This window comes from Cellvibrio sp. GW822-FHT04B05, assembly GCF_058800985.1.
Genome location: NZ_JBXAMU010000002.1, coordinates 403700 through 519042, shown reverse-complemented (window position 1 = coordinate 519042; position 115343 = coordinate 403700). Strand labels below are relative to the sequence as shown.

Genomic DNA, 115343 nt, shown 5'->3' with positions numbered 1-115343 from the left:
TGATGAATCGAGCAGGGCATGGGGTTAAGAAGCGCAAAAACACTTGTTGTTTAGCTGCTGTAATTCATTCTGGTCAGGGTTTTCCTAATAGTAATAACAACAGGATCTATCATGAAACTGCGAGTTCTTTTGGTCGTTTTATTGGTTGCCGGAGTGAGCGGATGTACTAATGTGCAGACTGCCAAGACACCATCGACCGAGCAACTTTTGCGCTTGTCCTACACCAGCAGTGTGGATCAACTCAAGCGTGAATACTTTGTTTACTTGCCGCGTGGTTATGAATCGCAACCCAATAAACAATGGCCGGTGCTGTTCTTTTTACATGGCAATGGTGAGCGCGGCAATGGTTTGGATGAATTGGATTATGTAATCAGTCACGGCCCGCTTTATGAAGCCTGGATTCAAAAGAAAGATTTACCATTTATTATTGTTTCCCCGCAGCTGCATATGTTCACTATGGGCAAAGTGCCCTACATCGCGAATCGCACCCGCGCGCAAATTCCGCAGCGCCTGGCGGATGGTGCGCCGCCTTATGCCCCACTTTTCGGAACACCGCAACCGATGAGTGCAGGTGAAGAAATAAAAGATATGTCTGCCGTGTCGCCGTTACTGCCAGTGGGATGGGATCAGGTGGAACAGGATTTAATGGGCATGATTAATAATGTGCAAAAAAATTATCGTACCGATACTAATCGTCTTTATATAACTGGTTTAAGTTATGGTGGATTTGGTACCTGGTATATGGCGAGTAAACATCCCGATTTATTCGCAGCAGCAGTTCCAGTTGTTGGCTGGGGTCATCCGGATTTGATGGCGCCTATCGCAAAAGCCAATATACCTGTGTGGGCATTTGCTGCAGGGCGTGATACTGCAGTACAGAAAAAATTCTTCTATGCAGGTATTAATAAACTGGAAGAATCAGGCGAGTCTGAAATCCGTTTTACTGTGCATGAAGATATGGGACATGATGCATGGAAACGTATTTATGCAAGTAAAGACCTTTACGATTGGTTGCTTGCGCAGCAGAAAAAATAATTTTTAGGAGGCAAGACTAAATTTATTTAGTCTTCAGTAATCCTATTGGTTAGCCATCATTGCGATTTATCCCGCGACGTTTGTCCATGCTATCAGGTATTTCTCTGCAATCCCAAAAATGATGGTTCTAAGCGATTCAATAACAAACTTGCCGCCAACGACAGTTGGCGGGAGCTGGCGACACACAATGAAAGGGTAAAAGGATTTATTCCAGGATCAGTAAGTTTGATAAATGCCAGCTCATCTGCATTTACCTCATTGATTACATCCAGCCAACCCAAAACTGAAATACCTAAGCCCTGAGTCACCAATGATTTAAGCATTTGTACATTATCTGACGTTGCAACAATATCCAGTTTTGTTCGCGCTGCGCTTGCTAAATCATTTACCTGGTTTGTTAGCGCCAGCGGTTCACAAGGTAAAACCAGTGGATATCCAATACATTTATTGAAACGAATATTCTGATTTTGTGCCAGTGCATGATCTGGTGCCGTCACAATACCTACTTCGATATCAATAGATTTACGCACGGCGAGATCTTTTGAGGGTTTGGGATTCAGCATAATGCCGAAATCGGCCTCTCCGGAAACAAGAGCCTGCGCAACATTTGCGTTATCGAGCACATTCAGCGTGAACGAAATACCGGGAAACTCCTGGCGAATTGCGCACACCATATCGGTAACAAAACCTTTACTTAATGCCTCGATAACCGCTATCTGCACATGACCCCGCCGCAATCCTCGCAGATCATCCATCTGTACCTTGACCCGCTCAAAATCCTTTTGCCAGCTTAATGCTGAATGCAACAGCAGTTCCCCTGCTGCCGTGAGCCGCAGTCCACTGGGTAATCGTTCAAACAAAGGGATTTCCAGCTCTTCTTCCACGATCAAAATCTGTCGGTCAATAGAGGAGGCGGATACGTGCAACTGTTCTGAAGCTTTTCGGATAGAGCCAAGCTTTGCGACGGCGCAAAAATAGCGCAGGAAGCGTGAGAATACCAAAGGTTGGATGCGGCGCTCTATATTTTGCAACATGCTATGCGATTCTATGACATGGATTAGTGCACCCAAGTCTATAACAATTTACTGGCAGAACCCATACAACCATACGTTTTTAAGGGCTTACCATGATTGCTACTGACCTGAACACCGAATTGCCTCGCAACTGTACTTTTGATTCCCATGACTGGCTCCTGCTTGCCCGGCATTGGTACCCGGTAGCTCTTGCACGCGATATCGATCAAGGCCCAGTCTCTGCCGTGCTGTTGGATGAACCCCTGGTAGTGTACCGCTCCAACAAACAAGTTGTGGTCGCAAATGACCTCTGTCCCCATCGGGGAGTGCCACTCAGTATGGGCATACAGAAGGGCGATAGAATCCAGTGCCCTTATCATGGCTTGGAATTTGGTGCTGAAGGACACTGCATGCATGTACCTGCACATCCGGACATGCAAATACCTGCAAAATTTCATCTTAAAACTTACGCTGCTGTAGAGCGGTACGGATTAATTTGGGTGTGTTTACGTCCACTTGGCAAAGAGGTGATTGAACAGCCCCAGCTACCCGATATGCCGCACTGGGATGAACCGGCGTTCCAACAAATTGTTTGCCCTACAATTGATATCTTCGGTTTTGCCGGTCGCCAGATGGAAGGCTTTCTTGATGTTGCCCATTTTGGTTTTGTGCACAAAGCAACCTTTGGTGATCCCGATAATGCGGTGGTTCCGGCTTACCACCCTGCAACAACACCTGTTGGTTTTGAAGTGGAATACCGCAGTAGTGTAGGTAACTATCCAATAGGTGCCGTTGATCGTGGTAGAGAGGGTTTCGAATGGTTGCGCCACTTCCGGGTTCACTTACCTTTTACCGCCACGCTTGAAATACATTTCCCTGAGCAGGGCCGTTTGGTGATTATGAATGCGGCTTCACCAGTCTCTGCAAAAGTCACTCGCTTGTTTGCACCTATTGCGAGAAATTTTGATAAAGAGCTTCCTGTGCAAGATGTCTACGATTTCAATCAACGTGTGTTTGAAGAGGATAAAGCGATTGTGGAATCGCAAAAGCCTGAGTGCTTACCTCTCGATCCAAAATTGGAAGCACATATTCCCGCTGATCGCAGTTCTATCGCTTATCGCAAAGGCCTTAAAACGATGGGTTTTAGCCGGTTTTTTACTGCTTAGGAAACGCCATGAAGAATTCTTTATTGGATGTGATTGTCACTGCAATTTATGTTAATGGCCAAGGCAATCTCAGTTTTCTGTTAAGCCGAGTCACTGGTGATGAACTGCCTGAATTTGAACCGGGAGCACACATTGATGTGCATACGCCACAAGGCTTGGTTCGCCAATATTCGTTATGTGGTTCACTGTCCAAGCGCGATAGTTATGAAATTTGTGTGCGCCTTGATGAAAACTCCAGGGGTGGTTCATTAGCGATGCATCATAATTTACAGGTTGGAAGTTCGCTGCAAATATCGGCGCCACGCAATAATTTCCCATTACCTTCAGCCAGTCGATACTTACTGTTTGCAGGTGGTATAGGTATCACGCCATTGATAACAATGATGGAAACAATCGTAGCGTCAGGTAAGGATGTGGAATTGCATTACTACACATCATCAATCGAGGAGTTTGCTTTTTTGCAGCGACTGCGGTCTTTGCCGCTTACGCTTAATAGTACCGTATTTTTTTATCACAGTACGGAGGGGAGTAGCTTACGAAAATCTTTACCCGCATGTTTAACCGAGCCAGATCCTGATGCGGTTATTGTTAGCTGCGGACCAAGCGGATTTATGTCGTATCTTAAAGAGCAATCAATACAAAGAGGTTGGTTAGCTACTCAAATTTTTTCGGAAAAATTCCAAGCTGACATCATGCCTGATGATATTGCGTTAGCTACATTTCAGGTGCGGATTGCGTCAACGGGGCAGCAATTTTTGATTCCGGAAGATAAAAGTATTGCAGCTGTTTTAATGGATCATGGATTTCCATTGGAGTTATCTTGCGAGCAGGGCATTTGTGGTGCCTGCTTAACACCGGTTACCTGCGGTGTTCCGGATCATCGCGATTCAGTGCAATCAGATGCAGAAAAAGCGCTTAATAACCAAATGACGCTATGTTGTTCCAGGGCAAAGAGTAAATTGCTGGTGTTGGATTTATAGCTACAGCGCGGTATATCATTACCGTGGTTTTTAGCCTGTAGATTGCCAAGTGAGGCGCTACTATACGTTTAAGCAGATACTCAATGAGTAAACTCCCCATTCCTCAACCAACGCTTTTTATGACAATGCTTGGCTGTAGACCAACAGGTCGCATCACTGAGCAGCATGATATGTTTTTTGGTGTTGCCTATGACATAACCGAGTTGGTACCCGCTATCAAGGCATCCTGGCCTGAAGCAAAAGGCAATATCCATTTGGATGCCTGGCGTAAGGTGACGTTTGTTGATGGATATTCAGTTGCGGTGGTTGATAAAAATTCAGATATTGAAGGTACTTCTGCAAATAAACTATTTTTCATCAATTTAGGTGGTTACAGACCTAATGAATTTGATGAATTTCACCATAAAATGCTGGTTGTTGCGCCGAACAAAGTAAAAGCAATTAGCAAAGCAAAAGAATCTGCGTTCTATAAAACTAATGGATTTAAAGGCGCTGCATCCCACATTGATGAAAAATATGGCATCGATGTGGATGATATTTATGAGATAAAAGACCTATTTCCGGAAACAATAAAATCACAATATCAACTGAAGTTTGAACCGGCCATAGACTCAACCCCTGATGAAATCCATTTAGGCTATATGCAGCTTCATCGTCTTAAAGATCCGTCTGAATAAGATGGTGTAAGTTGTGCACTGGACTTCCCAAGCTACTTACTGGACAAAATTCCAAATGGAACTGAAAGCTACATTGAGAGCGATAAAAAGCACTTTACAAGCGATATTTTGTATATTATTTTGATATCAAAATAATATCATTGCGGTTCACAAAGGAGCACGTCATGGTTCATGAAATAGAGGCACGCAGTGGGTCGGGTTATTTCCTGTTGGTGGTTTTGCTGGTATTGCAAGCCGCTAGTATTGGTGGAGTCTTCTTCCTGCCTGGCGCCGTAAAGGTCATCGCCATTTTGGCGGCTATCGTGGTCTTTATCTGCTGGATCGGGTTCTACATAGTGCAACCCAATCAAGGCAAGGTGCTCCAGTTATTTGGGCAGTATACAGGGACTGACCGCAATTCCGGATTGCGCTGGGCCAATCCTCTCTACAGCAAAAAATCGGTGAGTTTGCGTGTGCGCAATTTCGAATCCGGCCGACTCAAAGTAAATGACTCTAATGGCAATCCTATTGAAATCGCAGCAGTGATTGTCTGGCGCGTGGTAGATACCGCTGAAGCAGTATTTGAAGTGGATGATTACGAAAACTATGTGACTATCCAGAGCGAGGCAGCCTTGCGTAATCTGGCTACCACTTATCCCTATGAACATGACGCTGATGACAAGCGTTTATCCTTGCGCAGTGATGCCAATGCTATTGCGCTGAAATTAAAAACCGAAGTGCAAGATCGTTTGCAAAAAGCCGGTGTTGATGTGTTGGAAGCGCGCTTGAGTCACCTCGCGTATTCACCGGAAATCGCGCAAGCGATGTTACAGCGGCAGCAAGCCAGTGCGGTGCTGGCCGCGCGCAAAATAATTGTGCAGGGCGCTGTGGGTATGGTGGCTGATGCCTTGGATCAGCTACAGAACCAGGGCGTGGTAGATTTGGATGGTGAGCGTAAAGCGGCAATGGTGAGTAATTTATTGGTCGTACTCTGTGGCGATCAACAAGCTAAACCAGTGATCAATACCGGCACTATTTACTCATAACATGGGTTGTTATTGTGACTAAAAAATCATTTCCGCTGCGTATTAATGAGCAGGTTATCGCCGCGCTGCAACGCTGGGCGGATGATGATTTGCGCAGTCTCAACGCACAAATCGAATTTGTATTGCGCGATGCATTGGTAAAAAGCGGGCGGGTTAAGCTCACACAAAAAGTCGTGACGGATCTTGAATTGCAAGAGGATAATGCGGAGGAAGATCAGCGCGGCGATTAGATCCAGAAAATAAAAAAGCAGCCGAAACTGCTTTTTTATTTTCCGCTATTTTTTTAAATCAAATAAAATATTCCGGATGTTCTTGCGGAATCACTTCCAGAATATTGTAAACATCCTTCAAGTGTACGCTCATGGCTGCGGCAGATTTTTCAGCTGAGCCGGCTTTAATCGCCTTAATGATGGCGGCATGTTGGCTCAGCACACGTTTGTATTGACCGCTTACATGCAAACTCAGGTTGCGCACGCGGTCCATATGGGCCTTTTCTGCTTCGATAAAAGCGGCCACACGTGGGTATTGAGTAAAACTCGCCAGGGTTTGATGAAAGTTATCGTCGAGGTTCTGGAAAGCCAGCGCATCGTCATCAGCTGCCGCCGCCTTTTGGCCAGCGATAATTTTTTCACATGCATCGACAGCTTCGGAACGGACAGCGTCATCGGGGTTGGTTGCAAGCTGGATTACCACAGCGACTTCCAGCGCCTCGCGAATAAAGCGTGCTTCCAGAATTTTTTCCATACTGAATTTGGAAACGTAAGTCCCGCGCTGGGGCAGTACTTCAACAAAACCTATATTGGACAATTGGATCAATGCTTCGCGCACCGGGGTGCGGCTTACACCGAATTGCTGGGCGAGGGCAGTTTCGGAAATCATTTGCCCGGGAAGGAGTTCCATGCTGATAATCGCATCGCGGATAAACCCGAATATCTGGCTGGCCGCCGGGCGGTCATAGGATAAACCCCTGGACTCGGGGCGCATGCTAATCAAAGGCTGTTTAGCCACTCTGTATCTCCTCTGGATAATTCTACCGCTACTGCATATGCGGAAATAAGGGCAGATTGTGCCTTGTTACGCGTAGCTACGCCATATCAGTTTACGCGCGGCTCGCCGGGCGAGCAAAAGGATTTTGACGTCATTATGGCTAAAAGATACTTATTAGTAAAAATGTATCCAGCAATGGAACAGATTTCCATCATCATAAAGTCATAATGACAAAAAGCTTGACCCACTAGTATGCAAGAGGTTAGGATAATTCCAATGTTTGCTGTGTCATGCCGATGGCCCGGCAAACAGGGGTTGTGTTTGACCTTATTCTGGCGGAGTTTTCCGCCAGCTTTTTTAAGCTGATTGTGTTCTTGATATCGCCTTGCATCGGATTCAGTAGTAACTCTTTGTAAGCCTTATCTTTGTATAGTTGTTTGACCTCTCCCTTTATTATTGCAGCCGCTGGATTCCAGTGGCTGCTTTTTTTATTTGTCTGTAATAATTGAAGTCTTGCCAAAACGTCGATGAATGCAGCTAATAAAAAAGCGAGCCAGATACTATCTGGCTCGCTTTTTTGCAATCAATGATGAAGTTGCCTTAGCTTTTTACGCCCTGTAACCGGCTCTTATTAAAGCGGGCGAGTAGGGCGTTATAACGAGCAGTAGCAACACCACCCAGGCCAACCCATTCCAATACCAGTGGATCAAAGCTGCTATCGCGTTGCCCAAAGGCCTGCTGCATTTGTTTCACCTGATAAGCCATACGCGCTTGTTTATCTTCGGCAGGCGTTTCTATTCCCGCTAAAATTTCCGCGCGAATCGTGAGCGTTTGCAATAGATCGGTGTTGGATGTTTGGTCCACCTTGGTAATTGATCCTGCTTTATTTAAGCGCTGCTGTACCACACTGAGGCTACCGGTGGGCCAACGAGGTATATCGGCAATCAATTTTTCCAGCGCTGCTTTTTGGGTATCTAACTTTTCATCGGCTGTTTGTGCGATAACGGCCAACTCGTATTCACGCAATGCATTAATGGCAGTGAATAAATCAGTCCAACTTTGCTCTTCTGCCTGGCTGCGGGCGCTGTCGCGTTTGGTTGCGATAGCAGCAATACTTGCATTCAGTTTATTGTGCAGTACCTTGGCGGATTCTTTAGGCAAATCGAGTGCAGCGAATTCGGCTTTAATGGTCTCAATTTCTGCTTTTGCAGCATTAAGCTGTTCCAGTGGTTGTTCGGCAAATGCATTTAATTGAGCGATCAACGCTTCTGCTTGTGTAGCAACTGCCTGGCGCTGTTCTTTAGCCGCCTCAAATGCCTGGTTGCGCAGTGCGAACACGGCATCGCAGTGCTTGCGGAATTCTTGCCACAGTTGTTGATCTTCTTTATGCCAGCTTTTGCCGATGGTTTTCCATTGTGCTTGTAATTGTTTGATGGTATCGGCTGCTGCACGACTATCGTCACTGTTAATTAGCGCTGCTGCCTGTTCAATCAATGATTGTTTTGCAGCTTTGTTGCTCTCATATTCATTGGTTATTTTTCCAAACAATTGCTCCATCAAATTTTCGAATTCTTTTTGCAGCTCGTTACCTGCTTTACGTGGCACAGGCCAATAGGTTTGCCATTCAGCACGCGCGGTTTTCAATGTTTGTTCTACCTCTTTCCAAACAGCGTTGGCAAAGTCGTGGCCCTGTAAATATTGTTGCAGTTGACTGACCAGTTCACGACGCTTGTTGAGATTAGCATCGCGCTCTGCTGCCTGGGCCTCAAAAAATTCTTTGCACGGTGCGTAAGCGACGGCGGATGCGCGTTGGAATGCTTGCCACAACTCATCGTCTTGTTGTTGCACGCCTTTGCTGACTTCTTTCCAGCTGTCTTGCAGTTCGTGGACTTTGGTGGCGAGTGTTTCTGGCGCAATGGTGTTGGTTGCCAGCGCTTGCATTTGCGCAATCAATGCCTCTTTTTTCGGTGTTACGGCAAATTCATGCCAATCACCGAGTTTTACCAGCTGGGCTTCAAAATCATCGATTTTAGTTTGGATGCCTTTGGGAACATCCAGGGAAATTGCGGCCAGTTGCGCGCGTTTTTCCTGTAATTCTTTTTGGATAGCGCGGGCTTTGCGCACAAACCCTTGCTCGGCTGCCCACAAACCTTTGCGCGCCAGTTCGCTAAAATCGCGCAGGGCATTTTTGGTTGCTTGTTCCGCTTGACTGCGTTGTGCCCAGAGTTGATCCAGTTTTGCTTTGGCATCGATCAAGGTTTCAGGCAGCTCATCACCAAATTCTTTTGCCGAGCGGATAAGTTGCTGCAATTTCTGCTGGGCATTTTTTACCAGGTCAGAATCTTCAGCTTGCTCAAGTTTTTCAGCGAGTTCTTTTGCAGTACCTGAGGTTTTAATTTGATCGATAAGGTTCAGTGTTTGTTGCTTGCGATGCTCGAATTCTTTGGTGAGCCTATCCAATGGCAATTGACGATTAGCGGCAAGGCGGATGGCATTGCTCAATTCCTGGATTTTCAATTCGTAGTTGGCATTGAGCAGGTCATCTACACGCGAAGCGCGATAGACATCGCTGGCGATTTGCTTGAGGTTGTTGTAAGCCTCTTCAGCCAATTGCAATGCTTGTTGGTCAAGAGTGTTTTTCTCTTCTTCATCAGCGATAGCTTGTGCACGCGCGTTGATTTTTGCTTCACATGCGGCCAGGGCATTTTTGAATCGCTCCTGACTTGCTGTCGAGGTTTGAGCCAGTGCTGCCCACTCAGTTTGCAATGAGCTGAGTTTAGCTTTGAAAAGTGCGTCGGCTTCCAGATAAACATGGCGTTCCAGTTTTTCGCAAATGCGTTGCGCGCTGGCTTCAAACTCGGCGAGTTTTGCATCCTCAGCCTTAAACAAATCCAACTTTGTTTTTACAATTTTAAATACGGTTTTATCTTTGGCTTTTGCCGCTTTGGCAAGTTGCTCAAGCGCCTCACGGCTATGGATTTTTTCGGCAGCAGCTTGGCGCAATGGGCTGGTCGCACCTTCGCTTGCCAACTTTAACAGTTCAGTTTCATCGCTGGTTTGTTCAACAATATCCAGGCTGATAACCGGTTTGGGCGCTTTCGGTTCCGCTACGGGAATAGGAGCGGGCTTGATCGGTTCAACCTTGGTTTTTGCACCAAACAGTTTGCGTAATAATTTCATAGTCGTGGCTCGTCAGTCAGTGAGTAGGTAAGATTTTACAGCGCTTGTTGTAACAAAATCTGCACCGGATGCGGTAACTTCACGTTGTCGATCCGCTTGGTTTGGCTGCGGCAGGAATAACCGGTCGCCGTTAATTTTCCGTTGTTGGTCGGATTATTCACTACTTGTGACCAGGAAAGTGCGTAGATTTTTTTAGAGGTCGCTACATTATCGCTTTCGTGGCCGTAAGTTCCCGCCATGCCACAACAGCCAGTTTCGATTACTTTTAATTGCTGGCCGAGCTTGGCGAAAATAGTTTGCCAATCTTTGACTGAACTCACAGCGTTGGTTTTTTCTGTGCAGTGGGCCAGTAAAGAAAATTCTGCTGCTTTGAAGTCACGCACTTTCGTTGCCAAACGGTCGCCGTGTTGCGCGAGCCACTCCTGGATCAATTGTACTTTAGGCGCATTATCGCCCAGTACCTTTTTGTATTCCGCGCGATAGGCAAGCGTCATTGCCGGTTCGATTCCCATTAACGGAATACCGGATGATGCGAGGCCATTAAGCTGGGTAGCATTTACATCGGCCGCTTTGGCGAATGCCTTTAAAAAACCATGTACTTGCAGCGGTTTGCCGTTGGGCCTGAAAGGCGCAAGCAAGGGCACAAAGCCGAGTTTTTGCAGTAGCTTGAGCGTGTCTATTACCAGCGGGGTTTCAAAATAGCTGGTGAAGGCATCTTGTACCAAAATAACCGCGTTGGCTTTTTGCTCGGGAGTGAGTTGTGCAATATTTTCCAGAGTTGCGTAATTGACACCGAGTTTTTCGGCGGCTTTGTGCAAGCTGATTCCACTAAGCAGTGGGCTATCAACCATACCGATAAAGCGCGCCATAAAAGTCTGCATAAACGTTGGCTTCATCATTAAGTTGTAAAGCCAGGGTGCTTTTGCCAGTGTAGGAATCATAAATTCCAAGCCGCCGATAAAATAATCTTTGAACGGACGCAAATAACGGCTGTAGTAAAGTTCCAGAAATTTTGCGCGGAATTCAGGCACGTCAACTTTGATTGGGCATTGACCCACGCAAGATTTACAGGCGAGGCAACCCATCATGGATTCATGCACTTCGTGAGAAAAATCATACTCACCTTTGCGTTTGCCAAGAGTGTTAATTGCGCGCGCGGGCAGATTAAACACGAAGCCGGCGCGCTTTAATTTCTTACTTTCTTCAACAGTATTTACGCCGCGCTCGCTCATTTGTTTGAGCCATTCACGCATTAATGATGCGCGCCCTTTAGGTGAATGCTTGCGTTCGCGCGTGCCTTTCCAGCTGGGACACATGGCATCGTTCGGATTCCAGTTGTAGCAGAGGCCATTACCATTGCAATGAACGCCTTCGCTGTAACCTTGCCAGACTTGCGCAGGAATTTTTCGATCTTGTTGGCCACGTGTTGGAACTTCATCAATTTTTAATAATGCGATGTCGGCAGCCGGTGTAGCAATTTTGCCGGGATTTAATTGGTTATGTGGATCGAATGCTGCTTTAATCCGTTGGATTTGTGGATAAAGCTCACCAAAAAAGGCAGGGGCGTATTCTGAGCGCACCCCTTTGCCGTGTTCGCCCCACAGGAGTCCGTTGTATTTTTGCGTGAGTGCGACAACTCTATCGGTAATGATGCGCACCATTTTTTCTTGCGCTGGATCTTTCATGTCCAGCGCTGGGCGTACGTGCAATACGCCTGCATCGACATGACCAAACATGCCATAGGTCAGTTTGTATTCGTCGAGCACAGCGCGGAATTCAAAAATAAAATCAGCGAGATTTTCCGGTGGCACGGCGGTGTCTTCCACAAAGGGAACGGGACGAATTTCCCCCTCCACATTGCCGAGCAAACCTACTGCTTTTTTGCGCATACCCCAGATTTTATTTACCGCATCATTCCCCCATGCGATGGAGTAGCTGATGCGACCGGTGTTGATATCTTGCGCTGCCGCATCTAACAAGTCAGTCAGCTTTTTTACATCAGCTTTTAATTCATCCTCGTTATTTGCGGTGTATTCAACCAGGTTGATTCCCTGGATTTTTTCGCCACTTGCCGGCGCAGGGAAAAACTCTGCCACGCTGTGCCAAACGATATCATTCATCGCCAGGTTCAATACTTTTGAATCGACGGTTTCGATAGAGGTTGGTTCCGCTTTCATCAGTTGTGTCGCGTCGCGCAGGGCGACGTTGAAATCGCGATAGTTGACGTTGATGAGTGCACTGAATTTGGGAATAGGTAATACATTAATTTTGGCTTCAGTGATAAAGCCGAGTGTACCTTCACTCCCGCATAAAATATTGTTGAGATTGAAGCGGCCTTGTTCATCGCGGATATGCGCCAGGTCATAACCGGTGAGGCAACGATTTAATGTGGGAAATTTTTCCGCGATTAATGCGTGATGCTCACGCTGGATAGCATCAATGATGCGGTGCACTTCGCCGACGCGGTCATCGCGCTTCCACAAATTTTCCAATTCGGCTTCGTCAATCGCAGCTGAGGTCCATTCGGTGCCGTCGAGCAGAATGGTTTTCAATTCCAATACATGGTCGCGGGTTTTGCCATAGCGGCAAGAGCCCTGGCCTGAGGCGTCGGTATTGATCATGCCGCCGATAGTCGCGCGGTTGCTGGTGGACAGCTCCGGCGCAAAAAATAAGCCGTGGGGTTTGATCGCCGCATTAAGCTGATCTTTCACCACACCGCATTGCACACGTACCCAGCGCTCTTCGACGTTGATCTCCAAAATCCGGTTCATGTATTTGGAGGTGTCTACCACCAGGCCATCAGTCAGCGATTGGCCATTGGTTCCGGTGCCGCCGCCGCGGGGGCTGAGTACCACACCCTGGAATTTGGGCTGTTGGCTGAGCTGCGCGATTTTGACGAGGTCAGCGGTATCGCGTGGGTAGAGCACGCCTTGTGGCAGGACTTGGTAGATCGAGTTATCTGTCGCCAATACGGTGCGGTTGGCATAATCCGGGTTCAGGTCGCCGCTAAAGCCGTTTTCGCGTAACGTGTTGATAAAGTTCAGGTAAAGGGCTTGGATGGGAGATGTCTGGTCAATACGTGGAATCATGGGGGTATCACAAATCAGCGGCTATTCATGGGGCGGCATTCTACTCCCTTGCCCGGCTAAAGTCCCACCACTCATGTATTGGACGCCCCGGGTTTAAAATCTTTTTTATCCACCAGATATGCGGGAGAGTTTGTGGTGATTACAAATAAAAACTGCCGCAAGTGCGGCAGTTTTGAAAGTTTCTGCAGGTGTGATTAAAGCAGTGAAACTTTGGTGATCGTATCATTCACATTGCTATTGGTTCTGGCCTTGTTGTCCTCGTCAACCTGACGGGTGTTGACCGAAAGTCGATTGCCCGTATTGGTCGTGGCAAGGCGGAATTCCTGTTGCTGTTGATGCCAGGCAATAATCTTGTGGTAATTGCGTACGTTATCGACAAATCCAACCGGTTCCCAACCACGCATATAGCCGTGTTTTGCCTGGCTGTAATACTGTTGCTTCGCCAGTAAAGGCATGTATTTGCGGACATCTTCCCACTTGCTCGGGTTACCGCCCATGCGCTCAGTCAGGACGCGCGCATCTTCAATATGACCCAAACCCTGATTGTAGGCAGCTAAGGCCATATTCAGGCGGTCATCACCTTTAATGCGCTTGGGCAGACGCTCCAGCACTATGCTCAGGTACTTGGCACCACCGTAGATACTTTCGCGCGGATCTTCCCGATCAACCACACCCATTGCTTTGGCGGTGTTTTTGGTCAGCATCATCAAACCGCGCACACCAGTAGGGGAACGGGCATCAGCTTGCCAGTGAGATTCTTGATAACCGATTGCGGCGAGCAGGTGCCAGTCCAGATTAAACTCGGCCGCCGCACTTTTCATATAGTCGATCCATTGCGGCAGACGTTGTTCCAACTGGTAAGTGAATGCCATGGCCTCACCGGTTGTCACTTCTTCTATGTGGCGGTCAAAAAATTCTTCTGTGACTTTAGCGAGGGTACCGTCTGCCTTGATGCTGCCCAAATATCGTTGGGCTGCTTCAAAGAGGCTGGTGTCACGCAGGGCCGGAAATGCCCAAGCCAGCGGTTGTGGGTCACTTACATCGAACGCCAATTGCGCTTTGGGATAAGAGTAACGGTTCAAGTCGTAGGCACTTGAATCGATAACGGCGTAATCCGCTTCGCCTTTATTGATCATTTCCAGCAGGTCGATCATCTCGGCATTGATTACCGCGCGCCACTGCAACTCCGGGAATTGGGCTTGCAAGGCTTTGAATCGTTCGGTATGCGATGAGTTTGCGACGACCAGTACTTCTTTATTTTGCAGGTCTTTAATACTGGTGGGTTGAGGCAGACGGCTGCTATAGATCAGCTGCTGTGTGACCTGCATAAAAGGAGTAGAGAAGATGACTTTATTGGCGCGACTTTCCAGCGCTGTCAGGCCAGCCGCAGCTAAATGGAAATCCTGGCGGGCAACGCCATCCAGCATTTGGTCGATATCGGATTGGTCTTCAATCACCAATTTAACGCCGAGCGAATCTGCAAAGCCTTTAACGAGGCTATATTCAAAACCTGTCAGGCCGTTGGAGCCTTCATAATAGGTTGTAGGGCCATTGCTCGAAATAACGTGCAATTCGCCTGTTTGCAACACTTTTTCCAACTGGGTTGGAGTAGTGCTACGTACCAGCATGGCACTACTGGCAATAAGTAATGAACCTATAACAAGGCTCGTAAAGATGGATTTAATCACTAACACTGGCGGTTTGCGAATTTCCATAAGGGGGTTACTCCGGTTGCTGAACTGCAACGCCCGAAAGGGTGTTCTTTTCGTGTGTGCGCATTCATGCCGAATCCAATCCATTAATGACCCGTGCAAATACATCGCCATGGTATAGGCACTTTTTTTGTGTGCCTAGCTTGTTTTTTGAGCACATATGGGCTAGTGATTTGGTGATTTATTGACCTTTTTCATCTCAATCCCCCAAGGCACAAGGGATTCGGCGGTTTTTAGACAGTCTAAAAAAAACGACAAACGGTCAAAAAAATGCTAAAAAATGTGACATTTGCCGCCATTTGCGCTCCAAATCGAAGCGGACAGACAGTAAAAAACGTAAGTTTTTGTAAAAAACCTGCGTAAAATTTGTCCAATTTTGAGATTTTTTTGTTATAAGCTACTGATTTGATTAGTTATGTGTTGGATAGGGCACATAAGGAGTTGCAGTGAACCTTGTTTATCAAAGGGAGGAAATTTTTGATTTTCCTGCTATCGCTAAATCCTTTCCATATATGAGGCCATCTGGAGATTTGAGCAAATATAAAGAAGCGAGAGCGGGTCAGGAGGGTGAAAAAACTCTCAGCTGGTAAAGCAAATCCAGTACAATGGCGGCCTTTTTTCATATCCCCCCGATGCTGAGGCTCTTCCCACTATGCTGATCCTGCGTGGCGCTCCCGCTCTTTCCAGTTTCCGTACGCAAAAACTCCTGATCAACCTGCAGCAGCGCGTTCCTGCTGTGACCGGTGTTAGCTCCGAGTTTGTGCATTTCGCCAATGTCGCTGCTCCGTTGAGTGCCGACCAACAGCAAGTGCTGCAACAGCTACTGACTTATGGTCCTAAAGTAGATGTTGCTACCAGTCACGAGGGCGAGCTTTTCCTGGTGGTGCCGCGCCTCGGCACTATTTCTCCCTGGGCATCCAAGGCAACGGATATCGCCAAAAATACCGGCCTTGAGCCAGTGCGTCGTATCGAGCGTGGTATTGCCTATTATGTGACGGGTACGATTTCAGCTGCCGATCGCGCCGCAATTACCGCGCTCTTGCATGACCGTATGGTCGAAACCGTATTTGAGCGCCTTGACGCTGCTGAGCAATTATTTGTCTCGCAATCTCCGGCAGAACAAACCTCGGTCGATATCCTCGGTGGTGGCCGTGCAGCATTGGTTGCGGCAAACAAATCTCTCGGTCTGGCCTTGGCCGAGGATGAAATCGACTATCTGGTTGATGCGTTTAAAACCCTTGGTCGCAATCCCATCGATGTTGAATTGATGATGTTTGCCCAAGCCAACTCTGAACACTGCCGCCATAAAATCTTCAATGCCTCCTGGACCATCGACGGTGTTGAGCAAGAGCGCAGCCTGTTCAAGATGATCAAAAACACCAACGAAGTCGGCGGCGAAGATGTGCTCTCGGCCTATGCCGATAACGCCGCGGTAGTTGTTGGCCATGAAGCAGGGCGCTTCTATCCCAACCCGGATACTAAAGCCTATGAATATACTAATCAGCCAATTCATCTATTAATGAAGGTTGAGACGCACAACCATCCAACGGCGATTTCTCCGTTCTCGGGTGCCGGTACCGGCGCTGGTGGTGAGATTCGCGATGAAGGTGCAGTGGGGCGCGGTTCCAAACCAAAAGTGGGTTTGAACGGTTTTACCGTTTCCAACCTGCAAATTCCCGATTTCGTCCAACCGTGGGAACAGAACTACGGCAAGCCGGGCCGCATTGTGACCGCGCTCGACATCATGCTCGACGGCCCTATCGGCGGTGCAGCGTTCAACAACGAATTCGGCCGCCCCAATATCTGCGGCTACTTCCGTACCTTTGAAGAGAACTTCGACGGCGAGCGCCGTGGCTATCACAAGCCGATTATGTTGGCCGGTGGTTACGGCAATATCAAAGCCGAACACATTGAAAAACCGCCCTTTGCGGCCGGTTCCAAATTAGTCGTGCTCGGCGGTCCGGCCATGTTGATCGGTCTGGGCGGCGGCGCGGCATCGTCCATGGCTTCCGGTTCTTCGTCGGAGGATCTGGATTTCGCCTCGGTACAACGTCAAAACCCGGAAATGGAGCGCCGTTGCCAGGAAGTGATCGACGCCTGCTGGCAGCTTGGTGAACGCAATCCCATCGCCTTTATCCACGATGTGGGTGCGGGCGGTTTATCCAACGCCTTCCCTGAATTGGTGAAAGATGGCGGTACCGGTGGCAAGTTCGAGCTGCGCAATGTACCCAACGATGAGCCGAGCATGAGCCCATTGGCGATCTGGTGTAACGAGTCGCAAGAGCGTTATGTATTGGCGATCAAACCTGAGGACCTGCCGCGTTTTGAAGCTATCTGTCGGCGCGAACGTGCACCTTACGCCGTAGTGGGTGAGGCGACTGACGCGAAACATCTGCTGGTTAATGACCAACACTTCGACGCAAAACCGGTCGATCTGCCTATGTCGGTATTGTTCGGCAAAGCGCCAAAAATGCATCGCAGTGCTGATAAGCATCAGGCAGTCACCAGCAGGTTTGCGACTGATGGTATCGCGTTGCAAGAAGCGGCCGAACGTGTGCTTAAACACCCGGCAGTGGCGAGCAAAAGCTTTCTGATCACCATCGGCGACCGCTCGGTTACCGGTATGGTGGCGCGCGATCAGATGGTAGGTCCATGGCAAGTACCGGTGGCGGATGTTGCCGTTACCACCGTGAGTTATGACAGCGCCAAAGGCGAGGCAATGAGTATCGGCGAGCGCACACCGCTGGCGCTGCTCGATGCTCCTGCATCTGGCCGCATGGCGATTGCTGAAGCGATTACTAATATCGCTGCTGCCCGCATTGAAAAATTGTCCGACGTAAAACTCTCTGCCAACTGGATGTGCGCCGCTGGCCACAAAGGTGAAGATGAAAAACTCTATCGCACTGTGCAAGCCGTAGGTATGGAGCTGTGCCCCGAACTGGGAATTACCATTCCAGTAGGCAAAGATTCCATGTCCATGCGCACAGCATGGAGAGAGGGCAATGAAGATAAAGCCGTTACCGCACCGCTATCGCTGATTATTTCCGCTTTTGCACCGGTAGTGGATGTTCGCCAAACCCTGACGCCACAACTCAGAACCGACAAAGGTGATACTGAATTGTTGCTGCTCGATTTGGGCAATGGCAAAAATCGTTTGGGCGGATCAATTCTCGCGCAGGTTTACAACCAACTGGGTGATGTCCCTGCTGACCTGGATTCGGGCACACAACTCAAAGGTTTCTTTAATGCAATGCAAGCGAGCCTTGCCGCAAATGAATTGCTCGCGTACCACGACCGCAGTGATGGTGGTTTATTTACCACGCTTGCTGAAATGGCGTTTGCCGGACACACCGGCGTCAGCGTCAATCTGGATGATTTAGGTGCAGATGCTTTGGCAGTGCTATTCAACGAAGAAGCCGGTGCTGTCGTACAAGTGACACGCGCCAACTCTGCAGCAGTACAAGCACGTTTTGTTGCTGCGGGTGTGAGTGTAAAAGCGATTGGTAGTGTGAATGCAAATGATGCATTCATTATCAACCAGGGCGCTAATGTTTTATTCAACCAACCGCGTGCGCAACTGCAATCGCTCTGGGCAGAAACCAGTTATCGCCTGCAAGCGATGCGCGATAATCCGGCCTGCGCCAAATCAGAATTCGATGGCATTTTAAAAACGGATCCGGGCCTGAGTGTCAAGCTCAGTTATGACATCAACGAGAATATCGCTGCACCTTTTATCAACACTGGCGTGCGTCCTTCTATCGCCGTGTTGCGCGAGCAGGGTGTTAATGGCCAAGTCGAAATGGCGGCGGCATTTGATCGTGCAGGCTTCAATGCAGTCGATGTGCACATGAGCGATCTGCTTTCTGGCCGGGTATCGCTGGAAACTTTCAAAGGCTTGGTAGCTTGCGGTGGTTTCTCTTACGGTGATGTACTCGGTGCAGGCGAAGGCTGGTCAAAAACCATTTTGTTCAACAGCAAAGTGCGCGATGAATTCGAGCGTTTCTTCCACCGCAACGACACCTTCAGTCTGGGGGTATGTAACGGTTGCCAGATGATGTCGAATTTGAAAAACCTGATTCCCGGTGCTGATCACTGGCCGCGTTTTGTGCGCAATCTGTCCGAGCAATTTGAAGCGCGCTTCAGCTTGGTACAAGTGCAGGAATCGCCATCAGTATTGTTCAAAGGTATGGCTGGTTCCCATATGCCAGTCGCTGTTGCCCACGGTGAAGGTTATGCGGAATTTGCCAATGCCGATGCACTGAAAATGTGTAACGAGAGCGGTACTGTTGCGATGCGATTTATCGATAACAATCTGAATGCAACCGAAACCTATCCTGCTAACCCTAACGGTTCGCCGCTGGGAATCACCAGTGTCAGCAGTAAAGATGGTCGTATTACTATCATGATGCCGCATCCGGAGCGGGTATTCCGCGCGGTCAGCAATTCATGGAAGCCGGACGATTGGAAAGATGATGGGGCCTGGTTGCGTTTGTTCCGCAATGCGCGCACGTTTGTTGGTTAAAAAGTGTAGGTTAAGAGTTGTAGGCTAACTGCATACAAGTGCGCCCAACCTACAAAATATTACAAACATAACCGGGAGGCTTTAGCCTCCCGGTTTGTTTTTGTGCTTCAATAACTTACATTCCTTTGGCGGCTTTGTTATGGTCAGCCAACCGCGCTGCCCGGCAGGCAGCCAATGAACCCTGAATTACGAATAACGTCTTACTATAGCGTCAGATGCAGCGTCACATAAAGGTCCCGCGGATTAACCGCAGATTGTTTTATCTATACAGGTAGGTAACTCCATGAAAACGATACTGAAACACACCGCATCCAGGTTCATGTTACTTGCGCTTGCAGCCAGTTTGGTTGCCGGTTGCTCAATGACAAAAAAGCATGAAAAAGATGCGCAGGTTAAAGCAGACAAAGCCGGTCTGACCGCTGTACAGCGAACCCGTTTTGACGGCACTTTTATCGCCTCAGGTGCGCAATTTTCGCAGTATAAAAAACTGATTGTTGAGCAGTTGGATTTGAGCGATGTAAAAATCCGCAAGCAGTCATCCAATAATCTCGTGTTTGATACGCCTTGGGAATTGAATGATGCTGATCGCCGTTATTATCAAGAGCGCTACACCGAAGCGCTGATGAGCAATTTGATCGCCGACGGTACCTACGCCACTGCACTGCAACCCGGTGCCGATACATTAACGGTAGCGGCAAAAGTATTGGAAATTGCTCCGCTTGCGAGCAAAGACGATATGAAAGGGCGCCCCGGTAATATGAAGGTATACAGTGAAGGCATGGGTACCATGACATTGGAAATTACGCTGTATGACTCGGTTTCCGGTAAGCCACAGGCGATTATTACTGACCAGCGCGATCTCGGCAGAATTTGGGAGGAGAACAATCGTGTAACCAATAATGTCCAGGTGCGTTTGGCATTCAATCAATGGCTGAGCAATTTGCGCAAGGAATTGGATAAGGCATCAGGCCGTTAATCGCTAAACGATATTGTGATTGGTCTGGAAATAAATCGAGTTTGAAAATAAAAAGAGGAAAACCTGTAAAGATTTTCCTCTTTTTATAACTGTTTGCTACTAACTTTTTTGCTAAAAATGATGCTCGGGATTATTTCAAATCGTCGAGATATTTCTCAGCATCAAGCGCCGCCATACAACCTGAACCCGATGACGTAATTGCTTGACGGTAAATGTGGTCAGCTACATCGCCCGCGGCAAATACACCTTCAATACTGGTTTGGGTGGCATTGCCTTCCAAGCCGCTTTTCACTTTGATGTAGCCATCTTTCATGGTCAGTTGGCCTTCAAAAATATCGGTGTTGGGCTTGTGGCCAATTGCGATAAATACGCCGGCAACGTCAATCTCTTGCGTTGTACCATCTTGCGTGCTTTTCAGGCGCAAACCATTTACACCGGAATCATTACCCAGAACTTCATCAAGCTGGTGGTTCCAGATCACTTTGATATTGCCGTTTGCTACTTTTGCCATCAGTTTGTCTTGCAAAATTTTCTCGGATTTAAGCTTGTCGCGACGGTGGATCAACGTTACTTCGCTGGCGATGTTGGATAAGTACAATGCCTCTTCTACGGCTGTGTTACCGCCGCCAACTACGGCAACTTTTTGATCGCGATAGAAGAAACCGTCACAGGTAGCACAGGCACTCACGCCTTTACCCATAAATGCTTCTTCCGATGGCAAACCCAAATATTGGGCAGACGCACCGGTGGAAATAATCAGTGCATCACAGGTATAGGTGTTTGAGCCGATCAGTTTGAAAGGACGCTCGGTCAATACGGTTTCATGGATGTGGTCAAAAATAATCCGGGTATCAAAACGTTCGGCGTGCTCCTGCATTTGTACCATCAAATCCGGGCCTTGCAGGTCGTGCACGCCGCCAGGCCAGTTTTCTACTTCAGTGGTAGTTGTCAATTGACCGCCTTGTTGCATGCCGGTAATCACAACAGGTTTGAGGTTGGCGCGCGCAGCGTAAATGGCGGCGGTGTAACCAGCAGGACCGGAACCGAGAATAATCAGGCGATGGTGTTGTACGTCACTCATAGGAAATCCTTGAATTTGATGCAAAAGGGTTAAAGCGAAATGGGTGCGACTCGATGTGAGGGCATGATAGGCGAATCACAATAGCCGTGCAAAATTGTCTGACTCAATTCGCAGCATTGGGTTTGGCTATGTGCCTGTTTATTGAGCGATATGTATCTCTTGTACCCCGCTTAACAGGCTTTTCCAAGGGTAGAGAGGCGGTTTGCCCAATCATTTGCATTGTGCGTTTGCAGCAACTGTTCGAATGCTGCTGGCGAAAGCGGTTTGGAGAATAGATAACCTTGTAATAAATCGGCACCGTAATCGCGGCAAACGCGCGCCTGCTCGCGGGTTTCCACACCTTCGACCACCACCGTCAAATCAAGGCTTTTGGCGAATACAATCATCGCACGCAGAATGCGGCAGTCGGCGGCATTATCGGGAATGCCCTGCACAAACTTGCGGTCGATTTTTAATGTACGTGCTGGTAATTCTTTTAAATAGGCCATAGATGAATAACCGGTGCCGAAATCATCGACGGCAATTTCTACACCGTAATCCTGGATTTTTTTCAGGCTTTTCGCGGTGCATTCAAGATTCTCAATCAATACCGACTCGGTAATCTCAAGGCTGACACAACGACCGGGAACGCCGGTATTGGTAAGGTCGTCGATAATACCTTGATATAAATCGTCATCGGTAAGCAGTTGCGCACAGACATTGAATTTCATATTGAAATTGTCATCGACCAATCCCTGCGCACGCCAACTGGCGAGTTGACGACAGGCGTTGAGGCGACTTTTGGAATCAATTTCGCTGATTAAACCAATTTCCTCGGCGAGTGTAATAAATTCACTCGGCGGTAAAATTCCGCGCTCCGGATGATCCCAACGGATCAAACCTTCTGCCCCACAAATTTCAAACGTTTGCGCATCCACAATCGGTTGGTAAAACAAAATAAAATGGTCGGTGGGAATCAATGCGCGCAGTTCTTTTTCAAGCCGTACACGATCTTGTAGTTGCGCTTGCATAGCGGTAGAAAAAAACTGGAAGTTATTTCGGCCATCTTGCTTGGCGCGGTACATCGCCATATCGGCAGCTTTGAGTAAATCGACGGCGTTTTCGCCTGCTTCCGGATAGGTAGCGATGCCAATACTGCTGGAAATACTGTTTTCAAAACTACCTACCAGAATAGGGCGACGCAAGTCATCCAGAACGCGTTGTGCGAGTTGGCTGATTGCTTCTTGCGAATCAAAATTGTGGGCGAGTATGGCAAATTCATCACCGCCTAAACGGCAGACAATATCGCCCGCGCGCACTACATGCAGCAAGCGCATAGCGACTTCTTTTAGTACTTGGTCGCCGATCGTATGGCCGAGGCCATCGTTAATAAATTTGAAATTATCGAGGTCGAGAAATAATAATGCGAGTTGTTCATTGTGGCGTTTTGCACGCTGGATAGCGGCCCGCAAACTTTCATCAAAATAGTAGCGGTTGGCGAGTCCAGTGAGCGAATCGTTTTCCGCCAGAGCACGCAAGCGCTGATGGCTTTCAAATAATTGTCGCTCTAATACATGACGGGCACGCGCATGCGTAATGGCGCGGGTTAGATGTTTATGGGCGATTTCAGATTTAAATAAAACATCTTGTGCGCCTGCTTCGATAAATTCGCGTTCGAGATCATCGTCAGCACTGGCGCCGGTGAGAATAATAACCGCTGCATGATGATGGGGATGCTTGGCGAGCAATTGCAGAACTTCCATTCCATCGATGTCGGGTAAGCGATAGTCGAGCAGCACCGCATCAAAATCGTCGCTGTCGAATTGCGCCAAACCTTCATTGGCAGAACTGGCCTGCGCAATGGTGATATCCCATTCCGTTTTTTTGAATGTACGGATAATGGCTTGTCGATCAAGCTCGTTGTCATCGATGAGCAAAAGCTTCATGCAAAATTACCTCTCCACCTCTGTGTACGTACCCGGCTAATTTTTATTTCTCTTTGGCGGGCAATTCAATTACTCGCCAGTAGTGGTCGAGCAGGCTGACTACCTGCATAAAATCGCTGTCCATCCGTTGTTTAAGTAAATAACCCGCCACATGTTCACGATAGGCGGCAATAATGTCCTCGTCTGATTTGGACGTGGTCAGCACAAACACTACCGCATAAGTGAGTTCCGGATCCGCGCGTAACGCTTCCAAAAACTCCAGGCCATTCATGCGCGGCATGTTGATATCCAACAAAATAATATAGGGACTGGGTACTTCGCCATTACGCAATATTTCGAGTGCCTCCAAACCGTCTTTAGCGCGGTAGAGGGGATTCAGCAATTTGAGTTTATGTAACGCGCGCCTTAGAGCAGTTGCATCTATATCGTCGTCATCTACGATTAACAAACTGACCGTTTTAAATTCCTCACTGTTGGTAGGATGAATTTTATCAATCATGCTGTTGTTTCCTTTCGATAGTTTTGGGCCAGGTGAATGTAAAGCGACAACCGCGTCCATTGGAATAAACCTCAATAGTACCGCCGTAGGTCTCTACAATTTTTTTAATCAGCGCCAGCCCCATACCGCTGCCTTCCAATTCATCGCGCGGTTTTAATGTTTGGAACATACCGAATACCCGCTCCTGGAATTTGGCGGGAATACCGGGGCCGTCATCAATCACGCTGACGGCATAAAAATCGTTGGCAGCGGTTTCCGCTTCAACACGGATCACACCTTCATCCAAATCATGATGTTTGAGTGCATTGGAAAATAAATTACGCAGGATCTGTTCGAAGGGCGTGCTCAGGCTATTAAATACCGGTAAGTTTTCGCCCAACTCAAGCCGCAGGCCGGGTTTGGTATTTTGGATTTCAAACAGCTCCCTTGCCATGTGCTCGAGATCAATTGTTGAGATAACACCATCTGCTTTGCCAGCACGATAAAAAACCAACATGTCATCGAGTAATTTTTCCATTCGATGAATGCGATTGCGCAGCATCTTGGTATGTTTGTCGACTTCGGAAAATTCTTTCTCTTCCAGATCTTCCTCAATCCAACTTGAAAGCTGTGCAATACCGCGCAGGGGAGATTTCAAATCGTGAGATGCAACATAAGCAAAGGTTTCCAGTTCTTTGTTAGTCTGCGCCAACCGATGATTGGTTTTTTCCAATTCCTGTTGGTGTTGTGCTAATAGCTGCGCTGCTTTTTTTCGTTCATCAATGTTGTGCGCAAATATTTTCAAGGTTTTGGCCATGTCACCAATTTCATAGGGATGATCGTAAAATGGAATCTCAGTTTGTGTATGCCCTTCAGAGATAGATAGCATTGCGCGACGAACTTCTTGCAGTTGCCAACTCAGGCTGCGGGTAATTAATGCCGCGACTAAAATGCCGACGAGTAGAAAGCCGGCAATCACTACCAGCATCAAATTGGCGGAGTGATTTTTGGTAAGAATGGCTTGTTCATTCAGCCGACGCATTTGTTCTTGCGCTTCAACCACCATGTTGTCGCACAATTTTTCCAGAGTAACCGTAGTGTTCTGAATTTGGTTGAGGGCAATTTGTCGATATCCTTCAATGTCTCCGGCTAGTAATTGCCGATGAATATTCCGGATAACAATTTCCCAATCGTTAAAAAGGATTTTAAACTGGGCTATATCGCCTTTTGCCAAGTGCTCAAGTTCAATGATTGCCAGTTCAGTGGCGATTTTCGATTGAACCTCTGTCAGTATGGCGGGAATATTTTTTTCTTTAGCCAGGTCAGGGTTAATCGCCACATCTTTAATAATGCGATTCAGATTGCCAATATCATTTTTAATACGCAGTGATGCATTGCTGGCTTGCAGTGGCCCTTGGTAAAGCTTTTGTGAAATGCTGGCAACGTTATTGATTTGCAATAAGCCGATTGACCCTACGCCAATAAACAACAAACTCATAAAAATAAAACCGGTCACCAGTCGGCTGAAAAAATTCAACCGATTAAATGCTTCAATGGCCGCTTTGTAGCGAAGGATAAAAATACCTGACGAAAAGGCAATCAGGCTTATTGCCGTTTGCGGCGACATTTTTATTCCCATCCAGATAAAGCTGGGAAATAGTCCAAATTCCTGACTAATCACCGTGGATACAGCAGTAAAGAAAATCAACAAGCTCAGTAATGTAGCAATTATGCTGCGTGCGCCGTCGGCATGAATTCCGAAAAATAATGTGATGGAGGCTAACAGAAATGCTGCACTGCTAACGGGTGACATAGGTTGGGTATGCACAGGCGGTTCGCTAAGTAAAACAATAAACCAGTTAGTAGTATCGAGCGGAATACCGACAATTAAATCCAGTATTGTAAGCGCGCCGAGTGCGAATAAAATAAAACAGCAGATGAGTAAAAGCACCCGGTGAGAGCGCAGAATGGCGTATAAACCCAAGCCGCAGGTGATAATGCCTATTGCGGTATTGTAGGTCATCAGCGTTATATAAGGATAAATCCTCGACAGTGCGTGAGGTGCGTGCCAAGTAATCAGCACACTAACGCCCAGCATGAGTAAAAAGCCTGAGATCAATATTAGTGGTAAAGGATAGCCATCATTAAAATATTCAGTTTTGTGCATATCTCGTTCAATCCATAGAATTTTCCTCCAGTCAATTTTCAATTGGCTTTGAATGCAAGGAGGACGGCAACAACAAACTGAGTGTAGATGAGCAATTGATAAAAACGCTTAAAAAGTCAAATTGCAGATAAAATAGTTAGTTATCTATCTTATTTATAATAATGGGGAATAATAATTGAAGGATAATTCATGACGATGCCCGTCGAATCGCCCTGCGTGCGAAATTGTTGCTTGAATGAGGCAGATATTTGCGTTGGCTGCTTTCGCACCCTCAATGAGATCACGTGTTGGAGTACGGTGAGTGATGCGACAAAACTGCAGATTCTGCAGCGTGTTGCTGAGCGGCGTGAACAGGTACCTGGCGACAGGCATTCCGGCATTAAATGAAGGCTGGCAGGTTGTTCCTCATTCGTTTATCCTGCGCCTCGCGTTATAACCCCTAATAAATAGAAGCGATTTTTTACATCCTATTGCTATTAGATCTAGACTTGCTTTGACCTTCTGTATTCCGTTAATGAGAACTTATGTCGTTAGTTCGGAATTAAAACGATAACAATGATGTTCATTGCCTGGGGCTTTTCCTCTCCCCCAATGACTTGAACAAAACATACTAGTAAATGCCCATGCAGTCTTATAAAGCGTCGCTCAAACTCTGGCTTAGTATGCAATGCCAAATGCTTGGCAATGTAAATGCAGCTATGCTTGCGCAAACCTCTGCAGGCTCGCCCACTATCCTGGCTAAATGGCCAAATGCCGGTGCGAACAACAAAGCCCTGCGCGAGACACTCAAGCTGGCTGCGGATAAAGGGCGCTTACATCTCGCACCCGACGGCGATGACCATTTTATCCTTGGCCAGCCCTTGATTATTGAGGATGAACCTTGGGGTGTACTGGCTTTACGGCTGGAGTTGGCCGATAAAAAAGAATTACCTGCCGTATTAAAAAATCTCAAGCTCGGTCAATATTGGCTGCAGTTTTTATTGCAACAACCGGAGGCGGAAGGTAATCCCGTTGTCGCTCCTCCCCCGGTACTGGAAAAAAGCGCTCACCACCCCGCCTTGCTGCAGTTCAGTGCCAGTTTATTGAAAGAAAAGTCGGTACAAGAAACAGCCATCAGTTTGGTTAATTTGTTGGCCGGATTTTTACAGGCAACCCGTATAAGCCTGGGGTTGCGCACTGCTAAAGGTATCGAGCTGGAAGCAGTTTCTTTCTCCGCCAATTTTGATAAACGCACCCAGGCAATGCAGGCGATTAGCGAGGCGATGCTGGAATCAGCAGAGCAGGGGGTCGCCATTGATTTTTCACCTGCTGCTATCGCGAATGAATTGCCGGATGCCGTGACTCCTCTGCCGGGATTGATCACCCGCGCCCATCAACAGTTACAGCAACACCAGCAACTGCAATCGGTGCACAGTTTATTGGTGCGCAATGGCGAGACGATTGTAGGCGTGCTCACTATTGAGCTGGATAAACAAGCGAACTTATCCGATGACCTGCGCAGTTTTTTACAACAGGCATTGCATTTTGCCGGAGCGATTCTGGCTTTGCGCCAACAAGTTGCTGCAAGCGTATGGCAGGGCTTGAAGCGGCGCACTGCCCAGCGCCTGGAACGATGGTTTGGCGAGGGTATTTGGCGCGGTAAAATTATCGCGACAGTGCTGCTGGTTTTTGTTGTGGCGCTGTTCGTTCCTGTTGAATATCGCGTTGGCGCTAATGCAACTTTACAGACGACTGAAAAGTATTTGGTCGTTTCACCGCAAGATGGTTATCTGGGAAAAATTATTGCCCGTCCTGGCGATACGGTAAAAAAAGGTACCGCCCTCGCACAATTAAATGATGATGATTTACGGTTGGAACGCCGCAAGTTGGCGAGCCAGGTACAACAGTATCGTCAGGCATACGATACCGCACTCGCGAATTCCAATCGTGTTGAAGCGGCGATTGCCAATGCACAAATGGATCAAGTAAGTATTCAATTGCGCTTGGTAGATCAACAACTGGAGCGCACACAATTAAATGCTCCTATGGATGGCATTATTGTTTCCGACGATATCTCGCAAGCCCAGGGCGCACCGGTAAAGCAGGGTGAGGTATTATTTGAAATTGCGGCAGCACAAGGGTTTTTGGTGCAAATGTTTGTTGATGAGCGCGATATAGCGACTGTGCATCCCGGCCAGGAGGGGCAAGTGAAGTTTTCCAGTTTGCCCGGAGATATTTTTGCAGTACGTGTCAAAACCATTACGCCAATAAGTGAAGTGCGTGACGGGCGAAATTATTTCCGTGTCGATGCCGAACTAACCCGCGAATTGGACGTGTTACGCCCCGGCATGACGGGTAACGGTAAATTAATTGCCGGGCGCCGTGTTTTGGGCTGGATCATGTTCCATGATTTATGGCATTGGTTACGCTTGAGCCTCTGGTGATTGGATGATGACTGACTCCCAATCCTCTAATAGCAATCCCATCTGGCAGCGCCTTGAATCCTTACGTCCTTCATTGCCGCGTCATATCCATATCCAACGGCGCGATTACAACGGCGAGCGCTGGTATATCCTGCAAGATAAAAGCAATGGCCGTTTCCATCGATTGACACCATCGGCCTGGCGGTTGATTAGTGCAATGAATGGACGCAATTCACTAGCGCAGATATTAGCGTCGGCGGCCGACGCCGACTTTTATACATCGGTCGATGAGGTTCCCACGCGCGATGATTTAATTCACCTGCTGCAATATTTGCACGTCGCCGATTTATTAGTGTGCGACCTGCCGCCGAATACCCAGGAATTATTCGCACGGCGCGAACAGAAAAAACAACAGCGCTGGCTGCGGTTATTAATGAACCCGCTCACCTGGAATATCCCTTTAGGCAATCCGGATCGCCTGCTCGATAAATTGATGCCGGTTGCGCGCTTACTTGCCACGCGCAGCATGGGTGTGATGTGGCTGTTAATCGTGGGCTATGCGGTATTGCAAGCCGGTAATCATTGGACTGAACTCACCCTGGGGCATTTGGATCGAATACTTTCGCCTTCCAATTTATTTTTGCTGTGGTTGACCTATCCCTGCTTTAAAGTGCTGCATGAATTGGGGCACGGTTTATTTACCAAAGTCTGGGGGGGTCAGGTTAATGATTGCGGTGTAGTGTTTGTGGTAGGCACACCTTTACCTTATGTGGATGCCAGCGCAGCAACGGGCTTTCAATCCAAGCGCCAGCGGTTGATGGTTGGCGCGGCCGGGATGGCCGTAGAATTATTGTTAGCGGCGGTAGCATTGTTGTTGTGGCTGCAACTACCTAATGGTTTCCTGCGCGATTTTTTGTACAACATTATTATTATCGGCGGTGTGTCCACATTGTTTTTTAATGGCAATCCATTGATGCGTTTTGATGGATATCATCTGCTGACAGATGCATTTGATCTGCCCAATCTCGCCACCCGCGCCAACCAACAATTCAGCTATTTATTACGTCGCTATGCTTACGGTGTGAGCGGCATTTTTTCGCCCGCGGTGAATGAACGTGAGGCGGTACTTTTGACGGGTTACAGCATTGCGGCTTTCGCTTACCGTGTCTTTATATTGTTTTTTATTATTATGTTGGTGGCAAATTATTTCCCGACGCTGGGATTGGTGATTGGCTGTTGGCTGATTTTTTTTCAATTGTTGTGGCCCGGTATTAAGGCACTCAATTATCTAATTCGCGATAGACAATTGGCCGCTTCACGCAAACGCGCGCTCTCAGTGACTGCCACGAGTGCAGCATTATTGATTTTATTTTTGGTGGCCGTGCCTATGCCGATGTCTACCTCCGCTGAAGCGGTACTCTGGTTGCCAGATGAAGCGCGGGTGAAAGTCGAGTCCAGTGGGGAGGTGGTGCAACTGTTAGTGGCAGATGGCGATCAAGTTGAGCAAGGGCAAGAATTATTGCGTTTGCACAATCCAGTATTGGTTGCGAATCTCGCTGCGCAGCAGGCGCATCTGCGTGAATACGATGCGCGTTACCAACAGGCCTGGGTTAATGATCGCGTGCAAGCGCAATTGTTGGAGCAGGATATCAATGGCATCAAAGCCGAAATTGAATTGCTGCAAGCGCGCGTCGTAAACCTGGTTGTGCGCAGTCCTTCCAGCGGAATTTTCCGTATTACCCGCCAATATCATTTACCCGGTAGTTTTTTAAAGCAGGGCGATGAGCTGGCGCTTATCGAAAAGCCCGATGCAGTTCGTGTACGTACGGCGCTATTGCAAGAAGAGGTAGGGTTGGTGCGGCAAGCGACGAAAGAGGTAAGCATTAAATTTGCCAGCAATCCGTCACACACGATTGCGGGAAAAGTCATACAGGATATTCCGATTGCCACGCAGGAATTGCCCAGCCAGGTGTTAGGCGCCCGGGGTGGCGGTCGCCTGGCGGTGGATGCTAACCAGCCAACGGGTACAAGAGTTAAAGAAAAAGTGTTTTTGCTGGATTTGTCCCTGCAGGATTTCGTGCAATCCGGTCGTTATGGCGAGCGCGCTTATGTGAAATTCCGGCATCCGGCGGAACCGCTTGCAGCGCAGTGGTATCGCTCGTTCCAGCAACTTTTTATTCGCCATTTTTCGTAACCCGCTTTTTTGCACTATAGTAATAAGCGATTTGTATTTTTATAGCGGATTGATCATGTATACATTCTCTCGATTTTCACTGTTGATTGCGCTGTTCGGCAGTGAGGCAATTGCGCAAACCCAGGAGCCTGCGCAACTGAATTGCCGTATCGAACCTTCGGTAATGGTTGAGATGAGCAGCGCCGTTGAGGGCGTTATCAGCGAAGTATTAGTTGATAAGAATGACCTGGTAAAAAAAGGGGATGTGGTTGCACGGCTGGATGCAGGTTTGGAAGCGGCGACCGCTGAGTTGCGGCGCGTGCAAGCGGAGTTAACCAGCGATGTGCAGGCGCAACAGCTCGCGCTGGAATTCAGTAATCGCGCTTTGACCCGGGTAAAAGATCTGTACGAGAAAAAGGCCGCCTCGTTTTCCGAACTGGACAAGCTTAAAACCGAGCACGCCATTGCCCAACAACAGTTACAACAGGCATTGGACCGCAAGCGTCAGGCTGAGTTGGAGCACAAGCGCGCTTTGGCGGATTTGCAGCGACGCACCCTGGTGAGCCCTATTGACGGTATTGTCGTTGAGCGCATGAAAGAGCCTGGCGAGCACATTGATTTTGAACCGGTGCTCAAGCTGGCGCAGTTGGATCCGTTACGTGTCGAGGTATACGCACCTGCGAGTCTTTATGGCAAAGTCAAAGCCGGCATGAAAGCCAGTGTTGTGCCGGAATTGGGTATTGCCGACAAAAGCTATAGGGCCGAAGTCGTGTTGGTTGATCAGGTGATTGATGGCCCGAGTAACACTTTTGGTATTCGGCTTTTTTTCCCCAATCCAGACAACCGTTTACCTAGCGGTCTGAAATGCCGGGTGAGTTTTGACGGCGTCACCCTTAATTTGCTTGATACCCGTAATCTGCCTTGATGCCGAATGTTTAAAACCAGAAAAAAGTAATCTGGGTAAGCGATAGACTATTTTTTTATGAGCCATGACATTGTAGAAAAATGTGCCAGAATAATGGCTTAGTGCATTTTTTCGAGCACATTGCGTCTCTCGAATAACGTTATACCGACTAATAATTGATAAATACGATTTTACGGATGTTGTGATGTTCCCGATCACCCATGTTGTGCTGTTGGTTTATGCAGAGTTACGTACCGCCACGGTTGGGCGGGTGCGCATAAATCCCAAGGATGCAGTGGTATTTACCAGTCCTTAAACCTATTTGCCTGCTTGTCGCAATAGCAGCGCAAATCAACTGAACTATTCGAACTACATGTCAAGGTCACCGCGTCACCGCCGTCCGTTAATCGAAGCCCTTGAGCCGCGATTATTATTTTCTGCCACAGCCGATATCGCTGTGTTTGATGATGGCAATTCCGAGGTTCAGTATCTGGCCCAGGCTGCCCAAGAGGTGGACCTGGTCAGTATTTATAGGCCGGACGAACCATCGATGATGGAGCGCCAGTCTTTTGATATCGACCCGCAGGCAGATATTCCCTTCAATCAAAACGCCGCAATCACCACAGTGGTATTTGTCGATACGGCGATAAAAGATTATGGGGTAATTGTCGATGATATAAAAAAGGGCAATGATACCGACAACATCACTGTTATTTACCTCGATCCCCAGCAAGACGGTGTTAAGCAGATTACGGCTGCCTTGACGCAATATACCGGCCTCAGTGCAATCCATATTGTTTCCCACGGTTCCGCAGGTGCGGTTGAACTGGGCAATGCCAGCTTGACCGGCAACACCCTGTTCCAATACGAGGATGATCTGATTGCCTGGGGTAAAGCCCTGCGGGACGATGCGGATATTTTATTGTATGGCTGTGATGTGGCGATTAATCCCGCCGGCCAGATGATGATTGATCGAATCGCCCAACTGACGGCGGCTGATGTGGCGGCGAGTAATAATGTTACCGGGCATGAATCGCTTAACGGTGATTGGGAACTGGAATACAGGGTCGGCGATATTGATACCCCGATTTTAATGAGCGCGGAGTTACAACAGTCTTTTGTGGGAGTAATGGCAACAACCCACTTCATCAATATCCAGGGGGGTAACAGTAGTCAGTCAGTATCCTCCGCCGTGAATGTGGGGCAGACCTTCAGCTACGACAGCCCCGGCGCGACATATACCGTTAACCAAATCAGTGTCCAGTTGATGAGATCCGCTGGCGCAGCAAACCAGGACATTACTATCCAGTTGCGCTCTGGTGGCTGGAATGGAACAACCCTTGCCAGCCAGACGATTAGCTTTGATAAATTAACTACAGAGTTTGCCTGGAAGACGGTTAATTTCAGCGATGTCGTGTTGAATGACAATCAAACCTACACTGTTCGTGTCAGCAGCAGTAATGCTGATGGTAATGTGTCGGTCGCTTACAGCAATAGCAATATCTGGAATGATTCGGAGATGATTGTCTCCGGTGCTAACAATGCCAGTGCGGATTTGAAATTGTTGGTTAGTTACAACAATGGTGTTAACCAGCCATCAGTCAATACGGTTCCCGGTGCGCAGTTCACAGGGCAAAACACACCATTGGTATTTAGTGCTGCCAATGGCAATCAAATACAAATCTCCGATGCGGATGCATTTCCGAATGCGATGGAAGTTACCCTCGCCGCAAATAATGGTTCTTTAACCCTTGGCCAAACGACAGGCCTTACTTTCAGTGGGGGCGATGGTACCAACGATTATTTTATGCGGATCCAAGGCTCCCTCAGCGCTATTAATGCAGCGTTGGCTACGATTACTTACACACCGGCCAACAACGTTGTGGGTAATGATACCTTCACTATTACGAGTAAAGACCTGGGGATCAACAGCGTTGATACTGTCAGTAATATCGGGATTACAGTTTACAACCAGTTGAATTCTGTTCCCGGTGCGCAGACGGTTAATGAAGACACGACATTGCAGTTCAGTGCTGCTAACGGTAATCGTCTCCAGGTTACTGACCCTGGTGGTTTGGGTATGGACACCAGCAACGTAAAAGTCACCTTGTCGGTTTCGAATGGTCTCCTGACGTTGGGAAGCCTCGCTGGTGTCACTTTTACTACCGGTGATGGAACCAGCGATGCGACTATGGTTTTTAATGGAACCCTGGCCAATATCAACGCGGTTTTGGCAACAGTTAACTTCATTCCAACCGCCAATTACAACGGTTCGGCCACGCTGAACTTTACCAGTGAAGCAGGCTCCTCCGGTGGCCCACTTAAAGATTCGGACGTTATCGGTATTACGGTGAATGCGGTCAATGATGCACCGACGGTTGCCAATCCGATACCCAACCAGACTATGACCGAGGGGGATGCACTCAATTACGCCTTTCCTGCCAATACGTTCAATGATGTTGATGGTGACACCCTGAGTTATAGCGTTACCTTGGTTGGGGGTGGTAGTTTGCCCGTCTGGCTGCAATTCAATGCAGCTACCCGCACTTTTAGCGGTATACCGGATGATGGCGATGTAGGTACGCTTAATATTCGCGTAACCGCCACTGACACTGGTGGCTTGAGTGTTTTTGATGACTTTACTCTGACTATCAACAACCTCGAAGAAGCGCCCTTCGTCGTTAATCCTATCCCCAATCAGACGGCTTTCGGTTTTACACCGTTTTCGTATCAGTTTCCGCACTTTAATGAGGCTTCGCCGGTGTTTATTGACCCCGATATCGGCGGTGCAGTGGTTAGCTATCGCGCCACACTGGCTGACGGAAGCCCCTTACCCGGCTGGTTGAGTTTCGATTCGGCTACCCGCACATTCAGCGGTATTCCGACAAATGGCGATGCCGGCACTATCACGATCAGACTCTACGCTACGGACAATACCGGCCGTGAATCCGCGACGCCGGATGAGTTCGATATTGTCACCACGGCAACGGCCAACGATGCTCCGGTCAATTCGGTACCGGGTGCGCAATCGACCAACGAAGATACGCCCTTGGTATTTAACCTTGCCAATGGCAATCGCATCCAGATCTCCGATGCTGATGCACTTTCATCAAATGTGCAGGTGACACTGAGTGTCACGCATGGGGTATTGACCTTGGGGGGAACAGCGGGATTATCGTTTACCACGGGCGATGGTACCAACGATGCAATCCTCGTATTTACCGGTACGGTTGCCAATATCAATACCGCCCTGGCGACCCTTACCTATACGCCAATATCCAATTACAACGGAGCCGATACGCTCAGTATTATTACTAATGATCTGGGCAATTCGGGTACCGGTGGTCCCCAGAGTGATAGCGATACAGTTGCTATTACGGTTAATGCCGTCAATGACGCGCCGGTCAATACAGTGCCGGGTGCCCAGGTCGGTACGGAAGATACCGCATTGGTATTCAGTGCAGGCAACGGCAACCAAATTCAGGTTAATGACATCGATGTGGGCGGCGGTAACTTGCAGGTGACACTCTCGGTCACTAATGGCACCCTTACACTGGCGGGTACAACCGGTTTGGCGTTCACGACCGGTGATGGTACTGCCGATAACACCCTGGTGTTCACAGGTACCCGTACGGATATCAATAATGCCCTGGCAACCCTGACTTACAACCCCACCGCCAACTACAATGGTAATGCAGTACTTTCGCTAACAACCAGCGATTTGGGCAATAGTGGTTCGGGTGGCACCCTGACGGATACCGATACCGTCAATATCACGCTTAATCCAATAAATGATGCGCCAACAGTGGCTAATCCACTCCTTGACCAAAACGCCACTGAAGATGCGCTATTTACTTACACCTTTGCCAGCAATACTTTCTATGACATCGATGGCGATACCCTGAGTTATTCCGCTCAACTCAATGGGGGTGGGGCCCTGCCTTCATGGCTCAGTTTTAATGCGGCGAGCCGGACATTTAGTGGTACTCCGTTAAATGCCAACGTTGGCAGTATCTCGGTTGATGTAATTGCCAATGACGGTAACGGTGGTACGGTTACCGATACCTTTACCATCACCATAGTTAACACCAACGATGCACCAACTGTTGCTACTCCTATTCCCAACCAAAACGCGACGGAAGATGTGGCGTTCAGCTTCCAGTTTGATCCGGGCACATTCACCGACCAGGATGTTGGCGACACTTTGACTTACAGTGCTCAATTGGCAGGCGGCGGTGCGTTACCGGCTTGGCTGAGCTTTAATCCGGGAACCAGGACATTTAGCGGTACTCCCACTAATAGTGATGTAGGAACTATCTCGATCCGTGTGACGGCGAATGACGGTGCAGGCGGTACTGTGTCCGACACCTTTGATATTGTCATCGCCAATACCAATGATGCACCGGTCGTTTCAACCCCTATTCCTGACCAGACGGCGACAGAAAATGCGCTGTTTAATTTCACCTTCGGGATTAACACTTTCACTGATCCGGATATCGGTACAATCCTGACCTATAGTGCGCAACTTAGCGGTGGAGCGCCTTTGCCGGGCTGGCTGAATTTTGATCCTGCCACTCGCACCTTCAGTGGCACGCCGGCCAATGGCGATGTGGGGACCATCAGTGTGGAAGTCACTGCAAGTGACGGCATCGCAAGTATTAGCGATACCTTTGATATTGTGATTGGCAATACTGATGACTCACCGGTGCTGGTTAATCCGATTCCCAACCAGACTGCTACTGAAGATGTTTTCTACAGTTTCACTTTTTCCGATACCACCTTCGATGATCCGGATGTCGGTGACACCTTGACCTACACCGCCACCCTGTCCGATAACAGCGCTCTGCCTGCCTGGTTGAATTTTGATCCCTTAACGCGCACGTTCAGCGGTACGCCTACCAATAGTGATGTAGGCACCATCACCATTAAAGTGACAGCGGCAGACAATGATGGTGGTCCGGTAGCAACCGATACCTTCGATCTGGTCGTTGCCAATACCAATGATGCCCCGACAGTCCTGAACCCCATCGGTGACCAAAATGCGACCGAGGATTCTGCATTTAACTTTACCTTCGCGGCCGATACTTTCACCGATCAGGATGTTGGCGATACCCTGAGTTACACTGCGCAATTGGCTGGCGGTGGAGCTTTGCCTGCCTGGCTGACGTTTGATCCGGCGACCCGCACGTTTAGCGGTACGCCGCTGAATGCTCATGTAGGCACGGTGTCCATTGATGTGATTGCCAGTGATGGCAATGGCGGCACAGTGACAGATACCTTCAATATCATTGTGGCCAATACTAACGATGCCCCGTTTCTGGATAATCCCATTCCCAACCAAAACGCCACAGAAGATGTGGCATTTGCTTTCCAGTTTGCAGCGGATACTTTTAATGACGTAGACGTAGGCGCAATACTGACCTACAGCGCACAGTTGTTCGGAGGGGGAGGCTTGCCTGCCTGGCTGAGTTTTGATCCACTGACCCGCACATTTAGTGGCACACCTACCAATAGTGATGTAGGAACCTTAAGCATCGAGGTGACGGCTAACGATGGCAATGGAGGTACAGCAACCGATACATTTACCCTTACGGTAAGCAACGTTAATGATGCGCCCATCGTCAGTATGCTGTCTGCGGATTACTACACCAATGAGCAGGTGGCGTTGAATCTGCATGGCACAGGCATTACCGTTGCTGATGTCGATAGCAATTCAATTACGCTGACTATTGCAGGGCCGGGACCTGATAGCGAAATAACGGCAAACGTTGGCACTACAGGTGTGAGCATTTTTTCAGGAAATGGGACGTCCAATCTGGTTGTCACCGGCACCCTGGCGCAAATTAATGATTTTTTGGCGGGAAATAATGGCGGCACCCTGACGTATCGATTGGACAGTGACGTACCGGCAGCGACCGTTACATTAACCATCACCGCGAGTGATGGCGCACTAACAGGTAATGAGACCGCGACGATTCATATTACGGCCATTAACGATGCCCCGGTAAACACCGTACCAGGTGCCCAATCCACTGCGGAAGATACAGCGTTGGTATTCAGCGCGGGCAATGGAAACCAAATTCAGATAAGCGATGTTGATGCCGCAACGGGCAACCTGGAAGTGACGCTGTCGGTAACTAACGGCACACTGACGCTCGCAGGAACAGCAGGCCTGAATTTTACGACAGGTGATGGTACGGCAGATGCCTCACTGGTTTTTCGTGGAACCCAGGCAGATATTAATGCCGCCTTGGCAACAATCACATTTAACCCTGCTGCTAATTACGCCGGTGCAGCCGTATTGACCATCACCACCAGTGACTTGGGTAATACCGGTTCCGGCGGCACCTTGGTAGATACAGACAATATCAATATCACCATTACCCCGGTTAACGATCTACCTACCGTGGCATCGCCCATTCCTAACCAGAATGCAACGGAAGACGTCGCCTTTCATTTCCAATTTGCGGCCGGCACTTTTGTTGACGTTGATCTGAATACACTGACATATACCGCAACCCTGGTGGGCGGTGCGCCCTTGCCGGGTTGGCTCAGCTTTAACCCGGCGACACGCTCTTTTGATGGCACACCCGCCAATGCTGATGTCGGGACTATCTCAATTGAAGTGACTGCAGACGATGGCAATGGTGGCACAGTTACCGATACCTTCAATATTGTTATTGCCAACACTAACGATGCGCCGACAGTCGCGAATCCGATTCCTAATCAAACCGCGACTGAAAATGTTATTTTTAATTTCCAATTTGCTGACAATACCTTTAACGATATTGATGTCGGCGATACGCTGACCTACAGTGCCCAACTGGCTGGCGGCGGTACTTTACCAAGCTGGCTGAGTTTTAATGCAAGTACCCGCACATTCAGTGGTGCGCCTTCTGCGACTGATACAGGAACAGTGAGTATCGATGTGACTGCCAACGATGGTAACGGCGGTTTAGTCACCGATACCTTTACGATTACGGTTGCCGGCGCTCCCGATACCGAATATATCGATACGGGTAGTGGTAGTAATTTCAATCCGGTTTCATCAGCCAATCAATTAGGTCAAAGTTTTTCCTATGACAGTGCCGGTGCGACTTACTCGGTTAATGAAATCAGTCTTTATCTGGCGCGTTATGATCACGCCGCGCCGCAGGCCATTACCGTTGAACTGCGTGATAGTTGGAACGGTGCAATTTTAGCAAGTGCTTCCATTCCATCTTCACAAATTAGTCGCGATGGTTTCAATTGGCACTCGTTTAGTTTTGGCGATGTAGCGCTCAACGACCAACAAACTTATGTTATCCAAATCAGTAGCAGTAGTACTGACGGTTTGGTGTTGGTATCGCGTCATAGCAGTAATGTGTATGCAGACGGCTCTTTGATTGAAAATGGTGTGCCTCATCCATCGGGATGGGATCTCGCCTTTAAAGTATCCAAAGACGATGGTACTAATGCTGCCCCGGTATTGGATAATCCGATTGCAAATCAAACTATCAATGCAGAATTACCTTTTAATTTAGTCGTGCCGCTCAATACTTTTTCTGATCCGGATGCAAACGACACCATTGCGTATCGCGCGCAATTAGCGGGTGGTGGCAGTTTAGGATGGCTGACGTTTAATGAGGCCACGAGAACATTTGCCGGTACACCGCATTGGTATCAAGCGGGCACCATGACGGTTGAGTTAATTGCAATCGACAATCACGGTGCCTCCACATCGTCATTTTTTAATATCGACGTTATCAATACCAATACTGCGCCAACAGTTGCAAATCCAATTCCGGATGTAGTCACTAATGAAGATGCTGTATTTAATTTCCAATTTGCAGCCAATACTTTCAGTGATGTTGATGCAGGTAATACCTTCACATACAGTGCGCAACTGGCCGTGCTTGGTGGCCTGCCACCGTGGCTCAGTTTTGATTCTGCAACCCGCACCTTTTCCGGTACACCGGCGAATAATGATGTAGGAACCTGGACCGTTGAGGTTACTGCGAACGACGGTTTTGGCGGCACTGTGATCGATACCTTTGTGATTACAGTTGCAAACACCAACGACGCTCCAACACTCGCCAATAATATTCCTGATCGTACGGCAACCCAGGGCACCGCATTTAATTTCCGGTTTGCGGCTAACACGTTTGCCGACGAGGATGTGGGTGATGTATTGACCTATAGTGCGCAATTAAGCGGCGGCGGCACATTACCAACCTGGTTAAGCTTTGATTCTGCTACGCGCACCTTCAGTGGCACACCGGGAAATAGCGATGTTGGTACTATTTCAATTGAAGTGATTGCCGATGACAGCAATGGCGGAACAGTGAGTGATACTTTTGATATTGTGGTGAACAATATCAACGATGCACCTGTTGTTGCGAATCCTATTGCTGACCAGAATGCGACTGAAGATATTAACTTCAATTTCCAATTTGCAGCAAATACGTTTAACGATATCGATGCGGGCAGCACACTAACTTACAGTGCGCAGTTAAGTGGCGGAAGTGCTCTGCCATCCTGGTTGAGTTTTGATGCAGCGACGCGCACTTTCAGTGGTACACCGCTTAACGACGATGTAGGCACATTGATTATTGATGTTATTGCCGATGATGGTTTGGGCGGAACAGTTACCGATACTTTTGCAATTGTAATTGCTAATACCAATGATGCTCCCGTAGTTGCCAATCCTATTGCTGATCAAGTCGCAACCGAAAATGCAGCGTTTCATTTTCAATTGCCACTGAATACTTTTATCGATGTAGATGCAGACAGTACACTTACTTATACCGCACAACTAAGTGGCGGCGGAGCCCTGCCGGCTTGGCTGACATTTAATTCCGCTACGCGTACATTCAGTGGGATACCCACGAATAACGATGTTGGCAGTATTTCAATTGAGGTTACCGTTGACGATGGTCTCGGCGGTATCGTGAGTGATACTTTCATTATTGTCGTAAATAATGTCAACGATACACCTGTTGTTGCGAATCCTATTGCTGACCAGAATGCGACTGAAGACATTAACTTCAATTTCCAATTTGCAGCAAATACGTTTAACGATATCGATGCGGGCAGCACACTAACTTACAGTGCGCAGTTAAGTGGCGGAAGTGCTCTGCCATCCTGGTTGAGTTTTGATGCAGCGACGCGCACTTTCAGTGGTACACCGCTTAACGACGATGTAGGCACATTGATTATTGATGTTATTGCCGATGATGGTTTGGGCGGAACAGTTACCGATACTTTTGCAATTGTAATTGCTAATACCAATGATGCTCCCGTAGTTGCCAATCCTATTGCTGATCAAGTTGCAACCGAAAATGCAGCGTTTCATTTTCAATTGCCACTGAATACTTTTATCGATGTAGATGCAGACAGTACACTTACTTATACCGCACAACTAAGTGGCGGCGGAGCCCTGCCGGCTTGGCTGACATTTAATTCCGCTACGCGTACATTCAGTGGGATACCCACGAATAACGATGTTGGCAGTATTTCAATTGAGGTTACCGTTGACGATGGTCTCGGCGGTATCGTGAGTGATACTTTCATTATTGTCGTAAATAATGTCAACGATACACCTGTTGTTGCGAATCCTATTGCTGACCAGAATGCGACTGAAGACATTAACTTCAATTTCCAATTTGCAGCAAATACGTTTAATGATATCGATGCGGGCACCACGCTTACCTATACCGCACAATTAAGTAGTGGCGCTGCTCTTCCTGCATGGTTGAGTTTTGATGCTGCCACCCGCACCTTTAGCGGCACGCCCACAAACGATGATACGGGTACAATTATTATTCATGTGATTGCCAGTGATGGCATTGCAACCACTCCTGCCCGGTTTCAATTAGTAATTGCGGAAGTAAATGATGCACCTGTGACTACCGGTTTTTCGCCCATCAATAATTTTGAAGATTCAGCAGGTGATACGCTCGATTTATTTGCCGCGTTTAGTGATGAAGAAGATTCCCCAAGTCAGCTGCAGTATTCGGTTGTAGGCAATTCCAATCCTGCGTTAGTGAGTGGTGCGGTAATTGATCCGGTCACAGGAAAACTACAACTCACTTATGCTGCTAATCAATTTGGTAACAGCATTCTTATTATTCGCGCACAGGATTCCCAAGGTGCCAGTGTTGAAACATCAGTGCAGATTAATATAGCTGCTGTGAACGATACACCGATCACAACTGGCATAGCTGATATAAAAGTACTGGCTGGTGCGCCAGCCCAGCAAACTAATTTGCATACGGTATTTAGCGATATTGAAGATGGGGTAGCCCTGCGTTATTTGCTGGTGGAAAATTCTAATCCCGCAGTAGCAACCGGTGTAAACATTGATCCTGTTACCGGCATGATGACGGTGGCGTTTGCAACAGTGTCAGGTGGTGAGTCGATTATTACCCTGCGTGCGATAGATACCGATGGCGCGTGGGTCGAGACTCAATTTAAAGTGACGGTGACAACGAAAGACATTGTCATAATTCCGGAAGAGCCGGTTGTGCCGGTGAACCCGACGCTACCGCCAATCGCACCTCCGGTAACAGAAGTACCTGTGGCGAACCCACCAGTCGTTGGTGAAAATGGTGGTGGAGGTATAGGTGAATTGCCCTTACCAGTTAATCCGGATGACTCACTTGATTCTGGTATTTCGCATCCGACGTTGATCTCCAGTAATGATGAGCGCAATGAGTTTGTCTATGTCGATGACAAATCAAGTCGCGATTATATCCGCGCAGAAGAATTGCTCCGTAGTAGCAATATGCCACTAACCTCAATCACAGCATCGTCATCGCTTGTTAGCTTGATCGCACCAGATACCGGTTTCGCACCTTGGGAAGCGGCCGATTTTGATAACGAAGTGCGCCGCATCCGTGCGCAAATGGATGAGGCAATGGAAGAGGAGCATGATCGCAAAGCCGTTATTGCAGGGATAACTTTTTCTGTGACCACTGGTTTGTTGATTTGGTCTTTGCGCGCGAGCAGTCTATTGTTAACCATGATGTCAATGTTGCCGCTCTGGCGCGGGCTTGATCCATTGCCGATCCTGGAAGAAGTCAACAAGAAGAAAAAAGAATTGGAGCAACAGCGTAAAGATCGTGAACATGAAGATAAGAGCGCAAAAGAAGTGGGCTATTTGTTTGATCATGCCCAAGGCAAAGATCCAAAATTATAAGCAGCGATTAAGCCAGCATTATTAATCGTACTAATGCAAATTGTTATACATAGATACATAAGGAACTAACGCAAATAATGTTTGGTTTTACTCCTGCAGTCCGGTTGAGTTTGGGATTGGTGATATTGACCATTTCCATTTTGATCCTCGCGCAAGCGCTGGGCTTAACACCCGGTGCCGAGCGACAACAATTGGATGTGCGCAAGCGTCTGACCGAAACACTTGCAGCGCAAGTGGGCGTAGCGATTATGCGTGGCGACGAAATACTCTTGCAGTATTTGTTGGAATCCTCAGTGGAGCGCAACCCGGAAATTGAATCGGCGGCGGTGAGGCGCAATGATGGCGTGATAGTGGTGCAAACCAAATTACACGCGCAGTATTGGGACGGTGCCAAAAAAGAAGAATCGACACCGACTCACATCCGTTTTCCTATCATGATCAACGGTGCAAAACGCGCGGATTTTGAAATCAGTTTTGAGCCACTGCTGAATGATAAGCATCCTTTCTTTGGTATTCCCTCGTTTGCGTTGCTGGTAATATTTGTTTCACTCAGTGGCTTTGTCGGTTTCTGGTATTACATTAAGCGTGCATTAAAACATTTGGATCCGAGTGCTGTTGTTCCTGCGCGGGTGCGTAATGCGCTCAACATTTTGGCCGAAGGTGTTTTGATTCTGGATCGTCGCGAACAAATTGTATTGGCTAACACCGCGTTGATGGAGCATTTACAGCGCACAGAGCAATCGTTAGTGGGCAAAAAAGCCAGCAATCTCGGTTGGTTTCTCGATCCAAAACAAGAGGCACAGGATTATCCCTGGCTGGTGGCAATTAACTCGGGTGTAAAACAAACAGGCGTGCGTATATTGCTGCCCGCAGAAAGTGATCGGGATAAAATTTTTCTGGTCAATGCTGTGCCTATTCTCGATGCAAAAGGATCAAGCCAGGGCACGATTGCAGTGTTTGAAGATATCACCGAACTCGAAACCAAAAGTCGCTTGTTGGAAGATATGATTGATCAATTGGCGGCAACACAAGTTGCGATTGAAAATAAAAACAAAGAACTGACCTATTTAGCGACGCGCGATCCGTTGACCAATTGCTACAACCGCCGCGCACTCTATGAACATCTCAATGGAAAGTTCGATGGCGCGCGCGCTTCAGATGCTGAATTCAGTTGCATCATGGCCGATATCGATTTCTTCAAAAAAGTGAACGATACCTACGGCCATGCCGCGGGTGATGAAGTCATTAAAATGGCTGCCAATAGCCTGCGCGAAGTAGTGCGCGATATGGATATGGTGGCTCGCTTTGGCGGCGAAGAATTCTGTGTGATTTTGCCGGGCGCACCACTGGAACAGGCACAATTAATTGCCGAGCGTTGCCGCGAAAAAATCGAGAGCAAAAATACTAACGGCGTAAAAGTCACGGGTAGTTTTGGTGTGACCTCCATTCGCATGGGCGCGAACAGTGCCAGTCAACTCATCCAGCAGGCGGACGAGGCGCTTTATTATTCCAAGCAACATGGCCGTAATCAGGTGACTTGTTGGGCGCACGGAATGGAAAGTCTGATTGCCGAGACGCAGCATTAAGCTCCAACAACTTGATAATTGTGCGTAATTCGACCATTAAACCCGCCAGCAGGCGGGTTTTTTACATCATTTTCCCTTTGAGTGATCTTGCCGGTGGTAAATCTGCCGCCAGTAATTACAATAGCCCTCGTTTATTTACTTACCGCTATATTATGTCAATCGGGAAATTCCATTGAAATCAGTGACACCGCAACGTCGTGCACCTGCTTCGGAGCAAACCTCCAATTTGCTGGTGCGACTGTTAAAAGAGGGCGCACTTATCGGTTTGGGTGCGGTGTGCCTTTATTTGATGATCGCCATGGTCAGTTACGATCCGAATGATCCGGGCTGGTCCCAGACCGGTCAAAATACTATCGCCCAAAATGCGGGCGGTCCCTTTGGTGCCTGGATCGCCGATGTCTTCTTTTCCCTGGTCGGTTATCTCGCTTATTTATTCCCGATCATGATTGCCTATCGCGCCTGGTTGGTGTTGAAAGATCGCACCCGTCAAGACGGAATTGATTGGCTGTTTTTTGGCCTGCGCGCCGTTGGATTGATATTGGTGATGGTCGCAGGAGCGGGAATTGCCGCCATGCATTACAGCGATGGTCCATCCGCATTGCCTTATTCCAATGGCGGGCTTCTCGGTGCAGCGGTATCCGATGGCATCTTCGGTGCGTTTAACTACACTGGCGGAACCCTGTTATTGCTGGCGATGTTTTTGGTCGGTATGACCATTTTTACCGATCTCTCCTGGCTTAAGCTCGCCGAGGATATCGGCCGTTGGACATTGATTGGCATTAATCGCGCGCTGGAAAAGTGGCAAGTCTATAAACGCGAGCGCGCCGAAAAACAAATCGCGGTGAAAGCTCAGGAGCATCGCCGCGAAGTTGTCGTACAGCATGCAAAAATCGAAGCCAAGCGACAGGCGCCGGTGATTATTGAAGAACCGATCAAGAAGAAGCCGGCGCCCAGCCCGCGTATCGAGAAAGAAAAACAGCCATCACTATTTGAATCCCTTGAGCCGGCCGTGGGAATTTTGCCGCCGCTGAGCTTGCTCGATCCAGCTGACAAACGCAGCGATAAGGGTTACTCCAAAGAGTCCTTGGAGGCCATGTCCAAGCTGCTGGAGCTGAAGCTGAAGGATTTCGGTATTGAAATCGAGGTGGTGTCGGTACAGCCAGGCCCCGTAGTTACCCGCTTTGAAATCCAGCCTGCACCCGGCATTAAAGCCAGCCGTATTTCCGGTCTCGCGAAAGATTTGGCGCGCTCGCTCGCTGTGGTGTCGGTACGGGTGGTGGAAGTTATTCCCGGCAAATCAGTAATGGGTATTGAGATTCCCAATGCGCACCGTGAAATGGTGCGCTTGTCTGAGGTGATTTCGTCCGAAGTCTACGAAAACTCCAAGTCGGTTTTGACTATGGCGCTGGGGCACGATATCTCCGGTGAGCCAGTGGTGGCGGATCTTGCCAAAATGCCACACTTGCTGGTGGCCGGTACGACCGGTTCGGGTAAATCCGTGGGCGTAAACGTGATGCTGTTGAGCTTGCTCTACAAATCCACACCCAAAGAAGTGCGCTTGATGTTGGTTGACCCGAAGATGCTTGAACTCTCGGTCTACGAGGGAATCCCGCACTTGCTGACGCCGGTTATCACCGACATGAAAGACGCAGCTAACGGTTTGCGCTGGTGTGTGGGTGAAATGGAGCGCCGTTATAAACTCATGGCCGCCATGGGCGTGCGTAACCTCGCCGGTTTTAATCGCAAGATTGAAGATGCAATCAAAGCGGGCGAACCGATTAAAGATCCGCTGTTCAAACCGGAAGATAACTATGAGCCAGGTGCTGAAGTTGCTACTGCGCCGGATCTGGAAACCTTGCCCGCTGTTGTTGTTGTGATTGATGAATTTGCCGACATGATGATGATCGTCGGCAAGAAGGTGGAGCAATTGATCGCCCGTATCGCGCAAAAAGCCCGTGCGGCAGGTATCCATTTGATCCTTGCGACCCAACGTCCCTCGGTCGATGTAATCACTGGCTTGATCAAAGCCAACGTGCCGACGCGTATGGCGTTTCAGGTTTCGTCCAAAATCGACTCCCGTACCATTCTCGACCAGGGCGGGGCAGAGCAATTGCTCGGTCACGGCGACATGCTGTATTTGCCGCCGGGCACCAGCGTGCCGGTACGTGTGCACGGCGCATTTGTGGATGACCACGAAGTTCACCGCGTAGTAGCGGATTGGAAAAAGCGCGGCGAGCCCAATTATATTGATGGCATCACCGACGACAGCAACAACTCGATCCCGGTACCGGGAATGCCGAGCGAAGGTGGTGAAGAGGGCGGCGATAACGAAAGTGATGCGCTCTACGACGAGGCGGTCGCGTTTGTTATTGAATCGCGCAAGGCTTCTATTTCGTCGGTACAGCGGAAACTGCGCATCGGCTATAACCGTGCGGCACGTTTAATTGAAGCGATGGAAGCGGCGGGTGTGGTATCGGCCGCGGGCCACAATGGCAATCGCGAAGTCTTGGTTCCGGGCGGACGCGATTAATATACTTTCTTGATGTGTATCGCTTGCATTTCGCCATCCCACGGATATTCGCAACCGGCATAGGATGGGAGCCTAAGTGATATCCACCGCGAATGTGGACGATAATCCCAATTGTTTATCTCAGGTTCATCGTCACCCGCTAGGATCGGACACAGCGCAATTGCGCAAACAACGTAAATTGATATTTGGAAATTGTATGAAATTTTTATCGTCCATTTTTACCAGTCTGCTGTTGGTGTTGTCAGTGGTTGCTCATGCTGCCGACGACCAAGCCGCCGCCCAATTGCGCAAACAACTTGACGCGATGAATACTCTGCAGGGCGACTTTGTCCAGACCACTTACGATAAACAGGGTGCTGAACAAGAGACGAGCAAAGGTAATTTTATGCTGATGCGTCCGGGCAAGTTTTATTGGAAAACCGATGAGCCGATGCAGCAACTGTTGGTGTCCAATAACAAAACTATTTGGCTCTATGATCCCGATTTGGAAACGGTTAATGAACGTGCGTTTACCGATGATTTGCGCGAGACACCTGCGCTTTTGTTAAGTGCAGATATCGAACAGTTGCGCAAAAGTTTTACCGTCACCCGCGATCAAAAAGAAACTGCCGTGGAAAAATATACCCTGACGCCGAAGGTGACTGAAGGTATGTTCCAGCATTTAACGCTGGTATTCAAAGCGGGCCAGCTCAGTGAATTTGCGATCCAGGACAGCCTCGGTCAATTGACGCGCTGCGTGTTAACCAATGTGCAGCGCAACAAAACCCTGCCGGAAGAAAAGTTTTTCTTTATTCCGCCTGAGGGTGTTGAAATCCTGAAAGACTAAGCCGGTTTCCATGGATCTCTTCGGTTCAGCAACACCAGCCTACCAACCCCTTGCGGCACGTATGCGTCCGCGCAATCTCGACGATTACATCGGTCAGGAGCATCTACTTAGCCCGGGCAAACCCTTGCGCGAGGCGATTAGCCGCGGCCAATTGCATTCGATGATTTTGTGGGGCCCGCCCGGTGTAGGAAAAACCTCACTCGCCAAATTATTTGCCGAGCAAGCTGACGCTCGTTTCGAATCCTTATCTGCGGTATTGTCCGGCGTAAAAGAAATACGTGCGGCTGTTGCAACTGCGCAGCAAGAGCGAATTTCCAGTCGCCGCAAAACGATTTTATTTGTCGATGAAGTGCATCGCTTTAACAAATCCCAACAGGATGCTTTCTTGCCTTACGTGGAAGACGGCACTTTTATTTTTATCGGTGCGACTACTGAAAACCCGTCGTTCGAATTAAACAATGCATTGCTCTCGCGCTGTCGCGTATATGTATTGCGCGGTTTGCAGCCCGAGCAATTAAAAAACGTATTGCAGCAAGCACTGGATGATAAAACGCGTGGGTTGGGCGAGCAGGATATCCGCATTGATGATGATACCCTGATGACACTCGCCCAAGCCGCCGATGGTGACGCGCGCAAAGCGCTTAATTTGCTGGAAATTTCCGCCGACCTTGCCGAGGAAGACGATGGTCACAAAGTCATTAACGAGTACGTAATCGCCGAAGTATTGGCATCCGATGTACGCCGGTTTGATAAAGGCGGTGATATTTTCTATGAACAAATTTCTGCATTGCATAAATCCGTACGCGGTTCATCGCCGGACGGTGCGCTTTACTGGCTGGCAAGAATGCTTGATGGTGGCTGCGATCCACTGTATATCGCTCGCCGCGTAGTGCGTATGGCGAGCGAGGATATCGGCAATGCCGATCCGCGTGCGTTGCCCTTGTGTCTCTCGGCTTGGGATGTACAGGAGCGGTTAGGCAGCCCGGAAGGGCAGTTAGCGATTGCCCAGGCAGTGGTCTATCTCGCCTGCGCACCCAAAAGTAATGCTGTGTATAATGCCTTCAACCAGGTAATGGCCGATGTACGCGCCCAGCCGGCCTACGATGTACCCATACATCTGCGCAATGCACCAACCAAATTGATGAAAAACATGGATTACGGTGCTGAATACCGTTACGCCCATGATGAGCCAGGCGCTTACGCGGCAGGTGAAAATTATTTGCCTGAAGATATTGCCAACAAGCAATATTACGAGCCGGTAGAACGCGGTCTGGAGCTGAAAATTCAGGAAAAGCTGGCGCACCTGCGCGAACTGGATAAACAAAGTAAAAAGAAACGCTATAAAAAATAATAACCCCACCCCGACCCTCCCCTTAAAAATGGGAGTGAGTTTGATTTCACTCCGTAAATAATACGGAGCCAGTCAAGCTCCTCCCCCTTGCCAAGGGGGAGGCTGGGAGGGGGTGTTTTTTACCGGGAAAATTTATGCAGTGGTTAGCAATTGCTTTGGGTGGTGCTCTCGGCTCAGTACTCAGGTTTGCTGCAGTAAGTTACTTAACGCCACTCATTAACCATCGTTTTCCGTTTGGTACTTTTATTGTCAATTTAAGCGGCTCTTTTTTGATTGGCGTGGCCTATGTGTTGCTGGTTGAAAAAACCAGCTTGCCAGCAGAATGGCGTTTGTTTTTTATTACTGGAATTTTAGGTGGTTACACCACCTTCTCGACTTTCTCGCTGGAAATTTTACAGTTGTGGCAAGGAGGACATGTAATCAATGCATTTGCATACGCGAGTGCTTCGGTGATCTTAGGTTTATTGATGGCTTTTATTGGGATGGCATTAACCCAAAAATTATTTTAGGTCGTATCCCGTACGGATAACATTTTTTTAACTTCAAATAGAAATTTACTCATCATGTTAGATTCAAAATTACTTCGCACCGCTACCGAACAAGTTGCCCAGGGTTTGGCTAAACGTGGTTACGATTTGGATGTTGCCAAAATTCAGGCATTGGAAGAAACCCGCAAAGCGATTCAGGTAAAAACTGAAAACCTGCAATCAGAGCGCAACTCGATTTCCAAAGGTATCGGCAAAGCCAAACAGGCTGGCGAAGATGTTGCTCCCATGATGCAAGCGGTAGAAAACATCAAACAGGAATTGGTCGGCGCAGAAGCTGAATTAGCCAAAGTGCAAGCCGAGTGGGATGAGTTTGTAAAAGCCATTCCCAACGTTCCTGCCGATGAAGTGCCGGAAGGCAAAAGCGAAGAAGACAACGTAGAAGTGCGCCGCTGGGGAGCCCCGCGCGAATTCGCATTTCCGATTGTCGATCACGTAGACCTTGGTGCAAACCTCGCTGGTTTGGATTTTGAAACCGCTACCAAAATTACCGGTACTCGCTTTGCCGTATTGCGCGGTGGTGTTGCACGTTTGCATCGCGCCCTCGCACAATTTATGTTGGATACCCACATCACCCAACACGGTTATGAAGAAGTTAATGTTCCGTTTATTGTTAATCGCGATTCCCTGTTTGGTACCGGTCAATTACCCAAGTTTGAAGAAGATTTATTCAAACTGACCGATGAGCGCGATTTTTATTTAATTCCTACCGCTGAAGTGCCCGTTACCAATATTTACCGCGATGAAATTGTTGACGATGCGCAATTGCCAATCAAACTCGTCTGCCACTCACCTTGTTTCCGTTCAGAGGCAGGCAGTTATGGTCGCGATACTCGTGGCATGATTCGCCAACACCAATTTGAAAAAGTGGAACTGGTTAAATTTGTTCGCCCGGAAGAATCCGATGCAGCATTGGAAGCGCTGGTAGGGCATGCAGAAACTATTTTGCAAAAACTTGGTTTGCCGCACCGTACGGTTATTCTGTGTGGTGGTGATATTGGTTTCTCATCAGCAAAAACCTACGACATTGAAGTATGGGTCCCATCGCAAAATAAATACCGCGAAATTTCTTCATGCAGTAGTTTCCGTGATTTCCAGGCTCGTCGCATGCTGGCGCGTTTCCGCAATAAAGAAACCGGTAAACCGGAATTGTTGCATACACTGAATGGCTCGGGTTTGGCGATTGGCCGCACCTTGCTGGCAGTAATGGAAAATTATCAGCAAGAAGATGGCAGTGTCATTATTCCGGAAGTGCTGCGCTCCTATATGGGCGGAGTGGAAGTGTTGACACCTGCTAAAAAGTAGCGAGTTAGCTTGAGTCAACAGCGTTAATGACGACTGATAAGGTGGGTGGAGCTATGCGATACCCGCCTTTTTTATTGCAGCAGAATTAATCTGCTAGTCTTTCTTTAAGCTATTTGTTTCGAAGATGTTGTTATGGATTATTTCCCCGTCTTTCTTGATTTAAAAAAACGCCGCTGCTTACTTGTCGGTGGTGGTGATGTAGCAACTCGCAAAGGTCGGTTGCTGGCAAAAGCCGGTGCCATCTTGCGCGTAGTCGCACCCGAAGTATCCAGCGAATTGCGTGAGTTGGTTAGTGCAACTGGCGGTGAGTTATTGCTGCGCGAATACCAGGCAGATGATTTACAAAGCTGCGTGTTAGTGATTGCTGCAACAGATATTGAATCACTCAACAAAACCATTTCTGCTGATGCACAAGCGCTGTACCTGCCCGTTAATGTAGTTGATAGTCCTGCACTTTGTACTTACATTACTCCCGCAATTATTGATCGCTCGCCGCTGGTAATTGCAGTTTCCAGTGGTGGTGAAGCGCCGGTACTTGCGCGTTTGGTCCGCACCAAATTGGAAACGTTAATTCCGGCGAGTTACGGTCGGCTCGCACAAATTGCCAGCCAATGGCGTGACCGTATCAAAGCGCGTTTCGCCGACGGTGATAGTCGGCGTAAATTTTGGGAAAAAATCCTGCAAGGCCCGGCTGCCGAATTGATGATGAATGGTCAGGAGGATGCAGCTAATCAATTGATCAGCAATGAACTGGCTGCAGATCAAACACAATTAATTCAGGGTGAAGTGTATTTGGTCGGCGGCGGGCCAGGTGATCCTGAATTATTAACCTTGCGCGCGTTACGGCTGATGCAACAAGCAGATGTTGTCCTTTACGACCGTTTGGTATCTGACGGGGTAATGGAATTGGTGCGGCGCGATGCCGAGCGCATCTACGTAGGAAAGCGCCGCAGCGAACACGCTATGCAGCAAGAAAATATCAATCAGCTATTAGTGAATTTGGCGAAGCAGGGTAAACGTGTACTGCGCTTGAAAGGCGGAGACCCGTTTATTTTTGGTCGTGGTGGTGAAGAAATTGAACTGCTCGCGCAAAATAATATTCCCTTTCAAGTTGTGCCGGGTATCACCGCTGCATCGGGTTGTGCTGCTTATGCGGGTATTCCGCTTACGCATCGCGATTATGCACAGTCAGTTCGGTTTGTGACCGGCCATTTAAAGTCGGACGATACCAATTTATCCTGGCCGGAATTAGCCAATCCCACCCAAACTTTGGTGTTTTATATGGGCTTGGTAGGGTTAAAGGACATTTGCGAATCCCTTATTGTCCATGGCCGTTCGCCGCAAACTCCAGTGGCACTCATTGAAAAGGGTACGACACAAGAGCAGCGCGTGTTAGTTGCGGATTTGAGTTCTATCGCTGATGTGGTTGCAGCAAAAGACGTTCATGCACCGACTTTATTTATCGTGGGTGAAGTGGTGAAATTGCATGAAAATTTGAAATGGTTTAATCCTGCTGTATGAATAAATAACCTCTTGCGCAATTAGCGCAGGAGGTTTTTTGATTAGTTAGATTCAGGGTTTGCTGGTTTGGTTTTAATCCAGGACAGTAACACCGAACCACCAATCAATACCGCAACGGTTGTGAGTGAGATTCCGATCGGAATTTTATAAATATCAATTAATATCATTTTGATGCCGATAAACACTAATACCAATGCCAACCCATATTTGATATACGCAAATCGATCAGCCATATCAGCTAATAGGAAGTACATGGCACGCAGACCAAGAATCGCAAATATGTTGGATGTGAGCACGATAAAAGGATCTGAGGTAATCGCAAAAATTGCCGGGATCGAATCTACCGCAAAAATAACATCCGATATTTCCACCATGATTAGCACAAGAAATAAAGGTGTTATTAGTTTCACGCCGTTTTCTACCACGAAGAAATTTTCTCCCCGCAAGCCATTAGTAATGGCAAAACGTTTTTTAATCCAGATCAGCAGTGGATTATTCTCCATGTGAACTTCTTTGTCAGCCATCCACCACATTTTGATACCGGTGAATAACAGGAAGGCGCCGAATACGTAGAGCAACCAATGGAAATGGGTGATTAACCAGATACCGGCAAAAATCATAACGGTACGTAAAAGAATTGCTCCGAGCACGCCGTAGGTGAGTACCCGTTTTTGCAGTTCCAGTGGAATCGCAAAAAAATTAAACAGCATTAGCCACACGAAAACATTATCGACTGCGAGCGATTTTTCAATCAAATAGCCGGTTAGATATTCCATCGTTTTGGTATTGGCAAATTCGCGCGTGTAATAAGCGTCCAGATACCACCAAAGGCCTGCGCCAAAACTTAATGCCAGTGAGACCCATACCAGCGACCAGCTTGCGGCTTCTTTAAACGATACTCGATGTTGTTTGCCGCCACCGACAAAAATCAGGTCGATGGCTAAAACCGTTAACACAATACTGAAAAAAATTACCCACATCCACCAGGTGCCAATAGAGGTGACGGCGATAGATTGCGCGGTAGTGGCGAGAGAACTTTCTGTAGCTTGCAGTGCTATGGGTACGGTAGCAGAGAGGGAAAGGAGAGGATTAATCATGAATAGCTCCGTCATTAGTAAGTTAAAACAACACAATGACGAGCAAAAAAAGAGTAATAGAAGCCTTTGTCATTGCGACAAAGGTCTCGTTCACAAGGTAAAAACCTTGCCCGCGCGACCGGAGCTAAACACTCGTATTGACGACCTGCGCGGCGGGAACTACTCCCCTTCGTGCTGGCAGTATAAGAGCTGGAAAGCTTTGGTCAAGGTATTTGAGCGCTATTTTCTATCGTAGCGGGTAATAAAGAAGGAAATTCATTGTCCAAATTGTGATCAATTTGCCAATTTTCCGGTGTCGCGTGAATTAGGCTTAAAGTAAATCGCTATAACGCCGATAAATTGACTATAGCTTTGCGAACTCAGGTGCAATGTATGGTTTATCTAGGTCCTATCATCCCTCGTCCACAACCGGTAAATACGCCTGTCAGGCCGACGCGTATTACGCCGGTGCAAGCTTATGCAAGTGAGCCGCATGGTGCTGATGTAGACGCTGCGCCCGCAGTTAGCATGGGGCCACCTGGAGGAAGAGAACGCCGGAAAGAAGATCGGCGCAACAAGTCCAGCGATCCTATGCTTGAGACCCGCGCTGGACGCGATCGCCGTAAAGCCCGCCAGGCTCCACCCATCAATATTTCTATTTAGCGGGCAGTATCCTGACGGGTACTGATTTAAAGGCAGGTGTTTTGCTGCGTGGATCATGGGTAATGGCGATCAATACATTGGCCTCGGGATAGTAGGCCATTACATTGCTTCGCGGCAGGTCAAACGAAAATACTTTCACCGCTTTCATCTCACCTTGAGGTGATTGGATGTTGGCTAAATTACCGGCTGCAATTCCCAATTCTTCCATATCATCCTTATTCATTAATACCGACCAGCGGGTATCAGTACCGCGGTAGGAATCGCTCTCTTCATAAATAATCGAATTGAATTGGCCTTCACTGCGAATGCTGGCAAGTAAAAATGGATATTCGCTGCTGGTGACTGATCCAGGAAGAGTGCTGATTTGGAATCGGGCTTTTCCGTTTTTGGTTTTAAAGTCGGGTGTATCAAACAAACGATTTTTAATCGTAAATTCCTGTTTGGTTTGTGCGATATCTTTTAATTCGCTTAAGCCGGGAATGGTTGCTGCGATGGCAGCGCGAATAGAATCGTGCTGTTTGAATTTATGGAAATCCAATACGCTAGCGGGAACCAATCGTTTTCCTAATTCGCATAAAATTTCCACTTCCGGTTTTACATTGTGTAAGCGATCAATGCCGCCATCGCTCAAACGCACGTAATTAAACATGGATTCCTGCGTTGTTGGTTGCCACTCTTCATCACGCGCAGTGACCGGCAGAATTAATGCTTCACTGGTTTCCATGCCGGTGAAATGTCCAGCATTCAATGTTGTAGTTAAATAAGCTTTAAAGCCAATTTTATCCAGCGCTTCCTGTGCCCAGAAACTATTGGGCGTGGCAGAAAATAAATTGCCGCCCATTATTAATGCGGTATCAATTTTTCCTTCATGTGCCGCAGTTAAGCACGCGATAGTATCCATGCCTTTGGTGCGCGGCAGTTTTACATCCATGTGCTGTTCAAGTTGTTGCAACACATCTTCTGCGAGAATGGGTTTTACTCCAACGGTACCTATGCCTTGTACGTTACTGTGGCCTCGCAATGGTAGTAAACCGGCGGCAGGTTTACCGAGCATTCCGCGTAAAAGTGCGAGATTGGCAATGGCCTCGACATTTTCTACACCATGTAAATGATGGGTAATGCCCATACCCCAAGCAAAAATAGCTTTTTCGGATTGTGCATAGGCATTCGCCAATGACACTATTTTTTCTTTATCAACGCCACAAGCATCGATGAGGGTTTTCCAAGCGATATTGTCTATATTGTGTCGAAAGTCGAGGAAATTGTCGGTGTGTTGCGCGATGTAATCATCTGCAATTTGATTAGACTCTAGTAATGCTTTTGCAATACCTTTTAATAGCGCGAGATCGCTGCCGATTTTAGGTTGTACATATTCCGATGCAATCCAGGTTCCGCCACTGAGCATGGATTTAGCACTTTTAGGTACAGCAAATCTGACGAGTCCGGGTTCCTTTGCCGGATTGATGATAATCACTTGTCCGCCGCGCTCGCGGCAATTTTTTAATTGATGCACGAAGCGTGGATGGTTCGAAGAGGGATTTGCTCCTATTACAAAAATACAGTCACAATTGCCCACATCTTCCAATGATACCGTTGCAGTACCTGTACCTATCACGTTGGCTAAACCGACACCGGTTGCCTGATGACAATAGTAGGAGCAGTTATTCACATTATTGGTACCGTACAAACGCGCTAACAATTGCAATATAAAACCGGCTTCATTGGATGAACGTCCGGATGAATAAAAAAAGCTGCGCTCGGGATTAGTGGCGGCAAATGCGCGCGCCATTTTATCCAGCGCAAATTCCCATGATACGGGTGAGTATTTATTGCCATCGGCAGATTTAAATAATGGACTGTTCAGGCGACCCAGATGCTCCAATTCGTAAGCGCTGAGCTGCTTGAAATCATCCAGCGTATGGCTGAATAAATCGGTCGGGATCGGCTCCTGGATATCAGTCGATTGGGCTTGGATGCTTTTGTTACAAACGGAAGGAAATTCATCTTTCTCATTAGTCATCCCACCGCGTTGGCCGCCCATTCCCAAGCCACAGGCTTTGCAGGTATTTCGGCTATTAAGTGCTTTGGCCGAATTGAGTAAACCAATGCGCGCAACGGTTTTTAAGGTGTAGAGAACTTTTTTAGGGCCGCCGCCCACAATGGTAATGGGTTCTGCGGGAGCGGAATCTTTAACAGACATAAGCAGGTCAACCGGAACGAATACAGTAATAAGAGGTTAGGGGGGATTCTGTTGCATTGCAATACGTTAAATGGCCCGCTTTCTTGTAGAATCGGCCAACGCAAAACAGGATACTTTTATGCCCCATATTTTGATTCTGGAAGATGAGCCCTCCATAGCGGAGAGTTTGATTTTTGTGCTGCAAGCCGAAGGCTTTGGCATCCATTGGGAAAGTCTGGCAACCAACGCACTTGCCCATGCCAAAAGCCAACCGGTGGATTTGATTATTATGGATGTTGGGCTACCGGACATGACCGGCTTTGAAGCCTGTAAACAATTGCGGAAATTTTCTGAAGTGCCGGTGATGTTTTTGACTGCCCGTGGTGATGAGTTGGATCGTGTTGTCGGTTTGGAAATTGGGGCAGATGATTATGTAGTAAAACCTTTCAGTCCGCGCGAGGTAGCCGCGCGGGTAAAAGCAATTTTGAAACGCACGCGACCAATTACCGTTGTGGTTGAAAAAGCACCGCAAGAAAATCTGCGCGAATTTGTCATGGATGTAGATCGTAAGACCATCCATTATCAGCAGCAATTATTGCAACTTACACGCTTTGAATTCTGTTTGTTGCAGACATTATTGGAACAGCCTGAGCGCGTATTCAGTCGCGACCAATTATTAAATGCCTTAGGTGTATCGGCCGATGCGGGATATGACCGCAGCATTGATGGTCATATCAAAACCCTGCGGGCAAAACTGCGTGCGATAAATGCGAATGCTGACCCGATCAAAACCCAGCGCGGTTTTGGTTATTCCTATCAACCGGAATCCTGATCATGTCGCTGAGTTTGCGCATTTTTATTATCTATATGCTGTTTGTTGCGCTTTGTAGTTATTTTGTCCTGCGCACGGTAATGGAAGAAATACGTCCGGGAGTTCGTCAATCGACGGAAGAGACATTAGTCGATACTGCCAATTTGCTCGCTGAATTTCTCCGCACGCCCATGCTGAACAACGAAATCAATAACGAATTTTATGCGGATATTTTTCTCGCGTATGGTCAGCGTACACCCAATGCCAGTATTTGGGGGGTCAATAAATTTGCGGTTAATCATCGCATTTACGTAACCGATAAAAATGGCATAGTCCTGCTCGACTCAAAAAATATTGCCGTTGGCCAGGATTATTCGCGTTGGAATGATGTCTATCTCACGCTGCAGGGGAAGTACGGTGCACGTTCATCCCATGAAGTGGAAGGCAATGAAGGCTCCAGCATCATGTATGTGGCTGCACCCATTAAAAATGGCGATGACATTATTGGTGTGGTGTCGGTCGCCAAGCCTAATTACAGTGTGCAACCTTTTATTGAACGTACCCAGCGGCGTTTGGGTGTTTTGGCCGGCGGATTAATTTTACTGGGTTTATTAAGCGGGGCGATTTTTTCCTGGTGGTTGAGCCGCGAGTTGCGCAAGTTGCGCGAATATGCCGTCAATGTCAGTCAGGGTGAACGCGCGATTATTCCCGAAAGTAAAATTGCCAGCGGCGAGTTGCGCCAGCTGGCGCAAGCGTTGGAATCCATGCGCACGGAATTGGATGGCAAGGCTTATATTGAACGTTATATCCAAACCCTTGCGCACGAATTAAAAAGCCCGCTTGCCGGCATTCGCGCAGCTACCGAGTTATTGCAATCGCCATTGCTGCAAGCACCGGACCGTGATGCGCAACGGCAACGTTTTATTAATAATATCGACAGCGAAAGCCTGCGTTTGCAGCAGCTTATCGAGCGATTATTAAATTTGGCGTTAGTAGAGCAACAGCAAACATTGCACGATCCAAAGCCAGTGGATATCAACGTGCTATTGGATGAGTTGTTGGACAATCAAATGGCACGCATCATCCGGCAAAGCGTGCAGATTGACAAAAAATACAATCAAGATGCGGTAGTCAATGGTGAGTTATTTTTGTTGCGCCAAGCCGTCAATAATCTGTTGGATAATGCGCTTGATTTCACCCCACAGGGCGGTGTTATTGTGGTGCACACGGATCGACAGCATAATCAGCTGCTAGTATCTGTGACGAATCAGGGGGAGCCTATTCCCGATTTTGCATTTGCGCGGTTAACGGAACGTTTTTTCTCTCTACCTCGGCCAGTGTCGGGTAAAAAAAGTACAGGTCTGGGATTGCGTTTTGTACAAGAAGTAGTCGGCTTGCATAATGGTAGTTTGGAGTTACGTAATACGTCCGATGGAGTGGCTGCAATGTTGAAGTTTCCATTGGCGTTATCCAGTCGTCACGGATAAAGGTGATGCACAGTTTGCCGGTGTACAATTATTTACACCTGTACTGCCTGCAAAAAAATAAGCTCCGCGCCTGAATGTGATCCAATAGCGGGCGCGAGAGTGCCCTGTTATCTTAAAAGAGTGAAACCAATAATGTCATTATTGAAGCTAGCTGTATCCATCCTGTTGATATTTTCCCTCACTGCCTGCAAGGATGTATTCAACAAGCCTTTAAGTAGTATGGACGTCCCCAGTGCTGTAAAACCTATGGATGGCAAATGGATCAGTGAGGCTGACAGATCGCAGTTGGATATCGCCAAAACCAGTAAAACGGACTGGTATGAGTTTAAATATCAGGAGAAAGACAAACTGACAGTTGGGAGGTTTACTGTTTCGTATTTCAAGCAGCGTCGTGTCCTGAATATTGATTTAGCCAGCGTAAAAGTGAATGGCAAGCCGGTGGTTAGTGATTCAAGCCAGGCCTTTTTGATTGTGGGTGCGATGCTGGACGATAACGAATTAACCATCATTCCTGCGGATATGGATAAGTTTGAACAGAATTTTTCCAAGTACTTTTTCGCATCGCCAATACAAACCGAGGCATTGTGTAAAAAAGATAACCAATTGTGCACATCCCATTTTTCTGGCGGCAATGTGTTGCTTTCCAAGCGCATGAAAAAGTTTAATGATGACTTCCTGAAGAAGTACCGCATAGTATTCCCCAGTAAAAATCAGGTGGTGTTTAAGCCAGCCAAGGCTTCTTAGTTATTCCTGGTCTGTAATTCAGGTGCCTGGCTTTACAGGCACCATCCTGCTGCAAAACTCCACACAAGCCTCACATTTCCCACATAAATACTCCACTATTGGCGTACATCATGTCTCCTATCGAAACCCAAGGAGAACACTATGAAGTACCCCCTGTTATTTAAATTCCTCGCCATTGGCCTGTTGATGCTTTTGCTGTTAATCCCGGTAGGTATGATTGGCAACTCGATTGATGAGCGTCGCGCCTACAGCGAGCAAGTGATACGCGATATCGCCAGTAGTTCTGCCCATAGCCAAACCCTTACTGGGCCGGTATTAGTTATTCCCTACAGCAAAATTGAGCGCATCTGGACAGTCGATGCTGAAAAGGGCCGGGTGGTTGAGGAGCGGACGGTGACGGGCAAGCTGCATTTTTTGCCTGACCTGTTTCGTGTGAATAGTGACGTCACCACTGAACTGCGCAAGCTGGGAATCTACGCTGCGCGTCTCTATCACGCAAATACCGGTGTGGACGGGCATTTTGTAATACCGGTAAATTACGGTATCAAAAATAATTTCGCCGATTACACTTTCCAGAAGCCTTATGTATCAGTGGGCATTAGCGATATTCGCGGCATTAAAAATTCGTTGCGGTTGCAATTGAATAACCAATCCTACGAATTTGAACCCGGTTCGGAACTTAAAGTTCTCGGCGATGGTGTTCATGCCGGATTTCCGTTAGATGTATTACAAGTTGTTAATGATCAACCGCAAAAGCTCAGTTTTTCTTTCACGTTATTGTTAGATGGAACCGAGCAGTTGCATTTCTCACCCATCGGAAAAGAAACGCACGTAGAACTGCGCTCTGATTGGCCGCATCCACGTTTTATCGGACACTTTTTGCCGGTGGAGCGCAGCGTAACAGAAAACGGTTTTTCTGCGCGTTGGCAAACATCCTATTTTTCCACCAATTTTTCTGAATATTTCTACACCTGTGTACGCACTACCGTATGCGACCAATTCCAGCAGCGCCAGTTTGGCGTAAGCCTCATTGATCCTGTTAACCAATATGTAAAAAGTGATCGCGCAATTAAGTATGCACTGTTGTTTATCGCCTTAACCTTTGCCAGTTTCTTTTTGTTTGAAGTGCTTAAGCGCATACAAGTACACCCGGTGCAATATGGTTTGGTGGGTATGGCGCTGGCCTTCTTCTATCTCCTTTTGCTATCACTTGCCGAACATGTTGGTTTCGCATTGGCTTATACAATTTCATCGCTTGCGTGTGTGTTATTGATCGGCTTCTACGTTTCCCATGTGTTGCAAAGTATTGGGCGCGGAATCGGATTTGCCGCAGGTTTAAGTTTCTTGTATGTCTTGCTGTATGGCTTGTTAAGCGCAGAAGACTACGCATTATTAATGGGCTCGCTACTGCTGTTTGTGTTGCTGGGTGTGTTTATGATGCTGACCCGAAAAGTGGACTGGTATGCACTGGGTAATGGCAAGGTGGCATTTGTAAAGGAGTGACACTTCCATGAATTTCATCATTTCGGTGCTCCTTATTGTAGTGCCATGCGTGGCAGGAGCTTGGACGGTTTATTGGCTCTGGCAGCAGAAGATGGTAGGGAAATGTTGTTTATTATGTTTGTTTTGGCTGGGAACGGTAGAGGCACACTCGATTATTTATCCGCAAAAACAATTAAAGGAAAATTATGCGCGGTTGATTGTTGGATTAGCACCTTGATTGTTAAAACGTAGGTTGGGCTAGAGAGGCAAGCAGCGCGAGCCTCGTAGCCCAACAGCAGTATTGCCGCGCCCCGAAATGTTGGGTTACGAAGCTCGTTGCATTCGCTTCTAACCCAACCTACGCAACGCAATTTATTTCAAAATGGTTTCGATTTGCGTTAATTCATCGCCGCTGAAATTTAAATTATTCAAAGCTGCAACTGAGTCATCAATTTGCGCCGGACGGCTGGCGCCAATCAGGCAGGTGGTGACAGCTTCGTTATTCAATGTCCAGGCAATTGCCATTTGCGCAAGTGACTGGCCGCGAGATTCTGCAATTTTGTTCAACGCTTGTACTTTCTGGATTTTTTCCGGAGTAATGTCTTTGTCACCCAGATAAATTTGTTCAGCACGCGCCGCACGTGAACCTTCCGGAATGCCATTGAGGTATTTATTGGTCAATACACCCTGTGCAAGCGGCGAGAACACAATCGAACCAACACCTTCTTCTTTCAATACATCGGTCAAACCATTTTCAATCCAACGGTCGAACAGGTTATAGCGCGGCTGATGGATCAACAACGGTGTACCTAATTCACGCAGGATACGCACAGCTTCTTTAGTTTGCGCTGGTTGATAATTGGAAATTCCCACGTAGAGTGCACGGCCGGAGCGCACGATAAAATCCAGCGCTTGCATGGTTTCTTCAATCGGTGTTTCCGGGTCCATGCAGTGGTGATAAAAAATATCGAAATATTCCAGGCTGGTACGCTTCAAGCTTTGGTCGCAACTGCTCACCAGATATTTACGTGAACCGCCAATACCATAAGGACCTGGCCACATATCGTAACCGGCTTTGCTGGAGATAATTAATTCATCGCGGTAAGGAAGGAAATCCTGCTTGAAAATAGTGCCGAAAGTGGATTCCGCCGAACCAAAATTGGGGCCGTAGTTATTGGCTAAATCGAAATGGGTAATACCCAGATCAAATGCGCGGCGCAACATAGCGCGGGCATTGGATTGGGAATCTACCGCACCGAAGTTTTGCCACAAACCCAGGGACAAGCGCGGTAAACGCAAACCACTTTTGCCGCAGCGTTGGAATTTCATGGTTTTGTAACGATCGGGGTTTGCAACGTAAAGCGGGTTGGGTTCGTGGGTTATCATTTTTTGTCCTGAATACAGTCGTTGGAGGCGAGCGAAATGAAAGGCCAGCATTTTACCTGAAAAGGCTGGCGTGCAAATTATGGTGAATGTAAAGAAAGGTAGCTGCTATTCAGGCTCAGCGCGATGCATAGCTGGCGATCAGCAGTACCCAAAGTATCAGCACACAAATATTGCCTAACACGTAAGCGTATAGACGAAAGATCACATTATTGCTGGTGAGATGGATCAGGCTGTGGATGATACGGGCAACGACAAAAACCCATGCGACCACAACTATTATTGGTGTTTGTATGCCGAGTGCGATAGCCGTCGCGCCAGCAACATAGAACAACATCGGTACTTCAAACAAATTAGCGTAGTTGTTTGCCGCTTGAATGATCTTATCGGGTATTTCACCCGTGTTCAGGCGAAACTGGCTTAGTCGAACCTCACCTGCCTTGACTGCCTTATAGCGCAAACGAAACAGGTTAATGGCCACCAAAAAAGTGAGGATTACCATGGCAAACATAGGGTAGAGCATAGGTTATTCCTTAATCAGATTGTTATTCGATAGGTTTACTATAGCCCAACCGCCCGTGGGATTCCTTGTTGTTAGCGGCTGTCTAGTGGGACATTCGCTGATTCAGGCACTATAATAGCGGCCATTTCAGGGGCACCGGGAAGATGTGCTGCCCACATCCATTCATAAACCACACAAGGTAGATTCATGATTATCAAGCCAAAAGTTCGCGGTTTTATTTGTACTAACGCTCACCCGCAAGGCTGTGCAGCTAACGTCCAGGAACAAATCGCCTATACCAAAGCCAAAGGACCTGTGGCCAATGCTCCCAAGAAAGTATTGGTGTTGGGCAGTTCTACCGGGTTTGGTTTGGCTTCACGCATCACCGCTGCATTTGGCGGCGGCGCAGATACCTTGGGTGTCTGTTTTGAAAAAGAACCAAGCGAAACTAAAACCGGTACCGCGGGTTATTACAATACATCTGCCTTTCACGATGCCGCCAAGGCTGCCGGTTTATATGCGCACACCATTAACGGCGATGCTTTTTCTGATGGTCTGAAAGAGCAAGTCATTACCGAGTTGAAAAACAGCATTGGCAAAGTGGATCTGGTGATTTACAGCCTGGCCTCACCGCGCCGCACTGATCCAAAAACCGACGACGTTTACAATTCGGTATTGAAGCCAATCGGTAAAGAGTACACCTCTAAAAACCTGAATACCGACACCTTGAAAATATCCGATGTCACTATCGAGCCTGCATCTGATGAAGAGATTGCCAACACCGTTAAAGTAATGGGCGGTGAAGATTGGGAGCTGTGGATCGATGCACTTAAAGGTGCTGATTTGCTCGCCGATAATTTCCAAACCGTGGCCTACACCTATCTTGGTGACAAACTGACCTGGCCAATCTACGGCAAAGCAACCATCGGTAAAGCAAAAGAAGATTTGGATCGCGCCGCTAAAACCCTGAGCAGCAAGCACGGTGGTAATGCGCATGTTGCTGTACTTAAAGCGGTTGTTACCCAGGCGAGCTCTGCAATTCCGGTAATGCCTTTGTATTTGGCGATTTTGTTTAAAGTAATGAAAGAGCAGGGCACACACGAAGGTTGTATCGAGCAAATCCAGCGTCTGTTTAAAGAGTGTTTGTACTCGCCAACTCCACGTTTGGACGACGCTAATCGCTATCGCGTTGATGAGTTGGAACTGCATCCTTCAGTGCAAAGCAAAGTAGAGGCGATTTGGGATCAAGTGACTGAAGAAAACTTGTTTGAATTAACTGATTTCGCCGGCTACAAAACAGAATTCCTGCGCTTGTTTGGATTCGGTTTGGACGGCGTCGATTACGATGCGGAAACTACACCGCTGGTGAAAACGAACTTCTAGGATCGCCAAAAAATCCCTCGCTTCGGCGGGGGATTTTTCTTTCCACAGTTATATTTTTTTTGGGAGCATTAATGCGCAAACGTATTGCGATTGATATGGATGAGACTATTTGCGATACCCTGTCTCGCCATCTGGATTGGTACAATGCCGAGTTTCAACAAGATCTCACCACAGCGGATTTATACGCGACTAAAATCTACGACAAGGTTCCTGCAGAGCACCTGGCCCGCGTGCGTTCCTATCCGGATATGCCCGGCTTTTTTGCCGACCTTTTGCCTTGGGGAAATGCGATTGATGTTATTCGTGAGCTACATGAGAAATACGAAATTGTGATCGCGACTGCAGCGATGGAGCATCCCGGTTCTTTCACGGCTAAATATGAATGGCTAGTACAGCACCTGCCATTTTTATCGCCGATGAATTTTATTTTCTGCGGTAAGAAAAATATCGTGCAGGCAGATTATTTAATTGATGATAGCTCGCGTCACTTCAATGGTTTTGTGGGGCAGGGGATTTTATATTCAGCACCGCACAATATGGGTGAAAGCGCAGAGGTGCGGGTGAATGATTGGCAACAGGTGCACGACTATTTTTTGCGCTAATCGCGCGCCTGTTAATGGATCTGTTTAGTTACTCGGTTGACCTATTCCAACCCATGAAAAAATCGCTCAGCGCGCGGTGAAAAATAATTCTCATAATCGAGTGACATCACTACGCTTTGCGAACGACCTACAAATTCATGGCGCGGCACAAAACCAATTACGCGCGAATCGGCACTGTGATCGCGATTATCTCCCAGCATCAAGTACTGATCGGCAGGCACAGTAACCTGACCGAAGGTGCTGAAACTCTGTGCCGCCGGATTGGCAGGAACATTAGTATTGATGCGCACAATATGGGCTTTACCCGGTAAATGTTCGAGCCAATCACCTTCTGCCGCTGCGGTGTAGCCAATCGCTTCACCGTTGATATAGAGGCGATTGTCGCGCATGGCCACTGTGTCGCCAGGGACGCCAATCACGCGTTTAACCAAGCGTTTATCGGCGGCTTTGGAATCAAAAACGGCTATGTCGCCACGCGCCGGATCAGCGATTTTGTAGAGCGAAATATGGGTAAAAGGGATGCGCAGGTCATAGGCCATTTTATTCAGGCCGATACGATCGCCTTCAATCAGTGTTGGTTTCATTGAGCCGGACGGGACATCATTCCAATCGGCAATAGCACTGCGAAAGCAAAACATCAAGGCTAAAAATAACAGTAACGACCGATTGTCTCGCCAAAGGGATTGCAGTGAGTTTTTCATCGAAGCTAGTCCTTCAAAATGTTCATGTGGTTGATCAATGGTCAGGGATAGACAAAAATATACCAAGCTCTATTGACCGATAGTTTCTCGCCGGGTTCGCACCCGGTTTACTTTTTTATAAGAAGCTGTGTTATGTCCGTGTTCCGTCATTTGGTCGGTGTTCTCACCACCTTACTGTTTGTTGTACTCACTAGTGCTGTAATTGTGCCGATCATGGTGCTGGCTTTGCTGAAGATATCTATTCCTTTCGTCCGCTGGCAGGCGCTGTGCAATCGGTGGCTGGATAGAGTGGCGAGCTTGTGGATGGATGCCAATGCCGGCCATCAGGCATTGTTGCTGCCGACGCAAGTCGAGGTGGAGGGGCTTGATGATCTGAATCGGCAAGAGTGGTACATGATGGTGGCAAACCATCAATCCTGGGTGGATATTTTATTGCTGCTGCGCACCTTCAATCGCCGAATTCCCTATCTCAAATTCTTCTTAAAGCAATCTTTGATTTGGGTGCCGTTGTTGGGACTCGCGTGGTGGGCATTGGAATTCCCTTTTATGCGCCGCCATACCAAGGCGCAGATTGCACGCGACCCTTCGCTGCAGGGCAAGGATATTGCACAAACCCGCAAGGCTTGTGAAAAATTCCGCCATAATCCGGTAACGATCATCAATTTCCTCGAAGGCACACGTTTTACCTTGGAAAAATATACCCGGCAGAAGTCTACTTACCGCCATTTGCTTATGCCCAAGGCGGGCGGCCTTGCGTTTACGTTGGCGGCGATGAACGGGCAACTGCATCGTTTATTAGACGTTACAATTTATTATCCAGAGGGGATTCCCACCTATTGGGATTATGCCTGTGGGCGTGTAAAGCGTATTCAGGTACATGTTCGCCAATTGCCGATCCCGGCGGAGTTGATTGGTAATTATGCAGAAGATGCTGAATTCCGCACGCGCTTCCAGCAATGGGTCAACCGGCTTTGGCGCGATAAAGATGCATTGATAGAGACAATGAAAGCGGCGTCAAAAAATTAAGCTAGGAAAGTCGGCATGGTTGACGTTATCCTAGTTGCGGAACTTTTTCGCACCTTGCCTGTTGGCAGTGGCTAAAAAGTGAATCCGTACATCGACTAGGAGGGCCGCATGTTCTACACGCTGAATGATCTCTTTGCCAAATTAGGTCTACCCAACTCTCCCGCCGCGATAGATGCCTTTATTGAAAAGCATCGCCCGCTACCGCAAGCCGAACCTTTGGCCGGCGCATCTTTCTGGACTGTTGAACAGGCAACATTCCTGCGTGAGGCGCGTCAGAATCACTCTGATTGGGCCGAGGTTGTGGATGAGCTTAACTGCTTGTTACGCGACTAAATTTATCCTTCTTTTCCCCTGACGACCGGCCATTGTGCCGGTCGTTTTCATTTGGCAGTCGGTATTTCTATGGTATGGTTCGGTCTCCTAAATTGAAGTAACAGGACTTAACTATGCATAAATTGACACTTGTACTTGCGCTTACCTCTTCATCCCTGGTCTCTACTGCCTTTGCCCAGGATGCAAAAGAACCTTGGGATGTAGATGTAGATATAGGTGCAATTGCCACCTCAGGCAATACTGAAACCACCAGTCTGCAATTCAAAATAGACGCTAAACAAAATCTGGAAAGATGGGAAAACCAATACATTTTCAACTCTCTTTTTAAAGAGGATGAAGTTTCCCAGGATGATGGCACCAGCAGCAAAAAGAAAACCGCAGAAAAATATTTTGGCTCGGCCAAATTTGCTTATTTAATAGGCGTTGAAAAATCCTATCTGTTTGGTTTTGGTTCTTACACCGACGATAAATTCGGCGCTTACCGCACTTATACCACTGTCGCGTTAGGTTACGGTGATTGGCTTTACTCCAGTTCAACGCTCAACTGGTTTGTGGAAGCGGGTCCTGGTTATTTTGAAGGCGAAAAAGTAATCGAAGGTGCAGATGAAACCACCCCCGATACTATCAGCAACGAGAGTGGCGCTATTTTGCGTGCGGCTACTGCACTTGAATGGAAAATCACCAGCAATGCTACGTTTAAACAATCCATCAGTGTGGAATCAGGCTCGGATAACACCCGTACGGTAAGCGAAACCTCGCTCTCGGCATCGATCAGTGAAAAGATGAAAATGAAAGTGGGATTTGCGGTTGCAAATGATACCGATGTTGCACCCGGTAAAGAAAAAACCGACACCACTACGTTTGTCAATTTGGTTTATAGCTTTTAAGTGATAGCTACTGGGCGCCTGGTGATTGTTTTATCGTTAGGCGCTTTGCCAATGAGCGTTTATAATTTGGTTTTTGTTGATAATCAGTTGATTGCTTATGGCCGCTGCTCCTGAGTTTTCCCGAGCTTTGCTTGCCCCACGCCATTGGCCGACCTGGTTCGGTTTTGGTGTGTGGTTTTTAATTGCCCAATTGCCTTATTCCTGGCAAATGTCCATGGCGCGTGCATTGACGCCTTTATTGAATTTAAATAAAAAGCGCGTGACTATGGCGCGAATCAATTTGCAGCTTTGTTTTCCGCAGAAATCTGCAGCGGAGCTTGAGTTGCTGCTGAAAAAAAATCTTGAGTCGACCACTATCGCCGCATTTGAAACTGGCATTGGTTTTTTCTGGGCCAAGTCCCGGCTGCGTAAATTATTCTCCATCACGGGTGTTGAATATGTAGCGCAGGCTAAAGCGGAAGGACAGGGAGCGATGCTGCTCAGTTTGCATTTCACCACACTGGATATTGGCAGTGCCATGCTGGGTATTTATGTGAATTACGATGGCATGTATACCCCGCACAAAAATCCGGTATTTGATTATGTGCAAAAAGTGCGTCGTGAAGCCTATGCTCCCGGTGGTATCGCATTTAGTCGCGATAACGTTCGCGCAATGGTTTCGCAATTGCGCAAGGGACGAATGATTTGGTATGCACCTGATCGTGATATGGGTGAAAAAATATCGGTGTTTGTGCCTTTCTTCGGTGTACCTGCCGCTACTGTTACAGCGACAGCGCAATTCGCTCGTATGGGGCGTGCTAAAATTATTCCTTTCTCACAGTATCGCCTTGAAAACGACAAGGGCTATCAAGTGGTTATACATCCACCATTTGAAAATTATCCAACCGGCGATGAACTTGCTGATGCGCGCCGGATAAACGAATATTTTGAGCAAGAAATTTTGAAAGTGCCTGAGCAGTATTTGTGGGCACAACCGCGTTTTAAAACTCGTCCGAATGGGGAGCCTTCCGTCTATTAGATTATTTATTGGTTGCGGGTTTGTCTGAGTAATGGACTTGCCCGTCTTCATCTGTCCAGCGATAAATTGCAGTTGCTGGTTTTGAATCCTCCCCGCCAGAATTTGTATTAACCGGACTACTTGTATCCTGTAAGTTGTAATTCTGCGTGCCGGTTACGGGGAGCATTTCGCCGGTGAAAATAATTTCTGTCAGCTGATTTAATTTCGGGTTCATCATCAACTGTAATTTGTTCGGTGAATTGAGTTGCTGCTGAAACTCTGGGTCGCTAATAATCGCGATAACACGCGGATCATTTTTAATGATTTGTGCGCGGTTCCACGCTTGCACTATCTTTTCTGCCGCTGCTTGTGAGCCCGCTTCACTATTAACATTTGACTGTGACAGCAAGGCTTGTACGCTGGGATTATTCATTAAGGTTTGGAACCTGGGCTCGCGCATCAGTGCATCGGTATCTCCGCTAGCAAGAATGGATTGAATTTGTTGATCCGCCATCAACCCTGTCATTTGGCCATCGTTTTTTACCCGCTGCACATGCGTAAGCATGGTTTGCGGATCTTCCACAAATGCCTTGGTAATTTGCGTAGCGGTTTTATTTTCAAGTGCCAGATCCACCGCGGTAGCGGCAGCAGTACCCACGAGTTTTTTTGCGCTGGCCTCAATAAATGAATCATTGTATTTATCCAGATCCCGCACATGCGGAACCCCTGCTGCAGGTGCGCGCACGTTATCTGTACTATTTGGATTGGTGTTATCAACCTGCGTTGCGTTGGCAATTTCTTGCCCTTGTTGCAGTGTCGGGGTTTTAGGTGTTAGAACTAAACCTATCGCGTAGACAACTAATAAACCTATCAATGCTCCTATTAACACACCTGCGCCAGCTCCGCCAATTTTGGAGCCGACCCGGACTGCTTCGGTTTCAGGAATAAGTGTTGCCAGAAGATTGAGTAACAGGCTTACCAATAAACTCACCAGCAAAAAAATAGCACAGCCGGCAATGAAGTAAACAATTAATCCGTCGAGCGCTGTATGTTGCAGCAATAATTTTGCAACAGGTTTGGTAAATACAATTGCAGCAGGGTAAGCGACAATCCACCCGAGCACGCGGGTAATGGAGCCGATAAATCCTTTTTGGTATCCGCGCCAGGTAAAAAACGCGAGGAGAACGAAAAACACTATGGTAGTAATGTGCATTTGTATTCTATCCGGTAAATTTTTGGCGATTTTTTGCGACTATAGTTGCAAGCGTAAATTCTGTTGGATCTCTCGGGCGAAGCCTGCGGGCACTTCCGCAATATGTGCATACTTTTCCCATTGACTCACCACATCCTGTATTTGCTGGATTATATTTTTTGCCTCTTTGGTAAAGTTACTGAGCAGTTTTGCTGTATCGAGTAAATCGGCGTGGGTAAAATTGTCGCGCTTTCCGTTCATACTTAATTGATGGGCGTTAACCCAGGGCGATCCCGGTTTGTAGCTGTAGGCTACATCAAACGCCGGCGCAAGCTGCCATTGCGCGCGTGGGCCGGGCAAGAGAAAGCCAAAATTTTTGCTGTGGTCATCGTGATTACGCGCAATGATGTTGAATACCATGCGACGATAAATTTCAATTGCTTCTGCGCGTGTTAAGCGTAGTTGCCGTGCGACGGAAAAAAGCTGCTCGTAGCTGTAATAACCCGGCATATTAAAATCGGCATGATCCATAGCGCAGAGCGACTGGTAATGCAATTTGTGGTTGCCAATGCGATCAAATCGCTTGGTCAGGAAATGCGCGCGCTCACCGTCAAATAATAATTCGCAGGGTGTCATCGTGATACCTGCATCTTTTGCCATTAAGTAGTAGGCGTATTCCATCCGTCCAAACCCTTGCGGGTCGCCGAAGGTTTCGCGATTATTTCCCTGCTCGACTATGCCATCAAACTTTAATAAGTAATGTTCAAATCCTTCCGGTGCGACTACCTGACCTGAGCGAATTTCGGTGCGATCCTGATTGATCGCAACCAATGCTTTTGCGCGCGCACCGCCCGCAGATGTACCTACTTGTAAAATCGCACTGAGGTCATCATTGCCAGCATTGTGTAATTGGCTGCTGACACCGGCGCGTTGATCCAACACCTGCTGCGCCATACTGATGAGTGAATCCAATTCCAATCGATTGTTTACATTTTGTGTCTGGCGCAACGCGGGCGCATATTCCAGTGCCCCCATTCCGCGTTTGCCGCTGTAAAGCAATCGCTCAAGCGGATTAAAACTCTGCGGGTCACGCCCATTGCGCGCCAGCCATGCATTAATTACCGCATTGCCGAAGTCATCAGGCAGGGTATCAGCAAAACAGGCGGGCAGGCCTTTGTACGTGTCGCGGTTAAGTTGGGGGAATTGAAAAATACGTGTGCTATTAGGATTGCCGGGCATATGGAGCGGGGCGATTTGCACTCCGGTTTTTATCCATTCAGGTGTGTACTCAAAGGTTGCGGTTGCTGTGTCTGGTGCCCAAGCGAGCGCGCCGACCAATTTATCCCATAGCCAGACTTCTGCGAGGTTCTGCATTACCAATCCAGCCCCGGTTCTTGTACACCGCCTGCTGCGTTTGCAGTGGCGGTTTTATAAAGTGTAGTCCGCGCCCGTTGACGTTGTTTGCCGCGTAGTTTCAGCTGCTCGAGCGGGCTGGGTGGTGCAGTTGGCAGGAAGTTATCTAACTGTTCCAGCGCATTTAACGCACGCAAGGCAGCGATCATATTTTCCAGTTTGCCGCCACCTGCCACCAGTTGGCGATAGCTTTTGGTAGTGATACCGATTTCGTCGGCTAGCATCTGCTGGGTCAGGTTACGCTCCAACCGCAAATGCTCCAGCCGATTCCCAAGTTCAGCTGCGATAGCCGTATTGGTCATGGATTCATAATTCATAAAAGATATTTATTTACCTTAAAAAGGTTAATTTAATATATTATAGGTAATTTTATACCTATTGCTACTATTTTAATTTTTAAGGTAATTTATTACCTATAATGTCCTATTTTTTACTTTAATGGGTATTTTTTTATCTTTTATTATTGATTTGCGTTGAGTGCCGTTGAGATAAGAAAATCAAAGCCGATATTGCCCCGATGAGAGCAAAAAACATGTCTGATTGGGTATCCCAAGGATCTCCCTGTGTACCCAGGAACTCATCGGCGCCTTGCCCGAGCATAAGGGCGGCGGCCCACTCAATGAGTTCATAGGCGGCACTGATTGCTAAAACAATGCACAGGACAATAAAAGCCAGCATCTTTGCGCCGTTGATTATGTTATGACGAATGAGTATTTCACGCGCGACCAATGCCGGTACAAAGCCCTGGAAAAAATGACCGAGCTTGTCATAAGGGTTACGCGATAACTCAAACCAATCCTGTACCGCAAACCCTATAGGCACGCGTGCATAGGTATAGGCACCACCCAATATCAAGACCAGTCCGTGTAAAAAAATACACCAGTAAAGGAGGGGGGTAAGTGGGAATTTTTTATGCGTCGCCCAGAGTACAGGCACGGCAATAAGCACGGGTATCACTTCCATTAACCAAGTGACGCGGTCGTAAGGTTGCCAACCGGATGCTACCAAACCGATAAATGTGGCAAGCAGCATAAATACTAATAGCAGAGGGCTTGTTTTGTTCATTGTATATTCCGTTGGTTATTCCTGCGTGATATCAACAAAGCTGCCGCACGCCAGATTTTTTAAACTGTCGGGTGTGAGTTCTATTTCCAAGCCACGGCGGCCCGCGCTCACATAAATGGTGATCTGTTGTTGAGCTGAAATATCGATAAAGGTGCGCAGTGATTTTTTTTGTCCGAGGGGGCTAACACCGCCGAGTACATAACCGCTAATGCGTTCTACATCTTGCTTGTCCGCCATGGCTGCTTTTTTGGCTCCAGCAGCTTTGGCAATATTTTTCATACTGAGCATTGCCGAAACAGGAATCACACCAACGGCAAACTCTTTTGTGTCCAGCATAACGACCAGTGTTTTGAAAACCCGTGCGGCGTCTACGCCCAATTTTTCCGACGCTTCCAATCCATAGGATACTACCGCTGGGTCATGAGCATACTCATGTACACGAAAACTGGCTTTAGCTTTTTCAAGAGCTTTAATGGCAGGTGTCATGGTAGTTCTGCTCTTACACTGGAATATTGAGTTGGTTTAGTGGATTGGGTGTTAAATGGAAAAAGCCGTAAGTATAAATTCATAGAAGGTGTTTCAGTAAGTTGGTAGAAAATCCTTCTCTTTTTATTGTTTGTGTCTTTGTCAGTTGCAGATTCATTGTGTTTAACCAAGAATCGGTTTTGTCAGGTGGGGCGATCCGGTTTTTTTAACAGCAATTCATAATCCGACCAGGACGAAAATCCATTAAAGAGATAAAAGGATTCTTTTGCATCGGCGGGATTGTAATAAATGAAATACTCCCTGCTATTGATGATGTCATCGCGCAATGATACAGCAGCTGTATTGGATTGGGTGGTAAGTGAGTTATAAGGTGATTGTGTGCAAGAATACCATTGTCCACTTACTTCGAATGTGAGTTTGATGGCGAGTTTAAATGTCTGGGATTGCCCATCGACAGCTACTGTTTGTACTTCCGCTGAGTCCAAGGTTGCTGGCGCAGTTGACCAGGACTTTATCCCGGTGGCGCAATACTGCATTACCTTCTCTTCCCTTGAGATTGCACGGCGAAAATGGTTTCTGATTTTTATTACTCGATAAATGATAAAAGCGGCAATAAAAAATAAAAATAAGCCAATGTAAATATTCATTTTCGGATATCAATTTCCTGATTTAACGTGAGGAAGTAGGTTGCTGGCTAGTATAAATTAATATTTCATTGCGTATTTGTTAATGTGGGCCGGAGTTAGTGTTTTTACAGTTCAAAATCACTACTGCAGCGATGCTGCTAACCTGCTTTTGCGCAACCAGTGTACCATCAAATGATAAAAATAATGATGGGTGGGCTTAGACACCTATTATTTCGGCAATGCGCTCATAAGCTCAATCAGTCGGGCAATCCGCTCGTTGGATAACTGGCGATAGTCGGGATAGGGGGCAACAATCAGGCGGAGTTCTGGATTAATCGCAAAATGTGAATCTAACCAGGTAAGTGGAGGCAAATTCAAATGAACTGCGTAGGTTTTTCCTGCAATGATATGAATAGCAACTTTATCTACATTGAACTGTGGTGGGCTGAACAATAATGCTTCCTGTGAATGCTGCTGAAATAATTCGAAGTCGCGATATGCTTGCCAGGTAGCCGGTAAATCCTTGCGGTTCTGTAATTGATACCAATCAAATAACAGCTTGGCATACACATTAAATACTTTACGCCAGTGATTGCTGGTGTGCTTAACGATATGTTCCAGCTCGCCCATCGCAAGACCGCGACCTTCTGTCATCATCGGGTAATCATCAATCGGTGGGCGATTGGCGATATAAAAATTGATGTTACTTTTGGAGGAGCCCAAGCCGATTAAATTATTGTGCATTTTATTGGAACAGATCGTTCTCTCGTGATGGGAAGGTCCGGTCATTCTAGTTAACATTACGAAGGCATGCTAGCTAATGTTTCTATCATCAATTCCCTGGGTAATGTTTTTATGATAATGGCAAAGTAATGACAACAATATCATTCATATTCCCGGTACCAGCATGGCTTTAATGTCATTTAAATTTTTATTGAAAATAAATATAAATGTATTTTTTAAGATAGTTTTTTTAAATCAGCTAGCTAGAGTTTGCAAATGTATTGGGAACATATGTAAAAGTGTGCAATCCTAAAATACTGGCATCACAATTTTTTGTTAAAAAAGGAGTTAAAAATGGAAACGCAAGAATTACATCGCGGCAGATTAATTGACCATATCCAGTTAGTGGTCAATGATCTATCCGCCGCACGAAAATTTTATGTGGCTGTTTTTGAAACATTGAATATTCCACTAGGTGGGCAAGGCGACAATTTCTTTTGGGCTGATGAATTATTTATATCAACTCCCGATAGCGATGCTGCCCAAGGCATTCTAACCGGCCGCCATCATTTGGCGTTTCAAGCACTGAACGAAGCTATGGTAGATGCGTTCTACAAAGCAGCGTTGGAAAATGGCGGGAAAGACAATGGCAAACCGGGTGAGCGCTCATACCATCCGGGTTATTACGCTGCTTTCGTATTGGATCCCGACGGAAACAATATTGAAGCCGTTTACCACGGTATGGCAAAGCGTAGTGCGCCTTCTGTAAAAGTTACGTTTTAAACACTTGCCAAGCGCGATAATGTGTCTGGGTATTTCTCTACCATTTTAATTAAAACCGCAGCTTGCGCATTGGGTTTGGCTCGGCCTTGTTCCCAGTTTTCCAGTGTTCGCTTATTAATGCGCAAGTATTGTGCAAAGACCGCTTGGGAAACATTTAATTTTTGGCGTAACTCAACTAGTTCGCCTTTTTTTAATTCTGGCGCAATAATTTTTTCTGCAGCGTGTTTCTTGAGTGTGATTTTGCCTTCGCGTTCATCCCGTAAAGCTTGCAGTCCTTCATTTAATTCATCAAATAGATTGCGTTTCATTGTACACCTCTTGCCTTTAATTCATTCTTTAACATTTGCGAAAGTAAGTTGCGTTGGTTATTCGACAAGTCTGCCATTTCATCTTTGTTATACAGGGTAAATAACCAAAACTGTGAACCTCCGTCCCACCAGTAATAAATAATCCTCGTTCCACCTCGCTTGCCTTTGTTTCTGCGTGCATCAGAGAAACGGATTTTGCGTAACCCTCCTGTGCCCACGATTACATCACCAGCAAGTGGGGATGCCATAAGTTCCTGCTGGAGTACGCTAAAGGCTTCATCGTCCAGATATTCCCTTCTGTTCCGCTCAAAAGGTGGTAACTCTACAAAAGTCGCTTTCATTATTTCCCTATACGTTAGTTGCGGACGAATTAACTATACGCTCATAGCGTATGGTCTGGCAAGGCTGCCGAACAGGTTGGTAGGTTAAGAATTCTTAATAAGTAGCCAGTATGAAGTGAAACGTAATGTGGGGAAGTGGAGAAGGAAAAATTCCCGTAATCTGTTTAACTCCTTACTGGCTATACCAAACTATTCGCTTACTCCTGGCTCATACGCTAATACCGGACTCATCCATCTTTCAATCTCCTGCACACTAACCCCCTTACGCTGCGCTAAACTCTCAACCTGGTCTTTCTCAATTTTTCCGGTGTTGAAATACTCCGCTTGTGGATGCGCAAAGTACCATCCGGAAACCGCCGCAGTCGGCAGCATCGCGAAATGTTCGGTGAGTGTAATGCCGGTATTTTTCTCGCCATCCAATAGCGCAAACAATTGCGTTTTTTCGGTGTGATCCGGACACGCGGGGTAACCGGGTGCAGGGCGGATGCCTTTGTATTGTTCTTTTATTAAGTCTTCGTTCGATAGATTTTCATCGCGGTCGTAACCCCAGAATTCTTTGCGTACGCGTTGATGCATGTGTTCGGCGAAGGCTTCGGCTAATCGGTCGGCGAGGGCTTTTACCATGATGCTGTTGTAGTCATCGCCAGCGTCTTGATATTGTTTGGCGAGTTCTTCAGCTCCGATACCGGTAGTGACTGCAAAGCCGCCGATGTAATCCTGTTTGCCGGTTTCTTTCGGTGCAACAAAATCCGCAAGCGAGTAATGCGGTTTAGTTTCCATGCCTTGTTTTAAATGCTGTTGGCGAATGTGGTGCAAGGTATTGATTTGCTCTCCACTCTCATTGTAGACAGCAATGTCATCGTGATTAACGGTGTTCGCTGGCCAGAAGCCGATTACACCGTTGGCGCGAATTAATTTTTCATCGATCAATTTGCGCAGCATTTCTTGTGCATCGGAAAATAAATTGCGCGCGGCTTCGCCAACAATGTCGTCATCGAGAATGCGTGGATATTTTCCGGCCAGATCCCAGCTGATAAAAAACGGAGTCCAATCGATAAAATCAATCAGTGTATTTAAATCGTAGTTTTCAAATACTTTGACGCCGGTAAATGCCGGTACTGGTGGCGTATAATTATCCCAATCCAGCTTTAAACCTTTGGCGATAGCTTCGGGATAGGTGCGTACGGTGCCGCGCGGTTTGCGGTTTGCATTGCGCTCGCGTACTTCAATGTATTCTTGCTTGAGGTCATCCACGAATTTGGGGCGGAGTTCATCGGACAATAATGTGCTTGCAACACCCACAGCGCGTGAGGCATCGGCAACGTAAACGACTTGATTAAGTTTAAATATCGGATCTATTTTTACTGCGGTGTGTGCTTTGGATGTTGTGGCACCGCCAATCATCAACGGTTTATTAATGCCACGACGTTCCATTTCGCGGGCGACAAATACCATTTCATCCAGAGATGGAGTGATCAAACCCGAGAGGCCGATAATATCGCAGTTTTGTTCAATGGCGGTATCGATAATTTTATCGCAGGGAACCATCACCCCCAGATCAACGACGGCAAAGTTATTACACTGCAGTACTACGCCGACAATATTTTTACCGATGTCATGCACATCGCCCTTAACGGTCGCCATTAAAATTCGGCCGTTGGGTTTTGATGCTTCGGTTTTTTCCGCTTCAATGTACGGCTGCAAATAGGCTACCGATTGTTTCATCACGCGCGCAGATTTCACCACTTGCGGCAAAAACATTTTACCGGCGCCGAATAAATCACCTACCACATTCATACCATCCATGAGCGGGCCTTCGATCACATCGAGTGGGCGTGGATAATGTTGGCGGGCTTCCTCGGTATCGGCTTCGATGTGTGTCGAGATACCTTTTACCAACGAGTGCTCAATGCGTTTTGCAATCGGCAGTGAGCGCCATTCGGCGTCTTCTTTTACTTCACCAGTAGAGCCATCGCCGCGATATTTTTCAGCAATATCGAGCAATGCTTCTGTACCGCCGCTGTGGCGATTGAGAATAACGTCTTCAACTTTGTCTTTTAATTCTTGCGGTAAATCGTCGTACACTGCCAATTGGCTGGCGTTGACGATGCCCATATTCATACCGGCTTTAATTGCGTAGTACAAAAATACCGAGTGGATTGCTTCGCGCACCGGGTTATTGCCGCGGAATGAAAACGAAACGTTTGATACTCCGCCACTGATACCGGCGTGGGGCAGGTTTTCGCGAATCCAACGCGTTGCTTCAATAAAATCCACGGCGTAATTATTGTGCTCTTCAATACCGGTTGCGACCGCAAAGATATTCGGATCGAAAATAATATCTTCCGGCGGAAAGTCGAGTTTATCCACCAGCGTGCGATAAGAGCGCTCACAAATTTCTTTTTTGCGCGCTTGGGTGTCCGCTTGGCCAGTTTCATCAAATGCCATTACCACTACCGCTGCACCGTAGCGCATACACAATTTGGCTTTGGTAAGGAATTCTTCTTCGCCTTCTTTTAAGCTGATGGAGTTAACAATAGGCTTGCCTTGAATACATTTTAAACCGGCTTCGATAACATCCCATTTTGAAGAATCCACCATAATGGGCACGCGCGAAATATCCGGTTCACCGGCGATCAGATTTAAAAAACGTACCATGGCTTTTTCGGCATCAAGCATGCCTTCATCCATGTTGATGTCGATAATCTGCGCACCGTTTTCAACTTGCTCCAACGCAACTTCCAGCGCGGTGGAATAGTCCTCTTCCACAATTAATTTTTTAAAGCGCGCCGAACCAGTAACGTTACAGCGTTCGCCGACGTTTACGAATAAAGAATCTTTGGTGATGTTAAATGGCTCAAGGCCGGATAAACGGCACGCGGGTTCGATATCGGGGATTACGCGCGGTGGGTATTTTTCCATCGCATCGGCCAGGGCTTTGATGTGCGCCGGTGTGGTTCCGCAGCAGCCGCCGATAATATTTAAAAATCCGCTCGCTGCAAATTCTTCGACTATCGCTACCATTTCTTCAGCAGTTTGATCGTACTCACCAAATTCATTCGGTAAACCGGCGTTGGGGTGCGCGGACACAAAGCATCCTGCGACTCTTGATAGTTCTTGCACATACTGGCGCAACTCTTTTGCGCCGAGCGCGCAGTTCAATCCCATACTTAGCGGACGGGCGTGGGCGAGAGAGTTGTAAAACGCTTCGGTGGTTTGACCTGAGAGAGTGCGACCAGAAGCATCGGTAATGGTGCCGGAAATCATGATCGGCAATTCAAATCCGATGCTATCGAAGTATTGTTTTACCGCGAACACTGCCGCTTTTGCATTGAGTGTATCGAAAATGGTTTCGATCAAAATAATATCGGCGCCGCCTTTAACCAAACCATCCATTGATTCCAGATAATTTTCTACCAACTGATCAAAGGTGACATTACGCGCCCCCGGATCATTTACATCGGGCGAAATAGAACAGGTACGGCTGGTTGGGCCAAGTACCCCGGCCACAAAGCGTGGCTTGGACGGATCTTTTGCGGTCATCTCATCACACAAGTCGCGCGCCAATTTGGCCGAGGCAAAATTTAATTCGTGCGTAAGATCTTCCATGTCGTAATCGGCCATGGAAATGCGAGTCGAGTTAAAGGTGTTGGTTTCGAGAATGTCCGCGCCGGCTTCAAGATAAGCCCATTGGATTTCGCGAATAACATCCGGTTTGGTGATACTCAGCAGGTCGTTATTGCCTGCGATATCCATGTGATAATTGGCAAAACGTTCGCCGCGGTAATCCGCCTCCTGAAGCTTGTAGCTCTGGATCATGGTGCCCATACCGCCATCAAGGATGAGGATACGCTTTTTAATCGCATTATTGAGGGCGCCTATTCGCGTCTCTAAAGCAGGGGGGCGGGTTTGGAGTGCGGCTGGAATAGTCATGGAAAACCTTTGGTAATTAAAACGATTGCCCTGGGTAATCCATTGGGCAATATCAAAAAAAATTGATATAGAAATTGGCGCGAATTCTAGCAGAAATCCCTTGGATGGGGGCCGGATGCGCAGGATTTATCTGGTGTTAAACGCTCTGCGTGGGGATTGACCCAACACCCAGTTTAGTCTGGATTGTTTATGGCGGGTGTTGTCGGTGCGCGTGGTGATTGGCTATTTGTCGAAATGAAATACTTTTTTGGTTGATGTGCTTTTTTCAGGGGCTTCGGAGCGGAGTTGCAGCAAAGTGAGGGCGGCAAAAAATGCGAAGCCACAGCCGGCGATAATAATATACTCAGGATAAAGCGCGCCAAAGAGGATGTTGCCGATAGCCAAACTGAGGTATATCGTCAGTCGAAGACTCTTCTGGTTGATTAAAAACTCATTCGAATCATTCATGGTGGATCTCCGATAAAACTTGATGCTTCTGTAGCGTGGACTGATGTTTATTTAATCTTAGTCGAGGTTGGGCAACTTTATATGACAGAGGTGATGAGATACCCATTTTTTGTTAAAAGATTGTTAAAACCGGATAAGTGGACACTCGTCAGTGCAGGTGGTTGCTAGAAATACGAATGATTCTTAATTCTATATTAAATTGTCAGGATATGCGCTATCGCTATGGTGACAATTGTAAATTACTTGTTCCTTTTAAGTGTTTGCTAGTGCCTGACCAATGGCTTTGCAGTAGAATACCTGAGTAATTTAATCGGGTATTAGGCATCTACAGTAAAGGTTATTATGGTCAACGTTGATATCACCGAATCCGCGCAAAAATATTTGAAAGAGCTGCTCGACAAGCAAAAGGACAACGACGGTATTGGTATCCGTATGTTTGTCGCCAACCCTGGCACTTCCAACGCTGAAACCTGTATCGCTTACTGCCGTCCTGGCGAAGAAAAAGAAGGGGATGTGGTCGTTGAGCTGAATGGTTTTAAGGCGCACTTTGAAGAACGTAGCCTGCCATTCCTGGAAGATGCCAAAGTAGATTACGCGGCAGATCGCATGGGCGGCCAGCTTACTATTCGCGCCCCGAATTCCAAAATGCCGCGCGTGACTGACGATAGCCCACTTGAAGATCGCATCAATTACGTATTGTACAACGACGTTAACCCGAGCCTTGCATCGCATGGCGGGAACGTGAGTTTGGTAGAAATAACCGACGATATGATCGCTATCCTTAAATTTGGCGGTGGTTGCCAGGGCTGCGGTTCTGTGGCAATTACGTTGAAGCAGGGTATTGAAGTCCAACTGATGGACAAACTGCCGGAGCTGAAGGGTATTCGCGATGTTACCGACCATACTGATCGCAGCAACGCTTATATGTAATCCGCGCTTGTTGCGGACAAAACAATACCGCCGTGAGGCGGTATTTTTTTATGTGCGATCTGACTACTGGTTTTCCAATGGTTGTTTTTCTGTGGCTATCCCTGCTAATTGATCGTACTCGCCCGTCTGTTTTAATTCGATAAGACCTTTATCCAGCTGTTCGGCCAGCCAGTGCGCCCTCGGGCTTTTGTGCGAGAAGGCGACATATACATCACCGTGATGATTCAAGAAGCGTTTATCGAAGATAGAAATATCCAATTGCATATTTTTCAGCGCGAACTCGGCTTCGCGATCAAACATCACGGCAGCATCAATACGCCCCTGCTTCAACATCCGGATAATCTGGGACTGTTGCGAAACTTTTATTTCGTTAAAGCGATGGCGATGATTTTCATAAATATCCCCGTATTCGTAATCGCGAATAATCCCTACGCGAAAGTTGCTGGGAATATCCTCAATCGACTTAATGTGGGTGTGAGACCCTGGTAGAAAAAACCAATAGGCTTCAACAGAGAGCAGGGGAACATTGCCAAAGATATATTGATCCCTGGTGGATGCTTGCAGCGTGACATTGTAGCCACCATCTATTTTGCCGGAAGTCAGATCGTGCAATACGCGTGCGTAAGGCAACACCTGAAAGCTGGGGGTTAGGCCGGTTTTGGCATAGGCTGATTTGATAATGCGGGTCGATATACCCTGTCCATATTGATCGGAATAGGGTGGCCACGAGTTTTCGGCGCCCAGCAATAGGCGGATCGAATGGTCATCCTGTTTGTTGGTAACAGTGCTGGCGGGTGACTTGGCCTCAGCGGTCACACTGAGCAACCACAATAAAACTCCCGCATAAGCCCAGGATTTGCTCATTACTTATAACCCTATTAGCAACTTGTAATATTACGCGCCAAGATTAATCGCATTTAGTTATATGATCAATAAGTTAAATACTGGGTCGGTTTGACTGTCGCCTAAGTAACTTTTGTGATGACACACAAAAAAATATCAAATAGGAATTGTTGTCATTGCGTATTGATAATGGTTATCTATATCATATGCGTCGCATTACTCATCACATCTGATATTACTATTACAAGGGCTAGTCATGACCATCCTGAAATCCACACACATTGTTTCCAAAAAGCGTTCAACTGGATTGCAATTAACTGCAACCGCATTGTCATCTGCAATTTTGCTTGCCTCTGCTGGCACTATGGCTGCGGATGAAACTAAGCCGGTAGAAACCAAAAAGCTCAATGCTGTTAAGGTTGATGCTGATGCAATTGAACCTGCTTACAAAGCAGACAAAGTAAGCTCTCCGAAATTTACCCAACCCTTAGTCGATACACCACAGACCATCGTAGTGGTAAAGAAAGAGCTTTTCCAGCAGCAAGCGGCGACTACATTAAGCGAAGCACTGCGTAATACTCCTGGCATCACTATGTTGATGGGCGAGAACGGAAATACTGCCACTGGCGACTCCATTTTCATGCGCGGTTTTGATACCCAGGGAAGTATTTTTGTTGATGGTATCCGCGATTTGGGCAGCATCTCTCGCGATACGTTTAATACTGAACAAGTAGAAATTGCAAAAGGTCCCGCCGGTGTGGATAACGGCCGTGGTGCTGCATCTGGCTACGTAAATATGAGCAGTAAAGTGGCTAATCTGGAAGATGCAATTTCCGGCAACGTTAGTGGCGGTTCAGGGGATTACAAGCGCGGTACATTGGATGTAAACAAAACGTTGAGCGAAACAACCGCTGTACGCGTTAACTTGCTTAAGCAAGACGCTGGTGTCGCTGGTCGCGATAAAGTAGAAAATAATTATGAAGGCGTTGCTGCATCACTTGGTTTAGGTTTGGGCACTGACACACGTATTCATGTCAATACCTTGTCTGTGCAGCAATCCGGAATTCCGGATGGCGGTATCCCGACTATCGGTCTTGACGGTTACTACAATGCTATTTTTGCCACTGGCGTACTTGCCGGTCAAAAACCTGCCCAAGTAGACAGGGACAATTTTTATGGTTCGACTACGGATCATAACGATGTTAATGCAAACATGTTCACCGTTCGTGTTGAGCATGATCTGGCAGACAATGTAACTATCCGTAATACCTCGCGTTATGGCCGCACCAAGCAAGATCAGGTGTTAACCGGTGTTGGTGGTATTACCTTTAACCCTGCTACTAATCCTGATGCATGGACAACTTCTCGCTCTCGTCAAGGTAAAGATGTAAGCAACAAAATTTTGACCAACCAAACTAACGTGACGGCATCTTTTGATACAGCGGGTGTTAAACATGAGGTAAGTGGTGGCATTGAATTTATTTACGAAAACCAATTGACGTACACAGTGGGAATTCCTGCTGGATCACCAAGTCAAATTCCGGCTAACTTGTATAACCCAAGCACGAGTGATGTGTTCCAGCCAGTGGTACGCACTGGTAATAAAACTGAGGGTGAAACCACTACTTCTGCACTTTATGTGCTGGATACTATTAGCCTTAATGAACATTGGGAAATTAGTGCGGGCGTTCGCGCTGAAAATTATCACACGCGCTATGACACTCTCACCCTTCAAGGCGCAGTAACTCCTCCTGCCCAGCAAACTATTGCAGTGGGTACTCTGGTCGGTGCTTCTCAAAAAGCAGATGACCAACTGGTGAGCTGGAAGTTGGGCGGTGTGTTTAAGCCTAGCGAAAATGGCTCTATTTATGTGTCTTATGCGACATCAGAATTACCACCTGGAGGCTCCAATTTCTCGTTGAGCACTAGTGCGACCAACGTGAATAACCCTAACGTTGACCCGCAAAAAGGTACCAATCAGGAAATCGGTACCAAGTGGAATGTATATGGCGACAAGTTAGCATTGACTGCAGCTGTTTTCCGCAGCACTAACGATAACGAGTTTGTATCAAATCCAGATGGCACTACCACTAACGTTGGCGAGCGCCGCGTTCAAGGTGTTGAGTTGGGTGCGTCTGGCATTATCATGCAAAACTGGCAAATCAACGTGGGTCTGGCATATATGGAGCCAGAAATTACTCGCGGTAATCGTGCTACCGAAGCTGCAAGCACCGACGGCGGTGCGATTCAATGGTCCCCGAAACTGACTTTCACATTGTGGAATAGCTATACTTTTGGTAGTGGTTTGGTTATCGGTGGTGGCGCACGTTATGTAGATTCTGCAGTAAGCACAAGTTTGACTAGCGCTCAAGTTCTTGCCACTCGCTCAATGGTGGAAGTGCCTGATTATTGGGTAGTGGATGCTATGGCGTCTTACCCGATCAACAAAAATATCAATGTGCAATTGAACTTGTTGAACTTGGCTGACGAAGAATATATTGCTGCTTTAAATAATGGTGTATCGCGTTATTATCCAGGTGTAGAGCGTTCAGCTCGTCTTGGTGTTAACTTCGCGTTTTAATTATTGGCATACTTGAAAATAAAAGGGGCGCATTTAGCGCCCCTTTATCTATTTGTGATTCACCTTATTATTACGCCTGACTTTTATTATTGAGTAGCCATTTATGTTAATTCATATCCCACAATTGCTGAGCAAACAACAAGTTGCTGAATGTCGTGCTCGCTTGAACCAGGCAGAATGGATCGATGGTAAAGCAACGGTGGGAGCGCAGGGCGCACGAGTAAAACAAAATCGCCAACTTGCGGTAGATAGTCCGGTTGCACATCAGCTCGGCGAGATAATTTTAACTGCGCTTTATTCAAATCCATTGTTCATGTCTGCGGCATTGCCACTGCGCATAGTACCGCCATTATTCAATGCTTACTCCGGTGGTGAGCACTATGGGTTTCACGTCGATGGTGCAATTCGTTTGGTGCCAGGGAGTAATTTAAGTTTACGCACGGATGTTTCTTCCACGTTGTTTTTATCTGAGCCGGAAGAGTATGAAGGCGGGGAATTGATCGTACAGGATACCTACGGCAGTCACGAAGTGAAGTTGCCTGCTGGTGATTTGATTTTGTACCCCTCCACCAGTTTGCATCAGGTTTCACCCGTCACTCAAGGGGAGAGGATGTGCAGTTTCTTCTGGACACAAAGCATGGTGCGCGACGATTGGCAGCGCAACTTGTTATATGAACTGGATTGCAACATCCAGGCTTTGCGCCAAAAAATAGGTGACGCGGAGGAAATTGTTGGTCTGACTGGCCACTATCACAATTTGTTAAGGCAGTGGGCTCAGGTATAAAAAAGTGTTTTTTAGATTGTAATGGGACATTTTAGGGACAAATTTATAACAAATCCTAATAAAATAAGGTTTGATGCGCCTGCAATTGATAGATATTATCATTTAGATTATTATTAAGACTGATAAGAGGCTATCATGACGTTCAACCTTTCGCGCAGCAACACTTTGCCGCGTTCTACTTTATTTAATGCTATTCGCGGTGCATCACTGATTGTTATTGCACCGATTACTTTGTTGGCAGGCGCAAGTACTACTGCTAATGAAACCCAAAAATTGAAGACAGTTGTTGTGACAGCCGCCGGGTACGAACAAAAGGTTACGGATGCACCGGCGAGCATTTCCGTTATTACTGCTGAAGAGCTGACCAAGCGTCCATACATCACACTACTGGATGCAGTGCGTGATTTGGAAGGTGTAGATGTAGGCGAAACCCGTGACAAAACCGGGCAGGGCACTATCTCCATGCGTGGTATGGGATCGGATTACACCTTGATCCTTGTAGATGGCAAGCGTCAAAACAACCATGGTGATATTTACCCCAATAGTTTTGGTGGCAACCAATTCGGTCATATCCCGCCGATGGATGCGATTGAGCGTATTGAAGTGATTCGTGGACCAGCCTCTACACTGTATGGTGCAGATGCGATGGGTGGCGTTATCAATATTATTACCAAGAAAGTGACCGATGAATGGCAGGGCTCGATTAGTCACAGCCGGACGCTGCAAACTGATGACAATTTTGGTGACGATATCACCACCGATTTTAACGTTATGGGGCCATTGATTCCCGGCAAATTGGGTCTTGCAGTGCGCGGTAGTCTCTACAATCGCGAAGCGTCAACACCGACTTATGCAGCGGTGACATATCCAAATGGTGAAACCCGTATCCGCTCACTTGGATTCGGTGGCGGCGGTAAAACGGTTGATAATGAAAACGAAGTGTTTGGTGCGCGGTTGTCCTGGACTCCAACAGCGAATCAAAGTATCTGGTTTGATATAGAAACTTCTACCCAGGAATACGACAACACGCCGGTGTTGAACGATGCAGGCACGCGCGAATATCCCGTAGGTACGGTAGATAATATTGATTCTATTTGGGCTGCGACTCCGAATAACTGTATTAACACGGGCACCTGTACCCGAGCTAACCCTCAGGCTGGTTATAGTGCAACCCAGGAATTTACCCGCGATACCTGGTCTTTAAGCCACGAAGGCAAATGGGATATTGGCAACAGCTTTGTGTCCCTTTCTTACGTTGATACCAACAATAATGGCCGCACTTTGCCGTTCACTGTGGCAGAACGACAGGAATTGCTGCGTATGATGAATGGCACAGGACAGTATTCATCACTCACCGTTGCGCAACGGAAAACCTTGGCAGAAGCGACATTCCTGCCGCGTCCAAAGCGTGATATGGAAAGCAATCAGTACACGTTGGATGCCAAACTGGATATGCCGTTTGAATTGGCTGGTCAGCATGTTGCTGTTGTTGGTGCCCAGGTTATCCAAGGCGAGTTAAAGGACGGTGTGTTTGGTATGGAGAGCGGCACTCCCGGTGAAGTGCAAGAGCACAATATGTATTCGCTTTTCGCTGAGGATACCTGGTACATCATTGAGCCATTTGGCCTGACTGCCGGTTTGCGTTATGACGATCACGAAGTGTTTGGCGATAACATCAGTCCACGTCTCTACGGTACTTATACCCTGAGTGAAGAGTGGACAATTAAAGGTGGTGTTAGCACTGGTTTCAAAACACCGAAAACGACCCAGCTATATGATGGCGTTGTAGGATTTGGTGGTCAGGGTACTTCACCGATGTTTGGTAACCCCGACCTGGAACCTGAAACCAGTACTAGTACCGAAGTTGCTGCTTATTGGCAGCATCCAAAAGGACATAACTTCAACGTCACTATTTTCAACAATAAGTTTGACGATAAGATTTCATCCCAACCTTGCGGTGGCGTTACCGGTGTGGTTTGCAACAGTTCAGGTGATTACGCTGACCTCGGCTATGCAAACAGCAGTAAAACTGTGAACATCGATGAAGTTGTTATTCAGGGCGCTGAAGTGGCTGGTCGTTGGCAGATTGCGAGCAATTTCGCCTTGCGTGCTAATTACACTTACACCGACAGCGAACAAAAAAGTGGTGCGCAAAAGGGGCGTCCATTGGGCAACTCAGCAGAACACATGGCCAATGCGACATTAGAATGGTTTGCTACGGATAAGCTCAATATTTCACTTATAGCGGAAGTGAATTCTGATCGTTATCGCTCTTGGGATACTACAAATAATCGTGAGTTATATTTCAAAAGCTACGAAGTATTCCATTTGGGAGCGACTTACAAAGCTAGCGAAACGGTAACCTTGAATGCGCGCGTTAACAATTTGCTGGATCGCGATTTCACCGATTACGATATCGCCTTTGTTGAATGTACTAGTGGTGCTGCCTGTTTGGGTGGTGTGCAACCAAGCTATCTGGATCACTATAACAACAAAGACAAAGCGCGTAACTTCTGGGTGGGTGTAAACGTTAAGTTCTAAAAACAGAAAGAAGCGTGTCCGGCGCGGGGTTCCTTTTAGGGGGGAACCCCGCGCGGTTTTTTTAAAAAAGGTGAATAAAAATCGCATGAAGATTTACTTGGGCAGCCTGCGTGAATGGCACTGGATAAGTTCGGCAATATGTCTTATCGGCATGTTGCTCTTTTCTGTTACAGGCATCACGCTCAACCATGCTGCGCAAATTAAAGCTACGCCGCAAATTGTCACGCTGGAGGCAGAAATACCAGCGGAGTTGATTAAAGAAATTAAGATTCCAGACGAGGAAAAAGCGCCGTTACCTGATGTTTTAAGCAATTGGCTGGCGCAAGAACAGGCTATTTCGGTCGATAATCAATTGGCCGAGTGGAACGACAATGAAATTTATTTATCGCTACCCCGTCCGGGCGGTGATGCCTGGTTGAGCATCGATTTAGCCAGCGGTGAACTCGTATATGAAGTTACTGATCGCGGCTGGGTTTCCTATCTGAATGATTTACACAAAGGGCGCAATACCGGTGTTGCATGGAGCTGGTTTATCGATGTGTTCGCTGTTTTTTGTATTATTTTCTGCATCACCGGATTGCTCTTGCTGAAACGCTATGCCGGCGGCCGCCCGGCAACATGGCCGATGGTGGCGTTGGGGTTGGTGTTGCCTTGGGTACTGATTCTTTTATTTATTCATTAAGTGCTATTAATCCATTAAATTTTACCGCAACCGTTTTCAATAACTATTCAATTATGTAGAGGTTAATTATGCGTTCGCGTTGGTTGCTTTCTTCTTCGTTTGCAGCAATGTCATTAATATCTGTCGCTACTGCTGTTGCTGGTGAGCTGACAGTTTCTGTCGAAGTGCCGGCATTGGATGTGGCGGAATATCACAAACCTTATATGGCAATCTGGATTGAAAATGAAAAAGGCGAGAGCACTAATCTCGCGGTTTGGTATCAGCTTGAAGAGCGTGGCCAAAAAAGTGAGAAGGGTGAAGAATGGCTAAAGGATATGCGCCAGTGGTGGCGTCGTATTGGCCGTGAGACCGATATGCCGGTGGATGGTGTAAGTGGTGCAACTCGCGCGCCCGGTAAACAAGTTGTCAGTTTTACCGAAGGTAAAGCGCCTCTTGGTAAGTTAACAAGCGGTAACTATGTATTAATGGTTGAGGCCGCACGTGAAGTAGGTGGACGTGAATTGGTGAAGGTGCCATTTAGCTGGCCGGCAAAAGCAACTGCTGAAAAAAGTGCAAAAGGCAGTAAAGAATTGGGTGAGGTGAAAGTTACTGTAGCGCCATAACCATTTATCAATAACGTTTGCTTAAGATTTATTTAAAGGAAAAATCACCATGAAAACTTTTTTAAAAACTACTCTCTGCACTGCTTTGGTTTTGTGTCTGCCACTCACTGCACAAGCGCATCGAGCATGGTTGCTACCGGGTGCCACTGTACTCTCCAGCGATGATGCATGGGTGAGTATTGATGCAGCGGTTTCCAATGATATTTTCCACGCAGACCATGCACCTATGCGTGTCGATGGTGTGATTATCACGGCACCCGATGGCACGCCGCTTGCGCCACAAAATGCGATTACCGGAAAATTCCGCAGTGTATTTGATGTGCAATTGCCGCAAAAAGGTACCTATAAAATTGCAATTGCCTCTGCCGGTTTAATGGCTACCTGGAAAACAGAAGAAGGTGAGCGTCGTATGTGGCCGGGCCGCGGTGAAAAAGCGAATCCTGCTGATTTTGATAAAACGGTACCTAAGAAAGCCAAAGACCTTGAGGTTTCACAATTTTCCCGTCGTATGGAAACCTTTGTCACGTCCGGTACGCCGACTGACACCGTTTTAAAAGCAACCAATCAAGGTTTGGAATTGGTTCCTGTTACCCATCCCAACGATTTGTTTGCAGGTGAGGCAGCGACGTTTCAATTCCTGATCGATGGCAAGCCTGCTGTTGGTGTAAAAGTGACTGTAATCCCCGGTGGCATGCGCTACCGTAGCGAGCAGGCATCAATTGAATTGGAGACTGACAAAAAAGGCAATATTTCAGTTACCTGGCCGCAAGCGGGTATGTATTGGTTAAGCGCTAGCTATCGCGATGACAAAGCAAAAAAACCGGCTAAAAACCGCTCCGGTAGCTATGCGGCAACATTCGAAGTTTTACCCGAGTAACAAACCCACGTAACCAAAACACAGCTGGAATTTATAGCTCGGCGCTAAAAATTCAGCTGTGTTTTTATATGATATGGATGTCGTATGCAAACTACATCGGTTTCACATGAATAAACACTTTCTATAATGCGGATTTATTGTTGTGCGTTATCTTGCCGCTAGCCTATTAATTATTTCCTATTTTGTATTGTGTTGGCTTTGTTGGCGCAGTTACCTGCGCAGGCAAACTATTGTTTCTACCAATGCTAATGAATCCGCAGAGTACATATTAATTGGGTATGCCAGCCAAGGTGGAAGTGCTACCCGCATTGCCAAAAAAACCGCGCAGCAATTGGAGCAGGCAGGCAACGCTGTAAAGGTCTTATCGCTAAATCAGATCACGCCTGAATTATTAACGGGAACAGCAACGGTTTTGCTGATTGCCAGTACCTATGGCGAAGGCGAAGCACCGGATAATGGCAACCGCTTTGTTGCTCGCACTCTCGGCCAACTTCCGCAAAATTCGCTACAACATTTGCATGTAGCAGTGTTAGGTTTAGGTGACTCTAGCTATAAGTTTTTTTGCGGTTTTGCGCATCAATTGCAGCACGAGTTGCAACACCGTGGGGCGCACTGTATCACCGATATTATTGAAGTTAATTTGCTGGATGAAAGCGCGTTGCGCCATTGGCAATACTATCTCGGCCAGATTTCCGGACAGGCACATTTTATTGATTGGAGTGCACCAGCATACAGCGATTGGAAAATTGTGCAGCGCATCTGCATCAATCCGGGTAGCCCCGGAGCGCCAGTGTTTCATATTAAATTAGTGCCGCTTGGTACTGCTATTGCCGCAGATGCATGGCAGGCAGGCGATATTGTCGAGATCGGTCCTGGTAATTGCGATGAACGAATCCAGCAGTTTTTACAAGATGTTGCCCGCGCTGCTATCCCGCCCGGGTTATTGCGACACAGTGACCTGACCATTAATGAACAGCGGTTGGCAGAGTTAAAACCACTTGATGATATTGCATTCGTAAACTCGTTAGTGGATTTGCCACATCGTGAATATTCAATCGCATCAGTCCCGCATGAAAACTCACTCGATTTACTGGTACGTCAGGTAAATATTGGTCAAGGTCAATATGGTGTGGGGTCGGGTTGGTTAACTGTCCATGCCGCTTTAGCGCAACCGATTCGCTTACGCATTCGCGCAAATGCGCATTTTCACTCACCTGGTAATCAGCGCCCATTAATCCTGATCGGCAATGGTACCGGTATTGCCGGCTTGCGTTCGCATCTGGCTAATCCTGCGCGCATAAATACACGCAATTGGTTATTTTTTGGTGAGCGCATCGCAGCAGCGGATAAATTTTTTGATGCTGATCTCCAGCGTTGGCAAACCACAGGTTTGCTGACGCGGATAGACCGTGTTTTTTCACGCGATGCAGCGGTTGGTGCTCCATGTTACGTACAGGATTTACTGCAATTGCATGCAGCAGAATTGCGACGCTGGGTTGCAGGGGATGCAGCAATTTTTGTATGCGGTAGCTTGCAGGGTATGGCGCAAGCAGTGGACGATGCATTGCGTAATATCATCGGTGCTGAACAGCTTGAGGTAATGGCCGATGAGCGTCGCTACTGCCGTGATGTTTATTAACTGCCACGATTGTTAAGATTGTGAAACAAGTGTTCATGCCAGCCCCGGTCGACCTTTTCAATTAGTGTCTGGGTTATACTCGCGTCCATAAATATCTGGATGAGAAAACACTATGCAATTCCCTGCAATTTCCAATTCTTTCTTCCGTCGCCCTGTGGGGATTGTCACTTTGGCAATCGCCTCTTTGGTTGTTATTTGGCTGTTATGGAAGCTCATTTTTGCCACTGATGAAAACGCAGTGGTGTTGACCACTGAAGCCGTGGTGCGCGGCGATATCGAAAATTTGGTAACCGCTACCGGAACCTTACAGCCGCAGGATTATGTTGATGTGGGTGCGCAAGTTTCCGGCCAGTTGGAAAAGTTGCATGTGGAAGTGGGCAGCGAAGTGAAAGCGGGCGATTTACTTGCGGAAATTGATGCAACTGTTTATGCCGCCAAGGTGGATGCAACCCGCGCACAATTGCAAAACCAAAAAGCCCAGTTGCAGGATCGTGAAGCGCAATTAAAACTGGCGGAAATCAATTTCAAGCGCGAGCAAAATTTATTTGCTGAAGAGGCGACCACCAGTGAGTCGCTGGAAACAGCGGATGCGAATTTGAAATCGGCGCATGCGCAACTTAAGTCCTTGCAGGCGCAAATTCAACAAATTGACTCAACCCTGCGTGTAGAGGCGGCCAATTTAAACTACGCCAAAATTTATGCACCCATCGATGGCACAGTGGTGTCCATCACATCTCGTCAGGGCCAAACCCTGAACACCAATCAGATGGCGCCCACGGTAATGCGGATAGCTGACCTGTCGACCATGACGATACAAACCCAGGTTTCTGAAGCGGATATCAGCAAGCTGCGCAAGGACATGCCGGTATATTTCACCACTCTGGGCAGTCAAGGTCGCCGCTGGTACAGCAAGTTGGATCGCATCCAGCCCACGCCGGAAATTCTGAATAACGTTGTGTTGTATAACGCATTATTTGATGTGCCCAATGAAAACCGTTTGTTGATGACGCAGATGAGTACCCAGGTATTTTTTATTGAATCACAAGCAAAAGATGCATTGTTGGTACCAATGTCGGCAATCAGTTTTACTTCGCCACGTGGCATGCGTCCTCAAGGTGGCCCAACTGGTGCTGAAAATTCGTCAGCACCACAAGGTGAAAAGCCATCAGTTGCTAATTCGCAAAGCGAAAAATCCTTAGCAGAAAGACCGGAAAATGGAACTGCTCCTGCGGGCGCGCGGACCAGACCAGGAATGGCAAATGGCAATCCACCGGCTGGTGAGTGGAGACAGCGGCGCGAAAATAATACGCAAGGGCAGGGTACAACCGGTATTCAGCCGCGCCCTGCAATTGTTAAAGTCATGAATGAGAAGGGGGATATTGAAGAGCGCAAAGTCATGGTGGGTGTCACCAACCGTGTGCAGGCGCAAATTCTTGAAGGCGTGAAGGAAGGCGAAAAAGTTGTCAGTGGCAGCAGCAAACCAAATCAGGTCAAAGTAACACCAGCCGGTGGTTTCGGCGGCCCGGGTATGGGTAGACGTTAATGGGCGCTACTAATCCTATCCAGCCGCTGATCAAGTTAGCTGGCGTTACCAAAACGTTTCGCAATGGCGAAATTGAAACCCGGGTTTTGCACGGTATTGATCTGGAAATTTATCCCGGTGAATTTGTCGCAATCATGGGACAGTCGGGTTCAGGCAAATCCACGTTGATGAACCTGCTCGGTTGCCTTGATCGCGCAACAACCGGCGATTATTTTTTTGATGGCAAAAATGTTGCTGAGCTCGATACCGATGGTCTTGCGCAATTGCGCCGCGAAGCATTCGGTTTTGTGTTCCAAAGCTACAACTTATTAGCCGGTTCAACCGCGTGTGAAAACGTGGAAATGCCGGCGACCTATTCAGGTTTGTCACCACAAGCGCGACGTGAACGTTCAACATACTTGTTAAGTTCATTGGGATTGCAAGAGCGTTTGCATCATCGCCCGAACCAATTATCGGGCGGCCAGCAGCAACGGGTTTCAATTGCGCGGGCGTTAATGAATGGCGGCCAAATTATTTTGGCCGACGAACCGACCGGCGCACTGGATAGCCACAGCGGCAAAGAAGTAATGCGGTTGCTGAAAGAGTTATCGGCGCAAGGTCACACTATTATTCTTATTACCCACGATGCCGAAGTTGCGCATCATGCGCAGCGTCTGATTGAAATTCGCGATGGCGAAATCGTTGCTGATCCGGGGCCAACTATCCCTACAGAATTGCCCGCAGAAGAGCATGCATTGCGCGGTGAATCCGCATTAAAAACCGAAATTTTAGAGGCGACCAGAACGGCTTTTCGTTCGTTGTACAGCAATATTTTCCGCACCATATTGACGCTACTCGGTATCGTAATTGGTGTTGCCTCAGTTATCAGCATGCTCGCGATTGGTGACGGTGCTAAAAAATCTGTGGTAGATAGTATCAGTGCTATGGGCAGTAATTTATTACTCGTTCGACCCGGCGGTCCCACTCAACGTTTTCGTTGGGATTCGGTAACACTGGTGCCGGAAGATGTTTATGCAATTGCAACCCTGCCACATGTTGCAGCGGCGCTGCCGGAAATTAATGGTAGTTACACTTTGCGTTACGGCAATGTGGATCACAGCACTGAAGTCACCGCAACAGCGGCAAAATTCCCGCTTGCACGCAAATGGGATATCGCACAGGGAACATTTTTCTCCGAAGAGGATGAGGCCAATTACGCAACCGTAGTGGTGCTGGGGAAAACCGTTGCCGCCAAATTGTTTGCAGGGCAAAGCCCGATTGGTGAATTTATTATTATTAATAATGTGCTCTTCCAGGTTATCGGAGTGATGAGCGAGCGCGGCGCTGATCCCGGCGGCCAGGATCAGGACGATAAAGTTTTTGTTCCGTTTAACACCGGCAGCTTGCGTGTAATAGGCCAGCGCTTCCTGCGTAATATTACGGTCTCCGTCGATGACGAAAAAAATATGGAAGAGGTGCAAACCCGCATTCATGCTTTGATGATGGAGCGGCACGGCACTGAAGATTTCCAAATCCGTAGCATGTCATCGCTCATCGATATGGTTTCCGAAACCCAAAATACCATGACATTTTTGCTGGGATCTATCGCCGCAATTTCGTTGCTGGTCGGTGGCATCGGCGTGATGAACATTATGCTGGTAAGCGTAACCGAACGCACTCGCGAAATTGGTATTCGCATGGCGACAGGTGCGCGAACCCGCCACATAATGCAGCAATTTTTGATCGAGGCTTTAGTCGTTTCTGCAATCGGCGGTGTGATAGGCGTAGTGCTTGGATTAAGCACGGCCGCATTGATCGCCCATTTTGGAACGCCGGTGGCCTACTCATTATTCCCTGTCGCCATGGCATTCAGTTGTGCGTTTTTAACGGGTTTGTTATTTGGGTATTTACCAGCGCGCAAAGCGGCTCATCTCGATCCAGTTGCGGCTTTGGCTACGGAGTAATGGTTATGCAATTACACAAGAAAACCCTGGCTTCTAAAACATTAGCCTTTAAAAGATTGTCACTGGTTATCGCATCGCTATTCATGACTGCGTGCTCTTCTACCCAAGTACAAAAACCGGATATTAATTATGCAGATAATTATTCAACAGTTTCTGTGCAATCTGATACTGACAATGCCGGTGTTGTAGATTCAAACTGGTGGCAGGCATTCCAGTCGCCGGCATTGAATGATTTGATGCAAGCGGCGCAGCAGCAAAGCCCGGATTTATTAATGTCGGCAGAGCGCGTTAAGCAGGCAGAACTGCAAATGCGTATTGCCAACGCGAGTTTATTTCCATCGTTATCGGCGAATGCATCCAGTGGTGAATCGCGCAGTAAGGCAGACGGAGAGAGCAGCTATGCGCGTGGAGAGTCAAGCCGGGCCAGTGTAAATATCAATTATGAAATTGATTTGTGGGGTGGTATTGCCGCAAGTCGTGCATCTGCGCGTGCTGGTTATGAGGCAACTCGTTACGATCAGGATGCCGCAACCCTCAGTATTAAAGCAGCCATCGCCAGTGGTTGGTTCCAATGGCTTGCATTGCAAGAGCGTATTGCTACTGCGCACAAAAACATTGCCATCGCCGAACGTGTGCAACATATTGTAGACGCACGTTATCGTAATGGCGCAGCAACGGCGGCAGATGTTGCCCAGCAAAGAACCAATTTATTAAGCCAACAGGCCTCGTTATTGCCGCTGGAATTGCAAGCGCGCCAAACCCAATCAGCATTGGCTATTTTGCTAGGTAAAACACCGCAAGAATTTTCACTTGTTGCCGGACAATTATTGGATACGCAAGTGCCGCAAATTGCAGCGGGAACACCGGCAGATTTGGTTACCCGTCGTCCTGATTTAGCGGCAAGCGAAGCCGATTTGCGTGCTGCCAATGCCAATATCCATGCGGCGCGCGCAGCACTTTTGCCGGGCATTAGTCTGGGCGCCAGTGCAGGAAAATCGGCGAGTGAATTATTCAGCTTGAATCCCGCCACACAAACTACAGGTTGGAGTTTATCGCTCGCACAGACATTGTTTAATGGTGGGCGTTTGGTGAATCAGAAACGCTTGAGCGAAGCGCGTCGCAGTGAATTGGTATTGCAATACCACAAAGCGATTTTAACGGCGTTGCAAGAAGTAGATAACGCACTTGTCTCGGCAGATATAAGCCAACGCCAGGAAGTTAGCCAGCGGGAAATTGTTGCCAACGCCGCGCGGAGTTTGCGGTTGACGGAAGCACGTTATCGCGCAGGCACCGACGATTTGTTGTCCCTGCTGGAGGCGCAGCGCAGTTTATTCCAGGCACAGGATTCACTGGTGCAACAGCGTTTGTCGCGCTTGAATGCTGCAGTGGATTTGTATAAATCGCTCGGTGGTGGTTGGACGTTAGCAGAAAATTAATTCGTCAACTTTTTAACACAATAGATCACAATAAATTTTTATTTTTTGGCTTGGGGGCGTTAGCGTGAAGAACGTTTTATTTCAGATTCACTGGTTTTTGGGCATTACAGCGGGCATCGTTTTAGCAGTAGTGGGTGTCACTGGCGGTTTGATGAGTTTTGAACGCACTATTATGGAGGCAATCAGCCCGGAGGTTGTGCAAGTCCGGGCCAGTGGCGAACGCTTGACTCCGGATGCCATCGCAGAGCGTTTTCACGCGCAAAATCCCGAATCGCACGTTGAACAAATCACCTTGTGGCCCGAAGCAGATCGCAGCGCGTTAATTCGCGTTACACCGCCACCCGGCGAGCGTCGCGGTGAAACTATTTATATCAATCCTTATACGGGCGAGTTGCTGGGAAAAATTACCGGCGAACAATTTTTCCGCACAGTGCGCTCGCTGCATCGCTGGTTATTAATTCCATCAGAGCAGGACGGTATTAATATCGGCCGCCAAATCACTGGTTTCAGTGCATTTGCGTTGGTATTTTTTGCGCTGTCCGGTTTGTATTTGCGCTGGCCGCGCCGCGCATTGAATTGGCGCAACTGGTTCAGGATCGATTTCAGCTTAAAAGGTCGCAATTTTTACTGGGCGCTGCACTCAGTCATCGGTACCTGGGTGATACTGATGTATTTGCTGATGGCATTGACTGGCCTGACCTGGTCTTACAGTTGGTATAAAAATGGTGCATCAATTTTATTGACTGGTGAGCCTGTGCAAGAGCGCCGCGGCTTTGGCGGACCCGGACAACAAGGTGGCCCCGCCGCTCAAGGTGGACAGCGTGGGCAGGGCGGAGGTCAAGCCGGACGCGAGGGCGGTCGCGAAGGTCGTGGAATGGGCGAGCGTGAAGGGCGCGGTCCGCGTGAAGGTGGTGTGCAGCGCGAACAGGTTGTTCCTGTAATGGTTGATGCTGCATGGCAAACCTTTGCGACTAAAGCAGAAAATAATTATAAATTCGCCAGCATCAGTTTTCCGCGTTCGGCAAACGATCCGGTGCTGGTGAATTATGTAACGCCGGATGCAACTAATGATCGTCAGCGCAGCTCGATGACTATCGCTGCAACATCAGGTGAGGTTGTTGCCGATCAACCCTATACGCCGATTGAGCCATTAGGCAAACGTATCTATCAAGGCATTTATGAATTGCATACGGGCGAGTGGTTTGGCACTCCCGGTTTGATTATCAATATGGTGGCGTCATTTTTGATGCCGTTATTTACCATCACCGGCTTCCTGTTGTATTTCGATCGCCGCAAAAAGAAACGCAACAGCAAGAATGCCGCAGCAGGTGTTGCTAACGCGCATACCGATGCGGATTACTGGATTGTCTACGCCACCCAAACGGGTACAGCAGAGCAACTTGCCTGGAACACCGCGACTATTTTGCAATCCGGCGGAATCAAAGCCAGCGTAAAAAATATTTCTGCGTTAGATAAAGCTACGCTTGAATCGGCAAAAAAAATATTGTTTTTGGTCTCCACGTTTGGTGAAGGTGAAGCGCCGGATTCTGCGCGCGGTTTCGCGCGGAAATTATTGAAATCATCATTGCCGTTAAAACAATTACAGTTTGGTGTGTTGGCGCTTGGCGATAAACGTTATGTCGATTACTGCTCGTTTGCGGTACAAGTTGAGCAATGGTTATTAACCAATGGAGCGAACTCACTCTTTGCGCGTATTGATGTTGATAACGGTAACGAACAAGCTATTCACCAGTGGCAACAACAGATCGCCGATATCAGCGGTGTGGAAAATGTAACTGCCTGGGCTGCGCCGGAATATGAAGAGTGGCGTTTGCAAAAACGTGAATTATTGAATACGGGCAGTGTGGGTACACCGGTTTATTGTGTGAGCTTGCAGCCATCAGCGCCGGGCAATACCCATTGGCAAGCAGGTGACATTTTGGAAATCAGGCCGCAGAATAATCCTGATTTACCGCATCGCGAATACTCTATCGCATCTTTAACAACCGATGGCCAATTGGATCTGGTTGTGCGTCAGGTATTTAATGAAAAAGGTGAATTGGGCCTGGGCTCGGGATGGTTAACTGCAGCAGCAGAAGAGGGTGGTAAAGTTCTGGCTCGCATTCGTGCGAATCCTTCTTTCCATGCACCGCAAGCGAATTGTCCGATGATATTGATCGGGGCAGGCACTGGTATCGCTGGTTTACGTGCGCATTTGCATGAGCGCTATCTAAAAGATCAGCAACAAAATTGGTTGATCTTTGGCGAGCGTCAACGCAGTAACGATCGTCTGTTTGCAAGTGAATTGGATGCATGGCAACACTCGGGATTCCTTACCGAATTGGACGAAGTTTATTCACGCGATGGTGAGGGCTATGTGCAAAATGTAGTGGCATCAAAGCAGCAGCAATTGTGCGAATGGCTGGATAGCGGTGCTGCTATTTATGTCTGCGGTGGTATGGCCATGGGTGCAGGCGTGCATCAGGTATTGATCACAATTTTGGGTGAAGATGGTGTCCAGGAATTGGTTGACCAAGGGCGCTATTGTCGCGATGTTTATTAAGGTTTTTTAGCCCTGATTTTAATAAAATTTGCGCACGACTATTTATTGCTCGTGCAGCAAACGATTGGCATGCGGGTAGCGCCATTCTCTATGTTGCGGAATATGGCTGCAAATAGCGTGGTCTACCTGCTCGCTTCGGCAATCAGCTGAGGCGCTGTCTTCATTAGCATTAACATGTTCTGGTTAACAAACTAATATTTGTGTTTTTTAGCAGTCCATTATTGACAACGTTGCCTTTGAAAAGGAAAATGGCGCCATGCTGTATAGTATTCATACGGTATGCAACCTCTTTGGTAAATGGTGAAGGCTATCTATCACTTTCGAGGACAAGAATATTGTTTGTAAATAATAAGGGATCTGTTATGTACCATTCGTTACCTTCCTTTTCCAGTATCCATCCCTGGACTTCACTTATTCTGCACTTAATAACAATTACCATCTTGCCGTGATTGTTCTTTCATTTCCTGTCGGCTAAATAGCGGGACGGGTGGCGGCTGCCAAGCATTTTTAATAGTTTCAACCAAGTGGTTATCAACCAATTTCCCCTTACGGAATTATTTCTATAAAAATTCTGTGTGCTTTTCGGGTCTGATAGTTTTCTTTATAGGAAAGAGGTAACAGTGATGTTTTTATCTTCCCCCAAATTTATCTTTACGAAAAAAATGTTCTCTTTTATGGCAAATTGGATAAAAAAATCCATTATTGCATCTGTTTTTTTGGTGATCAGTCATACGGTCCAGGCAGCGACCTTTACAATAAGTACCCCGATGGCTGATGGAGCCTTCACTCTTTCCTGGAGCGATGCACGCACATTTGCAGAATTGTATGAAGTGATAAATGGCTCCCGGCAAAAGATTGGTGGCCAATATCCAAAAACTCACTCCCTGACCTATACAAAAGTTCCTGGGACATACACTTACATTATGGTTGATGTGTTGGCATACGGTTGCCCTTCATGTCCTGGCGGCACTGCATATAATCGCACAGAGATCCAGCGGGCTGTAGTTGTTCCTGTCACCAATATTGCACCGGTAATTCCCGCCACTATAACGGTTACTCCAAATACTTTTGATGAAAGTATTTCGGTATCTTGGGGACAATCCACAGGCGCTAGTCGCTATGAGTTGGAGCGTAATGGTGTCAATGTATATTCAGGGTTGGCAACAAATAATACCCAATCAAATCTTCAAATAGGTGTCGGTTACACGTTTCGTATTCGCGCTTGTAATGCATATGGTTGTTCTGATTGGCGCACCGCAAATTCAGTTGCGCTTTCTGAAACATTTAGTGTCCCGTCAAGTAATGTGACGGGCCAATATAGTATTTCGGTTGTTACTCCGCTTAACTACTCACATACTCGTATCGAGGAGCGTACAGGAGTCAACGGTGCTTGGACCGAAATTGCAATATTAGCCAGTAGCGGTAGTCAATCCCATACAGTTACTCGATCCAATGGTACTTACTACTACCGTTTATCTTATTGTTATTTTAATAACCAGGCCCAGACCTGTACTCCCAGAAATAGTGAGCGGTCGATTGTTGTTAATCAGCCGGCCCCCACAATCAATGTGAGTTTTTCGCCTGCAACTATCAATGAAGGTGGTTCGTCAACATTGAGCTGGAGTGCCGCTAATGCAACTGCATGCAGTGCTACTGGTATATCCGGGGTAAATGGGACAAGTGGATCGGTAAACTACATAGCCAGTTCTGTTATGAGCGCAAATATAACAGCAACAATTATTATCAACTGTAGTGGTGGTGGCGGTAATAGTTCGAAAGACGCAACGATTAATATTAATTGGGTTAATGATGCTCCTTTAATTTCCGGAATCGCATCGAGAAGTATTGATGAAGACACTAATACAGGTGCAATTGGTTTTATTGTGGCAGATGAAGAAACTGCACCTGCATTATTGGACGTTACTGCATCTTCCAATAATCAAAGCCTGATTCCCAATAGCAATATCCAGTTAACGAATAATGGAACAAATCGGACCATTACTCTTGTACCTGTGGCCAATCAATCAGGTTCAGCAAAAATAACACTCAGGGTAACGGATGCTCATGGTGCATCAGCAACTACTGAATTCAATATCACAGTTAATGCAGTGGATGACGCACCTGTTATTTCAGCAATTAATAATGTAACCATGAATGAGCTTGGCACAGCGACGGTCAATTTTACTGTCACTGATATTGATTCGCCGGTAACTGGTGTAACTGTTAGTTCCGATTCAAACGGTATGGTCACACCGTTGCTGAGTGGCAGCGGTAATTCCTATTCTATCGCCTTAACTGCGGGTGCAATTACCATTGATAGTAGTAGTTCGGGAGCGACAATCACCGTTGTTGTCCCATTTTCTCCTTTACCTGTTACTCGCAGCTTTGTTGCAACAGTCAATAATGTTGATCCTCAATTGTGGATTACTGACACAGGTACAGTTGGTATTTATGCATTGAATTGGAAATTTGGAACTGCAGCCACCAAAATTTTCCAGAATGGTGTAGATATCACCACCCTGATTGATCCATCGGGATACGCGCCGGTATCAGGTAGTAAACAAATCACCAAAACTGCAAATGGGACATTTAATTATTACATCAGCGATTGTGTACGTGCGACTCAAGGGAGTTTATCATGCCGGGGAAACTACAGCCCGGTCAGTAAAACAGTCACCTTTCCTGCGCCTACCGTTACGGCAAGTTTTAATAGAACTTCCGTTAATGAAGCGAATGCAGGCGCAACCAATACCACCGCCGATTTAACCTGGAGTTCTACTAATGCAGACAGCTGTTCGGCATCGGGAATTACGGGTGTTAGCGCAATTTCTGGTAGTAAAACCTATATCGCTCCTGCAAATTTGATAACGAATCAAACGCATAAAGTTATTGTGACGTGCACAGGCAAAGGCGGCTTGGCACAAGATGATGCGGAACTGACATTGGTTGCATTAAATGACAGTCCGATTGTCACTATTGCTTCCACAGTAAATGCCCGTGAGGACGAAGTATTTTATATTCCATTTACTGCGACAGATGAAGAAACCACATTAACGGCTTCGCACTTAATTATCACATCAAGTGATCCTGCCAAGGTGCCTGTTGCTAATATTCAGGTAGAACTCGGTGCAAATCCCAGATTGGTCGTAATCCCTGTACCCAATGCAAACGGTACGCTTTCAATTAAATTGAAAGCGAAAGACCCAGGCAATGCTGAGTCAGCAGAAGTGACTTCCAACATCACTCTTGCACCAGTGGATGACGCACCGGTTATTTCAGCAATTAATAATGTAACCATGAATGAGCTTGGCACAGCGACGGTCAATTTTACTGTCACTGATATTGATTCGCCGGTAACTGGTGTAACGGTTAGCTCCAATTCAACCAGCATTGTTACACCGGTACTAAGTGGTAGTGGTAATTCCTATTCTGTATCGCTCACTGCGGGCACAATTACCACCAATAGCAGTAGTCTGAGTGCGACAATTACGGTAAGTGTTCCATTTTCTCCTGCACCCGTTACTCGCAGTTTTACTGCAACGGTCAACAATGTTAATCCACAATTGTGGATTACCGACTCGGGTACAATAGGCGTTTACACCTTGAATTGGAATTTTGGAACCGCAGCCACCAAAATTTTCCAGAATGGTGTAGATATCACCACCCTGATTGATCCATCGGGATACGCGCCGGTATCAGGTAGTAAACAAATCACCAAAACTGCAAGTGGGACATTTAATTACTACATTAGCGATTGCGTGCGTGGGACCCAGGGCAGTTTATCGTGTAGCGGATCCTACAGTCCGGTCAGTAAAACAGTTACCTTCCCTGTACCTACCGTCACGGCAAGCTTTAATAAAACTTCCGTTAATGAAGCGAATGCAGGCGCAACCAATACCACCGCCGATTTAACCTGGAGTTCTACTCATGCAGACAATTGTGCTGCATCGGGAATGACAGGCGTTAGCGCAACTTCCGGTAATCTAACTTACACTGCGCCTGCGAATTTGATAACCAACCAAACTCATAAAGTTATTGTGACCTGCACAGGCAAAGGCGGTTCGGCACAAGATGATGCGGAACTGACATTGGTTGCATTAAATGATCAGCCAACCATATCGACTATCGCTTCTCCTGTTGTGTTCAATGAGGATGAAACCAAATCGATTAGCTTCACAGTGGGTGATGAAGAAACTACACCTAGCTCATTGGTCGTCACTGCTGTCTCCGACAATCAAAGCCTGATTCCCAATGGCAATATCCAGTTAACGAATAATGGAGCAAATCGAACTATTACTCTTGTTCCTGCGGCTAATAAATCCGGTTCAGCAAAAATAACGCTTAAGGCAACAGATGCGAATGGTGCATTTGCAATTACAGAATTCAATATCACAGTGAATGATGTGGATGATGCACCGATAATCTCTGATATTCCCGTTATTAGCGTTAACGAAGGTGCTACAAGTGATTGGCAGTCTTTCACAATTACCGATATTGACACCGTTTCTGAATTACAGGTTGCCGCCACAACAAATGGCTCAACACTGGTTCCCGACGCCAATATTTATTTAGAAAAAACAGGAAGCAATACATATAGGATTGCAGTCAAGGCAGGAGGGCGTATTAGTACTGGCGGGATTGACCATGAAATGGTCAATGTAAAAATTGTTGTCAGTGGTGGCAGCCCGGCGCCAGTGACAAAAACTTTTCCGGTGAAAGTAAATAATTTGCCTGCACGGTTAACTGCTCCGGAATTGAGTACATCAGGTTTATATGAAGTGAAATGGGATTACGCTGCCTACGGTGTTCGTATTTTTGAAAATGGAGCGGATATTACGCATTCAATCCATCCATCTGGCACTGCGCCAAGAAGTGGAGGCAGGGCTTTTGCTAAACATGAGAGTGGGATTTACAACTATGCGATCAAGGATTGTGTGTATGGTCAAAACGGCACTTTAATTTGTGATCAGATTACTGATACCAAATCGGTCCAGGTTTCGCTTTCCGCTCCTGTCGCTCCCGTACTGAGTAGTCCTTCAACCAGTAATACAGGAGAGTATATTGTTACCTGGACGCTTATTCCCGGTGTCATTAATTACAGGCTTTATGAGAATGATCAGTTAATTCACAATTCAGCTAGTACCTTTAAAGCATTCCAGGTGACGAATCGCAAGGACAGTGGTACTTATCAATACAAAGTCCAGGCATGCATTTTTTCGTGCAGTGAATTCAGTAACATTCAAACTACAGTGGTGACCATTACGTCATCAAGCGCCAGATCATCATCAAGCTCTTTGAGCAGTATGTCCAGTAAATCATCGTCTAGTGCATCATCCGTTAATCGCAGAGTAATTTTTATTCATACCGATTTATTGGGATCTCCTGCCGCAGAGACAAATGCAGAGGGAAATTCTAATGAATAAGTTATGGAATTTTATGGAGACTAAAAGAGAGAACTCTAAGGAGCTTATTGGTATGAAAAACATTTATTTATTCGTTCTCCTATTCCTGTTATCCATGAGTGGATTTGCTCAGGAATTTGAGAAGCCATTTAAAATCCTGGATCAGGAAATTATCGATAAATATAAGAGTTTATATAAGGACCAGGAATCCGGTGATAGTTATGATCCTGCCTCAGGCTCAGTTACTTTTGCAGTGACGGATATAAGTATTCCGGGGAATTCTTCCATTCCAGTTGAATTATCCCGCTGGATACCGTCAGACGATTTAAGGACCTTTACGTTGGGTGGTGGTTGGTACTGGGATATTCCCGTTATCAAAGCAAACTATATGGATGTAAATCCCCATATCAATACGGGAGGGATGGGTACAATAATAATCTCACCCGGTGGGTGGTATGGTGGTAAGAACTGTAGTCAAACCTTCTCTGAGCAGGTATTGGTCAGCAATCGTGAGTCAACACATTTTGTGGAGTCATGGTTTTACTGGGAAGGAAAACAATTGCATATTCCGGGAAAAACAACGGAGAAGTTTCTGGAAGCCAATGAAACCACCCCGTTTGTTAGCAATGTTCAGGTTACCAAATCCAACTATAAAGTTGTTGAATGTATTCAATTGGAAAACAATCAGGAAGGATTTGTTGTTAAAGGACCGGATGGAACGTCTTACACGTTTGGTAAAGTAAAATCCTACTACACTGGTGCAACTCCTCCAGTAATGCACTCACCATTAACTACGTTCACCAAATTAATCATGGTGACTGAAATCAAGGACAGGTTTGGTAATACGGTTACTTATGAATATAACGGACCAGATAACTCCCTGTCTGCGATTGTTGGGTCTGATGGTCGTAGAATTGATATCACTTATAAAGCCTACTCCTTTAAAGGAACTCTCTATTACATACCTGATTTTGCAGAAGCCAATGAAAAAAAATGGACCTATGCTTACAGTAATTATGTTCCTGATTTAAATTTTCCGACGGAATCCCGGCGGATATTAACCAAGGTCACTTTGCCTGATGGTTCCCATTGGGGATACAGTTCTAACTTGGGGGCTCAAGGGTTTGATCCATATAAGAGCTACCAGGTATCAAATCATCACCCTGATACAGGGGAAAACATCGCGGGTCTTTGTCAGGCTCTCAATACCAATATTATTAATGCAACAGTAACTTCACCAGAAGGTTTAAAAACCGAATACAAATTTAAATTAACCTACCATGGCCGCTCAAAAGTAGCTCCAGAAACTCAAGTAAGTTTGTATGTAAGCAGTGTGGAGAATTTAGACATTGATTTGGTAGGAGCCACCTTATCAGCCAGAAATTTGAATTGCTCTATTTCTTATAGTTTGAAAGAGAAAAAAATAACAGGAACGGGAATTGCTCCACAAACCTGGCAGTATGACTACTCTGAAAACACAGGTACGTACACCGTTGAAAATCCTATCTGGGGTGGTCCCAGGGTTGGTGTGATTGATGGTGGTGATTTAAACCAATTCCAAACCGGCTCGCGTGTTCCCACCTTTTTAAACGGAACACCCGATAATATAACTGATGCGGAAGATTATCGTACTACAACAGTAACAGGACCAGATTCCAAAAGTGTTTATTACATTGACCGTCGCTTCCTGTCGCCAACGGAAGGTAGCATTGTTGCAGAAGATAGTCTAAATAAAACAAATAATACAATTCTGAAACGTACGGAAACTACTTACATAAAAGCTGATTATGTTGGCAGGCACTGGCTTTATAAATTATCTGGTGATGGCCCTTCGATAAATTCTATCAATAGCAATTTGATTCAATATCGAGTCAATACAACGCAACAGAAAACCAGCTTTTATTATGACGATGGCGCTGATATCTATACAACGGATTATAGCGATTACGACAGTTTGGGGTTTTCTGGGAAATTATCCGAAAGCAATAATTTCTCCAGTTACCAACGTTATACCAAAAATGGTTACATCCACGATCAGACCCGTTGGGTATTAGGCCTGCCAACAACAACCCAAATCAGTGAGGATGATTCAAGCTACACCACAGTGAATGAGTTGACATATCACAACGCAGATAACACCAACTTATACGAAGGGCTGTATTTGCCCTATGAATATAAATCCTATGGAAGCTGGATTCGTCGCTATCCTGAATTTCTTGCTAGTGGTCAAGTGGGAAGGATTATTTATAACCAGCTCAGATTAAATGCCAATGGTAGTGTTGCAGCCAATAGCTATCGCTTCCAGAGCTTCAATCTTTATAAGCGCGGAAAGGCGCAATTCATATCTCCACCAGCACGTTACATTGCAAATGGGGGAATGTCTTTCTCTCGCATTATCAACGATGACGGTTTAACCACCAGCATCACCGATTTAAATGGCGTTACTGCCACTTATGATTATGACCTTGTGGGTCGCCTTAAAAGTGTAGATTTACCCGGGTCATGGTTGGATACATTCATTGAATGGCAAGAGCCTGCATCAGGTCCAATAAAACGTATTGGTCGCAGTTGCACATTGAATGCGGATAAATCCGGTTGTGAGTCAGGCTCAATCACTTTTGAGTCAACCAGTGAATATGATGCGCTCTACCGAATTTTAAAATCCGGTGATAAAGATGTCGGCAACAACATCAACCGTCACCAGAATGTTGCTTACAACAGTTTGCATCAACCTATATTCTCCTCGTTCAAATCTGAGTCTGTGTCAGAGAATCAAGGTACAATCAATACTTATGATGATCTTGGTCGTTTAACTTCTGTTGCCTTATCCAATGGAGGTACTATTACCCATGAATATTTGCATGGCAATAAAATCAAAGTTACCGATGCAGAAAGTAATCAAACTACCACCACTTATCTTGCCTATGGTTCACAGGATTATTCGCAAGCCCTGACGATCAATGCCCCGGAAGGCATTACCACAACCCGCGTCATTAATATCTTCGGGGATCTGATCAGCACCACCCAAACAGGTCCGGGAAAAGATGGCAGCGGCACACTTAGCCTCACTGAATATCGTGCTTACGATGCAATGCATTACTTATGCAAAGTATCGCGCAGTGATGTTGGCACTACGGTATTCAGTAATAATGTATTGGGCGAAGTCCAATGGAAAGCGCAGGGCGTTAGTGGTGGTACCGTCACTGATTGTGTGAGTGATGCGAATGACAATAATAAAATCCATTTCACTTACGACAACATGGGCGATTTATGGACGGTCAACTATCCTGATGGTGATATTGTTGCAGCTCCCGATATTATTTATACCCGCGATAAAAACGGCAATATCAAAACCATCCAGGTTGGCACTATCACGCAAACCTACAACTACAATATTTTAGGTTTGCTGGAAGATGAAGCCCTGCAAGTGGATGGCAAATATTTCAAGCTGGATTATGACTACAATGCGGCCGGGCAACTTGCACATTTAACCTATCCGGATGGCAGCAAAGTCAGTTTCAGTCCGAATGCCTTTGGTGAATCACAATCCGTTATTCGTGATGCGGAAGGTGAGCCATTTACTTATGTCAATAACGTAATTTACTATCCAAATGGTTCTACTAACAGTTTCACTTACGGTAATGGTTTAAGTCACAAAACCACACTTAACTCGCGCCAGTTGCCGGAAAGCGTTAAAGATTCACGTAGCGGATTTAACGCGCTGCATTACAGCTACACCTACGACAATAACTCCCGTGTTACCTCTCTCATCGATAATATCGATAATAATTATTCAATAACGAATTTCGTCTACGACGGTACAGGCCGTTTAACCGGAACCACGGGTAATACAGGTATCGGCAGCAGCATCATGCGTTACGATGGCTTGGATAACATCACCTATTACAAAAATAAAAAACACACGCTGGATTATAACTACGATGCAACTAATCGTTTGCAATCGGTAGCCAGCAGCGGTGTGGAATCAAAGCCTTATGATCTGTTTGCTTACGATGATCGCGGCAATGTTACCCACAACAGCTATCACGATTTTATTTATAATCGTGCCAACCAGTTAGTGGAAAGTGGTGGTAATCTCTACACCTACGATGCGTACAATCGCCGTGTGGTAACGAAGCAAGGAGCTAAAACTACCTATAGTTTCTACAGCCAAAGCGGTAAGTTGTTTTATACCGAAACAGACGGTGGTGGAATTAATTACGTTTATCTGGGTAATCGCCTGATTGCGAAAGATGGTGTAATTCCAGAGAATGGCAACAAGCAGCATTATTTACCTTTTGGTGCGAGTATCGAAGGTGAAATCAATGATGTAGGCTACACTGGTCACAAGTTTGATAAGGACATTGGCCTGAGTTATATGCAGGCGCGGTATTATGATCCGGTTCTGGGACGGTTTATGAGTCCTGACCCGATTGGGTCGGCGGATCAATTTAATTTATATTCCTATGTGGATAACAACCCGTTTAATAAGGTTGATCCAAGTGGGAAAACGGGTCGAACAATAATAAAGCGGCCAAAGGGAATTCGTGGTGATAACGATGCGGCAGAATTAATTGTTGGAAAGCTGGCAAAGGTTTTACCTGAAGGAAAAGCTAAAGAGCATTTCAAAAACACCAAGAAGCTTTTGCGAAAGCAAAGGAAGGCTAGTGAGGCTAAAGAAGATAATGATGATGTAAAGCGAGTTGAAGTGTCTCGCTCTAAATATCCAGAAGGGGCTCAACACGTCGAAGATGCACAGGCGGCCGGTCATCCAAGTCGGCTAACAATTGAGCGTTCTGGAACAGCAACAAATCGCACAGAAGCTCAAGCAGGACAACAACGTCAGCAAGGTAAGGATCTTGACGAGTATCCACCTGCGATGTTCCGTGAGGGGGGGGAAGGTGCTAGCGTAAGACCAATGACCCCATCTGAAAACCGTGGTATGGGTGCTTGTATTGGTAATCAATGCCGCGGTCTCCTAGATGGGACTCAAGTTAACATAGTCGTTGTAGATTAGGTGGATATATGCCAAAAACAATTAAATTATATGTTACATATCAGCATGTTGCAGTTTTTGATTCAGCATTGCCGAACCCATTTAACTCATGGAATGATTTGCACGTAGCGCAAGGCTTTTCTTGGAGGAATGGAAGTGTTTCTTTTGGAACACTAAAGTCTGATGGAAATATTGAAATAGAAATAACCTCCGATGGAAATCCAGTTCCATCGAGCAATGTGATTCGAGCAATTGTTGTACCGTTTAGTCCTCCTGCGAACGGTAAAATAGAACTTGCAACAATCACGGAAAGTCAGGTTTTAGTTATTTCGAACGATGTTAATGGGCTCCTGTTTGAAGCTGGAATTGATGGGAAGCCAGATAAGTACAAAATTACATTCATTAAGGGGGCGTCTCCTGCTCCATATATATTAATAGCCGATGCAGAGATTTCTCCTCCTGATGAATATCTAATGGAGGCAGAACCAGGTTAGCTATTTAGTGCAAAGTGTGCATTGAGTTGTTGCATTGCAGATGGGAGTTACCCGGAAGGCTAATATTGATTGTCATAAAGGCCTTCATTCGGGAAATTAGTAAATGAGCGAAATAATATTAGTTGTTAAAGCCGAAAAAATCAGACATTAGTTCCTACTTTATGAAGAAAAAATTTTTGTAAAATTGTGGAGAGTTTTAAAGAAGGCGATTTTAGGAATGATCGAAAAATAGATGGGGTTCAATCTATTTCTGAAAATGATGCATCTAGAATAACTAATAACATTCAAATTTATGGTGCTAAATTGATTAGTTTACCTGAAAATACATAGACAACTTCAGTGTGCCAATAGATGCAAGGGTAATGGGATGTTTTAATCGACTTGTTTACAGTTGAAGAAGGTGCTGGCGATTTAGTATTAGCTGTGCGTGTTTATGAAAAGCGAGAAATATATATCTTTGAAATCCAAACAGTAAGTGTATTGTGACTATTGAGCAACTTGCTAAGACATCCAAATTAAATGCGCCACTCTTGTAGCAGCATTTTTTATCAAAAAAATACTAAACCTGCCAAAAAATAAATCAATTTTTATTTTTGCTAAGCTCACAATTATTTTCCCTTCGATGCGAGTGTTGAAGGTGAGATAAATGATGTAGGCTACACTGGACATAAGTTTGATAAGGACATTGGCCTGAGTTATATGCAGGCGCGGTATTATGATCCGGTTCTGGGACGGTTTATGAGTCCTGACCCGATTGGGTCGGCGGATCAATTTAATTTATATTCCTATGTGGATAACAATCCGTTTAATAAGGTTGATCCGGATGGGAAAACAGCAAAAAAAGCATTTTTAGAACTGACTGCGCAAGAGCTTCGTAAAGAGGCGCAACGACAAATTAAAAATGCTAAGGCCAAGGGACGTCGTGATGCATTGAAAAAAGAGCGGCAACAACTTAAAGAGACGGGTAGAAGTGATTCTGATTTATCCGAAGTGCGCCAAAAAGAACTTGTAGAAACGGGCAAGTTAAAAAATATGGATGGTCATCACGAACCCTCGGTTAGCTCAGGAGCAACACTCGAAGAAAAAGTTGATATTGCTAAAAATCCGGACAATATTACTTTTCTGGAAAAAGCAGATCACCAAGCAAAACATGCAGAAAATGGTGGAACTCAAGTACCAATTGGCGCGACAGCACTTGGTCTTGTTGCTGATGGATTAGATCTTCTGTCAAATATTCCTGATCCAACTATTATATTTTCTGTCCAAAAAATAGGTTGTGCGGAACTAAAATGTCCAAGCGAATAACTTGTTGATGTGTAGTCAAACTAAATGATATTTAGAGTGTGCATTATTATATGAATACAATCTTTTTTAATGAAAAAATTTTAGGTCCACTGGAAGAGTGGTCATATCTTGGTGAAACCAAAAATGATATGGGAACTCGATTAATAGGGCATGCTCCCCATGTTGCTCCAAAAGCATACGTTAATGTTATCTATGCACCTCTGGGTGAAGATGACATGGAAGAGTTCAGTCAGCGATTAGGGCGACCAATACCTGAACAATTTAAAGGTTTTCTTTGTAATGCGAATGGGCTAAATATTTTTTCAGATGCTCTACGTGTAAAGGGATACAGGCCACTTAAAAGAAAGCCAAATTCTGGAGTTTATGATTACGCCTCTTGTGTAATGACTGCTAATTCACCTCGGCGCATTAAGGGAGTTAAAGAAGAGGATACCGTTGTAGCCTGGTACAAGGTTGATGGTTCTTACGTGTTGCTAGATGAAAATGGAAAAGCTGTGCGTTTTGATCCTAAAGATGGAGGGCGCTTAATTCAGGAATGGCCAGATTTTGATACATGGATTTCTTCAGAGATTAACGTTCTAAAAGAAAAATATAAAGCGGGTGAAATTTCTATATTTATTCCATCAAATTTTGATGTAAAAAAATAGCAATTATTGATATCTCGGTTAAAAAACTAAATAGAATTGCCGCTCCTGTGAACTGCACCCCAACGGTTGTGTCCAACTTTTGGGTGCAGTTCACTGTAGCGGCATTTTTTTTGAACCTACGGTAATGGCTTAAGCCAAAAAACTACACTTAACTCGCGCCAGTTACCGGAAAGTGTAAAAGATTCACGTAGCGGATTTAACGCGCTGCACTATACCTATAACAACAATTCGTATATCACGTTGCTAACGGATCATGTTGATAGTAATTTCTCTATCACCAATTTCACATACGATGGTGCAAGCTTTCTGGCCAGCACAACAGATAATTACTACTTGGTTTTTTCAAAAATTTCTGTTGTATCAAGCGCTGATTGAAGTGCTGGATGAAAACGATTTGCAACAATTGATCGAAACCAATCGCTTTCGCCGCGACGTTTATTGATCTATTGGTTAGCGGTATTACCTACAGTCGATAAGAAGCTTTTTATTATGAGGGCTTTTTATTATCCGTTCTATATCCCACAGAACTGCTACAGATAAACTGGTTAGCATTCCTTTATAACCTTATTTGTGCCGCATGTCTGGCAATCGCTTAGATAAGTTGGTGGAATTAATCTGTATCAGTTAACTAATTATTGTTAAGGGAAGATTTTAATGAAAATGAAAGCCAGGGTGTTGAGTGTTCGGTTGCGCTACCTGTTATTAGGTGCGGCTATCGTTAGTAGTCACGCAGCATTTGCGGAGCGCGAGTGGATATCGGCAAGTTGGGATAACGATATAATGGCGGGAAAAGATGGTGGTGGTTATACCAACGGGATTTATTTTTCCTATGGGCAGCGTAATGATCCGGGTGAGGAAATTACCAAATCACCTATACTGACATTGCCATTGGCATGGATGGTTAGCGATGATCCCACCTACGCCTACAAATTGCATTCAATCGGCCAGGCGATGGTGACCCCGGACGATATCACGAAAGAAATTCCTGACCCTGCCGATGCACCCTATGCAGGGCTTCTCTATTTGCGTTCTACTTACGTCGCAGTCCAAAACGATTTTGCTGATCATGTTGCAACTTTAGTGGGAATTGTCGGCCCGTCCTCCCAAGCGGAGGAGGTGCAAAAATGGGTCCACAAAGTTGTGGGTTCCGAGCAGCCGAAAGGTTGGGATTATCAACTGAAAGATAAGTTTGTATGGCAGTTGCAGCGCACGGCCGTATGGCGATTCTCGGCCCAAGATTCAAGCCCTTTTGATGCAGTGTTACTGGCAGATTTGGCCGGCGGTAATTTGGAAACAAGCGCAGGTGGTGGATTATTTTTACGCGCCGGTAGCTCGCTTGCACGCAGCTATTCCACCATGGGGTTTTTATCCAGCCGGATAAGTACACCTATATCGGTTTCCGAGGGATGGTATGTTTACCTGGGTGGCATGGGTCATTATGTACACAACCAAATTTTGGTTGATGGCAATGAGTTTGGTAGAAGCGCATCCAAAGGGCTGGAAAATTACCAGTATTCATTAATGACTGGTTTTACTTACACATGGAAGCGCGCGAGTGTTTGTTTTTCGTACCAATCTGATACTGAGCCAAATAAAAGCCAAACTGCACGGAAAAACTTTGGTGCAATTACGCTTGCGTTGCAAATCTAACATTTTCCCGGTTAATTATTGCGGCTGATGTATCAAATCAAATACATCAGCGCAGTTCTGCTTTGCTTGCAACATTATCTGTGGCAACTCCAGCACATAGACTTGATCACAGAGAGGGCCGATCAAGTCGTTTCCTTCGCCTATCCTGACAAAAAATGTTTAAAAACATTCCCTTAACTCGCTTGCCACGCGTGTTTTAGTATTTTGGCTCGGGAGTTGCTCTTGCGTATTCGTTGTTTTTATCCAGGTTAGCTGCATTGGAAAAATATAATGAATCGATTCCTGTTTTTAACTCATCGCTGGGTGGGTATTGTACTTGCACTATTTATGTTCATCTGGTTTTCGTCCGGCTTGGTGATTATGTACTCCGGACCCTCTGCGCTGACGCCGTCGCAACAACTGCAACATCGGGAAGAGCTTTCACCGGCTGACGGTTGGTTGACTGTGGGAGCAGCATTGACCGGAATGGACAATACTGCAACGGCGAGTGTAGTTTCAGCACGTTTGGTGCGCCTGGCTGGCCATCCATCCTGGCTAATAGAAAATAGTAACGGTCAGCGTTTTGCTCTATCAGCAATTAATGGCGGCTTGCGTGAAGTGTCCGTGGCTGATGCGGAAAAAATTGCGCAGACCTGGCTTCATCACAGCAATGTTGAGTCAAATTCGGGAATTGTTACTTATCAGGATACCGGCCCGCAGGACAGCAGTGTGCGTAACTATGATGCCTTGCGACCCTTCCATAAATTTTCGGTCGACGGTTCCAGTCGCGAATTATTAATTTCGGCGCGAACGGGAGAAATCATTCGAGATTCCACAGTATTTTCCCGAACGCTTTATTGGACGGGAAACTGGATTCATTTATTGCGTGGCATAGAAGTTTTTGCGTCGCCGGAAGCGCGACGCAATACGTTGTTGTATCTGGGACTTTTTGCGGTGATTGCTAGCTCGACGGGTTTGATTGTCGGTTGGCAGCGTTGGCGGCCGGGTTGGTTCGGCAAAAAAACCTATGGGCAGGGGCGGGTTCATCCCTATCGCGAAAAATGGACTGTATGGCATTTCTGGACAGGATTGATTGGCGGTATCGCTGCATTATTGTGGGCGTTTAGCGGTTACATAAACACCAATCCACTACAGCTGTTTTCGGAGGCTAATGCGAGCAAAAGTGAGCAGCTAAATTATCAGGGATCGGTTGCACCGGACGTGTTGCTTAATTGGCAGCCATCAGCGGTAATTCATAATGACACTGGCAATGATGTTGTGGAATTATCCTGGCGCTATTTGGGTGATCAGGCCACATTGGTTGCCATCACGCGTGAGGGTGATCGCATCATACAAAATGTAGCCGGTGCGGCAGTTAATTTTAATGATGGTGTGTTGTTGAATGCGGCCAGTCGGCTTACTAATGCCGTCGTGGCCAGCCATAACCTGCTAACCGATTACGACAGTTATTATTATCCCCGTCACTATCAGACTCTCTATGACCGTCCTTTACCGGTTGTGCGGGTGGATTTGGCTGATGAAGCGGGTACACGGTTGTATCTGGACCCGCAAGACGGGCGTATTTTATTGAAGGCTGATACCAGTCGGCGGGTTTATCGTTGGCTCTATTCTGCGCTACATCACTGGGACTTCGGCTGGCTCCATTATCGGCCTATATGGGATTTATGGATGTTGCCGTTAGTGCTCATGGGAATTGTATTGGGTTCTTCATCCGTGATTCTTGGATGGCGACGTCTGAAGCTTGAATTCAAACCCAAAAAGAAAAAAGTGGCACCTATTCGGATGGCTGGTGTGGATAAGCCAGTAGCCTAATTTTTCAGCCCGGTTTTCACCGGGCTAATTTTTTATCATCATTAGCCGAAGTGGTTTAGTTGTTTTGTCATCCCACCGAGGTTGCCTCTGTTCCCAAAGCTCCCCTATACTCGCTGGCCCGCACAATCGTAGGTGTGGGACTCGGCTTTTTTGCGTTATTTGCTC

At 46.9% G+C, this 115343-nt stretch carries 82 protein-coding genes and 1 pseudogene; 56 read left to right on the top strand and 27 right to left on the bottom strand.

Annotated features, from left to right (window positions below; all coding sequences use genetic code 11):
• Positions 1-111 precede the first annotated feature (111 nt).
• On the top strand, positions 112-1035 hold the full coding sequence (locus tag AC1RJL_RS07820; protein ID WP_492912621.1) for a carboxylesterase family protein: 924 nt from the start codon (positions 112-114) through the stop codon (positions 1033-1035).
• A 92-nt stretch (positions 1036-1127) separates the two neighbouring features.
• Here AC1RJL_RS07820 and AC1RJL_RS07815 read toward each other — a convergent pair whose 3' ends face one another.
• Complete coding sequence (locus tag AC1RJL_RS07815) at positions 1128-2069, bottom strand: LysR family transcriptional regulator (RefSeq protein ID WP_492912619.1); 942 nt, start codon at positions 2067-2069, stop codon at positions 1128-1130.
• Between the two features lie 92 nt (positions 2070-2161).
• On the opposite strand from AC1RJL_RS07815, the gene AC1RJL_RS07810 reads away from it, so the two are divergent.
• The 5 genes from AC1RJL_RS07810 (at position 2162) to AC1RJL_RS07790 (ending at position 6126) form a co-directional block, all read left to right on the top strand.
• Complete coding sequence (locus AC1RJL_RS07810; RefSeq protein ID WP_492912617.1) at positions 2162-3214, top strand: aromatic ring-hydroxylating dioxygenase subunit alpha; 1053 nt, start codon at positions 2162-2164, stop codon at positions 3212-3214.
• Between the two features lie 8 nt (positions 3215-3222).
• Positions 3223-4194 carry a PDR/VanB family oxidoreductase gene (locus tag AC1RJL_RS07805; protein ID WP_492912615.1) on the top strand — a complete coding sequence of 324 codons (972 nt, stop codon included), beginning with the start codon at positions 3223-3225 and terminating at the stop codon, positions 4192-4194.
• An 83-nt stretch (positions 4195-4277) separates the two neighbouring features.
• Complete coding sequence (locus AC1RJL_RS07800) at positions 4278-4871, top strand: DUF1543 domain-containing protein (RefSeq protein ID WP_492912613.1); 594 nt, start codon at positions 4278-4280, stop codon at positions 4869-4871.
• A gap of 164 nt (positions 4872-5035) precedes the next feature.
• The gene (locus tag AC1RJL_RS07795) at positions 5036-5896 is read left to right on the top strand and encodes an SPFH domain-containing protein (protein WP_492912611.1); all 861 of its coding nucleotides are present in this window, start codon (positions 5036-5038) and stop codon (positions 5894-5896) included.
• Positions 5897-5910: 14 nt separating this feature from the next.
• Entirely contained in the window at positions 5911-6126 is a 216-nt protein-coding gene (locus tag AC1RJL_RS07790) for a type II toxin-antitoxin system antitoxin (protein ID WP_492912609.1), read from the top strand.
• A 58-nt stretch (positions 6127-6184) separates the two neighbouring features.
• Here AC1RJL_RS07790 and AC1RJL_RS07785 read toward each other — a convergent pair whose 3' ends face one another.
• From AC1RJL_RS07785 to mltF, 5 genes are all read right to left on the bottom strand, one after another.
• A complete protein-coding gene (locus tag AC1RJL_RS07785) occupies positions 6185-6904 on the bottom strand; it encodes a GntR family transcriptional regulator (RefSeq protein ID WP_492912607.1) in 720 nt (239 codons plus the stop codon).
• A gap of 241 nt (positions 6905-7145) precedes the next feature.
• Positions 7146-7466 carry a hypothetical protein gene (locus AC1RJL_RS07780; protein WP_492912605.1) on the bottom strand — a complete coding sequence of 107 codons (321 nt, stop codon included), beginning with the start codon at positions 7464-7466 and terminating at the stop codon, positions 7146-7148.
• A gap of 17 nt (positions 7467-7483) precedes the next feature.
• On the bottom strand, positions 7484-10063 hold the full coding sequence (locus AC1RJL_RS07775; protein WP_492912603.1) for a DUF349 domain-containing protein: 2580 nt from the start codon (positions 10061-10063) through the stop codon (positions 7484-7486).
• Between the two features lie 35 nt (positions 10064-10098).
• Positions 10099-13152 (bottom strand): D-2-hydroxyglutarate dehydrogenase YdiJ, encoded by a 3054-nt coding sequence (gene ydiJ, locus AC1RJL_RS07770; RefSeq protein ID WP_492912601.1) that lies wholly within the window; start codon positions 13150-13152, stop codon positions 10099-10101.
• A 194-nt stretch (positions 13153-13346) separates the two neighbouring features.
• Positions 13347-14867, bottom strand: a complete 1521-nt coding sequence (gene mltF, locus AC1RJL_RS07765; RefSeq protein ID WP_492912599.1) for a membrane-bound lytic murein transglycosylase MltF — start codon at positions 14865-14867, stop codon at positions 13347-13349.
• A 443-nt stretch (positions 14868-15310) separates the two neighbouring features.
• Between mltF and AC1RJL_RS07760 the strand changes: the two genes are divergently transcribed.
• From AC1RJL_RS07760 to AC1RJL_RS07750, 3 genes are all read left to right on the top strand, one after another.
• Entirely contained in the window at positions 15311-15454 is a 144-nt protein-coding gene (locus AC1RJL_RS07760) for a hypothetical protein (RefSeq protein WP_492912597.1), read from the top strand.
• A 62-nt stretch (positions 15455-15516) separates the two neighbouring features.
• Complete coding sequence (gene purL, locus AC1RJL_RS07755; protein WP_492912595.1) at positions 15517-19386, top strand: phosphoribosylformylglycinamidine synthase; 3870 nt, start codon at positions 15517-15519, stop codon at positions 19384-19386.
• 283 nt (positions 19387-19669) lie between these two features.
• Entirely contained in the window at positions 19670-20362 is a 693-nt protein-coding gene (locus tag AC1RJL_RS07750) for a DUF3313 family protein (RefSeq protein WP_492912593.1), read from the top strand.
• A gap of 130 nt (positions 20363-20492) precedes the next feature.
• Here AC1RJL_RS07750 and trxB read toward each other — a convergent pair whose 3' ends face one another.
• The 4 genes from trxB to AC1RJL_RS07730 all read right to left on the bottom strand — a co-directional run bounded on the left by trxB (position 20493) and on the right by AC1RJL_RS07730 (position 26013).
• Complete coding sequence (gene trxB / locus AC1RJL_RS07745; RefSeq protein WP_492912591.1) at positions 20493-21443, bottom strand: thioredoxin-disulfide reductase; 951 nt, start codon at positions 21441-21443, stop codon at positions 20493-20495.
• Between the two features lie 170 nt (positions 21444-21613).
• Positions 21614-23368 (bottom strand): putative bifunctional diguanylate cyclase/phosphodiesterase, encoded by a 1755-nt coding sequence (locus AC1RJL_RS07740; RefSeq protein WP_492912589.1) that lies wholly within the window; start codon positions 23366-23368, stop codon positions 21614-21616.
• 43 nt (positions 23369-23411) lie between these two features.
• A complete protein-coding gene (locus tag AC1RJL_RS07735) occupies positions 23412-23867 on the bottom strand; it encodes a response regulator (protein ID WP_492912587.1) in 456 nt (151 codons plus the stop codon).
• Positions 23860-26013: a sensor histidine kinase gene (locus tag AC1RJL_RS07730; protein ID WP_492912585.1), complete on the bottom strand. Its 2154-nt coding sequence runs from the start codon at positions 26011-26013 to the stop codon at positions 23860-23862. The genes AC1RJL_RS07735 and AC1RJL_RS07730 overlap by 8 nt, the downstream gene beginning before the upstream one ends.
• 189 nt (positions 26014-26202) lie before the next feature.
• On the opposite strand from AC1RJL_RS07730, the gene AC1RJL_RS07725 reads away from it, so the two are divergent.
• The 12 genes from AC1RJL_RS07725 (at position 26203) to cysG (ending at position 52335) form a co-directional block, all read left to right on the top strand.
• The gene (locus tag AC1RJL_RS07725; RefSeq protein WP_492912583.1) at positions 26203-26400 is read left to right on the top strand and encodes a DUF1289 domain-containing protein; all 198 of its coding nucleotides are present in this window, start codon (positions 26203-26205) and stop codon (positions 26398-26400) included.
• 236 nt (positions 26401-26636) lie between these two features.
• A complete protein-coding gene (locus AC1RJL_RS07720; protein WP_492912581.1) occupies positions 26637-28436 on the top strand; it encodes an efflux RND transporter periplasmic adaptor subunit in 1800 nt (599 codons plus the stop codon).
• Between the two features lie 4 nt (positions 28437-28440).
• Positions 28441-30609: an efflux RND transporter periplasmic adaptor subunit gene (locus AC1RJL_RS07715; protein WP_492912579.1), complete on the top strand. Its 2169-nt coding sequence runs from the start codon at positions 28441-28443 to the stop codon at positions 30607-30609.
• Between the two features lie 55 nt (positions 30610-30664).
• Entirely contained in the window at positions 30665-31513 is an 849-nt protein-coding gene (locus AC1RJL_RS07710; RefSeq protein WP_492912577.1) for an efflux RND transporter periplasmic adaptor subunit, read from the top strand.
• 352 nt (positions 31514-31865) lie between these two features.
• Positions 31866-42671: a putative Ig domain-containing protein gene (locus AC1RJL_RS07705; RefSeq protein ID WP_492912575.1), complete on the top strand. Its 10806-nt coding sequence runs from the start codon at positions 31866-31868 to the stop codon at positions 42669-42671.
• A gap of 77 nt (positions 42672-42748) precedes the next feature.
• A complete protein-coding gene (locus AC1RJL_RS07700; RefSeq protein ID WP_492912573.1) occupies positions 42749-44257 on the top strand; it encodes a GGDEF domain-containing protein in 1509 nt (502 codons plus the stop codon).
• Positions 44258-44423: 166 nt separating this feature from the next.
• Complete coding sequence (locus AC1RJL_RS07695) at positions 44424-46787, top strand: DNA translocase FtsK (protein WP_492913454.1); 2364 nt, start codon at positions 44424-44426, stop codon at positions 46785-46787.
• A 196-nt stretch (positions 46788-46983) separates the two neighbouring features.
• Positions 46984-47613 (top strand): outer membrane lipoprotein periplasmic chaperone LolA, encoded by a 630-nt coding sequence (gene lolA / locus AC1RJL_RS07690; RefSeq protein WP_492912571.1) that lies wholly within the window; start codon positions 46984-46986, stop codon positions 47611-47613.
• 10 nt (positions 47614-47623) lie between these two features.
• The gene (locus tag AC1RJL_RS07685; protein WP_492912569.1) at positions 47624-48964 is read left to right on the top strand and encodes a replication-associated recombination protein A; all 1341 of its coding nucleotides are present in this window, start codon (positions 47624-47626) and stop codon (positions 48962-48964) included.
• A 134-nt stretch (positions 48965-49098) separates the two neighbouring features.
• Entirely contained in the window at positions 49099-49473 is a 375-nt protein-coding gene (crcB, locus tag AC1RJL_RS07680; protein WP_492912567.1) for a fluoride efflux transporter CrcB, read from the top strand.
• Between the two features lie 54 nt (positions 49474-49527).
• Complete coding sequence (serS, locus tag AC1RJL_RS07675; protein ID WP_492912565.1) at positions 49528-50814, top strand: serine--tRNA ligase; 1287 nt, start codon at positions 49528-49530, stop codon at positions 50812-50814.
• A gap of 132 nt (positions 50815-50946) precedes the next feature.
• Positions 50947-52335: a siroheme synthase CysG gene (gene cysG / locus AC1RJL_RS07670; RefSeq protein WP_492912563.1), complete on the top strand. Its 1389-nt coding sequence runs from the start codon at positions 50947-50949 to the stop codon at positions 52333-52335.
• Between the two features lie 41 nt (positions 52336-52376).
• On the opposite strand, the gene AC1RJL_RS07665 is transcribed toward cysG, so the two are convergent.
• On the bottom strand, positions 52377-53432 hold the full coding sequence (locus AC1RJL_RS07665; protein WP_492912561.1) for a TerC family protein: 1056 nt from the start codon (positions 53430-53432) through the stop codon (positions 52377-52379).
• On the opposite strand from AC1RJL_RS07665, the gene AC1RJL_RS07660 reads away from it, so the two are divergent.
• Complete coding sequence (locus tag AC1RJL_RS07660; RefSeq protein ID WP_492912559.1) at positions 53431-53667, top strand: hypothetical protein; 237 nt, start codon at positions 53431-53433, stop codon at positions 53665-53667. The genes AC1RJL_RS07665 and AC1RJL_RS07660 overlap by 2 nt on opposite strands.
• A 137-nt stretch (positions 53668-53804) precedes the next feature.
• Positions 53805-54074 carry a hypothetical protein gene (locus AC1RJL_RS07655; RefSeq protein WP_492912557.1) on the top strand — a complete coding sequence of 90 codons (270 nt, stop codon included), beginning with the start codon at positions 53805-53807 and terminating at the stop codon, positions 54072-54074.
• Here the strand turns inward: AC1RJL_RS07655 and AC1RJL_RS07650 are convergent.
• On the bottom strand, positions 54067-56274 hold the full coding sequence (locus AC1RJL_RS07650; protein WP_492912555.1) for an FdhF/YdeP family oxidoreductase: 2208 nt from the start codon (positions 56272-56274) through the stop codon (positions 54067-54069). The genes AC1RJL_RS07655 and AC1RJL_RS07650 overlap by 8 nt on opposite strands.
• A 118-nt stretch (positions 56275-56392) precedes the next feature.
• Between AC1RJL_RS07650 and creB the strand changes: the two genes are divergently transcribed.
• From creB to AC1RJL_RS07625, 5 genes are all read left to right on the top strand, one after another.
• On the top strand, positions 56393-57085 hold the full coding sequence (gene creB / locus AC1RJL_RS07645) for a two-component system response regulator CreB (RefSeq protein WP_492912553.1): 693 nt from the start codon (positions 56393-56395) through the stop codon (positions 57083-57085).
• A 2-nt stretch (positions 57086-57087) separates the two neighbouring features.
• The gene (gene creC / locus AC1RJL_RS07640) at positions 57088-58551 is read left to right on the top strand and encodes a two-component system sensor histidine kinase CreC (RefSeq protein WP_492912551.1); all 1464 of its coding nucleotides are present in this window, start codon (positions 57088-57090) and stop codon (positions 58549-58551) included.
• 132 nt (positions 58552-58683) lie between these two features.
• Entirely contained in the window at positions 58684-59295 is a 612-nt protein-coding gene (locus AC1RJL_RS07635; RefSeq protein WP_492912549.1) for a hypothetical protein, read from the top strand.
• A gap of 141 nt (positions 59296-59436) precedes the next feature.
• Positions 59437-60798 carry a cell envelope integrity protein CreD gene (gene creD / locus AC1RJL_RS07630; protein ID WP_492912547.1) on the top strand — a complete coding sequence of 454 codons (1362 nt, stop codon included), beginning with the start codon at positions 59437-59439 and terminating at the stop codon, positions 60796-60798.
• 7 nt (positions 60799-60805) lie between these two features.
• Positions 60806-61015 (top strand): hypothetical protein, encoded by a 210-nt coding sequence (locus AC1RJL_RS07625; protein WP_492912545.1) that lies wholly within the window; start codon positions 60806-60808, stop codon positions 61013-61015.
• A gap of 134 nt (positions 61016-61149) precedes the next feature.
• On the opposite strand, the gene mgrA is transcribed toward AC1RJL_RS07625, so the two are convergent.
• A complete protein-coding gene (gene mgrA, locus AC1RJL_RS07620; protein ID WP_492912543.1) occupies positions 61150-62163 on the bottom strand; it encodes an L-glyceraldehyde 3-phosphate reductase in 1014 nt (337 codons plus the stop codon).
• A gap of 115 nt (positions 62164-62278) precedes the next feature.
• Positions 62279-62683, bottom strand: coding sequence for an MAPEG family protein (locus AC1RJL_RS07615; RefSeq protein ID WP_492912541.1), 405 nt, complete (start codon positions 62681-62683; stop codon positions 62279-62281).
• Between the two features lie 186 nt (positions 62684-62869).
• On the opposite strand from AC1RJL_RS07615, the gene fabV reads away from it, so the two are divergent.
• On the top strand, positions 62870-64045 hold the full coding sequence (gene fabV / locus AC1RJL_RS07610) for an enoyl-ACP reductase FabV (RefSeq protein WP_492912539.1): 1176 nt from the start codon (positions 62870-62872) through the stop codon (positions 64043-64045).
• 71 nt (positions 64046-64116) lie between these two features.
• Positions 64117-64647, top strand: coding sequence for a 5' nucleotidase, NT5C type (locus AC1RJL_RS07605; RefSeq protein WP_492912537.1), 531 nt, complete (start codon positions 64117-64119; stop codon positions 64645-64647).
• Between the two features lie 41 nt (positions 64648-64688).
• Here the strand turns inward: AC1RJL_RS07605 and lepB are convergent, their stop codons facing one another.
• Positions 64689-65348 (bottom strand): signal peptidase I, encoded by a 660-nt coding sequence (lepB, locus tag AC1RJL_RS07600; protein ID WP_492912535.1) that lies wholly within the window; start codon positions 65346-65348, stop codon positions 64689-64691.
• Positions 65349-65480: 132 nt separating this feature from the next.
• On the opposite strand from lepB, the gene yihG reads away from it, so the two are divergent.
• From yihG to lpxL, 4 genes are all read left to right on the top strand, one after another.
• A complete protein-coding gene (yihG, locus tag AC1RJL_RS07595) occupies positions 65481-66374 on the top strand; it encodes a 1-acylglycerol-3-phosphate O-acyltransferase, YihG family (protein WP_492912533.1) in 894 nt (297 codons plus the stop codon).
• 108 nt (positions 66375-66482) lie between these two features.
• Positions 66483-66707: a DUF2789 domain-containing protein gene (locus AC1RJL_RS07590; protein WP_492912531.1), complete on the top strand. Its 225-nt coding sequence runs from the start codon at positions 66483-66485 to the stop codon at positions 66705-66707.
• Between the two features lie 113 nt (positions 66708-66820).
• Entirely contained in the window at positions 66821-67594 is a 774-nt protein-coding gene (locus tag AC1RJL_RS07585; RefSeq protein WP_492912529.1) for a DUF481 domain-containing protein, read from the top strand.
• A 97-nt stretch (positions 67595-67691) separates the two neighbouring features.
• A complete protein-coding gene (gene lpxL / locus AC1RJL_RS07580) occupies positions 67692-68612 on the top strand; it encodes an LpxL/LpxP family Kdo(2)-lipid IV(A) lauroyl/palmitoleoyl acyltransferase (RefSeq protein ID WP_492912527.1) in 921 nt (306 codons plus the stop codon).
• Position 68613: 1 nt separating this feature from the next.
• On the opposite strand, the gene AC1RJL_RS07575 is transcribed toward lpxL, so the two are convergent.
• The 7 genes from AC1RJL_RS07575 to AC1RJL_RS07545 form a co-directional block, all read right to left on the bottom strand.
• Complete coding sequence (locus AC1RJL_RS07575) at positions 68614-69804, bottom strand: CvpA family protein (protein ID WP_492912525.1); 1191 nt, start codon at positions 69802-69804, stop codon at positions 68614-68616.
• A gap of 39 nt (positions 69805-69843) precedes the next feature.
• Complete coding sequence (locus tag AC1RJL_RS07570; protein WP_492912523.1) at positions 69844-71157, bottom strand: type II toxin-antitoxin system HipA family toxin; 1314 nt, start codon at positions 71155-71157, stop codon at positions 69844-69846.
• Positions 71157-71513: a helix-turn-helix transcriptional regulator gene (locus AC1RJL_RS07565; protein WP_492912521.1), complete on the bottom strand. Its 357-nt coding sequence runs from the start codon at positions 71511-71513 to the stop codon at positions 71157-71159. Before AC1RJL_RS07565 ends, AC1RJL_RS07570 begins: the two co-directional genes overlap by 1 nt.
• A gap of 133 nt (positions 71514-71646) precedes the next feature.
• On the bottom strand, positions 71647-72261 hold the full coding sequence (locus AC1RJL_RS07560) for a DUF2238 domain-containing protein (protein WP_492912519.1): 615 nt from the start codon (positions 72259-72261) through the stop codon (positions 71647-71649).
• 15 nt (positions 72262-72276) lie between these two features.
• A complete protein-coding gene (gene ybaK / locus AC1RJL_RS07555) occupies positions 72277-72747 on the bottom strand; it encodes a Cys-tRNA(Pro) deacylase (protein WP_492912517.1) in 471 nt (156 codons plus the stop codon).
• Between the two features lie 182 nt (positions 72748-72929).
• A complete protein-coding gene (locus AC1RJL_RS07550; RefSeq protein ID WP_492912515.1) occupies positions 72930-73283 on the bottom strand; it encodes a hypothetical protein in 354 nt (117 codons plus the stop codon).
• Between the two features lie 318 nt (positions 73284-73601).
• Positions 73602-74117: a DUF6942 family protein gene (locus AC1RJL_RS07545; protein ID WP_492912513.1), complete on the bottom strand. Its 516-nt coding sequence runs from the start codon at positions 74115-74117 to the stop codon at positions 73602-73604.
• Positions 74118-74450: 333 nt separating this feature from the next.
• Here AC1RJL_RS07545 and AC1RJL_RS07540 point away from each other — a divergent pair, with 333 nt between their 5' ends.
• On the top strand, positions 74451-74879 hold the full coding sequence (locus AC1RJL_RS07540; protein ID WP_492912511.1) for a VOC family protein: 429 nt from the start codon (positions 74451-74453) through the stop codon (positions 74877-74879).
• Here AC1RJL_RS07540 and AC1RJL_RS07535 read toward each other — a convergent pair.
• The 4 genes from AC1RJL_RS07535 to AC1RJL_RS07520 all read right to left on the bottom strand — a co-directional run bounded on the left by AC1RJL_RS07535 (position 74876) and on the right by AC1RJL_RS07520 (position 79908).
• The gene (locus AC1RJL_RS07535) at positions 74876-75187 is read right to left on the bottom strand and encodes a helix-turn-helix domain-containing protein (protein ID WP_492912509.1); all 312 of its coding nucleotides are present in this window, start codon (positions 75185-75187) and stop codon (positions 74876-74878) included. The two genes, AC1RJL_RS07540 and AC1RJL_RS07535, sit on opposite strands and share 4 nt — an antisense overlap.
• Positions 75184-75528 carry a type II toxin-antitoxin system RelE/ParE family toxin gene (locus AC1RJL_RS07530; protein WP_492912507.1) on the bottom strand — a complete coding sequence of 115 codons (345 nt, stop codon included), beginning with the start codon at positions 75526-75528 and terminating at the stop codon, positions 75184-75186. The genes AC1RJL_RS07535 and AC1RJL_RS07530 overlap by 4 nt, the downstream gene beginning before the upstream one ends.
• 189 nt (positions 75529-75717) lie before the next feature.
• A complete protein-coding gene (gene metH / locus AC1RJL_RS07525) occupies positions 75718-79461 on the bottom strand; it encodes a methionine synthase (RefSeq protein WP_492912505.1) in 3744 nt (1247 codons plus the stop codon).
• Positions 79462-79683: 222 nt separating this feature from the next.
• Positions 79684-79908 (bottom strand): hypothetical protein, encoded by a 225-nt coding sequence (locus AC1RJL_RS07520; protein ID WP_492912503.1) that lies wholly within the window; start codon positions 79906-79908, stop codon positions 79684-79686.
• A 342-nt stretch (positions 79909-80250) separates the two neighbouring features.
• On the opposite strand from AC1RJL_RS07520, the gene nfuA reads away from it, so the two are divergent.
• Complete coding sequence (gene nfuA / locus AC1RJL_RS07515; RefSeq protein ID WP_492912501.1) at positions 80251-80838, top strand: Fe-S biogenesis protein NfuA; 588 nt, start codon at positions 80251-80253, stop codon at positions 80836-80838.
• Positions 80839-80901: 63 nt separating this feature from the next.
• Here the strand turns inward: nfuA and AC1RJL_RS07510 are convergent, their stop codons facing one another.
• A complete protein-coding gene (locus tag AC1RJL_RS07510) occupies positions 80902-81702 on the bottom strand; it encodes a substrate-binding periplasmic protein (RefSeq protein ID WP_492912499.1) in 801 nt (266 codons plus the stop codon).
• Positions 81703-81937: 235 nt separating this feature from the next.
• Here AC1RJL_RS07510 and AC1RJL_RS07505 point away from each other — a divergent pair, with 235 nt between their 5' ends.
• The 20 genes and pseudogenes from AC1RJL_RS07505 (at position 81938) to AC1RJL_RS07410 (ending at position 115178) form a co-directional block, all read left to right on the top strand.
• Complete coding sequence (locus AC1RJL_RS07505; protein WP_492912497.1) at positions 81938-84262, top strand: catecholate siderophore receptor Fiu; 2325 nt, start codon at positions 81938-81940, stop codon at positions 84260-84262.
• 103 nt (positions 84263-84365) lie between these two features.
• Positions 84366-85046, top strand: coding sequence for a Fe2+-dependent dioxygenase (locus tag AC1RJL_RS07500; protein WP_492912495.1), 681 nt, complete (start codon positions 84366-84368; stop codon positions 85044-85046).
• 135 nt (positions 85047-85181) lie between these two features.
• A complete protein-coding gene (locus AC1RJL_RS07495; RefSeq protein ID WP_492912493.1) occupies positions 85182-87587 on the top strand; it encodes a TonB-dependent receptor domain-containing protein in 2406 nt (801 codons plus the stop codon).
• A gap of 85 nt (positions 87588-87672) precedes the next feature.
• Positions 87673-88269, top strand: a complete 597-nt coding sequence (locus tag AC1RJL_RS07490) for a PepSY-associated TM helix domain-containing protein (protein ID WP_492912491.1) — start codon at positions 87673-87675, stop codon at positions 88267-88269.
• 68 nt (positions 88270-88337) lie between these two features.
• On the top strand, positions 88338-88871 hold the full coding sequence (locus AC1RJL_RS07485; protein WP_492912489.1) for a DUF2271 domain-containing protein: 534 nt from the start codon (positions 88338-88340) through the stop codon (positions 88869-88871).
• Between the two features lie 49 nt (positions 88872-88920).
• A complete protein-coding gene (locus tag AC1RJL_RS07480) occupies positions 88921-89748 on the top strand; it encodes a DUF4198 domain-containing protein (protein ID WP_492912487.1) in 828 nt (275 codons plus the stop codon).
• Between the two features lie 142 nt (positions 89749-89890).
• Complete coding sequence (locus AC1RJL_RS07475) at positions 89891-91387, top strand: sulfite reductase subunit alpha (protein ID WP_492912485.1); 1497 nt, start codon at positions 89891-89893, stop codon at positions 91385-91387.
• 112 nt (positions 91388-91499) lie between these two features.
• Entirely contained in the window at positions 91500-92930 is a 1431-nt protein-coding gene (locus AC1RJL_RS07470) for an efflux RND transporter periplasmic adaptor subunit (RefSeq protein WP_492912483.1), read from the top strand.
• Positions 92930-94873: a MacB family efflux pump subunit gene (locus AC1RJL_RS07465; protein ID WP_492912480.1), complete on the top strand. Its 1944-nt coding sequence runs from the start codon at positions 92930-92932 to the stop codon at positions 94871-94873. Before AC1RJL_RS07470 ends, AC1RJL_RS07465 begins: the two co-directional genes overlap by 1 nt.
• Positions 94874-94878: 5 nt before the next feature.
• The gene (locus AC1RJL_RS07460; RefSeq protein ID WP_492912478.1) at positions 94879-96309 is read left to right on the top strand and encodes an efflux transporter outer membrane subunit; all 1431 of its coding nucleotides are present in this window, start codon (positions 94879-94881) and stop codon (positions 96307-96309) included.
• Between the two features lie 64 nt (positions 96310-96373).
• Positions 96374-98872: a PepSY domain-containing protein gene (locus tag AC1RJL_RS07455; RefSeq protein ID WP_492912476.1), complete on the top strand. Its 2499-nt coding sequence runs from the start codon at positions 96374-96376 to the stop codon at positions 98870-98872.
• Positions 98873-99546: 674 nt separating this feature from the next.
• The gene (locus AC1RJL_RS07450; protein WP_492912474.1) at positions 99547-104295 is read left to right on the top strand and encodes an Ig-like domain-containing protein; all 4749 of its coding nucleotides are present in this window, start codon (positions 99547-99549) and stop codon (positions 104293-104295) included.
• 52 nt (positions 104296-104347) lie between these two features.
• Entirely contained in the window at positions 104348-109291 is a 4944-nt protein-coding gene (locus AC1RJL_RS07445) for an RHS repeat-associated core domain-containing protein (RefSeq protein ID WP_492912472.1), read from the top strand.
• Positions 109292-109299: 8 nt separating this feature from the next.
• Complete coding sequence (gene comJ / locus AC1RJL_RS07440) at positions 109300-109764, top strand: competence protein ComJ (protein WP_492912470.1); 465 nt, start codon at positions 109300-109302, stop codon at positions 109762-109764.
• 186 nt (positions 109765-109950) lie between these two features.
• Positions 109951-110250: pseudogene (locus AC1RJL_RS07435) on the top strand (DUF7668 domain-containing protein).
• Positions 110251-110406: 156 nt separating this feature from the next.
• Positions 110407-111069: an RHS repeat-associated core domain-containing protein gene (locus AC1RJL_RS07430; RefSeq protein ID WP_492913452.1), complete on the top strand. Its 663-nt coding sequence runs from the start codon at positions 110407-110409 to the stop codon at positions 111067-111069.
• Between the two features lie 50 nt (positions 111070-111119).
• Entirely contained in the window at positions 111120-111716 is a 597-nt protein-coding gene (locus tag AC1RJL_RS07425; protein WP_492912468.1) for an SMI1/KNR4 family protein, read from the top strand.
• A 253-nt stretch (positions 111717-111969) separates the two neighbouring features.
• The gene (locus tag AC1RJL_RS07420) at positions 111970-112158 is read left to right on the top strand and encodes a hypothetical protein (protein WP_492912466.1); all 189 of its coding nucleotides are present in this window, start codon (positions 111970-111972) and stop codon (positions 112156-112158) included.
• A 212-nt stretch (positions 112159-112370) separates the two neighbouring features.
• Positions 112371-113366 (top strand): lipid A deacylase LpxR family protein, encoded by a 996-nt coding sequence (locus tag AC1RJL_RS07415; protein WP_492912464.1) that lies wholly within the window; start codon positions 112371-112373, stop codon positions 113364-113366.
• A 270-nt stretch (positions 113367-113636) separates the two neighbouring features.
• On the top strand, positions 113637-115178 hold the full coding sequence (locus AC1RJL_RS07410; protein ID WP_492912462.1) for a PepSY domain-containing protein: 1542 nt from the start codon (positions 113637-113639) through the stop codon (positions 115176-115178).
• The last annotated feature ends 165 nt before the right edge of the window (positions 115179-115343 follow it).

Excerpts from the sequence above, each read along its gene's own strand:
- AC1RJL_RS07705 (WP_492912575.1), top strand. The coding sequence starts at position 31,866 with ATGTCAAGGTCACCGCGTCACCGCCGTCCGTTAATCGAAGCCCTTGAG.
- AC1RJL_RS07800 (WP_492912613.1), top strand. The coding sequence starts at position 4,278 with ATGAGTAAACTCCCCATTCCTCAACCAACGCTTTTTATGACAATGCTT.
- AC1RJL_RS07725 (WP_492912583.1), top strand. The coding sequence starts at position 26,203 with ATGACGATGCCCGTCGAATCGCCCTGCGTGCGAAATTGTTGCTTGAAT.
- ydiJ (WP_492912601.1), bottom strand. The coding sequence starts at position 13,152 with ATGATTCCACGTATTGACCAGACATCTCCCATCCAAGCCCTTTACCTG.
- AC1RJL_RS07415 (WP_492912464.1), top strand. The coding sequence starts at position 112,371 with ATGAAAATGAAAGCCAGGGTGTTGAGTGTTCGGTTGCGCTACCTGTTA.
- AC1RJL_RS07795 (WP_492912611.1), top strand. The coding sequence starts at position 5,036 with ATGGTTCATGAAATAGAGGCACGCAGTGGGTCGGGTTATTTCCTGTTG.
- AC1RJL_RS07520 (WP_492912503.1), bottom strand. The coding sequence starts at position 79,908 with ATGAATGATTCGAATGAGTTTTTAATCAACCAGAAGAGTCTTCGACTG.
- AC1RJL_RS07545 (WP_492912513.1), bottom strand. The coding sequence starts at position 74,117 with ATGCACAATAATTTAATCGGCTTGGGCTCCTCCAAAAGTAACATCAAT.
- AC1RJL_RS07450 (WP_492912474.1), top strand. The coding sequence starts at position 99,547 with ATGGCAAATTGGATAAAAAAATCCATTATTGCATCTGTTTTTTTGGTG.
- lpxL (WP_492912527.1), top strand. The coding sequence starts at position 67,692 with ATGGCCGCTGCTCCTGAGTTTTCCCGAGCTTTGCTTGCCCCACGCCAT.
- AC1RJL_RS07530 (WP_492912507.1), bottom strand. The coding sequence starts at position 75,528 with ATGAAAGCGACTTTTGTAGAGTTACCACCTTTTGAGCGGAACAGAAGG.
- AC1RJL_RS07635 (WP_492912549.1), top strand. The coding sequence starts at position 58,684 with ATGTCATTATTGAAGCTAGCTGTATCCATCCTGTTGATATTTTCCCTC.
- crcB (WP_492912567.1), top strand. The coding sequence starts at position 49,099 with ATGCAGTGGTTAGCAATTGCTTTGGGTGGTGCTCTCGGCTCAGTACTC.
- mgrA (WP_492912543.1), bottom strand. The coding sequence starts at position 62,163 with ATGATAACCCACGAACCCAACCCGCTTTACGTTGCAAACCCCGATCGT.
- AC1RJL_RS07500 (WP_492912495.1), top strand. The coding sequence starts at position 84,366 with ATGTTAATTCATATCCCACAATTGCTGAGCAAACAACAAGTTGCTGAA.
- AC1RJL_RS07460 (WP_492912478.1), top strand. The coding sequence starts at position 94,879 with ATGCAATTACACAAGAAAACCCTGGCTTCTAAAACATTAGCCTTTAAA.
- AC1RJL_RS07485 (WP_492912489.1), top strand. The coding sequence starts at position 88,338 with ATGCGTTCGCGTTGGTTGCTTTCTTCTTCGTTTGCAGCAATGTCATTA.
- AC1RJL_RS07615 (WP_492912541.1), bottom strand. The coding sequence starts at position 62,683 with ATGCTCTACCCTATGTTTGCCATGGTAATCCTCACTTTTTTGGTGGCC.
- AC1RJL_RS07540 (WP_492912511.1), top strand. The coding sequence starts at position 74,451 with ATGGAAACGCAAGAATTACATCGCGGCAGATTAATTGACCATATCCAG.
- AC1RJL_RS07465 (WP_492912480.1), top strand. The coding sequence starts at position 92,930 with ATGGGCGCTACTAATCCTATCCAGCCGCTGATCAAGTTAGCTGGCGTT.
- AC1RJL_RS07585 (WP_492912529.1), top strand. The coding sequence starts at position 66,821 with ATGCATAAATTGACACTTGTACTTGCGCTTACCTCTTCATCCCTGGTC.
- serS (WP_492912565.1), top strand. The coding sequence starts at position 49,528 with ATGTTAGATTCAAAATTACTTCGCACCGCTACCGAACAAGTTGCCCAG.
- AC1RJL_RS07710 (WP_492912577.1), top strand. The coding sequence starts at position 30,665 with ATGTATACATTCTCTCGATTTTCACTGTTGATTGCGCTGTTCGGCAGT.
- AC1RJL_RS07655 (WP_492912557.1), top strand. The coding sequence starts at position 53,805 with ATGGTTTATCTAGGTCCTATCATCCCTCGTCCACAACCGGTAAATACG.
- AC1RJL_RS07625 (WP_492912545.1), top strand. The coding sequence starts at position 60,806 with ATGAATTTCATCATTTCGGTGCTCCTTATTGTAGTGCCATGCGTGGCA.
- metH (WP_492912505.1), bottom strand. The coding sequence starts at position 79,461 with ATGACTATTCCAGCCGCACTCCAAACCCGCCCCCCTGCTTTAGAGACG.
- mltF (WP_492912599.1), bottom strand. The coding sequence starts at position 14,867 with ATGGAAATTCGCAAACCGCCAGTGTTAGTGATTAAATCCATCTTTACG.
- AC1RJL_RS07490 (WP_492912491.1), top strand. The coding sequence starts at position 87,673 with ATGAAGATTTACTTGGGCAGCCTGCGTGAATGGCACTGGATAAGTTCG.
- AC1RJL_RS07735 (WP_492912587.1), bottom strand. The coding sequence starts at position 23,867 with ATGATTGATAAAATTCATCCTACCAACAGTGAGGAATTTAAAACGGTC.
- AC1RJL_RS07565 (WP_492912521.1), bottom strand. The coding sequence starts at position 71,513 with ATGAATTATGAATCCATGACCAATACGGCTATCGCAGCTGAACTTGGG.
- lepB (WP_492912535.1), bottom strand. The coding sequence starts at position 65,348 with ATGAAAAACTCACTGCAATCCCTTTGGCGAGACAATCGGTCGTTACTG.
- creD (WP_492912547.1), top strand. The coding sequence starts at position 59,437 with ATGAAGTACCCCCTGTTATTTAAATTCCTCGCCATTGGCCTGTTGATG.
- yihG (WP_492912533.1), top strand. The coding sequence starts at position 65,481 with ATGTCCGTGTTCCGTCATTTGGTCGGTGTTCTCACCACCTTACTGTTT.
- AC1RJL_RS07820 (WP_492912621.1), top strand. The coding sequence starts at position 112 with ATGAAACTGCGAGTTCTTTTGGTCGTTTTATTGGTTGCCGGAGTGAGC.
- AC1RJL_RS07590 (WP_492912531.1), top strand. The coding sequence starts at position 66,483 with ATGTTCTACACGCTGAATGATCTCTTTGCCAAATTAGGTCTACCCAAC.
- AC1RJL_RS07665 (WP_492912561.1), bottom strand. The coding sequence starts at position 53,432 with ATGATTAATCCTCTCCTTTCCCTCTCTGCTACCGTACCCATAGCACTG.
- ybaK (WP_492912517.1), bottom strand. The coding sequence starts at position 72,747 with ATGACACCTGCCATTAAAGCTCTTGAAAAAGCTAAAGCCAGTTTTCGT.
- AC1RJL_RS07805 (WP_492912615.1), top strand. The coding sequence starts at position 3,223 with ATGAAGAATTCTTTATTGGATGTGATTGTCACTGCAATTTATGTTAAT.
- AC1RJL_RS07510 (WP_492912499.1), bottom strand. The coding sequence starts at position 81,702 with ATGAGCAAATCCTGGGCTTATGCGGGAGTTTTATTGTGGTTGCTCAGT.
- AC1RJL_RS07740 (WP_492912589.1), bottom strand. The coding sequence starts at position 23,368 with ATGAAGCTTTTGCTCATCGATGACAACGAGCTTGATCGACAAGCCATT.
- AC1RJL_RS07650 (WP_492912555.1), bottom strand. The coding sequence starts at position 56,274 with ATGTCTGTTAAAGATTCCGCTCCCGCAGAACCCATTACCATTGTGGGC.
- AC1RJL_RS07505 (WP_492912497.1), top strand. The coding sequence starts at position 81,938 with ATGACCATCCTGAAATCCACACACATTGTTTCCAAAAAGCGTTCAACT.
- AC1RJL_RS07750 (WP_492912593.1), top strand. The coding sequence starts at position 19,670 with ATGAAAACGATACTGAAACACACCGCATCCAGGTTCATGTTACTTGCG.
- AC1RJL_RS07720 (WP_492912581.1), top strand. The coding sequence starts at position 26,637 with ATGCAGTCTTATAAAGCGTCGCTCAAACTCTGGCTTAGTATGCAATGC.
- AC1RJL_RS07660 (WP_492912559.1), top strand. The coding sequence starts at position 53,431 with ATGAATAGCTCCGTCATTAGTAAGTTAAAACAACACAATGACGAGCAA.
- AC1RJL_RS07810 (WP_492912617.1), top strand. The coding sequence starts at position 2,162 with ATGATTGCTACTGACCTGAACACCGAATTGCCTCGCAACTGTACTTTT.
- lolA (WP_492912571.1), top strand. The coding sequence starts at position 46,984 with ATGAAATTTTTATCGTCCATTTTTACCAGTCTGCTGTTGGTGTTGTCA.
- trxB (WP_492912591.1), bottom strand. The coding sequence starts at position 21,443 with ATGAGTGACGTACAACACCATCGCCTGATTATTCTCGGTTCCGGTCCT.
- AC1RJL_RS07425 (WP_492912468.1), top strand. The coding sequence starts at position 111,120 with ATGAATACAATCTTTTTTAATGAAAAAATTTTAGGTCCACTGGAAGAG.
- AC1RJL_RS07410 (WP_492912462.1), top strand. The coding sequence starts at position 113,637 with ATGAATCGATTCCTGTTTTTAACTCATCGCTGGGTGGGTATTGTACTT.
- AC1RJL_RS07715 (WP_492912579.1), top strand. The coding sequence starts at position 28,441 with ATGATGACTGACTCCCAATCCTCTAATAGCAATCCCATCTGGCAGCGC.
- AC1RJL_RS07535 (WP_492912509.1), bottom strand. The coding sequence starts at position 75,187 with ATGAAACGCAATCTATTTGATGAATTAAATGAAGGACTGCAAGCTTTA.
- AC1RJL_RS07605 (WP_492912537.1), top strand. The coding sequence starts at position 64,117 with ATGCGCAAACGTATTGCGATTGATATGGATGAGACTATTTGCGATACC.
- AC1RJL_RS07685 (WP_492912569.1), top strand. The coding sequence starts at position 47,624 with ATGGATCTCTTCGGTTCAGCAACACCAGCCTACCAACCCCTTGCGGCA.
- AC1RJL_RS07775 (WP_492912603.1), bottom strand. The coding sequence starts at position 10,063 with ATGAAATTATTACGCAAACTGTTTGGTGCAAAAACCAAGGTTGAACCG.
- AC1RJL_RS07445 (WP_492912472.1), top strand. The coding sequence starts at position 104,348 with ATGAAAAACATTTATTTATTCGTTCTCCTATTCCTGTTATCCATGAGT.
- fabV (WP_492912539.1), top strand. The coding sequence starts at position 62,870 with ATGATTATCAAGCCAAAAGTTCGCGGTTTTATTTGTACTAACGCTCAC.
- AC1RJL_RS07420 (WP_492912466.1), top strand. The coding sequence starts at position 111,970 with ATGTTGATAGTAATTTCTCTATCACCAATTTCACATACGATGGTGCAA.
- AC1RJL_RS07480 (WP_492912487.1), top strand. The coding sequence starts at position 88,921 with ATGAAAACTTTTTTAAAAACTACTCTCTGCACTGCTTTGGTTTTGTGT.
- AC1RJL_RS07815 (WP_492912619.1), bottom strand. The coding sequence starts at position 2,069 with ATGTTGCAAAATATAGAGCGCCGCATCCAACCTTTGGTATTCTCACGC.
- AC1RJL_RS07570 (WP_492912523.1), bottom strand. The coding sequence starts at position 71,157 with ATGCAGAACCTCGCAGAAGTCTGGCTATGGGATAAATTGGTCGGCGCG.
- AC1RJL_RS07495 (WP_492912493.1), top strand. The coding sequence starts at position 85,182 with ATGACGTTCAACCTTTCGCGCAGCAACACTTTGCCGCGTTCTACTTTA.
- creB (WP_492912553.1), top strand. The coding sequence starts at position 56,393 with ATGCCCCATATTTTGATTCTGGAAGATGAGCCCTCCATAGCGGAGAGT.
- purL (WP_492912595.1), top strand. The coding sequence starts at position 15,517 with ATGCTGATCCTGCGTGGCGCTCCCGCTCTTTCCAGTTTCCGTACGCAA.
- comJ (WP_492912470.1), top strand. The coding sequence starts at position 109,300 with ATGCCAAAAACAATTAAATTATATGTTACATATCAGCATGTTGCAGTT.
- AC1RJL_RS07700 (WP_492912573.1), top strand. The coding sequence starts at position 42,749 with ATGTTTGGTTTTACTCCTGCAGTCCGGTTGAGTTTGGGATTGGTGATA.
- AC1RJL_RS07560 (WP_492912519.1), bottom strand. The coding sequence starts at position 72,261 with ATGAACAAAACAAGCCCTCTGCTATTAGTATTTATGCTGCTTGCCACA.
- cysG (WP_492912563.1), top strand. The coding sequence starts at position 50,947 with ATGGATTATTTCCCCGTCTTTCTTGATTTAAAAAAACGCCGCTGCTTA.
- nfuA (WP_492912501.1), top strand. The coding sequence starts at position 80,251 with ATGGTCAACGTTGATATCACCGAATCCGCGCAAAAATATTTGAAAGAG.
- AC1RJL_RS07730 (WP_492912585.1), bottom strand. The coding sequence starts at position 26,013 with ATGCACAAAACTGAATATTTTAATGATGGCTATCCTTTACCACTAATA.
- AC1RJL_RS07550 (WP_492912515.1), bottom strand. The coding sequence starts at position 73,283 with ATGCAGTATTGCGCCACCGGGATAAAGTCCTGGTCAACTGCGCCAGCA.
- AC1RJL_RS07470 (WP_492912483.1), top strand. The coding sequence starts at position 91,500 with ATGCAATTCCCTGCAATTTCCAATTCTTTCTTCCGTCGCCCTGTGGGG.
- creC (WP_492912551.1), top strand. The coding sequence starts at position 57,088 with ATGTCGCTGAGTTTGCGCATTTTTATTATCTATATGCTGTTTGTTGCG.
- AC1RJL_RS07575 (WP_492912525.1), bottom strand. The coding sequence starts at position 69,804 with ATGCACATTACTACCATAGTGTTTTTCGTTCTCCTCGCGTTTTTTACC.